The organism is Pseudomonas sp. SAR267, assembly GCF_052077595.1.
Taxonomy (GTDB): Bacteria; Pseudomonadota; Gammaproteobacteria; order Pseudomonadales; family Pseudomonadaceae; genus Aquipseudomonas; species Aquipseudomonas vlassakiae.
In genome coordinates this window covers 440,308-548,641 of the sequence record NZ_JBQIHU010000001.1, presented here as the reverse complement: position 1 = coordinate 548,641, position 108,334 = coordinate 440,308, and the positions used below count along the sequence as shown (strand labels likewise).

112 protein-coding genes and 2 pseudogenes (2 of these 114 running past the window's edge) are annotated in these 108,334 nt (G+C 63.4%); 62 read left to right on the top strand and 52 right to left on the bottom strand.

What is annotated here, in order from left to right; genetic code table 11:
* The 10 genes from ACTORR_RS02935 to ACTORR_RS02890 all read left to right on the top strand — a co-directional run.
* Positions 1-386 carry the 3' portion of a substrate-binding periplasmic protein gene (locus ACTORR_RS02935; protein WP_054887807.1) on the top strand. 379 nt of this gene lie to the left of the window's left edge, so only the last 386 of its 765 coding nucleotides appear in the window; its start codon lies beyond the left edge, outside the window; the stop codon is at positions 384-386.
* Positions 383-2,638: an ATP-binding protein gene (locus ACTORR_RS02930; protein WP_313364297.1), complete on the top strand. Its 2,256-nt coding sequence runs from the start codon at positions 383-385 to the stop codon at positions 2,636-2,638. The genes ACTORR_RS02935 and ACTORR_RS02930 overlap by 4 nt, the downstream gene beginning before the upstream one ends.
* 126 nt (positions 2,639-2,764) lie before the next feature.
* Complete coding sequence (locus ACTORR_RS02925) at positions 2,765-4,171, top strand: amino acid permease (protein ID WP_313364298.1); 1,407 nt, start codon at positions 2,765-2,767, stop codon at positions 4,169-4,171.
* 373 nt (positions 4,172-4,544) lie between these two features.
* Positions 4,545-5,336, top strand: coding sequence for an enoyl-CoA hydratase/isomerase family protein (locus tag ACTORR_RS02920; RefSeq protein WP_054887793.1), 792 nt, complete (start codon positions 4,545-4,547; stop codon positions 5,334-5,336).
* Between the two features lie 35 nt (positions 5,337-5,371).
* Positions 5,372-6,532, top strand: coding sequence for an acyl-CoA dehydrogenase family protein (locus ACTORR_RS02915; protein ID WP_313364299.1), 1,161 nt, complete (start codon positions 5,372-5,374; stop codon positions 6,530-6,532).
* A gap of 13 nt (positions 6,533-6,545) precedes the next feature.
* Positions 6,546-8,645, top strand: coding sequence for an acetate--CoA ligase family protein (locus ACTORR_RS02910; protein ID WP_313364300.1), 2,100 nt, complete (start codon positions 6,546-6,548; stop codon positions 8,643-8,645).
* A gap of 10 nt (positions 8,646-8,655) precedes the next feature.
* A complete protein-coding gene (locus ACTORR_RS02905) occupies positions 8,656-10,263 on the top strand; it encodes a 5-guanidino-2-oxopentanoate decarboxylase (RefSeq protein ID WP_313364301.1) in 1,608 nt (535 codons plus the stop codon).
* Between the two features lie 29 nt (positions 10,264-10,292).
* Complete coding sequence (locus ACTORR_RS02900) at positions 10,293-11,483, top strand: pyridoxal phosphate-dependent aminotransferase (RefSeq protein WP_054887789.1); 1,191 nt, start codon at positions 10,293-10,295, stop codon at positions 11,481-11,483.
* Positions 11,476-12,891: an aldehyde dehydrogenase family protein gene (locus ACTORR_RS02895; RefSeq protein WP_054887788.1), complete on the top strand. Its 1,416-nt coding sequence runs from the start codon at positions 11,476-11,478 to the stop codon at positions 12,889-12,891. The genes ACTORR_RS02900 and ACTORR_RS02895 overlap by 8 nt, the downstream gene beginning before the upstream one ends.
* Positions 12,892-12,924: 33 nt before the next feature.
* Positions 12,925-13,629: an NAD(P)H-dependent oxidoreductase gene (locus ACTORR_RS02890; RefSeq protein WP_054887787.1), complete on the top strand. Its 705-nt coding sequence runs from the start codon at positions 12,925-12,927 to the stop codon at positions 13,627-13,629.
* A gap of 168 nt (positions 13,630-13,797) precedes the next feature.
* On the opposite strand, the gene ACTORR_RS02885 is transcribed toward ACTORR_RS02890, so the two are convergent.
* Positions 13,798-15,189: an FAD-dependent oxidoreductase gene (locus tag ACTORR_RS02885; RefSeq protein ID WP_262108315.1), complete on the bottom strand. Its 1,392-nt coding sequence runs from the start codon at positions 15,187-15,189 to the stop codon at positions 13,798-13,800.
* A gap of 229 nt (positions 15,190-15,418) precedes the next feature.
* On the opposite strand from ACTORR_RS02885, the gene ACTORR_RS02880 reads away from it, so the two are divergent.
* From ACTORR_RS02880 to ACTORR_RS02870, 3 genes are read left to right on the top strand one after another with little or no spacing between them, the layout of a single operon-like run.
* Positions 15,419-16,522, top strand: coding sequence for a polyamine ABC transporter substrate-binding protein (locus ACTORR_RS02880; RefSeq protein ID WP_054887785.1), 1,104 nt, complete (start codon positions 15,419-15,421; stop codon positions 16,520-16,522).
* Positions 16,523-16,558: 36 nt separating this feature from the next.
* A complete protein-coding gene (locus ACTORR_RS02875; RefSeq protein ID WP_054887784.1) occupies positions 16,559-17,977 on the top strand; it encodes an aminotransferase in 1,419 nt (472 codons plus the stop codon).
* A 53-nt stretch (positions 17,978-18,030) separates the two neighbouring features.
* Positions 18,031-18,846 carry a helix-turn-helix transcriptional regulator gene (locus ACTORR_RS02870; RefSeq protein ID WP_099813703.1) on the top strand — a complete coding sequence of 272 codons (816 nt, stop codon included), beginning with the start codon at positions 18,031-18,033 and terminating at the stop codon, positions 18,844-18,846.
* Positions 18,847-18,862: 16 nt separating this feature from the next.
* On the opposite strand, the gene ACTORR_RS02865 is transcribed toward ACTORR_RS02870, so the two are convergent.
* Together ACTORR_RS02865 and ACTORR_RS02860 are read right to left on the bottom strand one after the other, a co-directional pair.
* Positions 18,863-20,014, bottom strand: coding sequence for an aminotransferase class V-fold PLP-dependent enzyme (locus tag ACTORR_RS02865; RefSeq protein WP_054887782.1), 1,152 nt, complete (start codon positions 20,012-20,014; stop codon positions 18,863-18,865).
* 233 nt (positions 20,015-20,247) lie between these two features.
* A complete protein-coding gene (locus ACTORR_RS02860; RefSeq protein ID WP_313364302.1) occupies positions 20,248-21,312 on the bottom strand; it encodes an SDR family oxidoreductase in 1,065 nt (354 codons plus the stop codon).
* Positions 21,313-21,385: 73 nt separating this feature from the next.
* On the opposite strand from ACTORR_RS02860, the gene ACTORR_RS02855 reads away from it, so the two are divergent.
* Positions 21,386-21,790, top strand: coding sequence for a MerR family transcriptional regulator (locus ACTORR_RS02855; RefSeq protein WP_054887780.1), 405 nt, complete (start codon positions 21,386-21,388; stop codon positions 21,788-21,790).
* A gap of 284 nt (positions 21,791-22,074) precedes the next feature.
* Here the strand turns inward: ACTORR_RS02855 and ACTORR_RS02850 are convergent, their stop codons facing one another.
* Positions 22,075-22,512, bottom strand: coding sequence for a hypothetical protein (locus ACTORR_RS02850; RefSeq protein WP_082433706.1), 438 nt, complete (start codon positions 22,510-22,512; stop codon positions 22,075-22,077).
* A gap of 158 nt (positions 22,513-22,670) precedes the next feature.
* Here ACTORR_RS02850 and ACTORR_RS02845 point away from each other — a divergent pair, with 158 nt between their 5' ends.
* Complete coding sequence (locus ACTORR_RS02845; protein WP_054887779.1) at positions 22,671-23,105, top strand: anti-virulence regulator CigR family protein; 435 nt, start codon at positions 22,671-22,673, stop codon at positions 23,103-23,105.
* Between the two features lie 344 nt (positions 23,106-23,449).
* Here ACTORR_RS02845 and ACTORR_RS02840 read toward each other — a convergent pair whose 3' ends face one another.
* Positions 23,450-24,046 (bottom strand): AraC family transcriptional regulator, encoded by a 597-nt coding sequence (locus ACTORR_RS02840; protein WP_313364303.1) that lies wholly within the window; start codon positions 24,044-24,046, stop codon positions 23,450-23,452.
* 307 nt (positions 24,047-24,353) lie between these two features.
* Between ACTORR_RS02840 and ACTORR_RS02835 the strand changes: the two genes are divergently transcribed.
* Positions 24,354-25,205, top strand: a complete 852-nt coding sequence (locus ACTORR_RS02835) for a LysR family transcriptional regulator (RefSeq protein WP_054887778.1) — start codon at positions 24,354-24,356, stop codon at positions 25,203-25,205.
* A 13-nt stretch (positions 25,206-25,218) separates the two neighbouring features.
* Here ACTORR_RS02835 and ACTORR_RS02830 read toward each other — a convergent pair whose 3' ends face one another.
* The 4 genes and pseudogenes from ACTORR_RS02830 to ACTORR_RS02815 form a co-directional block, all read right to left on the bottom strand.
* Positions 25,219-26,673, bottom strand: a complete 1,455-nt coding sequence (locus ACTORR_RS02830; RefSeq protein ID WP_441343534.1) for an MFS transporter — start codon at positions 26,671-26,673, stop codon at positions 25,219-25,221.
* Positions 26,674-26,850: 177 nt separating this feature from the next.
* Positions 26,851-27,537, bottom strand: a pseudogene (locus ACTORR_RS02825) (DMT family transporter); the annotation flags it as partial.
* Between the two features lie 176 nt (positions 27,538-27,713).
* Positions 27,714-27,968 (bottom strand): glutaredoxin 3, encoded by a 255-nt coding sequence (grxC, locus tag ACTORR_RS02820; protein WP_054887776.1) that lies wholly within the window; start codon positions 27,966-27,968, stop codon positions 27,714-27,716.
* Positions 27,969-27,980: 12 nt separating this feature from the next.
* Positions 27,981-28,499, bottom strand: a complete 519-nt coding sequence (locus ACTORR_RS02815; protein WP_313364168.1) for a carboxymuconolactone decarboxylase family protein — start codon at positions 28,497-28,499, stop codon at positions 27,981-27,983.
* A gap of 128 nt (positions 28,500-28,627) precedes the next feature.
* Between ACTORR_RS02815 and ACTORR_RS02810 the strand changes: the two genes are divergently transcribed.
* Entirely contained in the window at positions 28,628-29,452 is an 825-nt protein-coding gene (locus ACTORR_RS02810; RefSeq protein WP_099813557.1) for an AraC family transcriptional regulator, read from the top strand.
* Positions 29,453-29,578: 126 nt separating this feature from the next.
* Here the strand turns inward: ACTORR_RS02810 and ACTORR_RS02805 are convergent, their stop codons facing one another.
* From ACTORR_RS02805 to ACTORR_RS02775, 7 genes are all read right to left on the bottom strand, one after another.
* Entirely contained in the window at positions 29,579-29,836 is a 258-nt protein-coding gene (locus ACTORR_RS02805) for a DUF2790 domain-containing protein (RefSeq protein WP_313364169.1), read from the bottom strand.
* Between the two features lie 109 nt (positions 29,837-29,945).
* On the bottom strand, positions 29,946-30,416 hold the full coding sequence (gene cynS, locus ACTORR_RS02800) for a cyanase (protein ID WP_054887772.1): 471 nt from the start codon (positions 30,414-30,416) through the stop codon (positions 29,946-29,948).
* Positions 30,417-30,451: 35 nt separating this feature from the next.
* Positions 30,452-31,111: a carbonic anhydrase gene (locus ACTORR_RS02795; RefSeq protein ID WP_099813558.1), complete on the bottom strand. Its 660-nt coding sequence runs from the start codon at positions 31,109-31,111 to the stop codon at positions 30,452-30,454.
* A 340-nt stretch (positions 31,112-31,451) separates the two neighbouring features.
* Positions 31,452-31,928, bottom strand: a complete 477-nt coding sequence (locus tag ACTORR_RS02790) for a nuclear transport factor 2 family protein (protein WP_054887770.1) — start codon at positions 31,926-31,928, stop codon at positions 31,452-31,454.
* Positions 31,929-31,981: 53 nt separating this feature from the next.
* Entirely contained in the window at positions 31,982-32,560 is a 579-nt protein-coding gene (locus tag ACTORR_RS02785) for a TetR/AcrR family transcriptional regulator (RefSeq protein WP_054887769.1), read from the bottom strand.
* Positions 32,561-32,726: 166 nt separating this feature from the next.
* Positions 32,727-33,767, bottom strand: coding sequence for an ABC transporter substrate-binding protein (locus tag ACTORR_RS02780; protein WP_262108303.1), 1,041 nt, complete (start codon positions 33,765-33,767; stop codon positions 32,727-32,729).
* Positions 33,768-34,067: 300 nt separating this feature from the next.
* Positions 34,068-35,291 carry an amidohydrolase family protein gene (locus ACTORR_RS02775; protein ID WP_099813561.1) on the bottom strand — a complete coding sequence of 408 codons (1,224 nt, stop codon included), beginning with the start codon at positions 35,289-35,291 and terminating at the stop codon, positions 34,068-34,070.
* A gap of 138 nt (positions 35,292-35,429) precedes the next feature.
* Between ACTORR_RS02775 and cynR the strand changes: the two genes are divergently transcribed.
* Positions 35,430-36,317 (top strand): transcriptional regulator CynR, encoded by an 888-nt coding sequence (gene cynR, locus ACTORR_RS02770; RefSeq protein WP_054887804.1) that lies wholly within the window; start codon positions 35,430-35,432, stop codon positions 36,315-36,317.
* A 31-nt stretch (positions 36,318-36,348) separates the two neighbouring features.
* Here the strand turns inward: cynR and ACTORR_RS02765 are convergent, their stop codons facing one another.
* The 8 genes from ACTORR_RS02765 to ACTORR_RS02730 all read right to left on the bottom strand — a co-directional run bounded on the left by ACTORR_RS02765 (position 36,349) and on the right by ACTORR_RS02730 (position 43,479).
* Positions 36,349-36,834, bottom strand: coding sequence for a DUF2878 domain-containing protein (locus ACTORR_RS02765; protein WP_099813562.1), 486 nt, complete (start codon positions 36,832-36,834; stop codon positions 36,349-36,351).
* Positions 36,835-36,836: 2 nt separating this feature from the next.
* Positions 36,837-38,096 (bottom strand): SAM-dependent methyltransferase, encoded by a 1,260-nt coding sequence (locus ACTORR_RS02760; protein ID WP_054887765.1) that lies wholly within the window; start codon positions 38,094-38,096, stop codon positions 36,837-36,839.
* A complete protein-coding gene (locus tag ACTORR_RS02755) occupies positions 38,071-38,883 on the bottom strand; it encodes a DUF1365 domain-containing protein (protein ID WP_099813563.1) in 813 nt (270 codons plus the stop codon). The genes ACTORR_RS02760 and ACTORR_RS02755 overlap by 26 nt, the downstream gene beginning before the upstream one ends.
* A complete protein-coding gene (locus ACTORR_RS02750; RefSeq protein ID WP_313364170.1) occupies positions 38,880-40,127 on the bottom strand; it encodes an NAD(P)/FAD-dependent oxidoreductase in 1,248 nt (415 codons plus the stop codon). Before ACTORR_RS02750 ends, ACTORR_RS02755 begins: the two co-directional genes overlap by 4 nt.
* Positions 40,128-40,130: 3 nt before the next feature.
* Positions 40,131-40,883: an SDR family NAD(P)-dependent oxidoreductase gene (locus ACTORR_RS02745; RefSeq protein ID WP_054887763.1), complete on the bottom strand. Its 753-nt coding sequence runs from the start codon at positions 40,881-40,883 to the stop codon at positions 40,131-40,133.
* Entirely contained in the window at positions 40,880-41,302 is a 423-nt protein-coding gene (locus tag ACTORR_RS02740; protein WP_099813565.1) for a nuclear transport factor 2 family protein, read from the bottom strand. The genes ACTORR_RS02745 and ACTORR_RS02740 overlap by 4 nt, the downstream gene beginning before the upstream one ends.
* Positions 41,303-41,519: 217 nt before the next feature.
* Complete coding sequence (locus ACTORR_RS02735) at positions 41,520-42,527, bottom strand: zinc-binding alcohol dehydrogenase family protein (protein WP_054887761.1); 1,008 nt, start codon at positions 42,525-42,527, stop codon at positions 41,520-41,522.
* A 154-nt stretch (positions 42,528-42,681) separates the two neighbouring features.
* Positions 42,682-43,479, bottom strand: coding sequence for an SDR family NAD(P)-dependent oxidoreductase (locus ACTORR_RS02730; RefSeq protein WP_054887760.1), 798 nt, complete (start codon positions 43,477-43,479; stop codon positions 42,682-42,684).
* 104 nt (positions 43,480-43,583) lie between these two features.
* On the opposite strand from ACTORR_RS02730, the gene ACTORR_RS02725 reads away from it, so the two are divergent.
* Positions 43,584-44,537 (top strand): GlxA family transcriptional regulator, encoded by a 954-nt coding sequence (locus ACTORR_RS02725; RefSeq protein ID WP_313364171.1) that lies wholly within the window; start codon positions 43,584-43,586, stop codon positions 44,535-44,537.
* 65 nt (positions 44,538-44,602) lie between these two features.
* Here ACTORR_RS02725 and ACTORR_RS02720 read toward each other — a convergent pair whose 3' ends face one another.
* Positions 44,603-44,962 carry a hypothetical protein gene (locus ACTORR_RS02720; RefSeq protein ID WP_054887758.1) on the bottom strand — a complete coding sequence of 120 codons (360 nt, stop codon included), beginning with the start codon at positions 44,960-44,962 and terminating at the stop codon, positions 44,603-44,605.
* Between the two features lie 88 nt (positions 44,963-45,050).
* Positions 45,051-46,175 carry a mechanosensitive ion channel family protein gene (locus tag ACTORR_RS02715; protein ID WP_313364172.1) on the bottom strand — a complete coding sequence of 375 codons (1,125 nt, stop codon included), beginning with the start codon at positions 46,173-46,175 and terminating at the stop codon, positions 45,051-45,053.
* Positions 46,176-46,395: 220 nt separating this feature from the next.
* On the opposite strand from ACTORR_RS02715, the gene ACTORR_RS02710 reads away from it, so the two are divergent.
* Positions 46,396-46,689: a hypothetical protein gene (locus tag ACTORR_RS02710; RefSeq protein WP_313364173.1), complete on the top strand. Its 294-nt coding sequence runs from the start codon at positions 46,396-46,398 to the stop codon at positions 46,687-46,689.
* 36 nt (positions 46,690-46,725) lie between these two features.
* Here ACTORR_RS02710 and ACTORR_RS02705 read toward each other — a convergent pair whose 3' ends face one another.
* Positions 46,726-46,971, bottom strand: a complete 246-nt coding sequence (locus ACTORR_RS02705) for a hypothetical protein (RefSeq protein ID WP_054887755.1) — start codon at positions 46,969-46,971, stop codon at positions 46,726-46,728.
* 104 nt (positions 46,972-47,075) lie between these two features.
* A complete protein-coding gene (locus ACTORR_RS02700) occupies positions 47,076-47,540 on the bottom strand; it encodes a hemerythrin domain-containing protein (protein ID WP_054887754.1) in 465 nt (154 codons plus the stop codon).
* A 249-nt stretch (positions 47,541-47,789) separates the two neighbouring features.
* On the opposite strand from ACTORR_RS02700, the gene ACTORR_RS02695 reads away from it, so the two are divergent.
* Positions 47,790-48,074, top strand: coding sequence for a DUF6555 family protein (locus tag ACTORR_RS02695; protein ID WP_313364174.1), 285 nt, complete (start codon positions 47,790-47,792; stop codon positions 48,072-48,074).
* Between the two features lie 397 nt (positions 48,075-48,471).
* On the opposite strand, the gene ACTORR_RS02690 is transcribed toward ACTORR_RS02695, so the two are convergent.
* From ACTORR_RS02690 to ACTORR_RS02680, 3 genes are all read right to left on the bottom strand, one after another.
* Positions 48,472-48,915: a DUF421 domain-containing protein gene (locus tag ACTORR_RS02690; RefSeq protein ID WP_441343532.1), complete on the bottom strand. Its 444-nt coding sequence runs from the start codon at positions 48,913-48,915 to the stop codon at positions 48,472-48,474.
* 9 nt (positions 48,916-48,924) lie between these two features.
* The gene (locus ACTORR_RS02685; RefSeq protein WP_313364176.1) at positions 48,925-49,377 is read right to left on the bottom strand and encodes a hypothetical protein; all 453 of its coding nucleotides are present in this window, start codon (positions 49,375-49,377) and stop codon (positions 48,925-48,927) included.
* Between the two features lie 65 nt (positions 49,378-49,442).
* Positions 49,443-49,946, bottom strand: coding sequence for a CinA family protein (locus ACTORR_RS02680; protein WP_054887802.1), 504 nt, complete (start codon positions 49,944-49,946; stop codon positions 49,443-49,445).
* 207 nt (positions 49,947-50,153) lie between these two features.
* On the opposite strand from ACTORR_RS02680, the gene ACTORR_RS02675 reads away from it, so the two are divergent.
* Positions 50,154-50,387: a PLD nuclease N-terminal domain-containing protein gene (locus ACTORR_RS02675; protein ID WP_054887750.1), complete on the top strand. Its 234-nt coding sequence runs from the start codon at positions 50,154-50,156 to the stop codon at positions 50,385-50,387.
* A 36-nt stretch (positions 50,388-50,423) separates the two neighbouring features.
* On the opposite strand, the gene ACTORR_RS02670 is transcribed toward ACTORR_RS02675, so the two are convergent.
* On the bottom strand, positions 50,424-51,281 hold the full coding sequence (locus tag ACTORR_RS02670; RefSeq protein WP_054887749.1) for a glucose 1-dehydrogenase: 858 nt from the start codon (positions 51,279-51,281) through the stop codon (positions 50,424-50,426).
* A gap of 193 nt (positions 51,282-51,474) precedes the next feature.
* On the opposite strand from ACTORR_RS02670, the gene ACTORR_RS02665 reads away from it, so the two are divergent.
* A complete protein-coding gene (locus tag ACTORR_RS02665; RefSeq protein WP_054887748.1) occupies positions 51,475-51,999 on the top strand; it encodes a hypothetical protein in 525 nt (174 codons plus the stop codon).
* A gap of 63 nt (positions 52,000-52,062) precedes the next feature.
* Here the strand turns inward: ACTORR_RS02665 and ACTORR_RS02660 are convergent, their stop codons facing one another.
* The 3 genes from ACTORR_RS02660 to ACTORR_RS02650 are packed head-to-tail and all read right to left on the bottom strand — an operon-like array spanning position 52,063 to position 55,206.
* Entirely contained in the window at positions 52,063-52,602 is a 540-nt protein-coding gene (locus ACTORR_RS02660) for a type 1 glutamine amidotransferase domain-containing protein (RefSeq protein WP_099813570.1), read from the bottom strand.
* 56 nt (positions 52,603-52,658) lie between these two features.
* Positions 52,659-53,984 (bottom strand): SDR family oxidoreductase, encoded by a 1,326-nt coding sequence (locus tag ACTORR_RS02655; RefSeq protein WP_313364177.1) that lies wholly within the window; start codon positions 53,982-53,984, stop codon positions 52,659-52,661.
* Between the two features lie 19 nt (positions 53,985-54,003).
* Entirely contained in the window at positions 54,004-55,206 is a 1,203-nt protein-coding gene (locus tag ACTORR_RS02650) for a zinc-dependent alcohol dehydrogenase (protein WP_313364178.1), read from the bottom strand.
* A 258-nt stretch (positions 55,207-55,464) separates the two neighbouring features.
* Between ACTORR_RS02650 and ACTORR_RS02645 the strand changes: the two genes are divergently transcribed.
* Positions 55,465-55,746, top strand: a complete 282-nt coding sequence (locus ACTORR_RS02645; protein ID WP_054887744.1) for a hypothetical protein — start codon at positions 55,465-55,467, stop codon at positions 55,744-55,746.
* A 77-nt stretch (positions 55,747-55,823) separates the two neighbouring features.
* Here ACTORR_RS02645 and ACTORR_RS02640 read toward each other — a convergent pair whose 3' ends face one another.
* Positions 55,824-56,645, bottom strand: coding sequence for a helix-turn-helix domain-containing protein (locus ACTORR_RS02640; protein WP_054887801.1), 822 nt, complete (start codon positions 56,643-56,645; stop codon positions 55,824-55,826).
* A gap of 2 nt (positions 56,646-56,647) precedes the next feature.
* Entirely contained in the window at positions 56,648-56,857 is a 210-nt protein-coding gene (locus ACTORR_RS02635; RefSeq protein ID WP_054887743.1) for a hypothetical protein, read from the bottom strand.
* A 276-nt stretch (positions 56,858-57,133) separates the two neighbouring features.
* Here ACTORR_RS02635 and ACTORR_RS02630 point away from each other — a divergent pair, with 276 nt between their 5' ends.
* Positions 57,134-58,060 (top strand): universal stress protein, encoded by a 927-nt coding sequence (locus tag ACTORR_RS02630; RefSeq protein ID WP_313364179.1) that lies wholly within the window; start codon positions 57,134-57,136, stop codon positions 58,058-58,060.
* Between the two features lie 28 nt (positions 58,061-58,088).
* Here ACTORR_RS02630 and ACTORR_RS02625 read toward each other — a convergent pair whose 3' ends face one another.
* On the bottom strand, positions 58,089-58,637 hold the full coding sequence (locus tag ACTORR_RS02625) for a GNAT family N-acetyltransferase (RefSeq protein WP_054887741.1): 549 nt from the start codon (positions 58,635-58,637) through the stop codon (positions 58,089-58,091).
* Positions 58,638-58,821: 184 nt separating this feature from the next.
* On the opposite strand from ACTORR_RS02625, the gene ACTORR_RS02620 reads away from it, so the two are divergent.
* The 4 genes from ACTORR_RS02620 to ACTORR_RS02605 all read left to right on the top strand — a co-directional run bounded on the left by ACTORR_RS02620 (position 58,822) and on the right by ACTORR_RS02605 (position 62,532).
* A complete protein-coding gene (locus tag ACTORR_RS02620) occupies positions 58,822-59,736 on the top strand; it encodes a universal stress protein (protein ID WP_054887740.1) in 915 nt (304 codons plus the stop codon).
* Positions 59,737-59,739: 3 nt separating this feature from the next.
* A complete protein-coding gene (locus tag ACTORR_RS02615) occupies positions 59,740-61,107 on the top strand; it encodes an MBL fold metallo-hydrolase (RefSeq protein WP_313364180.1) in 1,368 nt (455 codons plus the stop codon).
* A 20-nt stretch (positions 61,108-61,127) separates the two neighbouring features.
* On the top strand, positions 61,128-61,772 hold the full coding sequence (locus ACTORR_RS02610; RefSeq protein WP_313364181.1) for a hypothetical protein: 645 nt from the start codon (positions 61,128-61,130) through the stop codon (positions 61,770-61,772).
* A gap of 64 nt (positions 61,773-61,836) precedes the next feature.
* Positions 61,837-62,532: a phosphoribosyltransferase gene (locus ACTORR_RS02605; RefSeq protein WP_313364182.1), complete on the top strand. Its 696-nt coding sequence runs from the start codon at positions 61,837-61,839 to the stop codon at positions 62,530-62,532.
* Here ACTORR_RS02605 and ACTORR_RS02600 read toward each other — a convergent pair.
* From ACTORR_RS02600 to ACTORR_RS02590, 3 genes are all read right to left on the bottom strand, one after another.
* Entirely contained in the window at positions 62,514-63,881 is a 1,368-nt protein-coding gene (locus ACTORR_RS02600) for an erythromycin esterase family protein (protein WP_099813578.1), read from the bottom strand. The genes ACTORR_RS02605 and ACTORR_RS02600 overlap by 19 nt on opposite strands.
* Positions 63,882-63,941: 60 nt before the next feature.
* Positions 63,942-64,511 carry a GNAT family N-acetyltransferase gene (locus ACTORR_RS02595; protein ID WP_099813579.1) on the bottom strand — a complete coding sequence of 190 codons (570 nt, stop codon included), beginning with the start codon at positions 64,509-64,511 and terminating at the stop codon, positions 63,942-63,944.
* Between the two features lie 96 nt (positions 64,512-64,607).
* A complete protein-coding gene (locus ACTORR_RS02590; protein ID WP_441343531.1) occupies positions 64,608-65,483 on the bottom strand; it encodes a universal stress protein in 876 nt (291 codons plus the stop codon).
* Positions 65,484-65,697: 214 nt separating this feature from the next.
* Between ACTORR_RS02590 and fnrB the strand changes: the two genes are divergently transcribed.
* The gene (gene fnrB / locus ACTORR_RS02585) at positions 65,698-66,429 is read left to right on the top strand and encodes a Crp/Fnr family transcriptional regulator FnrB (protein WP_262108280.1); all 732 of its coding nucleotides are present in this window, start codon (positions 65,698-65,700) and stop codon (positions 66,427-66,429) included.
* Here fnrB and ACTORR_RS02580 read toward each other — a convergent pair.
* Complete coding sequence (locus tag ACTORR_RS02580) at positions 66,398-67,135, bottom strand: hypothetical protein (protein WP_313364184.1); 738 nt, start codon at positions 67,133-67,135, stop codon at positions 66,398-66,400. The two genes, fnrB and ACTORR_RS02580, sit on opposite strands and share 32 nt — an antisense overlap.
* 190 nt (positions 67,136-67,325) lie before the next feature.
* Here ACTORR_RS02580 and ACTORR_RS02575 point away from each other — a divergent pair, with 190 nt between their 5' ends.
* Both ACTORR_RS02575 and ACTORR_RS02570 read left to right on the top strand, forming a co-directional pair.
* A complete protein-coding gene (locus ACTORR_RS02575; protein WP_186602718.1) occupies positions 67,326-67,886 on the top strand; it encodes an Hsp20/alpha crystallin family protein in 561 nt (186 codons plus the stop codon).
* A 58-nt stretch (positions 67,887-67,944) separates the two neighbouring features.
* Entirely contained in the window at positions 67,945-68,409 is a 465-nt protein-coding gene (locus ACTORR_RS02570) for a CBS domain-containing protein (RefSeq protein ID WP_054887799.1), read from the top strand.
* Between the two features lie 33 nt (positions 68,410-68,442).
* Here ACTORR_RS02570 and ACTORR_RS02565 read toward each other — a convergent pair whose 3' ends face one another.
* Genes ACTORR_RS02565 through ACTORR_RS02555 form a run of 3 tightly spaced genes read right to left on the bottom strand, consistent with a single transcriptional unit; the run spans position 68,443 to position 71,412 of the window.
* Positions 68,443-68,868 carry a potassium channel family protein gene (locus tag ACTORR_RS02565; RefSeq protein WP_099813585.1) on the bottom strand — a complete coding sequence of 142 codons (426 nt, stop codon included), beginning with the start codon at positions 68,866-68,868 and terminating at the stop codon, positions 68,443-68,445.
* Positions 68,869-68,896: 28 nt separating this feature from the next.
* Positions 68,897-70,738, bottom strand: coding sequence for an ATP-dependent zinc metalloprotease FtsH (ftsH, locus tag ACTORR_RS02560; protein ID WP_313364185.1), 1,842 nt, complete (start codon positions 70,736-70,738; stop codon positions 68,897-68,899).
* Between the two features lie 26 nt (positions 70,739-70,764).
* A complete protein-coding gene (locus ACTORR_RS02555; protein WP_313364186.1) occupies positions 70,765-71,412 on the bottom strand; it encodes a BON domain-containing protein in 648 nt (215 codons plus the stop codon).
* 191 nt (positions 71,413-71,603) lie between these two features.
* On the opposite strand from ACTORR_RS02555, the gene ACTORR_RS02550 reads away from it, so the two are divergent.
* From ACTORR_RS02550 to ACTORR_RS02540, 3 genes are all read left to right on the top strand, one after another.
* Entirely contained in the window at positions 71,604-71,858 is a 255-nt protein-coding gene (locus ACTORR_RS02550) for a hypothetical protein (protein WP_054887798.1), read from the top strand.
* A 6-nt stretch (positions 71,859-71,864) separates the two neighbouring features.
* Positions 71,865-74,147, top strand: a complete 2,283-nt coding sequence (locus ACTORR_RS02545) for a heavy metal translocating P-type ATPase (RefSeq protein WP_313364187.1) — start codon at positions 71,865-71,867, stop codon at positions 74,145-74,147.
* Between the two features lie 163 nt (positions 74,148-74,310).
* Complete coding sequence (locus tag ACTORR_RS02540) at positions 74,311-75,201, top strand: universal stress protein (protein WP_313364188.1); 891 nt, start codon at positions 74,311-74,313, stop codon at positions 75,199-75,201.
* Between the two features lie 14 nt (positions 75,202-75,215).
* Here ACTORR_RS02540 and ACTORR_RS02535 read toward each other — a convergent pair whose 3' ends face one another.
* Entirely contained in the window at positions 75,216-75,605 is a 390-nt protein-coding gene (locus ACTORR_RS02535) for a phosphoribosyltransferase family protein (protein WP_082433700.1), read from the bottom strand.
* A gap of 155 nt (positions 75,606-75,760) precedes the next feature.
* Here ACTORR_RS02535 and ACTORR_RS02530 point away from each other — a divergent pair, with 155 nt between their 5' ends.
* Entirely contained in the window at positions 75,761-76,252 is a 492-nt protein-coding gene (locus tag ACTORR_RS02530; protein WP_054887728.1) for a BCAM0308 family protein, read from the top strand.
* 48 nt (positions 76,253-76,300) lie between these two features.
* On the opposite strand, the gene ACTORR_RS02525 is transcribed toward ACTORR_RS02530, so the two are convergent.
* Positions 76,301-77,197, bottom strand: a complete 897-nt coding sequence (locus tag ACTORR_RS02525; protein ID WP_313364189.1) for a universal stress protein — start codon at positions 77,195-77,197, stop codon at positions 76,301-76,303.
* 162 nt (positions 77,198-77,359) lie between these two features.
* Between ACTORR_RS02525 and ACTORR_RS02520 the strand changes: the two genes are divergently transcribed.
* The 14 genes and pseudogenes from ACTORR_RS02520 to ACTORR_RS02455 all read left to right on the top strand — a co-directional run bounded on the left by ACTORR_RS02520 (position 77,360) and on the right by ACTORR_RS02455 (position 88,576).
* On the top strand, positions 77,360-78,238 hold the full coding sequence (locus ACTORR_RS02520; RefSeq protein WP_313364190.1) for a universal stress protein: 879 nt from the start codon (positions 77,360-77,362) through the stop codon (positions 78,236-78,238).
* Between the two features lie 304 nt (positions 78,239-78,542).
* Complete coding sequence (locus tag ACTORR_RS02515; RefSeq protein ID WP_313364191.1) at positions 78,543-79,736, top strand: cation:proton antiporter; 1,194 nt, start codon at positions 78,543-78,545, stop codon at positions 79,734-79,736.
* 51 nt (positions 79,737-79,787) lie between these two features.
* Positions 79,788-79,951: pseudogene (locus tag ACTORR_RS02510) on the top strand (putrescine-ornithine antiporter); the annotation flags it as partial.
* A 169-nt stretch (positions 79,952-80,120) separates the two neighbouring features.
* Entirely contained in the window at positions 80,121-80,558 is a 438-nt protein-coding gene (locus ACTORR_RS02505) for a YeeE/YedE family protein (RefSeq protein ID WP_054887724.1), read from the top strand.
* Between the two features lies 1 nt (position 80,559).
* Positions 80,560-80,988 carry a DUF6691 family protein gene (locus ACTORR_RS02500; protein ID WP_099813590.1) on the top strand — a complete coding sequence of 143 codons (429 nt, stop codon included), beginning with the start codon at positions 80,560-80,562 and terminating at the stop codon, positions 80,986-80,988.
* Positions 80,989-81,063: 75 nt separating this feature from the next.
* Entirely contained in the window at positions 81,064-81,741 is a 678-nt protein-coding gene (locus ACTORR_RS02495; protein WP_054887722.1) for a thermostable hemolysin, read from the top strand.
* Complete coding sequence (locus ACTORR_RS02490; RefSeq protein ID WP_313364192.1) at positions 81,731-83,194, top strand: AMP-binding protein; 1,464 nt, start codon at positions 81,731-81,733, stop codon at positions 83,192-83,194. The genes ACTORR_RS02495 and ACTORR_RS02490 overlap by 11 nt, the downstream gene beginning before the upstream one ends.
* An 8-nt stretch (positions 83,195-83,202) precedes the next feature.
* Positions 83,203-83,883: a TenA family transcriptional regulator gene (locus tag ACTORR_RS02485; RefSeq protein WP_313364193.1), complete on the top strand. Its 681-nt coding sequence runs from the start codon at positions 83,203-83,205 to the stop codon at positions 83,881-83,883.
* Positions 83,870-84,676: an SDR family oxidoreductase gene (locus ACTORR_RS02480; protein WP_054887719.1), complete on the top strand. Its 807-nt coding sequence runs from the start codon at positions 83,870-83,872 to the stop codon at positions 84,674-84,676. The genes ACTORR_RS02485 and ACTORR_RS02480 overlap by 14 nt, the downstream gene beginning before the upstream one ends.
* Complete coding sequence (locus tag ACTORR_RS02475) at positions 84,673-85,314, top strand: hypothetical protein (protein ID WP_054887718.1); 642 nt, start codon at positions 84,673-84,675, stop codon at positions 85,312-85,314. The genes ACTORR_RS02480 and ACTORR_RS02475 overlap by 4 nt, the downstream gene beginning before the upstream one ends.
* Positions 85,315-85,316: 2 nt before the next feature.
* Complete coding sequence (locus tag ACTORR_RS02470) at positions 85,317-85,979, top strand: response regulator (RefSeq protein ID WP_054887717.1); 663 nt, start codon at positions 85,317-85,319, stop codon at positions 85,977-85,979.
* On the top strand, positions 85,976-87,340 hold the full coding sequence (locus ACTORR_RS02465; RefSeq protein ID WP_054887716.1) for a sensor histidine kinase: 1,365 nt from the start codon (positions 85,976-85,978) through the stop codon (positions 87,338-87,340). Before ACTORR_RS02470 ends, ACTORR_RS02465 begins: the two co-directional genes overlap by 4 nt.
* 286 nt (positions 87,341-87,626) lie before the next feature.
* Positions 87,627-88,220 (top strand): GNAT family N-acetyltransferase, encoded by a 594-nt coding sequence (locus ACTORR_RS02460; protein WP_313364194.1) that lies wholly within the window; start codon positions 87,627-87,629, stop codon positions 88,218-88,220.
* Entirely contained in the window at positions 88,217-88,576 is a 360-nt protein-coding gene (locus ACTORR_RS02455) for a cupin domain-containing protein (RefSeq protein WP_054887714.1), read from the top strand. The genes ACTORR_RS02460 and ACTORR_RS02455 overlap by 4 nt, the downstream gene beginning before the upstream one ends.
* Positions 88,577-88,582: 6 nt before the next feature.
* On the opposite strand, the gene ACTORR_RS02450 is transcribed toward ACTORR_RS02455, so the two are convergent.
* On the bottom strand, positions 88,583-88,876 hold the full coding sequence (locus ACTORR_RS02450) for a hypothetical protein (RefSeq protein WP_156352050.1): 294 nt from the start codon (positions 88,874-88,876) through the stop codon (positions 88,583-88,585).
* A gap of 96 nt (positions 88,877-88,972) precedes the next feature.
* Between ACTORR_RS02450 and ACTORR_RS02445 the strand changes: the two genes are divergently transcribed.
* From ACTORR_RS02445 to ACTORR_RS02430, 4 genes are read left to right on the top strand one after another with little or no spacing between them, the layout of a single operon-like run.
* Positions 88,973-89,500, top strand: a complete 528-nt coding sequence (locus tag ACTORR_RS02445; RefSeq protein ID WP_313364195.1) for a chalcone isomerase family protein — start codon at positions 88,973-88,975, stop codon at positions 89,498-89,500.
* Positions 89,501-89,511: 11 nt separating this feature from the next.
* Positions 89,512-90,048 carry a DUF3833 domain-containing protein gene (locus ACTORR_RS02440; protein ID WP_054887712.1) on the top strand — a complete coding sequence of 179 codons (537 nt, stop codon included), beginning with the start codon at positions 89,512-89,514 and terminating at the stop codon, positions 90,046-90,048.
* Positions 90,045-90,350, top strand: a complete 306-nt coding sequence (locus ACTORR_RS02435) for a DUF6482 family protein (protein ID WP_054887711.1) — start codon at positions 90,045-90,047, stop codon at positions 90,348-90,350. The genes ACTORR_RS02440 and ACTORR_RS02435 overlap by 4 nt, the downstream gene beginning before the upstream one ends.
* Positions 90,351-90,358: 8 nt before the next feature.
* Positions 90,359-91,885, top strand: a complete 1,527-nt coding sequence (locus tag ACTORR_RS02430) for a cryptochrome/photolyase family protein (RefSeq protein WP_313365914.1) — start codon at positions 90,359-90,361, stop codon at positions 91,883-91,885.
* Between the two features lie 36 nt (positions 91,886-91,921).
* Here ACTORR_RS02430 and ACTORR_RS02425 read toward each other — a convergent pair whose 3' ends face one another.
* Positions 91,922-92,368 (bottom strand): PAS domain S-box protein, encoded by a 447-nt coding sequence (locus ACTORR_RS02425; protein ID WP_099813599.1) that lies wholly within the window; start codon positions 92,366-92,368, stop codon positions 91,922-91,924.
* 154 nt (positions 92,369-92,522) lie between these two features.
* Between ACTORR_RS02425 and ACTORR_RS02420 the strand changes: the two genes are divergently transcribed.
* Positions 92,523-93,410, top strand: a complete 888-nt coding sequence (locus ACTORR_RS02420) for a MerR family transcriptional regulator (protein WP_099813600.1) — start codon at positions 92,523-92,525, stop codon at positions 93,408-93,410.
* 89 nt (positions 93,411-93,499) lie between these two features.
* Here ACTORR_RS02420 and ACTORR_RS02415 read toward each other — a convergent pair whose 3' ends face one another.
* The gene (locus tag ACTORR_RS02415; RefSeq protein ID WP_054887707.1) at positions 93,500-94,414 is read right to left on the bottom strand and encodes a LysR family transcriptional regulator; all 915 of its coding nucleotides are present in this window, start codon (positions 94,412-94,414) and stop codon (positions 93,500-93,502) included.
* 206 nt (positions 94,415-94,620) lie between these two features.
* On the opposite strand from ACTORR_RS02415, the gene ACTORR_RS02410 reads away from it, so the two are divergent.
* The 6 genes from ACTORR_RS02410 (at position 94,621) to pgm (ending at position 104,482) form a co-directional block, all read left to right on the top strand.
* The gene (locus ACTORR_RS02410; RefSeq protein ID WP_054887706.1) at positions 94,621-95,643 is read left to right on the top strand and encodes a zinc-dependent alcohol dehydrogenase family protein; all 1,023 of its coding nucleotides are present in this window, start codon (positions 94,621-94,623) and stop codon (positions 95,641-95,643) included.
* 459 nt (positions 95,644-96,102) lie between these two features.
* The gene (locus tag ACTORR_RS02405; protein WP_313365651.1) at positions 96,103-97,455 is read left to right on the top strand and encodes a hypothetical protein; all 1,353 of its coding nucleotides are present in this window, start codon (positions 96,103-96,105) and stop codon (positions 97,453-97,455) included.
* Entirely contained in the window at positions 97,455-98,765 is a 1,311-nt protein-coding gene (locus ACTORR_RS02400; RefSeq protein WP_313365650.1) for a PLP-dependent aminotransferase family protein, read from the top strand. The genes ACTORR_RS02405 and ACTORR_RS02400 overlap by 1 nt, the downstream gene beginning before the upstream one ends.
* An 85-nt stretch (positions 98,766-98,850) precedes the next feature.
* Positions 98,851-100,500 carry a VRR-NUC domain-containing protein gene (locus ACTORR_RS02395; protein WP_054887703.1) on the top strand — a complete coding sequence of 550 codons (1,650 nt, stop codon included), beginning with the start codon at positions 98,851-98,853 and terminating at the stop codon, positions 100,498-100,500.
* Entirely contained in the window at positions 100,497-102,758 is a 2,262-nt protein-coding gene (locus ACTORR_RS02390) for an ATP-dependent DNA helicase (RefSeq protein WP_054887702.1), read from the top strand. Before ACTORR_RS02395 ends, ACTORR_RS02390 begins: the two co-directional genes overlap by 4 nt.
* Positions 102,759-102,844: 86 nt before the next feature.
* Positions 102,845-104,482 carry a phosphoglucomutase (alpha-D-glucose-1,6-bisphosphate-dependent) gene (gene pgm / locus ACTORR_RS02385; protein WP_054887701.1) on the top strand — a complete coding sequence of 546 codons (1,638 nt, stop codon included), beginning with the start codon at positions 102,845-102,847 and terminating at the stop codon, positions 104,480-104,482.
* Between the two features lie 129 nt (positions 104,483-104,611).
* Here the strand turns inward: pgm and ACTORR_RS02380 are convergent, their stop codons facing one another.
* The gene (locus ACTORR_RS02380) at positions 104,612-105,310 is read right to left on the bottom strand and encodes a pirin family protein (RefSeq protein ID WP_054887700.1); all 699 of its coding nucleotides are present in this window, start codon (positions 105,308-105,310) and stop codon (positions 104,612-104,614) included.
* Positions 105,311-105,485: 175 nt separating this feature from the next.
* On the opposite strand from ACTORR_RS02380, the gene ACTORR_RS02375 reads away from it, so the two are divergent.
* Positions 105,486-108,002 (top strand): UvrD-helicase domain-containing protein, encoded by a 2,517-nt coding sequence (locus tag ACTORR_RS02375; protein ID WP_313364461.1) that lies wholly within the window; start codon positions 105,486-105,488, stop codon positions 108,000-108,002.
* Here ACTORR_RS02375 and ACTORR_RS02370 read toward each other — a convergent pair whose 3' ends face one another.
* Positions 108,003-108,334: the 3' portion of an NEL-type E3 ubiquitin ligase domain-containing protein gene (locus ACTORR_RS02370; RefSeq protein ID WP_441343530.1), read on the bottom strand. Its footprint extends 4,546 nt past the window's final position; the window shows 332 of its 4,878 coding nt (coding positions 4,547-4,878); its start codon lies off the right edge, out of view; it ends in the stop codon at positions 108,003-108,005. It abuts the gene before it with no gap.

The following is a 108,334-nucleotide window of genomic DNA, read 5'->3' as shown; positions in this document are numbered from 1 at the left end:
CCAGATACCGCGGCGGGCTATTGTTCGGCGAAAGCTATGGCCAGGCATTCGACCGCTTCGTGGCGCAGCACCAGAACATCGAATGGGTTTCGGACAGCGGGCAGAACTTCGGCAAGCTGATTCGCGGGCGTATCGACTTTGTGGTCCAGGAGCGGCGTACCGGCCAGCTGTTCGTCGAGCACCTGGCAGGGGCCCAGGACATCGTTGCGCTGCCACCGGCACTGAGCGTCGACTACCTGCGCGTGGCGGTATCGCGCCATTCGCCGCTGAGCGAGCGGATGGGCGACATCGACGCGCAACTGCAGAAGATGGTTGACGCCGGCGAACTGGAGCGCTGGCTGCATGAAAGCGAAGTCACCTACCGCGACATGGTCAACCAGCCATGAACCGCCTGCAACCGGGGGGCCTGCTGCGGCGGCTGTTGCTGTTCATCCTGCTGTTCAGCCTGTGCTTCACGGTGCTGGCCAGCAGCGTGCAGCTGTATTTCGAGTACCGCCGTGAGATGCGCGAGATCGATGCGCGCATGGCGTTGATCCGTGCCGGCTACCTGGCCAGCCTGGAGCGCAGCCTGTGGGACCTGAACCAGGAGCAGCTGAACGTGCAGTTGCGTGGGCTGGTGGATTTTTCCGATGTGGCGCGGGTGCGCCTGAGCAGCGCCGACTTCAGCTTGCAGCAGGGCGAGCCGAGCCCGCAGGGGCCGTTGCGGATCGAGCGTTTTGCCTTGGACTATCAGCCGCCTTCAGGGCCTGCGCGCCATCTGGGTGAGCTGGAAGTGAGCACTGACCTGGGCGCGGTGCACCGCCGGCTGTTCGCTACCGGCCTGACCAGCCTGTTGTGGATGAGCGTGTTCCTCTGCGGGCTGGCCCTGGCCCTGTCGGGTTTGTTCTATCGCCTGGTCACCCGTCACCTGCAGGTCATGGCCGACTTCGCCCGGCGCATCGGTGCCGGGCAATGGCACGAGCCCCTGCGCCTGAACAAGCGCCGTTCACCCCATACCGACGAAATCGACAGCGTGGCCCTGGCCCTGGACGACATGCGCCGGGCCATCCTCAGAGACAGCGAACGCCGCGAAACCGACCGGCTGGCCTTGCAGGACAAGCGTGACGAGTTGCAGAAGCAGGTCGAGCGGCGCACGGCGAGCCTGATGCGTGCCAAGGACGATGCCGAGGCAGCCAACCTGGCCAAGTCGCGCTTCCTCGCTACCATGAGCCATGAACTGCGTACGCCGCTCAATGGCATTCTCGGCATGGCCGAGCTGCTGCGTGGCGCCGGCCTCGCGGCGCCCGACCGGCAACGCCTGGAGGCACTGTACAAGGCCGGTGACGGGCTGCTGAGCATCCTCAACGAGGTGCTGTATTTTGCCCGCCTGGAAGAAGGCGAAAGCCGTCCCGAGGCGGTGGATTTCTCCCTGCGCCAGTTGTGCGCCGAGGTCGTGACCTTGCTCGAACCCCGTGCGCTGGCCAACGACAGCCTGGTGCTGTGCCGCATCGACCCGCAACTGGCGGCGTACCAGCACGGCGCCGAGCAGTACCTGCGCCAAGTCCTGAGCAACCTGCTGGCCAATGCCATCAAGTTCACCGAGGGCGGCGAGATCCTGGTCGAAGTCCAGGTGATGCAGGGGCAACCCGGGCGGCAGCGCCTGCGCCTGAGTGTCACCGACGACGGCATCGGTATCTGCGAGGCGATGCAGCCGAAGATCTTCGAGCGTTTCGTCCAGGCCAGCGAGGCGGTTGCCCGGCGCTATGGCGGCACCGGCCTGGGGTTGGCGATCAGCAAGCACCTGGTCGAGCAGATGGCCGGGCAGATCGGCGTGCGCAGCCGCGAGGGGGAGGGCAGCTGCTTCTGGCTGGAGGTGGAGCTCGAGACGGCGCAGGCGCCCCAAGCCATGGCGGCGGCGGCCGCTGCCGGCGCGGCGCCACTGGACATCCTGGTAGTGGAAGACGTGGCCTTGAACCGTGAGGTGGTCAGCGGGCTGCTGGCGCGTGACGGGCACAAGGTCTGGCTGGCGGAGGATGCCGAACAGGGTTTGCAACTGTGTGCACGGCAGCGCTTCGACGTGCTTCTGCTGGATGTGCACCTGCCAGGCATCAGCGGCGTGGAGCTGTGCCGGCAGCTGCGTGCCGGCGCCACGCCCAACCGCGACACGCGCATCCTGGCGCTGACCGCCAGCGTCCAGCCGGGGTTGGTGCGGGCCTACCTGGATGCCGGCATGCAGGGGGTGCTGGGCAAGCCGCTGAAGCTGGCCAGCCTGCGCCAAGCCCTGGCGGGGCAATGCCAGGAGGCGTCGCCGGCAACCTCCGTCTGGCTTGACCATGGGTTGCTGAGCACGCACCGCACGCTGCTTGGCGAGCAGAAGCTGCAAGGCTTGCTGGCCGGCTTGCACGACAGCCTGGCGCAACAGCGCATGCCCTTGCTCGAAGCGGCCGAGGCGGGGGACTGCACCGAGGTGACCCACCTGGCCCATCGGCTGGCCGGCAGCAGCGATTCCATGGGCCTGTGCGGCCTGGCGGTGACCTTGCGCGAACTGGAAGCGCGTGCCCTGGCCCGCGACAAGGCGGGGGTACGGGCCATGGGGGCGTTGCTGGGCGAACAATTGCAGCGTGCCGAAGACACCCTCGCCGCGTTGCTGGCCGCCTGAGCGACAAAATCCTTACGACTTTTTACATCTTTGATCTTTACGATCAACCGGGCCTTACATCGCCTTCCAATAATCGGACTCAACCGCTGCACACGCGGTCTTCGACGCTTATTGGAGATAATAATAATGAAAGGCCGTAAAGCTGAAGGTATCCACCTCACGCGGGCATTGAAGAGCCGGCACATCTTCATGCTCTCGCTGGGTGGCGTGATCGGTACCGGGCTGTTCATGGGCTCGGGGGTGACCATCAACCAGGGCGGGCCAGTGGGCGCGATCCTGGCCTACCTGGTCGCCGGTTTCCTGATGTACCTGGTGATGGTCTGCCTGGGTGAACTGTCGGTGCAGATGCCGGTGTCCGGTTCGTTCCAGGCCCATGCGACGAAATTCATCGGCCCGGCCACCGGTTTCATGATCGGCTGGGTGTACTGGATGAGCTGGGCGACCACCGTGGGCCTCGAGTTCACTGCCGCAGGCATGCTGATGACGCGCTGGTTCCCGGAAGTGCCGATCTGGTACTGGTCGGCGCTATTCGTTGCCGTGCTGTTCGGCATCAACGCCCTGGCCACCCGCGCCTTCGGCGAGGCGGAATACTGGTTCTCGGGGATCAAGGTGGCGGCGATCCTCGGCTTCATCATCGTCGGTGTGCTGGTGATCTTCGGTGGCATTTCGCTGAACAGCGGGGCGCCGGCGCCGATGATGAGCAACCTGATCGGCGATTCGCTGTTCCCCAACGGCCTGTCAGCGGTGTTCGCGGTGATGATGACCGTGGTCTACGCCTTCCAGGGCTGCGAGATCATGGGGGTGGCGGCGGGCGAGACCGACCAGCCGGACAAGAGCATCCCGCGGGCCGTGCGCAACGTGGTGTTCCGCGTGCTGATCTTCTACGTGCTGGCGATCGTGGTGCTGTCGGCGATCGTGCCGTGGCAGCAGGCCGGGCTGATGGAAAGCCCGTTCGTGCAGGTATTCGACATGGTCGGCATTCCTTACGCCGCAGACCTGATGAACTTCGTCATCCTCACCGCGATCCTGTCGGTGGGCAACTCCGGCCTGTATGCCTCCACCCGCATCCTCTGGGCGATGTCCAAGACCGGCATGGCACCGCGCAGCCTGTCGCCGCTGAGCAGCCGTGGCGTACCACTGCGCGCCTTGTTCATCACCCTGTGCTTTGCGCTGGTGTCGCTGATGACCAGCTTCATTGCCGCAGACACCCTGTTCATGGTGCTGATGGCGGTGAGCGGCATGTCTGGCACGGTGACCTGGATCGTCATTGCCCTGGCGCAGTACCGCTTCCGCAAGCAGTTCCTGAGCGAAGGTGGCCAGCTGAGCGATCTCAAGTATCGCGCGCCGCTGTACCCGCTGGTGCCGTTGCTGTGCATCACCCTGTGCAGTTCGCTGTTCGTGTTCCTGGCCATGGATGAGACGCAGCGGCCTTCGTTGTATTGGGGCTTTGGCTTTATTGCGCTGTGTTATGCGGCGTACTTCCTGGTGCAGCGCAAGCGCCGGGGGATAGCGCTGGAAATGCCGGCAGCCTGAGTAATCGCTAGTGGGCGCCTTGCGCGGAACCTGTAGGAGCGGCCTTGTGTCGCGAAAGGGCTGCTAAGCAGCCCCAGCGATTCCAGCATTTTCGCTGAGATCCCGGGGCCGCTTTGCGGCCCTTTCGCGACACAAGGCCGCTCCTACAAGTACGCGGTCCCTATGGCAGCCCCCGATTATGGGCAGTTGTACAAAGTTGTAACAGCGGCGACCTGCACTCCTCTGGATATCAATAAAAATACTTATAAATCATATATTTAAACGATATTGCACGACGTTACAGCGCAATCATCCAACCAATTGCCTCCTTACTGAACAGTCGTTTAGCATGAGCCTCACCTCCCACAGCAATCACAATAATCCGAGGCCCGTCATGACCGCTCCGTCGTCCCTAATCACCCAGGTTGAAGCCGGCGTTGCCTGGATCACCCTGAACCGCCCCGAGCAGCGCAATGCGCTGGACATCCCCACCCTGAAGAAGCTGCACGCCACCCTCGAGGCGTACAACCTCGACCCGGCCGTACGCGTGGTGGTGCTGACCGGCACTGGCCGCAGCTTCTGCGCCGGTGCCGACCTCGCCGAATGGGCCGAGGCCGAGGCCCGTGGTGCACTGGAAACCTACGGCTGGACCGAAACCGCCCACGCCCTGATGCACTGCCTGCACACCTTGGACAAGCCCACCATCGCTGCCATCAACGGCACCGCCGTCGGTGCCGGCATGGACCTGTCGCTGTGCTGCGACCTGCGCCTGGCGGCCCAGTCGGCCCGTTTCAAGGCTGGCTACACCAGCATGGCCTACTCGCCGGATGCCGGCGCCAGCTGGCACCTGCCACGGCTGATCGGCAGCGAACAGGCCAAGCGCCTGCTGTTCCTCGACGAACTGTGGGGCGCCGAACGCGCCCTGGCGGCCGGCCTGGTCGGCGAAGTCGTCGCCGACGACCAGCTGCCCGCCGTCGCCGCCGAACTGGCGGCGCGCCTGGCCCAGGGGCCGACCTTCGCCTACGCCCAGACCAAACGCCTGCTGCGCGACGGCGCCTCGCGCGGCCTGTCCGAGCAGCTCACTGCCGAACTGGCTGCCGGCCTGCTTTGCGGGCGCAGCGCCGACGGTGCCGAAGCCTTGCGCGCAGTCACGGAAAAACGCGCACCACGCTTCAGCGGCAAATAAGCACGCTCTCTTTCCCCGGTTACCAGGAACAGGCCATGAATTTCCAACTGACCCAAGAACAAGAAATGTTGGTGGATGCCGTACGCAGCTTCGTGACCAAGGAGCTGTTGCCCCATGAAGAAGCCGTGGACCGTGCCGACCAAGTGTCGCCGGAACTGGCTGCGCAGATCCGTGGCAAGGCCATCGCCGCCGGCTTCTACGCCTTCAACATGCCGCAGGAAGTCGGTGGCGGCGGCCTCGACTACCTGTCCCAGGCCCTGATCGAGCGTGAGCTGTCGAAGGTCTCCTGGGCACTGCACGTGTTCGTCGCCCGGCCGTCGAAGATCCTCATGGCCTGCACCGGCCAGCAGGTCGAGGACTACCTGCTGCCGTGTATCCGTGGCGAGAAGACCGACTGCTTCGCCCTGACCGAACCGGGCGCTGGCTCCGACGCCAACTCGATCAAGACCCGCGCCGTGCGCGAGGGCGACGACTTCGTGATCAACGGCAGCAAGCATTTCATCAGCCATGCCGGCCACGCTGATTTCGCCATCGTCTTCGCCGTCACTGACACCTACGAACACAACGGCCGCAAGCGCAACGCCGTCACCGCCTTCCTGGTCGACCGCGGTACCCCGGGCATGACCATCCGCCGTGGCCCGAAATGCGTGAGCAACCGTGGCTACCACACCTACGAACTGTTCTTCGACGACTGCAAGGTCCCGGCCGCCAAGGTGCTCGGCGAAGTCGGCAAGGGCTGGGAGGTGGCCAATGCCTGGCTGACCGCAGGCCGGGTCATGGTCGCCGCCAACTGCGTCGGCCAGGCCCAGCGTGCACTTGACGTGTCACTGCAATGGGCGGCCGACCGCAAGCAGTTCGGCCAGCCGATCGGCACTTACCAGGGCGTGTCGTTCAAGCTCGCCGACATGGCCACGCAGATCCGCGCCGCCGAACTGCTGACCCTGCACACCGCCTGGAAGATGGACCAGGGCAGCATGACCGATGGCGAGGCCGGCATGGCCAAGCTGTTCGCCAGCGAAGTGCTCGGCAAGGTCGCCGACGAAGCGGTACAGATCTACGGCGGCATGGGCCTGATGGACGAAGGGCCGGTCGAGCGGATCTGGCGCAATGCGCGCATCGAACGGATCTGGGAAGGCACCTCGGAGATCCAGCGGCACATCATCTCGCGCGAACTGCTGCGTCCACTGCTGCGCTGACCGGAGCATCCCCATGTCGCAAGCCATTCGTGACAACCTCAAACGCCTGCTGGCACCCCGGCACCTGGCTTTCGTCGGCGGGCGCAGCATGGCCCGTGCGCTCAAGCGCTGTGCCGAGGGCGGCTACCCGGGCCAGATGTGGCTGGTCAACCCGCAGCAGGACAGCATCGACGGCGTGCCCTGCGTGCGCAGTGTGGCCGAACTGCCCTGCGCGCCGGATGCGGTGTTCATCGCCACCAACCGCGAACTGACCCTGACCTGTGTCGCCGAACTCGCCGCCAAGGGCGCGGGTGGGGCGATCTGCTATGCCTCGGGCTTTGCCGAAAGCGGCGCCGAGGGCCAGGCGCTGCAACAGCAGCTGCTTGATTCCGCCGGCAACATGGCCCTGCTCGGGCCCAACTGCTACGGCCTGCTCGACTACCTGCACAGTGCCGCCCTGTGGCCGGTGGCCCATGGTGGCAAGGCGGTAGAGAAGGGCGTGGCGGTGCTGACCCAGAGCGGCAACTTCGCCTACAACCTGTCGATGAGCGACCGCTCGCTGCCGGTGGCCTACATGGCCTCGGTCGGCAACCAGGCACAACTGGGCATCGCCGAGCTGATGGACGTGTTGCTCGATGAACCCCGGGTCACCGCCATCGGCCTGCACCTGGAAGGCCTGAAGAACGTGCCGGGCTTTGCCCGTGCCGCGCACAAGGCGCTGGAGAAAGGCATCCCGATCGTCGCGCTGAAGACCGGCGTGTCGCAGATCGGCGCCGAGCTGGCGCTGAGCCACACCAGTTCGCTGTCCGGTTCCGATGCCCTGTACGACAGCCTGTTCGAGCGCCTGGGGGTGATTCGCGTCAGCGGCCCGGTGAGCTTCGTCGAGACCCTCAAGGCCGCCGCCTGCGGCGTCCTGCCCAAGGGCCCCAGCCTGATCGCACTGGCGTGCTCGGGCGGCGATGCGGGGCTGATCGCCGACTACAGCGAAAGCAACCAGCTGAAGCTGCCGGCCCTGGGTGCCAAACAGGTCGAGGAACTGGCCCAGGTGTTGCCGGCCTACGCCAACCTGGTCAACCCGCTGGACTTCACCACGGCGATCTGGGGCGATGGCCCGGCCAAGGCGCGCATGCTCGACAGCGCCCTGCGCAGCGACGCCGACGCGGCGATGCTGGTGCTCGATTACCCCGCCGAGTTCACCGGCGAGCGCAAAGAGTGCGACCTGCTGCTGGAGTTGTACTGCGCGGCGCTCAAGCGCCATGGCAAGACCGGCTTCGTCACCTCGGCCTTCCCCGAACTGCTGCCGGCCAGCGCCCGCGAGCGCCTGCACGCGGCCGGCGTGCCGGCGCTGCAGGGGGTGGAGGATGGCCTGGCAGCCTGGGGCCGGGTCGCCCGCTACGCACAGCAGCGTCCGGCGTTGCTGGCGCTGGGCGAATCGGCGCTGGTACCGCTGTGCCCGCCACCGCTGGCCGGCGCTAGTCGCCTGCTCAACGAATGGAACGCCAAGCAGGCTCTGCGCGGCTTTGGCCTGCCCATTCCGCAGGGGGTGCTGAGCAGCCCGGAGCGTGCGCTGGCCGATGCTGGCCAGGTGGGCTTCCCGCTGGTGCTCAAGGCGGTCAGCGCGCAGTTGCCGCACAAGACCGAGGCCGGCGCGGTGGCGCTGAACCTGGCCGACGCGGCAGCGCTCAGCCGGGCGCTTGAGCAGATGCGCACGCGCATCGCAGCTCATGCGCCAGGGGTCGCCTTTGACCAGGTGCTGCTCGAGCCGATGGCCAGCGCGCCGCTTGCCGAGCTGATCGTCGGCATCAAGCGCGAGGCGGATTTCGGCCTGGCGCTGGTGATCGGTGCTGGCGGCATCCTCGTCGAGCTGCTCAAGGACAGCAGCAGCCTGCTGCTGCCGACCACCGACGGTGCTATCCGCAAAGCCGTACTGGGACTGCGCAGCGCAGCCTTGCTGCAGGGCTTTCGGGGCAAGCCGGCGGCCGACCTGGATGCCCTGGTCGCTGCCATCCGCGCAGTGGCCGACTACGCCTGCGAAAACGCCAACCAGCTGCTGGAGCTGGATGTGAACCCCCTGATGGTCGGTGCCCATGGCACCCTTGCGGTCGATGCCTTGATCCGCCTCGGCCAAGTGTAAGGACATGAACATGACGAACCCCACACTCACGGGCGGCCAGGCGCTGGTGCGCCTGCTGGCCAACTACGGCGTCGACACCGTCTTCGGCATCCCCGGCGTGCATACCCTGGAGCTGTACCGCGGCTTGCCCGGCAGCGGCATCCGCCACGTGCTCACCCGGCACGAGCAGGGCGCCGGCTTCATGGCCGACGGCTATGCCCGGGTCAGCGGCAAGCCGGGCGTCTGCTTTGTCATCACCGGCCCCGGCGTGACCAACGCGGCCACCGCCATCGGCCAGGCCTACGCTGACTCCATTGCGCTGCTGGTGATCTCCAGCGTCAACCACACCACCAGCCTGGGCAAAGGCTGGGGCTGCCTGCACGAAACCCAGGACCAGCGCGCCATGACGGCGCCGATCACCGCCTTTTCCGCCGTGGCGCTGAAGCCCGAGGACCTGCCGGAACTGGTCGCCCGGGCCTATGCCGTGTTCGACAGCGAACGCCCGCGCCCGGTGCATATCTCGGTGCCGCTGGACGTGCTGGCCGCGCCAGTGGCGCGGGACTGGAGTGATGAAGTAGTGCGCCGCCCCGGTCGCGGCCCGGCCAGCCTCGACAGCCTGCAACAGGCAGCCGCCAGGCTGGCGGCGGCGAAGCGCCCGATGATCATCGCCGGCGGTGGCGCGCTGCAGGCGGGCGCCGAGCTGCAGCAGTTGAGCACACGGCTGGCGGCGCCACTGTTCACCAGCGTCGCCGGCAAGGGTCTGGCGCCTTTGGACTCGCCGCTCAACGCCGGCTCCACCTTGTGCGTCGAACCGGGCTGGGCGCTGATCGCCGAGGCTGACGTGGTGCTGGCGGTCGGTACCGAGATGGCCGACACCGACTTCTGGCGCGAGCGCCTGCCGCTGACCGGCGAGCTGTTGCGGGTGGATATCGACCCACGCAAGTTCAACGACTTCTACCCCTGCGCGCTGGCATTGCACGGCGATGCCCGGCAGACCTTGGCGGGGCTGCTCGAACAGTTGCCGGACGGCGTGCGCGATGCGAGCCAGGCATGTGCGGCAGTGGCGCGCCTGCGCGCCGCCGTGCAGGCGAACCACGCGCCCTTGCAGGCGATGCACCAGGCGATCTTGCAGCGGGTCGCAGCCGAGCTGCCGGACAACGCCTTCATCAGCACCGACATGACCCAGCTGGCCTATACCGGTAACTATGTGTTCAACAGCCGGGCACCGCGCAGCTGGCTGCACCCCACCGGCTACGGCACCCTTGGCTACGGCCTGCCGGCCGGCATCGGCGCCATGTTCGCCACAGCCGACCGCCCGGGCCTGGTACTGGTGGGCGACGGTGGTTTCCTCTATACCGCCCAAGAGCTGGCAACCGCAGTCGAGGAGCTGGACCGCCCGCTGGTGGTGCTGCTGTGGAACAACGATGCGCTGGGGCAGATCCGCGACGACATGCTCGACCTCGATATCGAGCCCATTGGCGTATTGCCGCGCAACCCGGACTTCGCCGGCCTGGCCCATGCCTTCGGCTGCACCGTGGCGCAGCCGCAGAACCTTGACGAACTGCAACGTGACCTGCGCGGCGGCTTTGCCCGCAACGGCGTGACCCTGATCGAACTCAAGCACGCCTGCGCGCGCTGAGCCCACCCCGCACAACAGGACAACCAGCCATGCGATTTTCCTCTTTGACCCAACGGATCGCCGGCGATGGCGCCGCCGCCTGGGAGATTCACTACCGCGCCCTGGCCTTGCTCGAACAGGGCCGCGACGTGCTGCTGCTTTCGGTCGGTGATCCCGACTTCGATACTCCGGCGCCGATCGTCCAGGCCGCCGTGGCCAGCCTCGAAGCCGGCAATACCCATTACGCCGACGTGCGCGGCAAGCGCAGCCTGCGCGAGGCCATTGCCCGCCGCCACCAGCAGCGCAGCGGCCAGGCGGTCACGGCCGATCAGGTGACGGTGCTGGCGGGGGCGCAGTGCGCGCTGTTCTGCGTGGCGCAATGCGTGCTGGAGCCGGGCGATGAAGTGATCGTCGCCGAGCCGATGTATGTCACCTACGAGGCGGTGTTCGGTGCCTGCGGCGCCAAGGTGGTGCCGGTGCCGGTGCGCCCCGAGCATGGCTTTCGCGTGCAGCCCTCGGACGTCGCTGCACGGATCACCCCGCGCACCCGTGCCCTGGCGCTGAACAGCCCGCACAACCCCTCCGGTGCCAGCCTGCCGCGCAGCAGCTGGGAGGCCCTGGCCGAACTGTGCATTGCCCACGACCTGTGGCTGATCAGCGACGAGGTCTACAGCGAGCTGCTGTTCGAAGGTGAGCACATCAGCCCCGCCAGCCTGCCCGGCATGGCCGAGCGCACGGCAACGCTGAACAGCCTGTCCAAGTCCCATGCCATGACCGGCTGGCGGGTCGGCTGGGTGGTCGGTTCGCCGGCGCTATCGGCACACCTGGAAAACCTGGCGCTGTGCATGCTGTATGGCTCGCCAGACTTCATCCAGGATGCGGCGGTGGCCGCGCTGGAGCAGCCGTTGCCGGAACTGGAGGGTATGCGCGAGGCTTACCGCCAGCGCCGTGACCTGGTATGTGCCAGGCTTGCCGGCTGCCCAGGCCTTCGGGCCCTCAAGCCCGATGGCGGGATGTTCGTGATGGTCGATATCCGCGAGACCGGGGTTAGCGCACAAGCGTTTGCCGACCGCCTGCTCGACTTGCACGGTGTGTCGGTGCTGGCCGGTGAAGCGTTCGGCCCCAGTGCCGCCGGGCACATCCGCCTGGGCCTGGTGCTGGGCGCCGAGCCGCTGGGTGAGGCCTGCCGGCGCATTGCCCGCTGCGCCAGCGAACTGCTGGAGGCGCAGCCCAATGCGTGAATACCGCCGTCTGTTCATCGATGGCCGCTGGCAGCAGCCGGTGGGGCAGGGCATGGCCGAGGTGATCGACCCGGCCAGCGAGGCGGTGGCCGGCAGGGTGCCGCTGGGTAACGAAGACGATGTGCAACACGCCGTCAATGCGGCGCGAGGGGCGTTCGCCGCCTGGGCGCGCACGCCCTCCAGCGTGCGCGCCGGGTACATCCTTGCCCTGGCCGAGCAGCTCAAGGCGCGGGCCGACGAGATGGCCGCGGTGATCACCACCGAGCTGGGCATGCCGGTGCAGTGGTGCCGGTCGGTGCAGGTCGACGGGCCCATCGTCGGGCTTGAACAGTACGTCCAACTGGCCGGCCAGATGGACGAGGTGCGCGAAGTCGGCAATTCGCGACTGTACCGCGAGGCGGTGGGTGTATGCGCCTTCATCAACCCGTGGAATTACCCGCTGCACCAACTGATCGGCAAGCTGGCACCCGCCTTGGCCGCAGGCTGCACGGTGGTGGTCAAGCCAAGCCAGGAGACCCCGCTGCACGCCTTCCTGCTGGCGGAAATGATCGAGGCCATCGGCCTGCCGGCCGGGGTGTTCAACCTGGTCAGCGGGCCGGGGGCGAAGGTCGGCGAGGCGCTGGCGCGGCACCCGCAGGTGGACATGGTCTCGTTTACCGGGTCGACCGGCGCGGGCGTGCGGGTTGCCCAGGCCGCGGCGCCGTCGGTGAAGCGGGTGTGCCTGGAGCTGGGCGGCAAGTCGCCGTTCCTGATCACCGCCGACGCCCCGCTGGAAACGGCGGTACGCCATGGCGTGCAGGACGTGATGATCAACTCGGGGCAGACCTGTACCGCACTGACGCGCATGCTGTTGCCGGCCTCGCGCTATGCCCAGGCCTTGGAGATCGCCGTGGACGAGGCCCGCAACCTGGTGATGGGCGACCCGCAGGACCCGCGCAGCTTCCTCGGGCCGATGTGCTCGGCCGGGCAGCGGCGCACGGTGCAGGAGTACATCCGGGTCGGCCAGCAAGAAGGTGCGCGGCTGGTGTGTGGCGGTGAGACCGCAGCGGGCTTCGAGCGTGGGTTCTATGTGCCGCCGACGATCTTCGCCGAGGTCGACAACCGCATGCGCATTGCCCAGGAGGAAATCTTCGGGCCGGTGCTGTGCCTGATTCCCTACACCGACGAGGCCGAAGGCATTGCCCTGGCCAATGACTCGCCGTTCGGGCTGTCCAGCGCGGTGTGGGCGGGTAGCCGCGACCAGGCGCTGCAACTGGCCCGCCAGCTGCGCGCGGGGCAGTGCTTCGTCAATGGCGGGGCGTTCAACTACCAGGCACCGTTCGGCGGCTACAAGCAGTCGGGCAATGGCCGCGAGTGGGGCGAGGAAGGCCTCGACGAGTTCGTCGAGGTCAAGGCCATCCAGCTCTGATCCGTTCACATTGAAGTGTTTGAGGGGTTACCCATGAAAGTACTGATCGTTCACGCTCACCCTGAGCCTCGCTCCTTCACCGCCGCCCTGCGTGACCAGGCGGCACAGACCTTCCGCGCCCAGGGCCATGAGGTGCAGGTCAGCGACCTGTACGCCATGGGCTGGAACCCGGTTGCCAGCGCCGACGACTTCAGCCAGCGGGAAAACCCGGAATATCTGGTGTACGCGCTGGAGCAGCGCCTGGGCGTCAAGAGCGGCACCATCGCCCCGGATATCCAGCAGGAGCTCGACAAGCTGCTATGGGCCGACCTGCTGGTGCTGAACTTCCCGATCTTCTGGTTCTCGGCCCCGGCCATGCTCAAGGGCTGGATCGACCGCGTGCTGGTGTCCGGGGTGTGTTATGGCGGCAAGCGCTTCTACGATCAGGGTGGCCTGGCCGGCAAGCGCGCGCTGGTGACCGTGACCTTGGGCGGGCGTGAGCACATGTTCGGCGATGGCGCGATCCACGGGCCGCTTGAAGACATGCTGCGGCCAATCCTGCGCGGGACCCTGGCCTATGTCGGCTTCGAAGTGCTGGAGCCGTTCGTGGCCTGGCATGTGCCGTACATCAGCGACGAGGCGCGCCAGGCGTTCCTGCGCAGTTACGAGCAGCGTCTGCAGCACCTGTCGGATGACCTGCCGCTGAGCTTTCCACGCCTCGACCAGTTCGATGAGGCACTGTATCCGCTGCCGCGCTGATCACAGGCGCGGTCTGAGCGACTGCTCAATCTCTGTGGGAGCGGGCGTGCCCGCGAAACAGGCGGCGCGGTGGATGGCACCGGCGTTGCCGGTGTTCGCGGGCACGCCCGCTCCCACAGAGATTGAGCAAGATTTCATAAAGGTCAGACCGATGTCAGGTTCATCCGCTCATGCCTTGTCCGTCTTGCCGGCTGCCGCGGCGAACTTGGCCAGCTGAACATCCAGCCGACGAGGGCGCCGGCCGAGGTCCTCGGCACGCTCCTTGCGGCGAATGGCGTTGCGTACCATCAGTGACCCCAGGTAACGGATGGGTTCCGGCGGGAAATGCCCGAGCGGGCCGTTGAGCAGTGGCGAGCGGGTCCAGGCGTTGTCCAGCCCCAGCACCAGCGACGACAGGATCTGGCCGCCCATGTGGCACGGGCCCACGCCACTGCCGGAATAGCCGAAGCCATAGAAGATATTGCCCTTGGCGCCCATGCGGCCGAAGAACGGCAAACCGGTGACCGAGCGATCCGAAGGGCCGTTCCAGGTGGCTGCGATATCGACGCCGGTGAATGCCGGGAAGAACTTTTCCAACGAATCGCGCAGCAGGTTCGCATAGGGTGATGGCTGGTCGAATACCGGCAGCATGCGCCCGCCGAAGGCGAAGGTATTGCCGCCTTTGCCCAGCATGATTCGCCCGTCGGGGGTGTTGTGGTAGTAGTGCACGAAGATCCGTGAGTCGAGCACGGTCACGCCGCTGGTCAGGCCGATACGCTCCAGCAGGTCCGGGCGAGGTTCGGTGATGATCATGTCGCTCGAGACAATGGCCACCGAACGCGCGAATTGTGGAAAGGCCCGGGCCATCCAGGCATTGATCGCCAGCACCACATTGGCGCAGGTGACTTTGCCGTGGGGTGTGATCACCGTGGCTGGCTGCCCTTGCTCCAGGCCGACCATCGGCGAGCCTTCATGAATGCGTACGCCAAGCTGCAGCGCCACACGGCGCAGGCCACGTACCAGCTTGGCTGGCTGTACGCTGGCCGCTGCGGGCGAGTACCAGCCTTCCAGGTGCTGGGCCGAGCCCGCCATCCGTTGCACGTCGGCCAGCGGGCGTTTGCAGAAGGTATTGATGCCATGGCGCTCCAGCGCGGCGACCACCGCGTCGGTGGAGCCGACCTGAGCCTGACTGGTCGAGGTGTACAGCGTGCCGTCGAGACGGTAGTCGGCATCCACGCCGTATTTTCTGCAGAAGTCGCCGATCGCGTAGATGCTCTGCTCCGACGCTTTGACCAGGCGCACGGCCTCTTCCAGCCCGAACAGCCGCTCCAGGGTAAAGAACTTCGCCGACCAGGACAGCGCACAACCGCCGTTGCGCCCACTCGCGCCGGCGCCGCAGATATCCGCCTCGACGATGACTACATCGAGTTCGGGGTTGTGTTCCTTGAGCATGATGGCGGTCCACAGGCCGGTATAGCCGCCACCGACGATGCAGACGTCGGCCTGGATATCCTGCCGCAGGGGCGGGCAGGGTTCGTCGGGCTGATTGTTCAGGGCTTGTTCCAGCCAGAAAGGGCGCATCGTGCTTCTCCAGAAAGGGACCGGGAAGGGCGCCGAGCCATTCGCACCCTGTGCCACGCATCCTTGCAGTGCACTGTGCATAAATAAAATCGATTTAACGTATGCATACATAAGTTCAGTCTATGTATGGCTGACCCCACCCATTCGGGTTATGGCCCTATGGCCCAATCCGCCCGATAGTGGCTCCATCGCTCGCCCGAGCCGATCCTGATCACACGATGGAGTTGCTATGCGCAAGGCATTGAAGGTGATTTCCAGTCTGCTGATGTGTTGTACCGCCACGGCCGCCCTGGCCACCGAGGCAGACACCAGCAACACGCTCAGGTTGTACAACTGGACCGACTATATCGGCGAAAATACCCTCGCCGATTTCGAGAAGCAGACAGGCATCAAGGTGATCTACGACACCTTCGACGGCTACGAGACGGTCCAGACCAAACTCCTCACCGGCCGCTCCGGCTACGACCTGGTGATGCTCAATGGTTCGCTGGTGCCACCGCTGATCAAGGCCGGGGTGTTCCAGCCGCTGGACAAAACCAAGCTGCCGAGCTGGGCCAACCTCGACCCGCAAGTGGTGCAGAGCCTGCAAGCCTTCGACCCCGGCATGAATTACTCGGCGCCTTACACCTGGGGCAGCTCCGGCATCACCTATAACGTCGACAAGATCAGGCAGCGCATGCCCGACGCGCCTATCGGCTCGCTGGCCATGCTGTTCGACCCAAAGATCGTCTCGCGTTTCGCCGACTGCGGCGTAACCGTGATGGACGCCCCCAGCGAAGTCATCCCGCTGGCTCTCAAGTACCTTGGCAAGGACCCACAGAGTGCCAGGCCCGACGACCTCAAGGCCGCCCAGGACGTGCTCATGGGCATCCGCCCCTACATCAAGAAGTTCGACTCGGTGAATTACCTCACCAGCCTGCCCAACGGTGACGTATGCATGGCCCTGACCTGGTCCGGCGACTACGCGACCGCCCAGGCCCGTGCGGTGGAGGCGAAGAAGGACATCAAGCTGGCGTTCTTCATTCCCAAGGAAGGCTCGCTGATCTGGTTCGACAGCCTTTACCTGCCCAGCGACGCCCCGCACGTGGCCAACGCCCACCGCTTTATCGAATACCTGCTGCAGCCCAGGACCATGGCCGAGGTGACCAACTTCATCCACTACGCCAACAGCAACGCGGCCGCCACGCCCCTGGTGCAGGCCGATATCCGCAACGACCCGGCGATCTACCCCGACCAGCAAACCCGCGAACGGCTGTTCACCCAGAAGTCCCAGGACCCGCAGGCCATGCGCGCCATCACCCGGGTCTGGAGCACGGTCAAGACCGGCATCTGACCCCTTTCACCGTACCGATCCGAAAAGGAATTGCTTATGGCTACCGCGACTCGCCCATTGGCCGCCACCCTGAACCATGACCCGCTGGTGCAAGCCGACAAAGCCCACTACATGCACGGCTACCACATGTTCGACGAGCACGCCGAGCAGGGCGCGCTGAACATCCAGGCCGGTGACGGCGCCTACATCCACGACACCCAGGGCAACCGCTTCCTCGATGCCGTTGGCGGCATGTGGTGCACCAACATCGGCCTGGGCCGCGAGGAAATGGCCCTGGCCATCGCCGACCAGGTGCGCCAGCTGGCCTATTCCAACCCGTTCTCGGACATGGCCAACCCAAAAGCCATCGAGCTGTGCCAGAAGCTTGCGAGCCTGGCGCCCGGCGACCTTGACCACGTGTTCCTCACCACCGGCGGGTCCACCGCCGTGGACACTGCCTACCGGCTGATCCAGTACTACCAGAACTGCCGCGGCAAGCCGCATAAGAAACACGTGATCGCCCGCTACAACGCCTACCACGGCTCGACCTGCCTGACCATGTCGATCGGCAACAAGGCTGCCGACCGGGTGCCCGAGTTCGATTATGCCCACGAACTGATCCACCACGTCTCCAACCCCAACTTCTACCGGGCGGGCGATGACCTGGACGAGGCCGAGTTCCTCGACTTCCTGGTGGCCGAGTTCGAGGACAAGATCCTCTCCCTGGGCGCGGACAACGTCGCCGCCTTCTTCGCCGAACCGATCATGGGCTCGGGCGGGGTGATCATCCCGCCCACAGGGTATTTCCAGCGCATGTGGCAGGTGTGCCAGACCTACGACATCCTGTTCGTCGCCGACGAAGTGGTCACTTCGTTCGGCCGCCTGGGCACCTTCTTCGCCTCCGAAGCACTGTTCGGTGTCACCCCGGACATCATCACCACCGCCAAGGGCCTGACCTCGGCCTACCTGCCACTGGGCGCGTGCATCTTCTCCGAGCGCATCTGGAAGGTGATCGCCGAGCCGGGCAAGGGCCGTTGTTTCACCCACGGCTTCACCTACAGCGGGCACCCGGTGTGCTGCGTGGCGGCGCTGAAGAACATCGAGATCATCGAGCGGGAAAACCTGCTGGCTCATGTCAACGACGTCGGCGGCTACCTGGAGCAGCGCCTGCAGACCCTTGCTGCACTGCCGCTGGTCGGCCAGGTGCGCTGCATGAAGCTGATGGCCTGCGTCGAGTTCGTCGCCAACAAACAGACCAAGGCGCTGTTCCCGGACGCGGTGAACATCGGCGAGCGCATCCACGTGCGGGCGCAGGCCAAAGGGCTGCTGGTGCGCCCGATCATGCACCTGAACGTGATGTCGCCGCCGCTGATCATCACCCACGCCCAGGTGGACGAGATCGTCGACACCCTGCGCAGCTGCATTCTCGAGGCGGCGCAGGAACTGACCGAGCAGGGCCTGTATCACGGCCAATGATCGACCTGCAGCCAAAGATGCGCACGCGTGCCCCGGCCGGTAGACTGCGGGGCATGAGCCGAGCACACGAAAACACCACAATAAACCTGCCGTTTCATGCCCTGCAGCAATGGCACAGCGCCCTGCAACAGGCCTTCGCCCACAGCGAGGGCCCGGACGCGCTGGCCTGGCTGGCGGCGGCCATCAGCCAGCTGGTGGCCGCCGAGTCGATGCTGATCAGCCTCGAACGCAAGGGCCAGCCGCCGCAGCTGCTGTACCAGCAGGGCATCCCGGCCCGCTACCACGAGGCGGTGCTGGAGCGCTATTTCGCCGCAGGCTACCTGCTCGACCCGTTCTGCCTGGCGGTGCAGAAGGGCCTGGCGCAGGGCTTCTACCACCTGGAAGACATCGCCCCGGACAACTTCTTCGACAGCGACTACTACAAGACCTATTACCTGGGCACCGGCTGCAGCGAGGACAGCTACTTCATCGTCGACCTGGGCAACGACAGCAAGATCTCCCTGAGCCTGTTCCAGGGCTGCAGCGGCGCGCGCCTGGGCGTGGCGCAGCTGCACCTGCTGCAGGCGGCGGAGCCGATGGTTCGCGAGCTGCTGATGCGCTTTGCCCGGCATGGCCTGGAGCCGCAACCGCAGGCCGAGGAGAGCGTGCAGGCGGCGTTCGACAGCTTTGGTTGCGGGGTACTCACTGAGCGCGAGCGGCAGGTGGCGCAGATGGTGTTGCAGGGGCACTCGGTGAAATCCACCGCCCATGAACTGGGGATTTCACCCGAGACCGTGCGGATGCACCGCAAGAACCTGTACCTGAAGCTGCAAATCAATTCGCAGTCGGAGCTGTTCGCCCAGTTCATCGGCTGGTTGCGGCGGGTCTGAGCGCAGATCCTCCGATTCAGCCTGGCAGCGGGTGGTCACTGCTCAGCACTTCGTCCAGTGCCTGCTCAAGGGTGCCGACGGTGCGCTCGATATTGTGCAGCTTTTCCAGCCCGAACAGGCCAATGCGGAAGGTCTGGAAGTCGTCTGGCTCGTCACATTGCAACGGCACGCCGGCGGCTATCTGCAGGCCGTGCTCGGCGAATTTCTTGCCGCTCTTGATATGCGCATCATCGGTGTAGCTGACCACGACCCCAGGGGCCTGAAAACCGGCTGCGGCCACGCTCTTGATGCCTTTGCCGGTCAACATGGCGCGCACTCGCTCGCCCAACGCTTGTTGTTCGCTGCGGAGCTTGTCGAAACCATAGGCGTGCATCTCGTTCATCACATCGTTGAAACGCGCCAGTGAATCGCTGGGCATGGTCGCATGGTAGGCATGCCCGCCCTGTTCGTAGGCTTGCATGATCTGCAGCCATTTTTTCAGGTCGCAGGCAAAGCTGCTGCTCTGCGTCTGCGTGATGCGTTCAAGGGCCAGGGCACTGAACATCACCAGGGCGCAGCAAGGCGAGGCGCTCCAGCCTTTCTGCGGGGCGCTGATCAGCAGGTCCACGGCGCACTGGTGCATATCGACCCACAGCGTGCCTGAGGCAATGCAGTCCAGCACGAACAGGCCCCCCACCGCGTGCACGGCGTCGCCGACGGCCCGCAGGTACGCGTCAGGCAGGATCATCCCGGATGAGGTTTCGACATGGGGGGCGAAGACCACCTGTGGCTTGTGCGCCGCAATGGCCGCCAGCACTTCGTCCAGAGGGGGAGGGGCGTAGGCCGCCTGGCGACCCGTTTCCACCGGTCGGGCCTTGAGCACCGTGGTGGCTGGCGCAATGTTGCCCATCTCAAGGATCTGGCTCCAGCGATAACTGAACCAGCCGTTGCGTATCACCAGGCATTGCTGGTGGGTGGCAAACTGCCGCGCCACTGCCTCCATGCCGAAGGTGCCGCTGCCCGGGACCACCGCAACGGCCTCGGCGTTGTAGACCTGTTTCAGTGTGCTCGAGATGTTGTTCATCACACCTTGGAAAGCCTGCGACATGTGATTGAGCGAGCGGTCGGTGTAGACCACCGAGTACTCGACCAGCCCATCGGGATCGATACCGGGATAGATCTTTGACATGGGTGACTCCTTTGGCAGAGATGTCAGTGGTATCGACCTTGGCCCAAGCCTTGGCAAATGACAAGCTTGGGCTTGCGCTGGCGGCAACCCCACGGCACTGCGGCATCAATGCCGGCTATCGTCAACCCTGCGCCTGCCGTCACGTTGGCGTTGATCGGGGCCTTGAGCACTATCCGCGATGACGCCATTGCCGAAGTGCGATTGCATGATGACCTTCCTTGTGACCGGTTGGATCAGTGGGGCAAGTGATTGGTGACGTAGCGCGCCGTTTTTTCCAGCGTTCGTGCCAGATCGGGATGGGTCAACCGATACTTGCGCTCCAGTTGCCTGCTGCGGTTCATGTCAAAGCGCTGCGTCTGGATAAAGTTCAACGACTCGGCGCTGATAGCGAATCGAGCCGCCAGGCCGGGGATCGTCAATAGCCACTTGATCAACCGGATTGCGACATGGCGCCGAGGAGCCTTCACGCCCAGTGTCTTTGCCAGTTGCTCGAGCATCCCCTGCAGGTTCGCTGAGCCCTCGTCGAGCGCCAGGACCTGCCGGTTGGCCATCGAGGGGTCGAACGCCACGCAGGTTATCATCGTCGCCAGGTAATCGACGCTGACGACCGGCAACCAGTGGCGGTCTGTACCAGGGACAGCCTTGAAGCGGCCCTGGGCAAGATTGCGAATGAGATCGGCCAGCGGTTGTCCTTCGAGGATGTGCCCCGTCTCGCTGTGGCCGCACACCGTAGCGGGATGGACGATCGTATAATCCGCGTCTGCTTCCTGCAGGTAGCGGATAACGGCAAAATGCGACTCGAGCTTGCTGCCTTCGTAGCCACCCACACGGCCGTAGACCGCAGGCCAATGGGTGTTTTCAGGGCACACGATATCCACCCCGACCTTGGCAAGGTAGGTAAGGTTCTGCAGCATGTAGCCGCCCACCATCACCAGCCGGATGTGCTGGCTGGCCGCAAGCCTTGCCACACGCAGTGCCCCTTGCACATTGACTTCGCGAGCGCGCTCCATCGTCAGCCCCCAGGTAAATTGCGCCGCCAGGTGGAAGGCCACCGCCGCCGAAGACACGCGTTGCCGGTCTGCTTCACTGAGCCCAAGCCCCTCCCTGCTGATATCGCCCTCGACTGCATGGATATACGCGGCGTCACCTCCCAGGCTGCTTACCTGTTGCCTGAGACGGTCGATGTTTTCGGGGCTGCGCATGAGCACCCAGGCCTTGTGCCCTGTGGCAGTGAGGCGAGCCAGCAAATGTTGACCGACAAACCCACTGCCGCCTGTGACGAAGCATTCCACGCCCATGTCTGACTCCTTGTTTGGATGATCGGCGCAGGCTAAGGTGTAGAGCGTGCTCTACAGTCAAGGAGTTTTTACGGTGAATATCGGGGAGCTGGAGCGCCGCAGTGGCATCGGTCGCCATGCATTACGCTATTACGAGCAGCTCGGGCTCATCGTGGCCCATCGACTGGCCAACAATTACCGCAGCTACAGCGAGCAGACCGTGGCTGATCTGGCCCTCATTCAAAGTGCCCAGGGCGGAGGTTTTTCACTCGCCGAGATCAGGGACATCCTTCAGGCCAAGCGGGGAAATACCATCGATTGCGCACAAGGCGCGGCGTTGGTCGCCAACAAGATGGCCGACATCCAAGCGAAGATCACAACCCTGCAAGCCGCTTATGCGTTTCTCGAGGCAGAGCGTGCGAAGCTTGAAGCCAGTGCCATTGCCAATGGACTGACTGTTGCGCACCTGCCTGTCCATGGGCGCACCTCGACCGCATAGCCGAACCACAAGGGCATTGAGCGAGGCCCGCGTTCGTCGTCAAAAATGGCCGGTCGCCAGTGACTGCTATCGGCCCATAGCGGACAGTTGACGACGGTTTGCCAAATTCAAACAAGCAGCGACGAGTTTCAGGCATGCTGTCGGCTTTGCTGGAAGGGCCCCTTTGGACTCAGAAACGGTTCCAACGGCTGCCCAGACTTTAACGCCTATCAGTACTAGCAAAAAGCCCAGCACAAGCCGGGCTTTTTGAAAACATTAGGTCTATACCGCATCGAGCTGCGAAATCATCGATCATTCTTTGAAGAAGATCTGACGGCGTTGGATAGACCTCTTGAATTGTGATCACCTGGAGTCGTTCGTGAGATGGCAGTGGATTTGGCCAAACCGCGAGTGTCTTTGGAGTGTGCGATACCCGAGGTAGTGGTACCGTGGCCATTATCAGCGTTGCGGGAGCTCCCGTAATGGTTGCCGCTTACACCGTGATCGCGTGTGGCCTTGCCAGCGTGATCGCTTCCAGCGCTCTGGCCATTTCCGCTGTTCCCTCCCATACCACCTGAATGCCCACCTCCATGTCCGCCACCATTACCGCCACCGTTGCCACCTCCATGACCACCACCGCCTTTGGCATAGGCGGAACCAATGGGTGAGACATCTGCGGGTACGAATGGAATCATCCCGAGTGCCAATGCACAAGCAAAGACAGCAAGCACGGGTTTTCTCATTTTTATTCGCCTCCAGAGGCGTGTGGTAGAGCTGAAGGTGCCAAACAGACCGACATTAGATGATTAAGTTCTTGAATCCCGACGGAATGCTCGCACCCGGCTGGCATTGTCTCTACCAATAGATTAGCTACTCTCTGGTTGGATAAGGTCCCAAGGAAATGCATACCATGAGAAGGAAATTGAGTATCGCCGCAGCTTTTTCCCTGGCTCTGGTTGTAAGCCCGATCTTGCTGGCAGATCCCGGGAAAGGGAAAAGCCACGACAAGGGAGGACAACACGCAAGCCAAGGTCATCAGGGCAACAGCAATGACTGGCACGAAGGGCCTTCCATCGATTTAGGAGGGGTGCGAGTCATCCTCAATGACAACCGCAATTACTGGAATCCAGGCTCTCCCTTACCGCCAGGTATCCAGAAGAATCTGGCGCGCGGCAAGCCTCTCCCGCCCGGGATTGCGAAGAAGCTGGATAGCCGGCTGATCGGGCGACTTCCTCATTACAATGGTTATGAGTGGCAGCAAGCTGGGACTGACCTGCTGCTTGTGGCTATCACTTCAGGTGTCATCTATGAGGTACTACACAATGTGCTTGACTAAGTCCCGTAGACCCATGAATTGGATCTCGTGACCAGCAAAAGCTTGAGCCACCTGGTGCCGAGAAAATGTTCAGGGTGTATCAGGTGACCTGATCAGAAGTGTGTGACCGACGTGACTGAATTCATGGTGGCGCAACAGACCGTATCAAACTGAAGCTCAATGGCCTGTGCCCTGTCGAGTACAGGGCTCAGGCTGCAGCGTCCGAATTTTAGGGGCAGTCCACTTTGTGGGAGCGGGTTTACCCGCGAACACCGGCACAGCCGGTGCCATCCACCACGGCGCCTGCTTCGGGGGTAAACCCGCTCCCACAGGGTGTAAGTAGCGCTCACGATATCGTTTGTTTTTCAACGGCAGCTTCGGGTCTGGGCTGCCAACTGCGCGCTGAATTGCGATTGCCCGCCCGGTCGTTTACAGAACATCACCATCTCTCGCGCCACTTTCAGCGCCAACTCCCTGCCGTGATCCTCTTCTACCAGTGCCAAAGCTAAATCCATACCCGCGGTGACACCAGCCGACGCGTAGAGGTTGCCGTCCTTGATAAAAATGCTATCAGCGTCGACTTCAGTCTGCGGGTGCTCTTTGGCGAGTTTCGCGCTGGAATTCCAGTGGGTCGTGACACGACGCCCGTCAAGCAGGCCGGCGGCGGCCAACAGGAAGGCGCCGCTGCAAACCGAGCCGATGCGGCGCACCTTCATAGCATGGGTGCGCAGCCACTGCTGCAAGGCAGGGTTGAGCACGATCTCGTCGATCTGCGGACCTCCGGCCACGAGCAAGGTATCGATCCTGCCTTTATAGGTTTCGAAGGTCTCGTCGATGGCGAGCTTCAAACCGCTTGAGCCTTTGATCATGCCTTTTTCGGTGCCGATCACTTCGACTAGGTAGGCCCGCGGGTTGCCCAATGGCTTAGCCGCCTCGGCGAAGACATCAGCCGGACCGACCACATCCAGCAGTTGAACGCGGGGAAGGCAAGGAAGGCGATGCGCATGGTGTCTGTCCTCGTCGAATCATTGGCTGAAAATGTCGTAATGCTACGGTTTCAGCCAGTATCTGTTTGGCTGAAAACACCAGCTCCTGGTTACTGCTGATCGTTGCCGGATTCCTGGAGATCGCCTTTGCGGTTGGACTCAAATCCGCCAATGGCATGGAGCGGCCTTGGTACTACCGGCCTCGCCGGGAAGCCCGCTTTGGGATTGCAGCCACGCCATCATTGTTGCAACCTCATCGCTCATTCTGGCACGAGAGGGCAGTATGGACTGGAGTGACATGCGGATCTTCCTGGCGATCGCGCGCAGTGGCTCGTTGGGAGGGGCCGCCAAGGCGTTAGGGGTCAGTCACCCGACCGTCGGGCGGCGCTTGCAGGTGCTCGAACAGGCCAGTGGACAAGCGTTCTTCCTGCGCACTGGCCAGGGGCTGGTACTCACCGATAATGGTGAGCGGATTCTCGACCTGGCGCTCGCCATGGAGCACAGTGCGCTGGCCATCGAACGTCGTCTGGCGGGGCATGGCGATCAGCCTGAAGGGCTGTTGCGCATTTCCTCGGCCGACTGGTTCGCCTGTCATGTGCTGTCGCCGGTGCTGGCCGAACTGGCACGACGGTATCCATTGATCGTGCCCGAAGTCATTGCCGGGCATCGGCTGTTCGACCTTGCCCGTCGCGATGCCGACATCGCTTTCCGGATCGTGCCCTTCACCGAGCCTGACATTGTCCAGCGCAAACTGACGACCTTGCCTTACGGGCTCTACACCGCATTGCATGCCCCGGCGCCACACCCGGGCGGCGAGGGGCTGGGGTTGATCCTGATGAACGTTGCCCAGGCCCATTACCCGGATGTGCACTGGCTGCAGCAGCGCTACCCGCAGTCTCGCACCGTGTTCACCAGCAGCAGCCGGACGGTCCAGGCACAGATGTGTGCGCAAGGGCTTGGGGTTGCTGTGTTGCCACGTGTGCTCGGCGACTCGGTGCCCGGCCTGCGGCTGCTGGACGAGCATCAGCCACCACCGGGGCGGGACATCTGGATGGGCTATCACCGCGACATGCGTCAGCTGGACCGGCTACGCGCCCTGGCCGACCTTGCCTCCGGCATGATCGGCGCAGGGTAGCAGGTTGCGGCGCTCAGCTCGGGCGCATCGCCGCTGCCTCCGCCAGCGGTGCCGGCTGCCGCGCCAATGTCAGGCTCAGCGCAACCCCTACGGCCAGGCAGGCGGCCATGTACAGAACGGCGACCACGAAGGCGTGGCTGATACGAGCTTCCGTTACCGGTTCCCCCAGCACGGTGTAGAACACGCCGCCGATGACGGCCACGCTCAGCGAGGTACTGATCTGCAAGGTCGCGCTGGTGATGCCTGCGATCATCCCGGCATACGCCGGCGCGACCCGGCCCGTGACCAGGCGCATCAACGTCGGCAACGCCAGGCCCTGTCCCAGCCCGATCAGCAACAGGCTGACCGCCAGGAACGTGAAGGGCGGGGCAAGGCCAGGCGGAGTCACTGACACCAGCCAACCCAGCCAGATCAAGCCGATGACCTCCAGCGCCATGCCTGACGGGTTCACATAACCGCCGAGCACGCGCCTGAGAAGGGGAACCGAGAGCGGGCCGATGAGGAAACCGGCACCGAACGGCAGGAAGACCAGGCCGGCATCCAGTGCGCTCATCTGCAATGCACCTTGCAGATAGATCGAAAACAGCAGGAAGAACACGCCAATCGCGTAGAAACACAGCGCTATGGATAACGCCCGGCCCAGCCCGGGGGCTTGCAGAGCGGCCGGCGCCAGCAAAGGGGTTCCGCCGGCGCGGTGCAGGCGCGCCTCATAGCGCCAGAACAACGCCCCCAGTACAGGCGCAGCGGCGAGTGACAGCCACGCCCACCACGGCCATCCCGCTTCACGCCCCTCGATCAGCGGCACGACCAGAGCGCCGAGGGCCAGTATCGACAACGCCGTACCCACCAGGTCCAGCTTGCTCGCCTGCAGCCCACGGGTGTCCTTGAGCACGGGAATACCGAGTGCAATCACCAGCAATGCGATCGGCAGGTTGACCAGGAATATCGCGCGCCAGCCCATGCCGAACAGGTCGAGCGCGATCAGCACGCCACCCAGCGCCTGGCCGATCACTGACGCCAGGCCAAACACGGCCCCGTACAGGCTCAGGGCCAATGACCTTTCCGCTGCCGGAAAAATTGTCTGCACCGAGGCGAGTGCCTGCGGCGCCATCACGGCGGCGCTCACGCCCTGCAAGGCGCGCCCGAGCACCAGTACCCAGGGCGCAGTCGCCACACCGCACAGCAGCGAAGCAGCGGCGAAGCCCAGCAGGCCGATGAAAAACATCCGCCCGCGCCCATACAGGTCGCCAAGGCGCCCGCCGGTGATCAGTGTCACGGCATAGAGCGTGGCATAGGACGCGATCACCAACTGCTCGGCAGAGGGGCCTGTGCCCAGGTCCGCCTGTATCGAGGGCAGCGCAACGTTGACGATGAAGAAATCCAGCGGCGGTAGAAACGCGCCGACCAGCAAGATGGCGAACATCAACCAGCGCCGGGGTTCGGTGGCTTCATTTTCGATTCGAGACATGACGGGTATCCTGTGTGGCAACTCCGGCTCCATACGCGGGCAGGCCAGGTTTTATGGAGCCTGGCTATTGCCCGCTCGTACCTTGGCCGATGGGCCACACTCTAGGGAATCTCATCCCGGCGCGCGCCTTACGAAACTGCACGGGCAAGGTTCACTGCTGTCAGTGGCGTCATCACCTCAGCGAGGGGTAGGGTGGTTGGGCTTGCGCTCATCGCGGCTGGATCGTCGGGCCTCGGCGCGTACCACCAGGCAGATCCCGACCGCCGATAGCGCCATCCCCGCTGCCATCTGCCAGGACAACGGCTCATCGAACATCGCCCAGGCCCAGAGCAGGGTGATCGGTGGGCTGAGATAAAGCACGCTGGCGACACGGGTGGCCGAGGACCTGCGCAGGCAGACCCAGTACAACCCATAGCCACCCAGCGTCGACAGAACTACGGTCCACGACACGCTCAGTGCAAAGCCTGCGCTGGCAACCGGTGCCAGGCTGCGTTGGCTGCCTTCGAGGGCTGCGAAGGCGAAACTGGAGACGAAACACTGCAGCCAAATGTTCGGCAACAGGCCTATGGCCTGCACCGTGCTGCGTTTTTGCCACAACGTGGCGATCGCCAGCGAACACATGCCGGCCACGGGCAGGCCATAGGCCCACATCGGTGCTGTGCCCAGCGTCAGCGCATCGTGGGTCACCCACAGCATCCCCAGCAGCCCGACGACCAGGCCGACCCACACCTGCAGCGGCAGGCGCTCGCCCAGCAGCAACGCCGCGAGCAGCGCCATGCCCAGCGGCAACAGGTCGGCGCATAACGCGGCAAGGCCGGCGGGTACACCCAGGGCAATGCCCTGCGTCACGCCGGCGAGGTAGGACCACGACATCCTTTTCGTGCGCAGCCCGGCATCGGACGGCGACGCCGCCGTGACTTTGCTGGCGCGGGCGATGCGGCAATCGTTTCGACTGTAGGCAAGGGGCGCACAGCAGGCGGGTAGATATCGAAGAATCCCGATAGCTTAGCCCCCCTCGCATGGCCAACCACCCCTGAACCTCAAGCACGTAGCAATCTGTCCAACTCAGCCTTTTGATCCAGGCGCGCCAAGTCATCAAAGCCGCCTACATGCACATCTTCCACGAAGATCTGCGGAACGGTCCTGCGACCGGAGCGCTGGAGCATCTGCGCCAATGCTTCAGCGGACTGCTCAACATCAATCTCGATCGGAGTAACGCCTTTGCTTGAGAGCAATCGCTTGGCACTTACACAGTAAGGGCAGTGCCGGGTGGTGTAGATAGTCACTGGGTTCATGGCGCTTGCCTCCTAGCGGGCCGATGGCGGAAAGTCGATATCGGTCGTGGCGACATTGTTCAGGTAGTTGGTCAGGGTCAACAGTGTGACCTGTGCTATCACTTCCACTATCTTGCTGTCGGTGAGACCCGCTTCGCGTGCCGCCGCGAGCTGTGCATCGCTCAACTGGCCGCGGCTTCCGGTGATCTGATGGGCCAGCGTGGCGACCGCGTTGAGTGTGCCTTCGCGGGCTTGGCTGATGGCTTCATCACTCAAGCCGGCCTTCGTAGCAAAGAAGCCATGGGCTGCAAGGCAGTAGTCGCAACCATTGATTTGCGAGGTGGCGAGGGCGACGACTTCGCGCTCGGCGGCGCTGAGTGAACCCTTGCCCAGGGCCTGCGCGAGCCCCAGGTAACCATTGAGTGCAGCCGGCGAGTGCGCCAGCGTCCTGAATGCATTGGGAATGAAGCCCAGGCCTTTCTGAATACCTTCCAGGGCGGTTCGCGAGCCGGCAGGGGCTTGGTCCAGCGAGAGCGCAGTAATACGGGTCATGGCAGTTCTCCTGTGGGATGCTCGATCGGTTTGTCGATCGGCTTGATAAGAATCGTAAGGGAATGAGCTTTCCTTTCGGCTTCAGATCGTCGAAGTTATGCAACAGATCGTCTAAACCTGAAGGCGCCATGGACCGACTATCGACATTGCTCAAACACTTCAACTTGCAGGCGTCCACGTTTCACCAAGGTGGATTCTGTGGCATCACGCCGGTTCACGGGGAGCACGGTTTCGGTCATGCGCATTTGCTGCGTTCAGGGCAGCTGACCTTGATCGACAAGCGCGGCCAGCGCACCGAACTGGCTGAGCCAAGCCTGATCCTGGCGGTGCGCCCGCAGGCTCATCAGCTGTTGGCGAGCGAAGCCGATGATGCGCAACTGATATGCGCCACCTTGCATTTTGATGGGGGGGCCGACAATCCGCTGACCTTGGCGCTGCCGGATTTTCTCATCATGCCATTGCGCGAATTGCAGGGCCTCAATGGCACCCTCGACTGGCTGTTTGCAGAGGCCTTTGGCGACGAATGTGGCCGCGAGGTAATCCTCAATCGGCTATTCGAACTGATGGTGATTCAGTTGCTTCGGCACCTCATGGCCAGGCGGACCATCGACTCAGGGATGATGGCAGGTTTGGCCCATGCTCAGCTGTCCCGGGCCCTGGTGTGCATTCACGACCAACCTCAGCGCAACTGGTCCGTGGCGGCGCTGGCCGATCGCTCCGGCATGTCGCGGGCCAGCTTTGCTGCGCACTTTCGCGAGACCGTGGGTATCACGCCGGCAGATTACCTGGCGAACTGGCGCATCAGCCTGACCCAGAAGCGCCTGCGCGAAGGCCGCCCGATTGCCCTCATTGCAGATGAAGTGGGCTATGAAAGCCCGTCTGCGTTGGCCCGCACTTTTCGCCGGAAGGTGGGTACAAGCCCGAAAGAATGGCTGCTGCAGAACAGGCCATGATGATCAAACGGTCCGCTGTTCTGGACAAGGGCTCGATGGATGATTTGCTGTAAGCGCCTGAAGGCCTCGGTCACAGCGCCCGTGATGTGCAGGCGTTGGCCTTCAGGCTTGCGTATTGACCGCGCATCAATTATTGGAACAACCATTTCCCATGATGCGGTACTCCATGACATGCCGCTCGCCATTGGAGTCATCGTAAGTCAGCTGCATCGGTACCACGTCGCAGACATCGGGCACCGGCGTGACAGCCACCACGTGCGCGATATCCAGGTGTTGAGCGTAGCGATAGGGTTCGATCGCAACCTGTGTGGCCTGGGTAACCTGTTCATCGGCAAGCGCAACAGAACCCAGGCAGCCCAGGAGCAATATGGATAACAGTTTCATGGTAATCACCTGAAGTGGGGCGCAAGAAGGCCAGAGCACCCAAGCGATGCTCAGTCGTCATGAAGGTTGGAGAGTGGCCCGGCGCCGTCAGACGCCGGGCTGAGCTGCATCAGAAAGGCTTGGTGGGCAGGTATTTACCGTCCAGGGTGATCACGGCACGGTGGCCACCCTCAGGATCTTCGACCTTCTTGATGTCCAGCTTGAAGTTGATGGCACTGATGATGCCGTCACCGAACTTCTCATGGACCAGCGCTTTGAGAGTTGTGCCATACACCGACATCATTTCGTAGAAGCGGTAGATGGTAGGGTCGCTCGGCACGCCGTCGAAGAAGCTGCCGCGGATCGGCATCGATTGCAGCAGTGCCACTTGATCAGCATCCAGGTCGAGTTTTTCGCCCACCACCTTCGCGGCGCTTTCCGGCAGTGGGTGCTGGCCAAGCAGGGCAGCGGTGACAAAGGCTTCGGACAGGCCCGTGCCGTCAACGATCTGTGCGAATGACAAGTCCTTGCGAGCCTTGGCCTGAATGATCACTTCGGTCAGTTCCTGGCGAGCGGTACGGGTGGCTTGAGTCTGGATCATGGTGAATCTCCTAAGTAAAGGTTCAGGTACAGCTTTCAGGCGACGTGCCTGGCGTGCTGGGAAACGGCGTGGACTTCTGGGTTTTCCGCGAGAGACACGAAGGTGCCGGTACGGCCATCAAAGGCGTCGATACGTCCGCTCTCGATGTCATAGATCCAGCCATGCAGGGTCACGCGGCCTTCTTCGAGCGCCAGGCGAACGGATGGGTGGGTCTGGATGTTGGCGAGTTGCGCGATGACGTTTTCGCGCACCATGGAGGCGACTTTCCTCGGCATGTCCGCGTGCTGGCGGGCCTCGTTGACCACCTTGGCCGAGTCGGCATAGCGCAACCATCCAGCCACTGCGGGCATGTGATCGAGGCACTTGCAGCTAGCAATGGCAGTCATCGCGCCGCAGTCGGAGTGGCCACAGATCACGATGTCTGCAACGTCTAGCCCGGCGACCGCGTATTCGACAGAGGCCGACACGCCACCTGGTTCTGGCCCATACGACGGCACGATGTTGCCGGCGTTGCGGATGACGAACAGATCACCTGGCTCGCGTTGGGTAACCAGTTCAGGCACCAGTCGGCTGTCCGAGCAGGAGATGAAGAGCGCCTTGGGTGCCTGTTGATTGGCCAGGTCCTTGAACAGTTTGACCCGCTCAGGGAAGGCGTTTTTTTGAAACTTCAGAAATCCGTCGATGATCGCTTTCATGGTTGCTGTCTCTGTGTCGCTGGGTGTGAGACAAAGATTAAGCAATGCATGAGATAAGGTAAAAGTCTAAATTATTATGAAATTGATCAGATTATCTTATGCGTGGAGCATGCTGGCTCGATGAACTGGGCCTGCGGATACGTCAGCGCAGGCGGATGCCCTCGGCAGGGTGGCCATGCCGAGCAGCGGGAGGAGGGGGACATGCAAAGAAAAGCCCCCATTGGCTGTTTGAGGGCCAATGGGGGCTTATGGATTCCGAAGGATCTGGAACGGGGATGATAAACGCCAGCTAAACAAACACCTGATCCTGCATCAAAAACAGGATCAGGTTTGGCATGAATTACAGGCCCAGTTCAGTCAGGCCTGGATGGTCATCCGGACGGCGCCCCAGTGGCCAGTGGAACTTACGCTCGCTTTCCTTGATGGGCATGTCGTTGATGCAGGCGAATCGGCGTTGCATCAGGCCGTCGGCTTCAAACTCCCAGTTTTCATTGCCGTAGGAACGGAACCAGTTACCCGAATCGTCGTGCCACTCATAGGCGTAGCGGACGGCGATGCGGTTGTCGGTGAAGGCCCAGAGCTCCTTGATCAGGCGGTAGTCCAGCTCCTTCTTCCACTTGCGAGTCAGGAACGCCTGAGCTTCTTCGCGATTGTTTGCAAATTCGGCTCGGTTACGCCATTGGGTGTTCAATGTATAAGCGAGCGCAATTTTTTCAGGGTTGCGAGTATTCCAACCGTCTTCAGCGAGTCGGACCTTTTCAATCGCCGACTCGCGAGTGAAAGGAGGAAGTGGCGGGCGAGCCTGTTCGTTGGACATGGTGGTGCCTCCAATCTATTGGATGAATCAGTCGAGTGGGTATTGCTGAGGTGTCAGGCGCTTACGCGCTGTTCTTGTTCAAGCAGTAACCTGGCGATTTCCCGTGCACTGTCGAGCGCCGTAAAATCACCCATCACGCGGGCGACGGTTATCGTGCCCTCTATCAGCACGAAGAGTTGCCTGGCCAACTTGACCGGATCCTTGACCTGCAACTGGCGGGTCAACTCCAGTGTGTAATCCAGAAGCTTTTGCTTATGCAGCCTTGCGATCTGCCGTATAGGGTCGTCTGCGTCGCCCACTTCGCCGGCGGTATTGATGAATGCGCAACCCCGAAAACCGTCAGACTCGAACCAACTTCCAAGCACATCAAAAATGCCGAGAATGCGCGCTTGCGGCGTTTGGGCTTTTTCGCACTCACTCCTGAACCACTGCATCCAGCGTACATCGCGTGCATTGAGTGCCGCTGCGGCGACATCGTCTTTGGTCGCAAAGTAGCGATAGATACTTTTACGGGCTACGCCTGAAGTCTTTACCAAAAGGTCCATGCCCGTGGCGTGGATCCCGTTTTCGTAAATCAGCTTCTCGGCGGTCGCGAGGATTTTTTCGCGTGTATCGGTCATTGGCTTGTTCATGTAGCCAGAGTAGAACGATCGTTCTCCCTGGTCAAGCAACTATTGATTTATTTCTTTTGAGGGTTGCCAAGGAGCAATACCCACCAGCGGCCTGGCTGGATGCACAGGCTGTTGATCAGCCCCCCTCGATGCCGAGGAGCCGGCGGGGGCGCCGGCTCCGGTCAGTTCAACGAGCGGCCCAGGCGTTGAAGCGCTCCTCGAGCTCTTCGCCATGGTCGACCCAGAACTCGGCGTTTACCAGCTGCGCCTCGGCCATATTGCCCGGTGCGGTAGGCAGCTGTTGCTGGACGCCCTCAGGCAGCTGCGCCAGCGCTTGCGTGCGTACCGGGCCGTAGGGGATTTGCGTGGAGAAGGTCTTCTGCGGCCCGACCTGGCTGGCGAACCTGATGAATTGCTCTGCCAGGTCCTTGTTGGCAGTGCCGCGCACGATCGCCCAGTGATCAGGGTCGTACAGGCTGCCCGGCCACACGATGCGCAGCGGCGAGCCTTCCTTCTGCGCGGCAGCGATGCGCCCGTTGTAGGCGGCAGACATCACCACATCGCCTGCCACCAGCCACTGGGGTGGCTGCGCACCGGCTTCCCACCACTGGATGCTCTGCTTGATTTGGTCCAGCTTGTGGAACGCACGGTTGACGCCCTCGGGTGTACTCAGTACCTGGTACAGGTCTGCGCGGGAAACGCCATCGGCGAGCAGCGCGACTTCGAGGGTATACTTGGCGCCCTTGCGCAGGCCGCGCTTGCCGGGGAAGCGCGTGGTATCCCAGAAGTCTGCCCAGGAGGCGGGCCCGACGCTGAGCTTCTGTGGGTTGTAGGCCAGCACCATCGACCAGACATAGCTGGCTACGCCGCACTCGCTGACAGTCCCGGACAGGTAGCCGGACTGCTCGCCGAGAATGCCGGGGTCCATACGTTCGAACAGGCCCGCTTCGCAGCCGCGGATCAGCTCGGGGCTCTCGACCTCGACCACGTCCCAGGAAACATGGCCAACGTCCACCATGGCTTTGATCTTGGAAAGTTCGCCGTTGTACTCACCCGCCACCACCCTGGCAGCACCGCTCTTCTCGAACGGCTGGAAGTACGCTGACTGCTGGGCCGCCTTGGTGGCCCCGCCGAAGGAGATGATGGTGAGGCTGGCTTCATCGGCTACGGCGCACAGGCTGAAACCGGAAAGAAGTGCAAAGCTGAGCGATGCGGCGATGATACGCATGGAAAACTCCCTCATTGCTTGTGGTTGTGTTGTTTTGTCGAGGCAGTTGGGCCAGTCGGCCCGAGCCCACTGCGCAGCGGTGTGCGCAGTGGTTTTCTTGTTGTAGTGAGTGCGTATCGCAAGGCGCTGGGTGGAAATGACTGGAGCGGCGGTTGTCACTCACCCGGGGGATGGTGCGCCACAGCTGCGGCGGGGGAAATTAGTAAAAATATGCTCCAGTCATATGAAAATGCTCTGCAGGCCACTGGCGACGGGGTTACGCAGAAGCTCAGCCGAGCGATGCTCGGCCAGGGCGAGCGGCTAGAAAACCACCGAGCGCCGATGCTCCGTGGTCGCCACCACTTTGCCCCGTTTGAGCACCATCAGCCGCGCTGGCAGGTCGAGAATCACATCGCTGACCGCCTGGGTATCCATCAGCACCAGGTCGGCGTCCTTGCCCACCGCCAGGCCATAGTGCTGCAAGCCCAGGGCCTTGGCCGGGCCGGTGGTGAGCATCGACAGCACCGTGGCCTGGTCGTCGGCACCGCCCAGGTGGCAGGCCGGCAGCGCCAGTTGTGCGATGTTCAGCAGGTCGCCGGTACCATACGGGGTGAACGCATTGCGAATGTTGTTGGTGGCCAGGCACACGTTCACGCCACCATCGCGCAACGCCCGCACCGGGGTCAGGCTACGCCGTACGTTGTAGCTGTCGCCTCGGGCTCCCAGGTGCAGGTCGGTGGCCGGCAGGCACATCACACTGATGTCGGCTTCGCGCAGCAGCCCGATGATACGCGCCTGCCGCTCGGGTTCGACCGCGGCCAGGCTGGTCAGGTGGCCAACGCAGACGCGGCCTTGGTAGCCCTCGGCGAGAGTGCGGCGGGCCACATGCTCGATGGTCATCTGCTCGGCGTCATCGGCGAAGTCCTGGTGCAAGTCGATGTCCTTGCCGTAGCGCTTGGCCAGGTCGAACACGAAGTCGATGTGATCGAAGGGCGACACGTCGTTGTAGGGAATGCCACCCACGACATCGGCGCCTTTCTCCATGGCCTCGACCATCATGGCCTGCATGCCTGGCAGTTTCAGGATGCCTTCCTGAGGGAAGGCAACCACCTGGATATCGATGAACTGGCGAAACTTCTCACGCAGTTCCAGTACCACGTCGAGGCCGGTAAAGCCTTGCACCGGGTCGAACTCGGCGTGGGCGCGGACATGGGTGCTGCCTGCCTGCACGAGGGCGCGCAGCACCTGGGTCGAGCGCTCGAGGATGTCCTCGCGGGTGAGCGTCGGCTTGAGCGCGGCGGTGACCGCGATCGCTTCCTTCAGGGTGCCGGAGCGATTGGCCTTGCGCTGCATGACGTTGGCCTTTTCCAGGTGCAGGTGGCCTTCGACGAACCCCGGAATCAGTACGTTGCCGTTGCCCTCGATTTCCTGCGCCGCGCGTGCGGCAATCGCCGGTGCGATTTCGACGATCTTGCCGTTATGTACGGCCACGTCCTGCAGCGGCTGTGCGTCATCGATGCGCACGTTTCGAAAGATGATATCCATGGGGTGTTGCTCCTCATACCGGGTGAGGCCCGCCGCTCTCACGCGGCGAGCCGGTCGGGCAGAGGTTAGGGGACGTGTGGCATAAGGTAAAAGTCTGATTTATGATCGAGTCGATCAGATTGGATTATGTGAATGACTATGCTTGCCCGACACATCCAGTACTTCCTCGCCGTGGCGGCGCATCACAGCTTCACCAAGGCCGCCGCGGCCCTGCATGTCTCCCAGCCGGCGCTGTCGCAACAGGTCCGTCAGCTGGAAGAAAGCCTTGGCGCCCAGCTGTTCGATCGCTCGGGGCGCACCACGCGGCTGACCGATGCCGGGGAAGTCTACCTGGCCTATGCACGCCGTGCCGCGCAGGAGCTGGAGGAGGCCAGGCGCGCCATTCACGACGTCAGCGACCTCAGCCGCGGTTCGCTGCGGGTCGCGGTGACGCCGACATTCACCACCTACCTGGTCGGCCCCTTGGTCGAAGCCTTCCACACGCGTTATGGGAACATCACCCTGAACGTGCGCGAGATGTCCCAGGAGCGCATGGAGGCACTGCTGCTCGCGGATGAGCTGGACGTGGGGATCGCCTTCGAGGGGGGGCAGGCCGAGGACATCGAGGCCAGCCCGCTGCTGGTCGAGACGCTGGCGCTGGTGGTCAACCGCCACCACCCCTTGGCCCGGGCAACGTCCATCGGGCTGGAGGCCTTGAGCGCAGAATCGCTGGTGCTGCTCAGCGGCGAGTTTGCCACCCGCGAACAGATCGACCGTTTTTGTCAGCAACATGGCATTCACCCGCAGGTGCGGATGGAGGCCAACACCATCAGCGCGGTGACCGAGATCGTGCGTCGCACGGCGCTGTCGACCCTGCTGCCTGCCACGGTCGCGCTGGCCCATGACGATCTGGCAGCCATTGCGCTCGACCCGGTCCGCCTGCAGCGCACGGCCGTGCTGATGCAGCGCAAGGGCGCCTACCAGAGCGCTGCGGCGCGGGTGTTCAGGGAGATGGCGACAGCTGTGGCTGCACGCCTGGCTAGCTGAAAGGATGCGGTCGAAGCGGGCGCAGTGCCGATCAGCCCCGTGCTGCGAACCGCAAGGCCAGCGGCAGCGCCAGTGCCCAGACCGGTGCCAGGAGCAGCGCGGTCTCCAGGCGCCCGAGTGGCAGCTCGATACCGGCCAGCCGGGCGCCGGCCAGATAGGCCAGCGGGCCACCGAACAGGCCCAGCAGCACCGCGCGCCACGCGGGCTGGCCGAGCCCTGCCAGGCTGTGGCGCATGCCACTGGCCAACACCAGCCACAGCAGTGCCAGCCACAGTGGCAGCGGCCACTGAGCGAAACTGAACACACCGAGCAGGCCCAGCGTGCTGTCCAGCAGGCAGCCGGCCAGCGCTACCCACAGCAGCACGCGCAGCTCTCCGCTTGGGCTCAGCCGCAGGTGCAGCAGCAGGCCGCTCACCACCATCAGTAACAGCCACGGCTTGTGCGCCCCCAACACACACAGCCACCAGCCGGCTTGCAGCCACAACGCGTTGCCCAGCAACCAGACACGGCGGCCCATGTTCAGACATCCGGTAGCGGTGCCCGCCGCGCCTGGGGGCCGGCCCACAACAACTGGGCGACGCCGATGGTCCGTTCCTCGAAGCCGCCCTGGCAATAGCACAGGTAGAACTCCCACAGGCGCTGGAAGGTGTCGTCATAACCGAGCCTGGCCAGTTCCGTGCGTGAATGGCGCAAGTTGTCGCGCCAATGGCGCAGGGTGCGCGCATAGTCCAGGCCGAAATCTTCCATGTGCACCAGGTTCAGCTCCGTCTGGCGGCTGGCGGTGTCGAGCAGGACGCTCAACGAAGGCAGGGCGCCGCCGGGGAAGATGTAGCGCTGGATGAAGTCCACCGAGCGGCGGGCCTGGGCGTAGCGTTGGTCGCGGATGGTGATGGCCTGCAGCAGCATCAGGCCGTCGTCCTTGAGCAGCGTGGCGCATTGTCGAAAATAGGTGGGCAGGTAGCGGTGGCCGACCGCCTCGATCATCTCGATGGACACCAGTTTGTCGAAGCGCCCGCGCAGGTCGCGGTAGTCTTCGTGCAGCACGGTGATTTGCCGATCCAGGCCCAGCGCCTTGACCCGCTGCAGGGTGTGGGCGTATTGCGCGGCGGAGAGGGTTGTGGTGGTCACCCGGCAACCGTGCTGCAAGGCCGCGTGGATGGCCAGGCTGCCCCAGCCGCTGCCGATCTCCAGCAGGTGCTCGCCGGGCTTGAGTTCGAGCTTCTGGCAGATCTGCCGGAGCTTGTTCGACTGCGCCTGTTCCAGGGTTTGTTCGGCGCTGTCGAACTGCGCAGCGGAATACATCATGGTCGGATCGAGCAGCCGTTCGAACAGCGCATTGCCGAGGTCGTAGTGGGCCAGGATGTTGCGCCGCGCGCCGCGCCGGTTGTTGCGGTTGAAGTGGTGCAGCAGGCGCAGGGCCGGGCGGGCCAGGCGCGCCAGGCCGCCTTCCATGGCGTCCAGCACTTCGAGGTTGGCGACGAACAGGCGAGTCACCGCGGCCAGGTCCGGGCTGCGCCAGTAGCCGTGGATGTAACCTTCGCCCGCGCCGATCGAGCCATTGCCGGCCACCAGGCCCCAGGCTGCGTCGTCGACAATCTCCACTTCCGCATAGAGCGGGCTGGCGACGTCGCCGAAGGTCCATTGCCGGCCCTGGCTGATCAGGCGCAGATGGCCACGGCTCAGGTGGTGCAGCTGTGCCAGTACCGCACGCCTTGCCAGCCCGCCGAACAGCGGCGCGATGCTGGCTGATTTGCTAACGCTCAGGGTCGGGTCGGGCATGATCGGGGTCCTCGTGTATGGCTTGGCCAAGCGACAGGTCGTGCTGGCTGGCGGTGTGGTCGTAGACAGGGGAGCGTTTGAGCAGCAGGCGCAGGGCTTGCCAGTAGATACCGGTGACGGTGCGCAGGCTCATCCAGGGAAAAGCCAGGAGGTGCCGCTGCAGGCTGGCGCGGTCGAGCGGCTGGCGCTGCACAGCGAGGTCCGCGGCGAACACCAGCCGCCCGGCTTGCCAGTTTTCCATGTGCACACGCACGCGTTGCCCATCGACGGCGAAGCGCAGCCGATAGTCCATGTCCATGGGCATGAACGGCGAGACATGGAAGGCCTTGGCCACGGTAAATGGCCGGGCCAGGTCGCCCTGTACTGGCAGCACGTAGTGGAAGCGCTCGCGCCAGGGTGTGTTGCGTACCTCCAGCAGCACGCTGGTGACCTGCCCTTGGCGGTCGTGGCAGAAGTAGATGCTCACCGGGTTGAACGACAGCCCCCAGCAGCGCGGTTGCGTCAGCAGGTGCACGGCGCCTTCGGGCACTTGCCCGGTGGCCTGGCCGACCAGCAGGCGCACGGCCTCGCCCAAGGGTTTGCCCTGGCGAGTCAGCGCCGGCAGGTAGTCGGTTTCGCGCCAGCACAACGGCGCCAGGCGGGAGCGCCCGAGCCAACGGGACAGGCTCAGCAGGCGTGGCAGTTCGTCGAGGTCCAGGTAGAACAGGCCGATGCGATAGCGGAACGCGTGTGGCCTGGGCGTCAGGCGCCGGTGGCTGAGCCAGCCGTGGCACAGGCTGCTGTTCACAGCTGCTCTCCGAAGTGCCTGGCGACGTTCAGTGCACTGAGCACGCCGTCTTCATGAAAGCCGTTGGCCCAATAGGCGCCGCAGTAATAGCTGTGCAGCGGACCCTGCAGTTCGCCCTGGCGGGCCTGGGCGGCTACGGCAGCGAGGCTGTACTGGGGATGTGCGTACTCGAAGCGGGCGAGTATCTGTGCCGGGTCTATCAGCGCTGTCTGGTTGAGGCTGACGCAGAACGTCACCGGTGCATCGATGCCCTGCAGGATGTTCATGTCGTAGGTCAGTGCAGCGGGGGCCTCTTCGCTGCCACCCAGGCGGTAGTTCCAGCTGGCCCAGGCCCTGCGCCGGCGGGGCAGCAGGCGGGTGTCGGTGTGCAGCACCACGTCATTGCTGGCGTAGTGGATGGCACCCAGGATCTCCTGCTCCTGTTCGCTGGGGGCGTCCAGCAGCGCCAGCGCCTGGTCGCTGTGACAGGCGAAAACCACTTTGTCGAAGCGCTCGCTGCCAGCAGCCCAGGTCACGTTCACACCCTCGTCGTCGCGGCTTACCCGTTGCACCGGGCAGTTGAGGCGAATGTGCTCGGCAAAGGGCTGGCACAGTGGCGCCAGGTAGCTGCGTGAACCGCCCTCGATCACCCGCCATTGCGGGCGCTGGTTGACTGACAGCAGGCCGTGGTTACGGCAGAAGCGCACGAAGAACTGCAACGGGAAATGCAGCATGTCGGCCCGCGACATCGACCAGATGGCCGAGCCCATGGGCACGATGTAATGCTCGATGAAGCGCTGGCCGTAGCGGTTATCCCGCAAATAGCTGCCCAAGGTGGTCGCGCCATCGATGCGCTGCTGGTCCAGGTCGGCCAGGGCCTGGCGGTTGAAACGCAGGACATCGCGCAGCATGCCCCAGAAGCCGGGCGACAGCAGGTTGCGCCGTTGGGCGAACAGGCTGAGCAGGTCGTGCCCGTTGTACTCGAAGCCGCTAAGCGGGTCGTGCACCGAAAAGCTCATTTCGGTCACCCGCGAGCCGACGCCCAAGTGTTGCAGCAGGCGGATGAACTGCGGGTAGGTCCAGTCGTTGAAGACAATGAAGCCGGTGTCCACCGCATACTGCTGGCCGCGCCAATGCACATCGACGGTATGGGTGTGCCCGCCAACCCGGTCGGCCGCTTCGAAAACGGTGACGGCATGCCGGCGTGACAACAGGTGGGCGCAGGTGAGGCCAGCGATACCGCTGCCGATGATGGCGATGCGCATGGGTCAGTCCTCAGGTTGTCGGGCCAGGCGCTGGCCCAGCTTCAGGCGCCAGCGTGCCGGCAATGCGCCGAGCAGGCGCAGCAACAGGGTGAAGGTGGCGGGGAAGGTGATCTCCAGCGGGCGACGGGGCAGGCGCGCGACAATGTGCCTGGCGGCGCGCTCTGCACTCCACAGCTGGGGCATGGGGAAGTCGTTGCGGCGGGTCAGCGGGGTATCGACGAAGCCGGGGTTGACCAGGGTGACATCGATGTTCTCGCGGGACAGGTCCAGGCGCAGGGACTCGACCAGGTAGCGCAGCGCTGCCTTGGACGCCCCATAGGCACCGGCCCGTGGCAGGGCAAGCCAGCTGACCGAGCTGCCGATCACCACCAGATGCGGGCGCTGGCTGCGGCGCAGCAGGGGCAGCGCGGCCGCCAGGCAATGGCTGGTGCCGATCAGGTTGGTGCGCATGACCCGCTCGACCAGCGCCGGGTCGAATTGCCCAGGCTCGAGGTATTCGCAGGTGCCGGCATTGAGGATCACCAGGTCCAGCGAACCCCAGGCCTGCTCGATCTGTGCGGCGATACGTGCCACCTGCTCAGGCTGGTCGACATCGCCGACGGCCAACAGCACCTGGCCGGCAAACTGTGCGGCCAGGCCTGCCAACCTGTCAGCATGCCGCGCGCCAAGCGCTACCTGATGGCCTTGCTCCAGCAGGCGCTGCGCCAGTTCCGCGCCGATGCCGCTGCTGGCGCCGGTCAACCAGCAGCGGCTCATGCCAGCCTGCCCTTGAGCCAGCGAACCGCGCCGCCCAGGACCGGAACATGTTCATAGAGCAAGGCGCCAGCGTCGAAGTAGTCCTGATGAAAGTACACCCGCCCACGCCAGCGCAGGTGACTACAGCCTTGCAGGCTGATCGGCTGGCCGCCGGCCAGGCGCGGATGGCGGTAGTGCAAGACCCAGCGGATGTAGCCGTGCCCCGGCGCTGGCTCATCGAGCCCTTCGAAGCGGTAGCCGACCTCGGAGACATTGGCATAGAGCTGTGCGAAATAGCCACGCAAGGCCGAGAGCCCACTGATGTGATGCAGTGGATCACGGAAATCCACATCCTCGCTGTACAACTCGCCGAGCAGGTCGAGATTGTCTGGACCCAGCATGGCAAAGCGTTCGGTGAAATGTTGCAGGTAGTCGGACATGCGCAATACCTGTACAAAATAAAATTACTGTACAAGGTATAGTGCAAGCGCCTGGAAAAATCTATACATCCGAATATTTTTGTACAATTTTATCGCGCGCCTTCCATCGAGGCGCGGAGGCTCGCTGCTGCGCGACGCTTTCAGCTAACCGATCTCGCCTGTTGGAGGGCTGACCGCGCTCGCGACAGCCTCCACTTTTCGCTTTGTGCGTAGCGGGTCAGAAACCTTCCAGCACGATCTTCCCTTTGGCTTTACCGCTTTCGACCAGGCCATGGGCGCGCTTGAGGTTCTCGGCGCTGATCGTACCGAAATGTTCGCCAAGGGTGGTTTTGATCTCCCCCTGGTCAACCAGCTGCGCAACACGTTCGAGCAGCTGGTGCTGCTTGATCATGTCCTCGGTCTTGTACAGCGAACGCGTGAACATGAGCTCCCAGTGCAACGAAAGCGACTTGCGTTTGAGCGGCATCACATCCAGCTGTGCGGGGTCGTCAATCAGCGCGAGCTTGCCTTGGGGCCGCAGCACTTCGACCAACTGGGTAAGGTAGGTGTCGGTGTGCGTCAGGCTGACCACATAGTCGACCGGGTTGAGCTTGAGCGCTTCGAGCTGGAGCGGGATAGACTGGGTGTGGTCGATGACGTGATGGGCGCCCAGCTCGTTCACCCACGCTTGGGTTTCAGGCCGTGAGGCGGTGCCGATGACGGTCAGTTGCGTGAGCTTGCGGGCCAGCTGAACGAGGATCGAACCGACGCCACCAGCAGCTCCGATAACCAGCAGACGCTGGCCCTTGCCCGCGTTCTCTTCGATACCCAGGCGGTCGAACAGCAATTCCCATGCGGTGATGGAGGTCAGCGGCAAGGCAGCGGCGCTTGCGTTGTCCAGGCTGCGCGGTTTGTGCCCGACGATGCGCTCATCGACGACATGCAGCTCGCTGTAGCTGCCGGGGCGATCGATGGCGCCGGCATAGAACACCTCATCACCCGCTTGGAACAAGGTCACTTCAGCGCCGGTCGCGCGGACGACGCCAACCGCATCCCAGCCCAGAACTTGCGGCAGCTCACCGCCACGGCTTGCACGGATTTTCGTGTCGACAGGGTTTACGGCAATCGCCTTGACCTCCACCAGCAGATCCCGGGCGCCAGGCTTGGGTGCGGGGAGTTCCGCGTCGTAGAGCGATTGCGGGTCTTGGATAGGCAAACCGGGCTGGTTATAAACGACGGCTTTCATGGGCGCTACCTCCAGTGATGTGAAAAGTGCGTGCAGGCTATTGGTTTCGATTCATTCAAGACACAGCCTGAATGGAGTAAGACTTTATCGCTTGGGATGAAAATCGGGTGAAGCAGCCACGACCGCGCTGGCTCGCTTCACCCGGTGAACGGGATCACCTGGCGTTGTAGCGGGGAGCCAGCTGGTTATTGGACAGCTGACCGAGCAGGGCCTTGCGGCTGGCTTCATAGCGTTCGAACGGTTGTAGGTCATGCATCGACGGGATGGAAATCACCACATTGTCGTCGAAGTCCTGCAAGGCGCCGTCCACCAGGTCCTGGGCCGACATGACGATGGCGGGATCCAGGTTCTCGACCGGCAAACCGCCGATCTGCCAGAAGTCGGTCGCCGTGGCCCCGGGCAGGACTGCCTGGACCCTGATGCCCTGGTCCGCAAGCTCCTTGTGCAGCGACTGGGTAAAGGCGGTGACATAGGCCTTGCTGGCGCCGTACACGCCGTTGAGCAGCTCCGGCGCCAGGCTGACGATCGACGAGATGTTGATGACGGCGCCTTGCTTGCGCGCCACGAAGCCTGGGACGGCCGCATAGGTGAGGCGGGTGAGGGCGGTGACGTTGAGGCTGATCATTTCGGCCATGCGCTCGACATCACTTTCCAGCAGGCTGGTGTGAGTGCCGATGCCCGCGTTGTTCACCAACAGGCTGATGCTGGCGTCCTCACGCAGTTTGCGTTCCACCCTGGCCAGGTCATCGGCGTCGGCCAGGTCTGCCGGGAACACCTCCACGTTCTGCTGGGTTTGCGTGGTGAGCCGGCTGGCCAGCGTATTGAGGCGTTCGCGGTTCCGTGCGACCAGCACCAGGTCGTAACCTCGGCGTGCCAAACGTTCCGCGTAGATGGAACCAATGCCGGTGGAAGCGCCGGTGATGAGGGCGGTGCCTTTGAATGGCTGGGTCATGGTAGTGCTCCTGGTTGGGTGTAGCGCCATGATGGAGCAGGTCGCTTTTGTCTTGAACGACGTATATGGTACGGTTTCAGGACATTGAACAAGGAGCGCTAATCATGCACCGGGTCGGCTACCTCATCACCGAAGGTTTCCAGATCATGTCGCTGGCGACGCAGTCGGTATTCGAGTTCGCGAACATCGTCGCAGGCGAAGCGGTTTACAAGATCCAGAACTTTTCCATCGAGGGTGGCACGGTGCGCTCTTCGCTGGGGATGTACATGGACACGCTACCGCTGGGCGCGCCTGGTCTGGCCGACACCTGGATGATCACCGGGACCTTGACCCCGCTGACGCCGCCGAGTGAGCAAGTGCTGGCCAGCGTGCGAGGCTTCGTCGACGGCGCTCGTCGTACCGCAGGCCTGTGTACCGGTTGTTTCATCCTGGCCCAGGCGGGCGTGCTGGATAACCGGCGAGCCACGACGCACTGGGCCTATGCGAAAAAGTTGCGTGAGCTGCATCCGAAAATCGAGGTGGAAGATGATCGGATCTTTATCGTCGATGGGCAGATCTGGACCTCGGCTGGCATGACCGCCGCCCTGGATATGGCGCTTGGCATGGTGGAAAAGGACCTGGGAACCGACATGGCCAGGTCAGTGGCACGCAAGCTGGTGATGCATCAACGCCGCTCGGGTGGGCAATCGCAACATTCCGAGCTGCTGACCCTTTCGCCAAAGTCGGATCGGATCCAGAGCGCACTGGATTATGCGCGCAAGCACCTGAGTCGGCCGTTGAGTGTCGAGGAACTCGCCGAAGCTGTGCATTTGAGCCCCCGGCAGTTCACCCGGGTATTCACCGCCGAGACCGGACAGTCACCGGCCAAGGCCGTGGAGAGCTTGCGGCTTGAAGCGGCCAGGCTGCTGATCGAGCAGAGCAGGCACAGCCTGGACGTGGTGGCGAATGAGGCCGGCTTCAGGGATCGGCGGCACATGCGCGAGGCCTTCATGCGCGGCTATGGCGTCCCCCCGCAAGCTGTGCGCAGGGACGCCAGGCGGGTGGTGACTGCGTCATGAGCGGCATGGGTTCAGCGGGCTGACGGGCGCCTGCCGCTCGCTAGCCCGGCTTGTTGAGACTGCCATCAACCGCCGGAGCTACCGCCACCTGATGCACCACCTGAGCCGCCTGCGCCCGAGCCGCCACTGCCGTTGCCACCGCCGGTACCGTTGCCGGTACCGCTACCGGTACCTGAGCCGTTGGTAGTGCCGTCACCTCCGGTATTGTCCGTGCCATTGCTATCGGTACCCCCAGAGCCGGTACCCATGCCATCCCCAGGCGTTCCGGAGCCGGTAGCCCCGCCGTTGCCATTCATGTGGCCGCTGTCCTGGGTCTGCGTACCTGGGGCGCGTTGGTCGTTCAGGTCAGTCGCCGCCAGTACCAGCGGGGCGCTGGCGCCAAGACACAGCGCCAGTAACAACGAATGAGGCTTGATGATCTTCATGGTCTGCCTCCATTAAGGGGTTTACCTTTGGTTGGGCCTGCCCGTGGGGCAACCTGTGCGATGGCGCCGACGAGCGGAGGCCATGGAGTCAGGCCCCTCTGATACCGAGGCTGTCGCGCCCCTGGCCCTGCACGTCGGCCTCGTGTGGCAATGCGGTGACCTTGATTGCGCGCACCGGTACTGCGAACTTGGCGCCGATTTTCGAGAAGCGTTCGAGCAGCCTGAAGTTGATTGCCTGCTGGATGTCCATGTACAGGTTGTAGCCAGGGTCCTTGACGATGTACACGCATTCGAATTCCAGCGCCTCCTTGCCGAAACCGCGCAGGTGGGCGCGGTCGAAACGCACCTGTTCCTGGCCCTTGATGGCCTCTTCGACAATACCCGGCGCTTTCTTCACCGCCTCGGTGGGCGTGTCGTAGGACAGGCCGAACTCGAAGACGATGCGTCGCTCCTGCAGACGCTTGTAGTTCTGGATGGTGCTGCTGATCATGCTGGCGTTGGCCATGACGATCTGCTCGCCGCCGAGGCTGCGGATGCGTGTGGTCTTCAGGCCGACGTGTTCGACGCTCCCGGCCAGCGGCCCGATGACGATGAAGTCGCCGACCTCGAAGGGCTTGTCCACGGCGATCGACAACGAAGCGAACAGGTCGCCGAGGATGTTCTGCACGGCAAGCGCCACCGCGATGCCTCCCACGCCCAGGCTGGCGACGAACGCGGTGATGTTCACCCCCAGGTTGGACAGCATTGCCAGCACCACCACCGACCACAGCAGCACCCGCGCGCCCCAGGCTGACAGCGTGGCCAGTGCGCTGCCCTGGTTCAGGCCAGCGGCGCGGTGGCGGGCGAAGTAGTGGCCCAGGCCCAGGCCGATGGCGCGGTTGGCCCAAAGGCCGATCTGCAATGCAGCGACCACGAACCACAGGCTGCCGACCCGGGTCAGCCAGCGCTCGGGCAGGTCGAGCATGCCCAGGCCCACCAGCAGCGAGGCCAGGAACAGGAGGAGATTGCTGGTGCCTGACAGCACCTTGGCCAGCACCTGGCTCAACGCGCCGTCATGCTCGGACCAGCGCCTCACCCGGTGCAGCAAAAAACTGATCGCAGCGCGGGAGACCAGGAAGGTCAGGGCGGCCACGGTCAGTGCCAGCAGCAGGTTGAGGATGGAGATACCAAATACGGTGGTATCGGTGAAAAAGGCGATGATGCGTTCGTTCATGTGAGCCTCACCTCTGGTTTGCCCGATTGATTAGCCAAGGTTCTCTTGTTGGGACGCCCAACAGGCCCCACAGGTCGATTGGATTTCTCGGTTTCGGCAAATTCCAGGCGTCGTGGCTGCAAACAGTGCATCTGGCCGGCCGTCCGACACTGGCATTTGATTTGGAGTGTTGGCCCACAGCAGGCGATCTACCGCTGACAACCGTGCAGAGGACAAGCAGATGAAAAGACGAGGCGAAACCTATCGGCAGTGGTGCGACGCGATCTTGCACCACCAAACCCATGAAGCACTCGACAACGGGGTCTGCCTTGAGGTGCAGTCGCGTTTGTCACGGACAGGCGCTACCCAGCTGTTCATCGGCGTCTATCGGGCAGACGGCTCGATGCTGTGTGAACGGGTCTATCATCAGCGCCCCGGCGAAACCATGAGCCGGGCACTGGTCTGGGGCGTTGGCTATGCGCGGCGTTTAGCCAGCGAGGGCGAGGTGGCAAGTGTCGAAGCAGCAGGGCCGTAAGCGTGTGGCTGAATGCCCGGCGATGGGGCTGGGCGTTCAGCCCGTTTGCATCGCCGTGTTCTTTTTCCAACCCCGCAGGTTCATCACGCACAGGCAGACCTGAAGGATGATCAACGCCCAGGCCTGTGCCTGCCAGCCCCACACCCCCCACAGCACGTTGCTGGCAATGAAGCAGCAGAACCCGAGCTTGCGTCGGCCTGGGCGCCGTGAGCCGATGCACCAGGCAGCCAGTACGGTGAGGGCCATGGCGGGCCATTCGAGAAAGTCGATCCAGTCATTCATCCTGCGACATCCGAGCGATTGCGTTTCGATATAAATTGCCCAGCGCCGATTGCCCACCCGGTAAGCCTGGGCCAGCGCGCCCGGAGGGGCGCGCTGGGGGTTGGTCAGGCGGCGCGCTGTTCACCCTTGAGCAGTTTCTTTTGGGCCTCCATGGCCTGGCCCATGTCCTCCAGTTGCTGCTTGCCCAGCAGCTTGCGAGCGGTGGGGAACAACTCGCTCTCTTCTTCCTCGATATGGTGTTCCAGCAGCTCTTTCATCACTTTGACCCGGCCGGCGAATTCCACGCTTCCGGTCTCGGTCTCCAGCAGGTCGGGCAGGACCAGCGAGTCGACCGTGCGGTGTTCCTCCTTGGCCTCGTAGTACATCTTTGCCTCTTCCTTGCCGCCAGCCTGCTTGATCGCCGGGTACAGGATCTCTTCTTCCAGGGCTGTATGGATGGTGACTTCCTGCTTGATGCGTTCCAGCAGCTCGGCGCGTTTCTTCACTGCACGTTCGGTGGTCGAGGACAGTTCCTCGAGCAGTTTCTTCACCAGTTGATGGTCCTGGATCAGCAGTTCGATTGCATTCATGGGGCACCTCTTCAGGGGCTGGGAAAAATCACGGTTGCCTTCGATGGAGTGGGCCACAAGCGGCGGGGTTCAATGCAATTGATCAGCGCACTGGCGGGACGGAGAGTCCAGGCCACTTCGGTCCGGGGTGTGACGCGCTCGGCAAGTATCGGGCGCTGGGTAATATGCGACGTATCTGGTCGTGCAGTTTCACTGAATCTTTTCTTGCACGCGCTGCTCCTAGATCGTGAATCGTTAAAGGAGAGTCCGATGGCAGGTCAGCAACTTTTCGTGATCGAGTATGCGCTCAGGAGTGAATACCGCACATTCATCATCCGGCAGGACAAGATGGACAACGCCGAAGCGTGGCATTGGGCGAGCTGTGATGCCGGGGTCGGCATCATTCCTCGTTTTGGCCAGCACAAGATCAAGAAGGTCAGCCGGCCCATGGCAGAGCGCTATGGCATTTCCGATGTGAAATGGCGAGCTGCCGGGGAAGGCCCGGAGTTTGTTGCTCCGCCAGTGGACGTCAAGAAGTTCTCAACCCACTCTTGACTGATCGTTGCAGTGGCCAGGACCGATCCGTCGCCCTGGCCAATATTCGTCATTGACCCAGCGCCGCTCGTCTTCACGCCGTTATTGGCATGGAATTCTCATAGATTTTTACAGATCAAAATTATTTCCAACCACAATAAACACGGGGGCTTCATGAGCTGCCTTATCTGCGCAGGAAGTGCGGTGTCTGTCCAATGTACGGTCGGCTGGGAAGAGCGAAACTGCCCACGCTGTGGGTGTTACCGAATGTCCCAGGCGCTGATTGCCTCGATGATGGAGGAGGGCCAGATCTTCGATGCAGAAAAAATGAGGCTCTGGCTTGGCACGTGTCGTAATGTCGCAGCGGTGCCTACCATAGAACCCCATCAAGCGATATTGATGCGATAACCGGAGGCAGTCATTCGTTTGCGATTATCGATATTTTTCCGTTTCGCTCCACAATCGCAAACTTGATCTGTTGCACCGATTCCAGTCCTTGGCTGTCGCGAGCTGATTCCAGAATGTCGTCCTCGGTCAACCGGGCTCGGCGCATTCGCTGGTGCAGAAACTGCCCATGCTCGACCACCAGGGTTGCGTGGCCATCCAGCAAGCGTGCAAGGGGGCGGGCGTTCAGTTTGGCCAGCGACAGGCCGACATCCAGCACGATCAATGTGGCGATCACCAGCATGGCATTGGTGAACGAAAAGTCTTCGCCCAGCAGCGCCTGCTGGGCCGCCTCGCCAATGATCAGCAGCAGGACGAAATCGAAGGTGTTCAGGTCGGCCAGCGAGCGCCGCCCGGCTATGCGGAACAGCAGCATCAGGGCGAGGTACATTCCGGCTGCGCGGAGGATCGAATCCATGACGCACTCCTATGGGTAGAGGAATGTGGAAAAATGGACTTCAGTCTGCGAGCCTGCCCTCACGACGCCTTGCAAAGTACCGACGTGCTCGCTGCGTAGCGTCAGGTACAGGGTGGCCACGCCATCATTTGTCGTACCCAGTTGCAAGAGCACGGCGGGGCCATGGGACATCGAGACCTGCGGCTCGGGCTGCATCGTCTCGATACTGGCCTGGCGAAGCAGTGATCCCGCCAGTTCGACCATGACCGGTTTGCCCGGTACGCCTTGGACGGTGATGAACAGGCGGTCGGTCGTACCGCTGCGGCTGAGGCGCTGGTATTCGACCTTCAAGCGGCCATCCTGGCTTACCGCCTCGGCATCGCTCAACGGGCCGTTACCAAACAGCCCGGCCAAGGCAAGCAAGACGATGATCACCAGCACATACCAACCGACACGTTCGAAGCGCCAGACGCGCTGCTGCATTGGCATGTTCTCTTGGACGGGGTGACGCCTGGAGCACAGCTCATCGTCCGCCATTTCACTGGCCCTCAGGCACGTTCGCCGCGAAGCCAGCGTTGGTGATAGTGAGCCAGGCGCGTGAGGCCGAATTGCGCGCCCTGGCGCATCACATCCATCCTCTGGCCAAAGAAACGCTGGGTTCGGGTAAAGACCGCGACAGGCTCGCCGGCAAAGGCCCAGGCAAAGCACATCGTCCCGGGTGGCACCCCGGACTCAGGGCCGGGCCCGGCGACGCCGGTGGTGGCAATCACCACAGTGGCGTCGCTGTCTCGCAACGCACCCAGGGCCATTTCCCAGGCCACCGGCTCGCTGGTCAGCCCGTAGCGCTCGATCGTTTCGCCACTGACGCCCAACAGGCGCTTTTTTGCACTGGGCGAATACACGACATAGCCACTTTCCAGCACCTCGCCGGTGCCGGGGACTGCCGCCAACATGGCTACCATGCAACCTGCCGTGCACGATTCAGCAGTGGAAAGGATCAACTGATGGTCTTTCAGATAGCCAATCGCGGCCAGTACAGGATCGGACGTCATGAGGGTTTCGACTCGCTTGTTCTTTCGCTGTTGACGCAGCCGTTGCGCGATTGGTTCAGCCTTGTTAGGTCCGCCTGTCCCAAGCCTGACACCTCGCCTGAACTTTGTCCGGCTTGCTGCCTTCACTTGTTTAGGGGCAGCGGACCTTCGGCATAAACCGGTATCGAAACGCTGCGGCTACTCAAACGGAACAATGGAGACAAGCAAATGGGCGATCTCGCAACGTATTTCTGGATTGCCGTGGCGGCCATCATTCTGCTGGTCGATCTATGGGCGATTGTCAGTGTGTTTCGCAGCGACAAATCTGACGCAGTCAAGGTGATGTGGTCGTTGATACTTATCGTGCTGCCCGTCGTCGGGCTTGCCATATGGGGCGTCGCTGGCCCGCGCGGGATCAAGCGCGGCACGGGTCCGACCTCACCCGAACACAGCAAAGGGTAGCGGGCAGGGCTCGCCGCGAGGCGAGCCCTTTTTTGGCTAGAGGATCGGTTTACCGCCCGTGACGGCATAGCGTGACCCGCTGATGTAGCTGGCTTCGTCCGAGGCAAGCAGAACGTAAATCGGCGCGACTTCGACCGGTTGGCCAGGCCGCCCCATGGGGTAGCTGGAACCGAAATTCTTGACCGCCTCATCCGGCATGGTGGCGGGTATCAAAGGCGTCCAGATCGGGCCCGGCGCCACGCAGTTCACCCGTATGCCCTTCTTGCCCAGAAGCTGGGCCAGCCCAGCCGTGAAGTTTGCGATGGCACCTTTGGTCGTGGCGTACGCCAGCAGTTGCGGCGAAGGATCATCGGAATTCACCGAGCTGGTATTGATGATCGAGCTGCCTTTGGGCATCGAGGGCAACGCCCGTTGGCAGATGCGGAAGATGGCCGTGATGTTGACGTTGAAGGTCATCAGCCATTCATCGTCGTCGATTTCATCGAGGGTTTCGTGAGACATCTGGAACGCTGCGTTGTTGACCAGCACGTCGATGCGGCCGAACTGTTCAACGGTCTTGTCGACAATGTCATAGCAATGCTGCTTTTGCGCCAGGTCACCGGGGAGCAGCAGGCATTTGCGACCCGCTGCTTCCACCCAGCGGGCCGTCTCCTGAGCATCGTCATGCTCGTCGAGGTAGGCAATGGCGACATCAGCGCCTTCGCGAGCGTAGGCGATGGCCACAGCGCGGCCGATACCGCTGTCGGCACCGGTGATCAAGGCGACCTTGCCGGCAAGCCGGTCATGCCCTGCATAGGTCTGTTCGCCGCAGTCCGGATACGGATCCATCCGGCGCTGCGATCCGGGCACCGCTTGCGGTTGTGAAGGGAAGGGCGGGGTGGGGTAGTCACTCATGGTGGTAGCTCCTGCATTAACGAACGGATGTATCCGTTTGAAACAGCACCGAGCAAAGTGTTGGACGTAATTGGCTGTCGCCGCGACGGACGGAGTGTTCGGCCAATTGCACTGAATTTTCGACAAAGGGCTCAGCTCTACCTGAGAGATGCCAGTCTTCTCAGTACGCCGTTGCTGACCCAGGAGGAATCGAGTGCCCCGTATCATCACGCCCAGCACACCCGAGCACGAGCAGGAGGAGCGTAACGCCAGGATGTTCGGTTCGCCCAAGGAGCGCCTGGATTTTTACCGCAAGGAAATCCAGTACGAGACCAGCATCCTGGCCAACCGGACAGACGCCTACCTGGCGGCCCAGTCGTTCCTGGTCATCGCGTTCGTGTCTTCGATGGGCAACCTCAACCAAGGGTGGGGTGAGATGTTCACCCTGGTCGTGCCCGCCTTTCTTGCGTTGCTCGGCGTGCTGAGTTCGCTCAACGCTTGGCCAGGCATTCGTGCTGCTTATCGCATCATTGAACACTGGCAGCTGAAACAGAGTCATCTGCTGCGCAGTGAACCGTTGATGGGGCTGGCTTATGACGAGTCACCGCTGTTTTGCGAGGTCGAGACTTCGCAGGCAGGCCACCGCAAATCGCTGCTGTTTTCCTTGCGCACGCCGTGGATATTCCTTTGTTTCTGGGTCGTGCTGGGCAGCTACTCGGTCTACATTCAGCTGGCATGAATCGGCAGGGCCCCGTTGTCGATGCAGGCAATGCACGGCAAGGGGCCGGTTGCAGAAGGGGGCTCAGCTGGCCAGAGCCTTGATCAATTGCTCATTGAAGGCCGGGATATCGTCCGGCTGGCGGCTGCTGATCAGGTTGCCATCCACCACCACTTGCTCATCCACCCAGTTGCCGCCTGCGTTGCGGATGTCGTCCTGCAATGTCTTGTAACTGGTCATCCGCTTGCCCTGTGTCAGGCCCGTCGACACCAGCAGCCAGGCACCGTGGCAGATCACCGCCAGCGGCTTGCCGGCCGAGTGGTGACTTTTCACCAGCTTCTGTGCCCCCGGAATCAGCCGGATCGTGTCGGAATTCTGTACGCCGCCAGGTAACACGATCGCGTCGTAAAGATCGAGGTGGGCACTGTCAAAGGTGGCATCCACCGCAAACGCGTCCGCAGGCTTGTCGTGGTTCCAGCCGCGTACCGTTCCTTCCTTGTCAGCCAGGATGTCGACCACAGCTCCGCGTTCTGTCAAGGCGTCACGCGGCCCGGTCAGCTCGACCTGTTCAAAACCATCGGTGACCAGAAAGGCCACGCGCTTGCCGTTCAATTGTGTGCTCATCGTTGATTCTCCGTTCTCAATGGTCCCGCAATGTCGGGTTGGTTCGTCGGGTTCGGTCAGCCGCGCCGTCGTTGCGAATGGGTAATGACAAAGCCTGCAAGGAAACCGATAACCGCTGCGCTGAGCAGCAGCGGGGTTTTGTCTTTGGGCGTTCGCCATCCGCCTTCGACACTTCGATGGCCACTGGGTGGCTCGAACAGATTGCCTGAGGACTTTTCGGCACTGGGACTGCGCTGCAGGCCCCTGCGGGCAAGCCACCCGGACAGTACCGGCAGCCCGGGCACCAGGTAGCTGGCCAAATGGGCGATGCGGGCGCTTGCGCCGACGGTAGTGTTGGCGCGAGGCGAGATCGCGCAGGCCACCATGGCCTTTGCCACCCGCTCAGGGTCGTAGATTGGCCCTGGCGGTTTGAGGGCATGACCGGTGTAGTTGCCACCGTCGCGGAAGCCGGGGGTATCCATCACGGCGGGGTAGATGTCGCAGACGTGGATATCGGGGAACTCGGTAAGCTCGCCCCGCAGTGCCTCGGTGAGCCCGCGCAAGCCGAACTTGCTGGCCGAGTAGGCGGCGGCATAGGGTTGGGCGAGCCAGCTGCCCAATGACAGGGTGTTTATCAGTATGCCGCTGCCTTGTTGCTTGAAGTAGGGCAGTGCAACGTGAGCCCCTCGAAGGTAGCCCAGCAAATCGGTCTGAATCACCTGCTCATGCGCTTCAAGCGGTGTCTCCTCGAAACTCCCCACCGCTCCCACACCTGCATTGTTTACCCAGATGTCTATGCGGCCATGGCCAAATTCGGCAGCGCGGGCTGCCAAGGCTTGTACCTGGTCGCTTTGGGTCATGTCGGTGGTCACGGCCACCGCGTCGGTGCCGCAATCGGTGCATTCGTCCAGCGTTTCAAACAGCGCTTCCTCATCCCGTGCCGCCAGCACCAGACGAGCGCCTTTACAGGCAAAGGCATGGGCAGCGGCTCGCCCTATGCCGCTGGACGCGCCAGTGATCACCACCACCTTGCCACGCAGCGGGCCCTTGATCGGCGAGCCGGTCAGTGGCGGAGGCTGGTCGGGGGCGACGGAGGTGTTCATCGGCGCCGTGCAGGGCTCACTGTCCTCGATGGGTGACAGCTGGAGGGTGGTGCCGTCCACCAGCTTCAACGTCAGGTTGCTGATGGTGCCGGCCACCCGATCGGGGAATACGGGCTCTCCTTGAGCATCCAGACTGTCGTAGATGAACCGGTCACCCTCCAGCCATCCAACCGCCGTCAACAGCTCCGGGCCCAGGTAATATTTGCCATCCTGAAAGAAGCCGGGGAACTGATGGGCCCGCTCGATGTTTTCGACACAATAGCGCTCACCTGGCTTCATTCCTGTCGCTTGATCAATCATGGTGCAAGCTCCTGTGCGCTTAAACGTAGTCGGGGCCGAGCGTCCCGGATGCCGCCCCTGGAACAAGGATCACCTTGCGGCAGTCATCCTCTTTCTGATCGAACATCTTGTAGCCCAGGGCTGCCTCTTCCAGCGCGAGGCGATGGGTCACGATCAATTCCGGCTGCAGCCGTCCTGCTTCGATATGCTCGAGCAGCTCGGGAAGGTACTTTTGAACATGGGTCTGCCCCATCTTGAAGGTCAGGCCCTTGTCAAAGGCATCTCCGAACAGGAAGCCGTGGATGAACCCGGCATAGACACCTGGCACGCTGACCACGCCGCCACGTCGCACCGCCGCGATGCTCTGACGCAGCGCCTTGCCGCTGCTGCCCTCCAGCTTCAGGGCCGTCATGACGGTTTCCGTGGTGCTGCCCTTGGCTTCGAACCCGACGGCATCGATGACTGCGTCGACGCCGCGCATACCGGGTGTCTGGCGGATGATGCTGTCGGCAGGGTCGTCATCCTTTTCGAAATTGATCGGGATGACGCCGTAGGCATCCTGGGCATAGGCCAGCCGGTAGTCGTTGTCATCCACCATGAAAATGGTATGAGCGCCCAGCATCCGTGCGCAGGCGGCACTCAGCAGCCCCACCGGCCCCGCGCCATAGATCGCCACCGACGAGCCTTGGCCGATCTGGGCATTGACCACAGCTTGCCAGGCGGTGGGCAGGATGTCGGAGAGGAACAGCACTTTGTCATCAGCGAGGCTCGTCGGGACTTTGAACGGCCCGACGTTGCCCTTCGGCACCCTGACATAATCGGCTTGGCCTCCCGGCACGCCGCCGTACAAGTGGCTGTAGCCAAACAGCGCTGCGCCGGGTGGAATGCCCTTCTTGTTGAGGATCGCTCCCCGCCCGGTGTTGGTCGTTTCGCAGGCGGCAAACAGATCGTGCTGGCAGAAGAAGCAGCTGCCACACGCGATGACGAACGGGATCACGACGCGGTCGCCGACCTGCAGGTTCGTCACGTCTTTGCCGACCTCTTCGACGATGCCCATGAACTCGTGACCGAAGATGTCGCCGTGCTCCGTTGCCGGGATCTTGCCGTGATAGAGGTGAAGGTCGGATCCGCAGATGGCGGTGGCGGTCACCCTCAGGATGATGTCGTCGGCCTCGGTGATGATGGGGTCAGGGACGGTATCGACCCTGACATCGTTGGCGCCGTGGTATGTCAGTGCTCTCATGCGCTTCGCTCCTGCATCAGAAAAATCATGGGGGTATGCAGGGGAAGCCTGGTGGGCGGTCAAAGTTCAGACCAAGTTGTTCAGTGGTGATCATGGACACGGCAGAACACACATGCAGGTCGAGTCAAAGCGTAAAAACTGGATTGACCAGCGCCCCAGCATGCACTTAGGTGCCATGCGGTCACACCGCTGACCTGTCCCAGCTGAACCTATTCACAGCTGTGTGCTCGACAGTCAAAGCGTGCGAGGGCAGGCGAGATGAACGCGATCAACCAGCAGATCAGCCAGGAACAGCGCCGTCTGGTTGCAGTGAACCGTTGGTTCATGGTCTATGACGATGTCGAGCGCAGGCGTAATTGCCCAAGCAGCCACCACGAAGCGCTGCTTGGCCAGGCCGACGAGATGGACCGCTTGGGACTCATTGGCTGGCGCGAGTGGCGGGATCTACGGCGCCTCGCCGACCGTGCATTTCTAAGAGCCATAGCCGGCGCGGACTATCATCGCGTCCCCGGCGAACGATTCCAGCCTGAGCCCACTTGAATCACTGTGGCAGGGCAGCACGTCACCCAAGGGCTGAGCAGGTCAATGCCCCCCGGCCGCGTTGCCAAGGCCCACATTTACGGGGTCTGGCAGGGTGGCTTCGGCTTGTCCGCGCTTACGCTGTCAGCGCCGCCCTGCTGCAGCGCCATCAGCGCAGGCATGTCGAGTATCTCCACCAGTCTGCCTTGCAGGCTGACGATGTGCAGTGCGCGCAGGCGGGCGACAGAGCGGCACACGGTTTCCAGGCGCAAACCCAGGTACGAGGCCATGTCCTCGCGAGACATGCGCAACATGAAGCCATGGGCCGAGTAACCGCGGCTGACGAAGCATCTGGACAGCCCCACCAGGAAGTTGGCCAGCCGTTGTTCGGCGGTGAGGTTGCACAGCATCAGTACGCGCTGGTGCTCACGTACGATTTCCCTGCTCATCAAGCGATTCAGGCTTTGCTGCAGGTCGGGATAGGCCCGCGCCAGGGTTTGCAGGCGGCGGTAGGGCACCGGGCAGACTTCGCTGTCTTCCAGGGCTATGGCGTCGCAGACATGGCGTTCGGTGGCAATGGCATCGAGGCCGAGCACGTCACCCGGCATCCAGAAATTGATCACCACGCCCTGGCCTTCGATGGTGTTGAGGCTGGTCTTGAAACTGCCGCAGCGCAACGCATAGAGCGTGGTGAGAGGGACATCGGCATTGAACAGCGCGGCGCCCTTGCGAATACGCATACGGGGCCCAATCAGCGTGCCCAGGCAACTGTTGTCGTTGAGCGGCAAGCCGGTGGGCAGGCACAGGCCGCTGACGCGGCAGTCCTTGCACAGCGACGTCAGCGGCCTCAGGTGTATGGGGGTTGCCGCGTGCGATGCATCGGGTTGATCGAGCAGCGTGACCTTCAGTTGACCAGACATCGTCAGGCCCCCTTCGCGCATCGGCGTTCAGCCGAGCCGGTGCGGCTGAAGGAGGGGGCTAGCCTGTCAAACGAGTGGGGGGCGTTGATGCGGGCAAGCAATCGCTCGGCGAATTGTTCGGCTTCAGTGGCCGTATTGAAGCTCACCCGGCAGTCATCCAGGCGTACCCACCAGCGGTTGTGTTCGGTGTTTTTCTCGACGTAGACGTTCATCGGAGCCTCGATCCGCCAGACAACTGCGGGCACTGCAAAACGAAGGCCTCCCTGGCGATTACATGAGGGCCAGGGCAGGTGTACCGAGGCTCAGTAATTTTTTCTTGGTCCAGGGTCAGCGTGCGCCGGATTTGCCAGGAATGGTTGATCCGCATCAAGTTCCCGCTTGGGCTGAATCACCGTTCGTCGACACGAAGCGTGAGTTGATAAACGTCAAGTCGCGCTCAAGGCGATGGCAGATCATCGAGGCATGCTTCCCAACTGCAGAGGTGTGCCATGGACAACCCGCAACGACTCTTGCTGATCGCGTCGCCCCTGATGCGCCGAACCCCGGTCTATGATCGCGCTGCAGCATTGGCCAAGGCCAAGGGCATGGCGTTGCACATCGTCGCTTTCGACTACGTCGAGGGGCTGGCCACGGCGGGCCTGGTCAATGACCAGGCCCTGGCGGTGATGCGCGATGGTTATGTGCGCCAGCACCGCGAGTGGCTGGAAAGCCAGGCGCTACCAATGCGGCGCACTGGCATCACGGTCACCACCGAAGTGGTCTGGGTGCTGCATCCGCTGAACGAGATCCTGGTGCATTTGCGCGAGCAACCGTTTGCCATGCTGATCAAGGAGTTCGAGCACGAGCCCTGGTGGATACGCGCCATGTTCACCTCGCTGGATGTCCAGCTGTTGCGCGATACGCGCATACCGTTGCACCTGGTACACAAAGCCAGCCACGCCTTGCCGCGCAGGATACTGGCGGCCGTCGACCTGTCCAGGCCCGAAGACCAGTATGAAGGCTTCAATGACCAGATCATCAGCGAGGCACTGAAACTGGCCTTGCAGTGCAACGCCCAGATCGACTTGCTCTACGTCTACGACCTGGGGTCGATGTACCTGGACGCCGGCGGTAGCCGTGAGCATTCGTTCGTATTCGACTCCAACCTCGCCCAGACCCTTCACGAAGCCCAGAGTGAGGCCTTCCAGGCGCTGGCCGAGCGCAATGGCATCGCCAGCGAGCACCGCCACATGCACATGGGCGATCCAGCCAAGGTCCTGGCCTTGTTCATGGATAGCCATGACATCGACGTGCTGGTGATGGGCAGCTATCACCACCATGGTATCGGCTGGTTCATCGGCAGTACCGCGGAGCGTGTCATGCACCGGTTGTCCAGCAGTGTGCTGGTGATCTCGCCCGAGCATTCACAGGGATGACGCACAAGGCCCTTCAGGACCTTGTCGCTCAGGCGTTGAGGTCCAGCTCATGGATGATTTCGCTGACGTCGCCGCCCAGGTAACGCGAGGTGAAGCCTAGCGCCTTGGTCAGGCGGTGCATGGCGTAGTTGCTCGCCAGGTCCCGGGATACCATGCTCTGGTAGCCATTGCGCCGTGCCGCCTCGATCAGGTGCTGCAGCAGGCGCCGGCCCAGGCCTTTGCGCTGCCAGCCCTCGCTGACCGCAACCGCGCATTCGCAGCTCAGGCTGCCCGCCATGCCGGCATAGCGGCTGACGCCGACCTGCTGCAACTTGCCATCCACATGGGCGAGTGCGACATAGGCCATGCGCTGATGCTGATCGACCGGCATCCAGCGCGGGTCGAGGCTGGGCATTGCACCACTGAGCCCGGCGATGAAACGAAAGCGCCTGGCCTCGTAGGCGATGGTGCTCAGAAAGCGCTTGTCCCGTTCGTGGTCGTCCTCGCGCAGCGGGCGGATCAGCACGGCTGCACCGTCGTCAAGCGTTTCGACCCAATGTTCACCGGCTTGCGCCTGTTCGATCTGCTGCTCGTTCATGCTGCCTCCCGCTGGCCTGATCGGTAACTGGTGCAGCCGTTGTAACGTGGCCGACCGGTTCGGTTCTGACAATGGTCAAGTTCAGCGCCGATGGCGGTTTTCTGATCTGCATCAAGCGCCAGCGCGGCTGGGCGCGGAACATCGCCTGCATCACCCCCCAGTCGCGCAAGCCCGGAGGTTCATCATGGGTCAATACCGTCAACTGCTGGTGCTGCTCACCGAGGTCGATGCGCATTCAGCGGCGTTGCGCAGGGCCTTGGCCCTGGCACACGTCAGTGCTGCCAGCGTGCATGTGCTGGGGCTGTTCGAGCCGACCGAGGAGCACCTGCTGCGCGAGGAGCGGCTCAACGAAGCCGACATCAAGCGCCAGTACGAACGCTATCGGGCAAAGCTGGAGAGCTTGGTCGAGCATCATCGTGGCAGTGGCATCACGCTGACGGTCGATAGCCTGAACGCCGACGATATCCGAAGCACGGCCATTGACTACATCAGCGAACTGCAGCCTGACATGCTGCTCAAGGACAGCGAAAATGCCTCGGCCCTGGCGCGGCTGTTCGGCACGCCGCTGGACTGTGCCTTGATGCGCAGCTTGAAGGTCATCACCCACTTCGTGCCGCGGGACGCCGTGACGCTGCCGCGGCGGATCCTGGTTTGCGTGGATACCGCGTTCAGCGAGACGCCTGCGCTGCAGGAACACTTCAACCGTGGGCTCATTCGCGCCGCCCAGGCATTGGCGCTGCAGTGCGATGCGCCCTTGCACCTGTTGTCGGCCTACAACCTGGCGGGCGTGTTTGCCGCCGACATGCATGTGACCCAGGCCTGGATCGAGGAGATGCGCGCAGCGCTGCAGGAACCCTTCGAGGCCTTGGCCGACGCCGAGGGCGTCGCGCCGGAGCGCAGGCATTTCATGGAAGGCGGGCCGGTGCAGGTCATCCGTGAACAGGTGGCTGCGCTGGATATCGATGCGTTGGTGATGGGCGTCGTGCAGCCCAAAGGGCTGGACAAGCTGTTGGGCGATACCACCGAACGGATCGTCAGCCACCCGCCCTGCAGTGTCCTTGCGGTGCACCCCGACGTAGCCGAGCAGTGGGAGCCTTGAGCCATGCAATTGACCTTTCTTGGCGGCACCGGAACCGTGACCGGTAGCAAATTCCTGCTGACCCGCGACAGCACGCGGGTACTGGTCGACTGCGGGCTGTTCCAGGGCTTCAAGCAACTGCGCCTGCGCAACTGGGAGCCGCTGTCACCGGCCCTGCGTGCGCTCGATGCGGTGGTGCTGACCCACGCCCACCTTGACCACAGCGGCTATCTGCCGGTGCTGGCGCGGGAGGGCTACCGCGGGCCGATCTACGCCACCCCGGCCACCTGTGCCCTGACGCAGATCCTGTTGCTGGACAGTGCGCGCTTGCAGGAGGAGCAGGCCGAGCATGCCAATCGCCATGGCTACTCCAAGCACACGCCAGCGCGCCCGCTCTATACCGAGCAGGATGCCAGGCAGGCCCTGGCCCTGTTGCAGCCAGTGGAGCTGCATCAGCCGTTGCCGATCGCCGATGGCATGCAGCTGCTGATGCGCACCGCCGGGCATATCCTCGGTGCGGCGACGGTGCAGATCAGCGCCGAAGGCCAGACCGTGCTGTTCTCGGGGGACCTGGGGCGCCCTAAGGACCCGATCATGCGTGCGCCTGAGCTGGTCAGGACGGCCGACGTACTGCTGATCGAGTCGACCTACGGTGATCGCCAGCACCCTGACGAGTCGACCGCACAGTACCTGGCCAAGGTCATCAATGAAACGCTGTTGCGCCATGGCATCACCCTGGTGCCATCGTTTGCCGTCGGCCGCGCCCAGTTGCTGATGTATTACCTGTACACGCTCAAGCGCGACCGGCTGATCCCGGATATCCCGGTCTACCTGAACAGCCCGATGGCCACCGACGCCACCGCCCTGTACCAGCAGTACCGCAGCGAACATCGGCTGACTGCAGCCGAATGCGCCGCCATGTGCAAAGGCACACATATCGTGCGTACGGTCGATGAGTCCAGGCACCTGGACCAGCTGCGCGAGCCTGCGGTGATCATTGCCGCCAGCGGCATGGCTACCGGTGGCCGGGTGCTGCACCACCTCAAGGCACTGGCCCCCAACCCACGCAACAGCATCCTGTTCTCGGGCTTCCAGGCCGGCGGCACGCGGGGGGCCGATATCGTCGCCGGTGCGCGCAGCGTGCGCCTGCACGGCGAAGACGTGCCGATAAGGGCACAGGTGCATGCCATGGAGAACCTCTCCGCGCATGCCGACGCCGACGAAATCATGGAGTGGTTGCGTGGTTTTGCCCGGCCGCCGCGGCAGACCTATGTCATTCATGGCGAGCCGCACGCTGGCGACACCTTGCGCCGGCGCATCAGCCTCGAACTCGGCTGGCAGGTCTGCGTGCCGGAATATCAGGAAACCGTCGCCATCGACCCGGTGCGCTAGCCAGGCGCGGGAGGTGAATCATGAGTACGCAAGCAAGGGCGAAACTGCGGGCCTGGATGCACAGGCCCAGGGGCAGCCTGGGCTGGATCGTGGCCATCGTGGCATTGCTCGTCGCCGCGTCGGTGTACCGCGCATCGAGCCCCAGCTGGCGCATGCCCATGCGCGATCCGGCGGTGCTCCTGAGCCTGCTGGCGTTGAGTGTCGCGCTGGGGTGGGCGGTGCAGCGGGGCTTCAGACGCACGGTCGGCAAGGCCATTTTCAATGGCCAGGAGACGGGGTGGCAGGCCAGGTTGGCGTTGCTCCGTTCGATTACCCAGGAATCGAACCGGTTGATGAGTGTGTTGCTGCTGCTGGTCCTGCTCGGTACTGGCACCGTGTGGCTGGCCGGGCGCTCCGTGGCGCAGATCGTGGAAAACTGCACGGCCAACCTGCAGGCCCAGGTCGACGTACCCGAGGATGAGAAGCTCGCGGCGCTGGTCGGCAAACCCGTGTGCACGTGCATGGCTCAGACCTTTCTGGAGCGCAACGGGGTGCTGCGCCTGGCCCTGTTCGAAACGCCCCTGCAGGAGGTGAGCGGCCTGAAGGCGGTGACCCCCGCGGATGAGCAGCGTTGCCTCGCGCAGTTCGACCTGTTGCCCGAGGAGGGACGTGCAGTCACGCCTTGAAACCCTCACTGCCCCCAAGCGGATGCTGCAATGACAGGCGCCCATCGCGGCGCGGGAGGTGTTGATGTCCCATGATCTTGCCCTGCCCACCGTGTTTGCCGACCGGACCCAGGCGGGACGATGCCTGGTCGAGCCCCTGGCCCGTTACGCGGGCAGGCACGATGTGATCGTGCTCGCATTGCCGCGTGGTGGCGTTCCGGTGGCCTTCGAAGTGGCGACCGCCCTCGACGTGCCCCTGGACCTGCTGGTGGTGCGCAAGCTCGGCATGCCGTTTCACCCCGAGTTCGCCATGGGGGCGATAGCCAGCGGCGCAGTCACGGTGCTCAATAACGACATGCTGCGGGCTTATCCGGTAGAGCCTGCGCTGTTCGACGCCGTGGTCGCCAGGGAAACCGAGGAGCTGGCGCGGCGCGAGCGGGCCTACCGGGGAGGGCGGCCAGCCCTGCAGCTCAAGGATCAGGTGGTGATTCTCATCGATGATGGCCTGGCGACCGGCGCCACCATGCGGGCGGCTATTCAGGCTGTACGCGCCCAGTCACCGGCACGGATCGTGGTCGCCGTCCCGGTCGCACCGCCAGAAGCGCTTGAAGCGCTGTACGGTGAAGTGGATGAGCTGGTGTGCCCGCTGGTGCCTGAGCGGATGGTTTCGGTTGGCTATTGGTATCAGGATTTCCCGCAGACGTCGGATGAACAAGTGCTGGCATTGCTGCACGCTGCTGAGCTAGGTCAGCCAGGCCTCCTTCAAACACCAAACGGATAGGTTTCATCCTCAGGTTCCAGATGTTGACGTGCCGGCAAGGGCAGGGCAGTCACCGGCTGGGTCTGCTCGAACCAAAGCAGCGCATCGAACTGCTCGGCCAGCACCGCCTCGAAATAGTGGCTCTGCCGTTCGCTCTCGGGGCGATAGATGACGCCGATGGCGCGTTCGAGGAGCGCCGTGGACAACACATGGCGCAGCTCCTTGCGCTGGGGGTCACGCCAGTCGCTGAGGCAGGCTGGCACGCCTGCGAGGTGGAACTGGTGTTCCCAGCTATCGCTGCGCGAAGGGCGGATTTGCTTGATCTGCATGGGGCCGTCCCAGTCGTCGGCGGCGGCCACCTGGCCGCGGTCGGTGGCCATGCCGATCAGCACCGCGTCGCGCCCGAACGCGCTGCGGCATAGCTGGCCGATGTTGAACTGGCCTTTCCAGCCCATTTCCGTGGCGCCGGCATTGCCGATATGGGAGTTGTGTGCCCAGACCACTGCCTTGGCGCGGGGGCCACGGTGTTCCAGCAGGGCGCGCAAGGTATCGAACATGTGCCGGTCGCGCAGGTTCCATGAAGCCGTCGAGCCTCGGTAGATGGCCCGGTAGTACTGTTCCGCAGCGATGATCACGCGGGCGTTCTGGGTGGCGTTGAAGAAGGCTTCATCATTGCGCACAAGCCCTGACAGTTGCTCGGCGAGCATGACATTCAACTGCTGGATCACCGCCTGCTCGCAAGGCATGACGCCACCGCGCTCGACAAAATGACCATACAGCGCGGGGTCGTCCTGCCAAGGTGTCAGGCATCCGTATCGGCGGCGGGCTTCATGGGCCAGGTGCGGATCGACCCGGTCCAGGTAGGCCAGGACTTCATGGATGGAATTGCGCAGGCTGTAGACATCCAGGCCGCGAAATTCCACGCGGTGGTCGGTGGGCAGCAGACGGTTGTGCCCGTGCAGCCAATGGGCAAAGGCTTTGACTTCACCATTGCGCCACATCCAGGTCGGAAAACGGCTGAAGATATGGCGTTTCCACGCCGAGTGCGCCAAGCCTCGGACGTACTGATCGACATGCCCGGCATCCGGCCAGTCGGCTTCGACGGCGACGATGTTGAAGCCGTGCTGTTCGATCAGGCGCCGGGTGATCGCCGCTCGGGCGCGATAGAACTCGCTGCTGCCATGGCTTGCCTCGCCGAGCAGGATGACCCGCGCGTCAGCGTAGCGGTCGAACAGCGCTGCGAATGCCGGAGTATCCAGGTCCGGCAAAGGTTCGGCGTACTGATGAAGCACCGGGGCAATATCGGCAGTGTCGACCTGATACTGCTTGCCGTAGAGTTTTTCCATCAATTTCTTCGAAGGGCCGTTCATGGGGTGACTCCCATAGTCGGGCCGCCGCACCTTGACCCGTCAAGGTGCGGCGGCCCAGGGTCAGATCAGCGAGAGCCGGTGGATGACCTGGCTGGGGTCATCCGGGTCGGCGGCGGTGGTGAACCCCGCCGCCTTGGCCAGGTCGCGCATCGCATGGTTGGCTGCCGCGTCGACCGAATACATCTGCCGCAAGCCCTTGGCCCGGGCATGATCGATCAGGTGCTTGAGCAGCAGGCGACCCAGGCCATGGTGCTGCCAGCTGTCCATGACGGTAACGGCACATTCGCACTCGTCCTTGCCGCTGGCGGTGGCGTAGCGGGAAATGCCCACTTCCTGCAATTCGCCATCCACGTGGGCGAGGGCGACGTAGGCCGCCTGGCGATCCTGGTCAACCTTCATCAGCTGGTCGAGCATGGCTTCACCGGGCTCCCTGAGCTGGCACAGGAAGCGGAAATGCCGTGATTCGGGCGATAGCCGTTCGATGAAGGCTTTTTCGCGTTCACGGTCCTGGGCCTGCAAGGGCCTGATAAGCACGTGAACGCCGTTTTCAAGGGCTTCGATCCAGTGTTCACCCGAAGGCTTGGGGAACGAAGGCGTTGTGTGCACACGGGAAGTCTCGGCGGGCGCCATGGCAATGTCCTCTATGTCGAATGAACCAGGAAGTTCAGTGTCGGCAGCGGGCCATTCGCTGACTTGACACTTGTCAATTGCGTCACTCATCACCTGTCAAAGCGACAGAACAAGCGGGTCGTGCAACGCATGCGATCCCGCTATGGCCAACTGCTGCTGGCGCGCCTTGGCGTGGACCACCAGCAAGCTGCAGGTGAGGCTGGCCAGCAGGTATTCGAGGGTCGCGAACTGCCAGGCGCGGTGAGGGCTGGTGATCACCACGGTGTCGTAGCCGCAGCGGTTGGCATAGGCACAGAGGGTGTGTGCGCATGAGCCGACGATAAGGTGGTGATGAACGTCAGGTACCCCCAGCTGCGCAGCGAAACGTTTGCATGCGCTTGCCAGGGTTTCGTACGAGGGGATTTCCGCCAGGCTGTAGTGCTCGCTGTGGCGCAGCAAGGCGGCCTGGTCATAGACGGAGAACAGATGCATCTTCGCCTTGCGCGCATGGCTTATGAGCCTCGCGGTTTCGACGACCTCGGCGTTCGCGACGCCATCGTCCAGGTCTTCGCAACTGGCTGGCGCCGCGACGAACAGCTTGGCTTGGCCAGGCGCTGCCCGTTCCCGTGCGAACAACACGGGGCAGGGCGCAAGCCGCATGAGTTCGAGGCCGAAAGCGAGGTCCCCGTTCACTTGAGCTTGCAGGATCACCAGGTCGGCGTCGCATGCCCTGGCCAGCTTGACCAGCGCTTTGGCCGAGGGCTTGATTCGCCTGACCTCGGGCTCCACCTGGATGCCGCGGTCGAGGAAACCTTTGACCAGGCTTTTCTGCCGGCTCAGGTTGTCAATGTGCCTGGCCTGCGCAGCAGGCGCTGGCTGGATGGCCAGGGTCACCGAGGCGCCGATGACCTGCGCCAGCTCCACCGCCTGTTCGATCGCCGGATCATAACGATCCTCGTCACCCACAATCACCAGCAACTTACTGATTTGCATGCTCTTTCACCTTATTGGCAGATAGCGCCCCGGCAAACAGTCGGGCTGCAACTAAGCGTTCGATGCTTGAGCATGCGGGCATAAGCAAGTGGCGGCTTGATCTTCATCAAGTCGCATCAGGTAGCGTCCGACCCTTGGTCGGACGGACCGCCAGCGTTCAGTGCAGCCGCTAACTTGATTAGATGCCCGCCTGCAAAAAAGCGGAGGCATCGTCATGTCAGGCTCTGCGGAAATGGGGGCAAGGCCCCATGTGAAGTGCCTTGCGTGCTCGTTGAGCCGGCTTTGCCTGCCCGCCAGCCTCAGTGCCGACGAAGTGGACAAGCTGGAGCGAATTGTCCGCCGTAACCGGCCGTTGAAGCGGGGTGAGTACCTGTTCAAGGCCAACGAACCCATGGAGCACGTATTTGCCTTGCGCTCCGGGGCGATCAAGAATTTTCTGCTCGATACCGAGGGCAGCGAGCGGGTCACCGGCTTCCTCCTGCCGGGCGAGATGCTCGGGCTGGACGCTATCGGTGCCAGTCATTACCGAAGCTTTGCCATTGCCCTGGAACTCTCGCTGGTGTGCTCGATCAGGCTGGACCAGCTGGTGGATCTGTCCGGCCAGATCCCGGGGCTGCGCTACCAGTTGCTGCACATGCTCAGCCTGGGGATCCAGGGCAAGGACGAGCACCTGCGCTGCTGTCACGGGCGTGCCGATCAGCGGCTGGCGATCTTTCTGCTGGGCATGTCCACGCGCTACCAGGCACGCGGGCTGCGGGCAGATATGTTCACCCTGCCCATGTCCCGCGGTGATATCGCCAACTACCTGGACCTCACGCTGGAAACGGTCAGCCGATTGTTCAGCCGGTTCATTCATGCAGGGTTCATGCAGTGCGCCGGGCGTGAGGTCAGGCTCACCGACATGCAAGGCCTGGTCAACCTGACTCGTCTGGAGGAGCCCACTTGAGCGCGGCAAGCAGCCGGTCATAGCGTTGCACCGGCCAGCCTTCAGCGAGGTGCTCCGCCCCGATCGGGCGTGGCAGATGATCCGTGCGTATCCAGATGCGCTGCGGCGCCACACCTGTTTGCCAGCACAGCCGGGCCACCTGGCGCGCCACCTGTGACGGTGCGCAACAGTACACCGTGTCCGGGGCAAAGCGGGTCAGCAAGCGCCGGGTTTGCCATCCGCCACCGCTGTTGTCGCGCGGCACTGGCGAAAGCGCCGCCAGCCAGGTTTGGCACTCCTCTGGCAGCAGATCGGCGGCAATGCCGTTATGTGACAGCTGCACCTGGACCCGGGGCAGCCAGCAGCGGATCTCATCCAGCGCGCCCAGCAAGGGCAGCAGGCCGTCGGCGCGACTGATGGCCAGCAACCGTTCGCTTTGCAGGGGCAGCGGCCAGGCGCTGCCAAGCGGCCCGGAATAGTCGAACTGTTCGCCCAGCTTACCCAATGGCTGCGCGTGATGGATGCTGACGATGAATTGCCCGGCGACACCAGGCAGGGTCACGTAACTGCACGGCCAGCATTCGGTACCGCGGCCGAGCAGGCAGTACTGGCCTGCCATTGCCTCGCTGCACGGCTGGCGGCACAGGGCCAGGCGCACGAACTGCTGGATGCCTGGGCCTGGCAACGTTTGCAGCAAGCGGACACTGGCACCGCCATCCTGATTCATGGCTGCCTCGCACTGTAAGCATATCTTGCTGATATCAGCCTAGGTCGTGGCCGCTGCGGCATCTTGACCAGGATCAAACCGGCTGGCGCAGGGGGCGCCTCGTGGTTGATAAAGATCAAACGGTGCTTTGCCCGACGGCGCACATTCGAGGGGTCTCCCTGGGAGGCATTATTCATTCTAGGAGGTCGCCATGTCAGAAGTTGCCAAAAAAGTGCCTGTTACCCCGGTCGCCACCCAGCCCGCCAACGCTTCGCCGCCCAGCGTCGAACCCTCGGAGCTGTGGCGACCCTTCCAGCAATTGCGCCGTCAGATCGACAGCCTGTTCGAGGATTTCGGACGGCGGCCGATGCGCATGCCGTTCAGCCACACACCGTTCGATCTAGAGCCTTTCTGGCGGCGTGACCTGTTCAGCCACGGCATGCCGGCCATGGATATCAGCGAGCTGGCCGAGGAGTACCGCATCAGTGCCGAGTTGCCCGGCGTGGATGACAAGGACATCGAGATCAAGCTCGCCAATGGCAACCTGGTGATCCGCGGTGAGAAACACGAAGAAGTGGACGAAAAACGCAAGGAATATCACCTGTCCGAGCGCCATTACGGCAGCTTCGAACGGGTCTTCCAGCTGCCCCGTGAAGTCGACGCCGAGAAGATCAACGCCCAGTTCAACAAGGGCGTGCTGCTGGTGCACCTGCCCAAACGCGCCGAAGCCATCCATCCGGAAAAGGTGATTCCGATCAAGAGTGGTAAATGATCACCCCTTTTTACTGTATCGAGGAGCAAGGAAGCTCCGCCTGTGGAGGTAGAACATGATGTCCATTGGCAAATACTGCAACCGGGACGTGGTCACCGCACCGCCCGGTATCTCCATCTATGCCGCGGCGCGCATGATGAATCAGTACCATGTCGGCGATCTGGTGCTGGCCGAACATGTCGACCGCGAGCGTTGTCGGCCTATCGGCCTGATCACCGATCGCGACCTGGCGTTGCGCATCATTGCGCGCAACCCACCGGATCAGGAAGACCTGCAGGCAATCGATGTGCTGCCCCGGCCTCTGATCACCGCCAACCAGAACGAGGACCTGTTCGATGTGATCCTCAATATGCGCCGCGCCAATATCCGACGCATTCCGGTAGTCGATGATTTCGGCCTGCTGGTCGGAATCGCCACGGCGGACGACCTGGTGGGCCTGCTGTCGGACCACCTGCACGAACTGTCACTGCTGATCCGCCAACAGAGCCGGCGGGAGGAAGATCTTCGCGGCGAAGACCTTTGAGCGCGCTTGGGCGCGACAACCTGGACCGTTACCTTACTTGGCCTTCCAGTACTTCTGCATTTCCAGGAACAGGAAAGACGCGGTCCAGGTGATCAGCACCAGACCCGTCAGGGCCTGCAGGCCGGTGAGGTACTTCAAATGGCCGGTGGGCGCGATGTCACCGAAACCTATCGTGGTATAGGTGGTGAAGGAAAAATACACGCAGTCGAGGAAACTCCCGTCGAAATTGCCGCTGAGCGTGCCCCAGCCTCGGGCATGGGCCATCAGGTAATAGGCCAGGGCAAAGCACCACACCTCCACAGCGTGGGCCAGCAGTGCACCGAATACGCCTGCCACGATGCGAAAGCGGCTCCAGAGCTTGAGCCGAGGCAGCCAGTCATTCAGGCGCAGCAGGCATTCGTAATGAATGATCACCACCAGGATCACCACCAGCATGTTGATCAGTGTCACAGAGAGCATGGCAGGTACCCTGGCCAGGATTGACGGTTCACTTCGTGGCATTGACCAGCACATAGGTGGCGGGCTCATCGGCCTGTGGTCGCAACGCCGGGAATTCTTCGGGGGTGATGGACTCCTTGGCCAGCAACAGGCGCGCGCCTGCATCCAGGTCGCTGCGGCGCTGCTCCAGCAAAGAGCGGGCACGGCCATAGGCTTCTTCCAGCAAACCGCGGATGGCCAGGTCGATCTCGCGCGCAGTCTGCTCGGAGTAGTCCTTGTGCCCCTGGTGCAGTATCGAGTCGCCCAGAAAACCGGCCTGTTGCCGCTCCAGTACCGCCTGGCCCAACACCGGATTCATGCCGAAGCGGGTGACCAGCTGGCGGGCAATGTCGGTGGCGCGCCCCAGGTCGTCGGCGGCGCCCGTGGAGACCTGGCCGAACGCAAGGTGCTCGGCGGCGCGCCCGGCCATCAGCACGACCAGGCGGTCGCGCAGCATCTGCGCGCTGATCAGGAAGCGGTCATCGGTCGGCCGCTGCAGGGTGTAACCCAGTGAACCCGCAGCGCGGGGAATGATCGACACCTTGTGTACCGGGTCCATGGCCGGCAGGCTGCTGGCGGCCAGGGCATGGCCCATTTCGTGGTAGGCCACCACCTGGCGTTCGTCACTGCGCAAGACGCTGCCTTTGCGCTCGACACCCGCCACCAGGCGCTCGACCGCAGCGGTAAAGTCCTCCAGCTCGACCCACTGGCTGGAGCGCCGGGTAGCGACGATGGCAGCCTCGTTGACCAGGTTGGCCAGGTCGGCGCCCGTCAGGCCCGGGGTGATTTCGGCAATCCGCTCGCAGTCCAGGTCGTTCTTGTAGATGATCTTGTGCAGGTGGACTTTCAGGATCGCCAGGCGGCCCTTGCGGTCGGGCCGGTCGATGAGGATCTGCCGGTCGAAGCGCCCGGCACGCAGCAGCGCCGGGTCCAGCACTTCCGGGCGATTGGTCGCTGCCAACAGCACCACGCCTTCCCGTGGGTCGAAGCCGTCGAGCTCGGCGAGCAACTGATTGAGGGTCTGTTCTTTCTCGTCATTGCCGCCAAAGCTGCCGACGCCGCGCATCTTGCCCAGGGCATCGAGCTCGTCGATGAAAATGATGCATGGTGCGGCCTGGCGGGCCTGCTCGAAGAGATCACGCACCCGCGCGGCGCCCACGCCCACGAACATTTCCACGAACTCCGAGCCGGAAATCGAGAAGAACGGCACTGCCGCTTCCCCGGCGATAGCCTTGGCGACCAGGGTCTTGCCGGTGCCCGGTGGGCCTACCAGCAAGGTGCCCTTGGGCACATGGGCGCCCAGGCGCGCATACCACGCCTTGTTTTTAAGGAAGGACACGATCTCGGTCAGCTCGCCCTTGACGTCGTCGATACCGGCCACGTCGGCGAAGGTCACCTGGGTGTCATGTTCGACATAGACCCGCGCGCGCGACTTGCCCACCCCCATCAACCCGCCCAGCCCCTGCTTCTGCCCCAGGCCATGGAACAGGAAGTACCACAGCACCAGCATCATCAACAGTGGCATCATCGCGCCCACCACGGTCGCTAGCGTGCTGTCCTCGACCACGCCAGAGAAAGCCACCCCAGAGCGCCCCAGCTGCTCGCTCAGTGCCGGGTCGACGCGCACGGTGGAGAACACCGAGTGGCCATCGATCGGCTCCTGCAGCCTGCCGAGAATACGCTCGTGCTCGACATGCAGGTCGCTGACCTTTTGCTGATCGAGCAATTGCAGGAACTGGCTGTAGGGAATGGCTTGCACGGCCGGCTGGCTGAACAGGCCGAACTGCACGGCAGCGAGCACCGCCAGGCCGACTGCCAGGAAGTAGAGCTTCCAGGGCTGATCCTTGTTCATGGCCATTTCTCCTCGGCGCGGCGGCGCTAGGCGATCAACAGGTAATCTTCGACCTTGCTCACGCCCGGCACCGACCAGGCCGCACGCTCGACCACTTCCCGCTCGCGCAGCAAGTGCACCTTGCCTTCCAGCTTGACCACGCCACCGTTGACCGTGACGCGGATGCCCTCGGCCTGGATTTCGGCGCTGCGCTTGAGTGCGTCCTCGATGTGGCGCTTGATATCGACCGCGTCGGCGCGGGCCTTGAGGGTGATGCGGTTGTGCACGCCAACCACGCCCGACAGGCGCCAGACCGCCTGTTCGATCACTTCCTTCTGGTATTGCCAATCGAGCTGGCCCTCCAGGGTTACCGTCCCTTTTTGCACGGTGACCTTGATGCCCTCCACGTTGGCGTCCGAGCTCCAGGCGATGATGTTCAGGGCGCGGCTGGCAATCGTGTCGTCAGCGGTCCCTTCGAGCTTGTTCAGGCGTACCTCTATCTCCTCGGCCAGCCCGCGCACGCCTTTCATGGCCTTGACCGTGCGCTCGGCACTGACTTTCTGGGCATAGCTGTTGACGTGCCCGGAGAGGGTGACCACACCGTTCTGCACCGTCACTCCGATGCTGGCGGCATTGATATCAGGTTTGAATTCCAGCTCTTCGAGCACAAGGTCTCGCAGGTCAAGGTCGTTCATGATCGGCTCCGGTAGCGGACAGGGGGAGGGGCTCAAGTGCCCTGAGTCCTTGTTTTTACCCTTGTGCCCCGCAGCGCGATTGATAAAGGTCAAACCCGGTGAACAGGCCGCTCGCGGTTGACAAATGTCAGGCTCGGGCGCACGCCGCCCCGGATACTCAGCGTGTCCTGGGCATGCACGAGGGTACCGACATGCGACGTTATGTGCTTTGCGGGTTGGCCGGCCTGCTGCTGGTTAGCGCGTCCGGTTGCACGGCGTGGCGCGCCGAGGAATACGATGCGCGCCTGGAGTCGGCGGAGGACAATGCCGCCACTGCACGGTTGCGCGCCGATCAAGTGTGCTACCGCATCGATCTGGTCGAGCAGACCGCCAACGAGGCACTGCGACGGGCGATCCAGGCTCAGGACGAGGTGCAGCAACTGCGCCAGCAAGCCAGACGCAAGTAGCCCGCCATGCTGCGTCGATGGCTCGACCCCACACTTTTGATGGTCTGCCTGCTGGGCTTGCTGACCGGCGGCGTGGCCTACGCGGCGCAGCGGCCTGCCTGGGCCGCGCTGGCCTGGGCCACTGGCGGCCTGGTCATGGCCGGGGTCCTGGCGGTGGAAATGTTCAGGCGCCTGGCCCGGGGCGAGGCGGGTATCGACCTGATTGCCTTGTTGTCGATCGGCGCCGCGCTGACCCTGGAGAACATGCTGGTGGCTGCGGTGGTGGCGCTGATGCTGGCCACTGGTCGCGCACTTGAAGCGTTCAGCGTGCGTCATGCCGAGCGCGAACTGCGCGCGCTGATCGACCGGGCGCCGCAACGCGCCTGGATCCAGGAACAGGACGGGCTGCGCGAGGTTGCGGTGGACCAGGTCAGGCCAGGTCAGGCCGTGCTGGTGCGCCTGGGTGAAATCGTGCCAGTGGACGGCCGCCTGCAGAGTCCACAGGCCACGCTGGACGAGGCGGCACTGACCGGCGAGTCGTTACCCGTCACGCGCCACTGCGGCGAGTCGGTGGCCAGTGGGGTGTGCAACGCTGGCGCGCCGTTGCAGCTGGTGGCCACGCGGACCGCGGCGCAAAGCACCTATGCCGGCATCGTGCACCTGGCCGAGACGGCACGCCAGTCCCGGGCGCCCTTCGTGCGCCTGGCGGACCGCTACGCGCTGGCCTTCATCCCGCTGACGTTGCTGATCGCCGCGCTTGCCTGGTGGGCCAGTGGCGACCCGCAGCGCGTGCTGGCGGTGCTGGTGGTCGCCACGCCTTGCCCGCTGATACTGGCGGTACCGATTGCCGTGCTGTCGGGCATCTCGCGAGCGGCGCGGCGTAGCATACTGGTGCGCGATGGCGCGGTGCTGGAGGCGCTTGCCGGGGTCCGCCAGGTCTTTCTCGACAAGACCGGAACCTTGACCAGTGGTCATGCGCGCTTGCAATCGATCGAACTCAACGGGGATGGCGCGCCGCTGCAGGTGTTGCAGTGGGCCGCGTCACTGGCCCAGGCATCCACCCATCCGATCGCCCGGGCTATTGTCGACGCGGCCCTCGTGCGGGGCCTTGGCCTGGCGCCGCCACAACAGGTACAGGAGGCTCCAGGCCAGGGTTTGGCCGGCCAGGTGCAAGGCAAGGCCGTGCGCTTGGGGCTGCTGGCTTACGTGCAGCAGGGCAGGGAGGCGGGCCCCTGGGCACAGGCGTGCTTGCAGCAGCTCGACTATCTGGCCAGCAGTGGCAGTTTCGTGGCCGTGGACGGTGAACTGAAAGCGATGCTGCGGCTGGCCGACGAGGTGCGACGGGAAACACCCCAGACCCTGCGTCGGCTTCGAGCCCGCGGGATCGACCAGATCGTCATGCTGACTGGTGACCGCCTCCAGACGGCGCAAATGATCGCATTGACGGCGGGTATCGATGCGCTTCGCTCTGGCCTTTCACCGCAGGACAAGGTCCGCCTGGTTCAGGAAGGTCGCCAAAAAGGCCCCACGCTGATGGTCGGGGATGGCATCAATGATGCGCCGGCACTGGCTGCCGCCGATGTCGGGGTGGCCATGGGAGCGTCCGGGGTGACGGCCTCGGCGCAGTCAGCCGGCGTGGTCTTGCTGGTCGACAGGCTGGATCGTCTGATCGAAGCGCTCGACATCGCCCGACATGCCGTGCGCATTGCCCGCCAAGGCGTGTGGGTGGGCATGAGCCTCTCGCTGCTGGCCATGCTGTGCGCTGCGGCCGGCTACCTGCCTGCGGTGATGGGGGCGATACTGCAGGAAGGCATCGACCTGTTGATCATCCTCAATGCCCTGCGCGCCCTCGGCCCGGTTGCCGGTGATGGCCGCAACGGGCTGCCGGCCGCCAGCCTGCAGCGCATGCAGGACGAGCATCGGCAACTGGACGCTCTGTTGACCGAACTGAGCCAGATGGCGCGGGATTTTGCCAGCCGCCCTGTACACCAGGCGCGGGCCGACCTCGGGCGCCTGGTCGCCGCCCTGCATGGCTTGCTGGAGCGCCATGAACGGGACGACGAGCAGCGGCTATACCCGTTGTTGAGCCGCTACATGGGGGGCGAGGATCCGCTCTCGCCGCTCAGCCATACCCACCGGGAAATGTTCAGGCTGATCCATTTGCTGACGCGCATGAGCGAAGATTTCACCCAGGCCGCCGCCCACCCCAGCGCTGACGAAATCCAGCACCAGCTCATACGCCTGGATACCTTGGCGAAACTGCATTTCGACCAGGAAGAAGCCTTGTATCGCTACCTTGACCGACAGTGACCACCGTAACAGGGATCGCACGCTTGATTCAGATCAAGCGCCAAGGGCGGCGTTGGCCGGATGCTGGCAACAGCGGTCAATCGCGTCCAGCGAAAAGCGCCGACCTTCTAGATGCAACCCGAGCGACCTGAATGATCAGGCCGGCCCACTGTCGGAGGCAATCATGAGTCACTATCAACGCCTGTTACTGATCATGCGCCCAATGCTGCACCAGGCGGTTGCCCTGGAGCAGGCCGTGGCACTGGCCAGATCTGCATCGGCCAGCCTGCACATCGTCGCCTTGCTCGAATCACTGGACAAACTCTGGCTACTGGAGTCGGGCAAGCACCAGGCGGAGCGGGAGGCTTACCGGCTTGCTCAGCAGCAACAGCTGGAAGCCCAGGCGAATGCGCTGCGCGCCTCTGGCGTGCAGGTGACCACCGAGGTCGCCTGGAGCAATGACCTGCAGGATGACATCCTGCAGCACGTCTTGGACATGCAACCGGACCTGCTGCTCAAGCAGGTCGAGCGTGAGCCAGCGCTCAAGCGCGCGTTCTTCACGCCGCTTGACTGGCAACTGCTGCGCCACTGCCCGGTCCCGGTCTACTTGCTCGGTGCCAGCCGGCCAGCGTTGCCGCGCCAGGTCGTGGCGACGGTGGACGTGGCCGACACCTCACCAGAAGGGCAAGCCCGTAACGACAGCATCGTCCAGCAGGCCAGCGCCTTGGCCTTGCAGACCGGGGCGCAACTGGACCTGTTGCACGCCTGCGACCTGTCGATGGCCTACATGGGCGACATGGGCTATGCCGCCTGGGCCATCGGTGACATTGCCGAGCCCATGCGTCAGGCGCTGGAGGACGATTTCAAGAAACTCGCCGATCGCTTCGGGGCGCCAGCGCAACGCCGTCACTTCGTCCTGGGCGGTCCGGTCGCGGTGCTCAGCGAATACGTCGAATCACAGCCGGTTGACGTACTGGTCATGGGGCGGCCCATTGCCCGGGGACTGGACCGTCTGTTCGGCAGCACCACCGAGCATGTGTTGTACCAGGTGCCTTGCAATATCCTCGTGGTATAGGGTTGTGCGGCTGACTACGCCAGGGGCGTAAGGTGCTCGGCGACCAAGGCGCTGGTGTCGACGATGTCCAGCCGGGCCTGGCAAGGGGCTGGCAGGCGGGAGGGCTTGATGCTGTCGGCGACCAGGATGCGTTCGCGCATCCCGCTTTCGAACAGTGCCCCCGGGTGGGTGAACAGGCCGTGGGTGGCGGCAGCCAGAATGCGAGAAGCGCCGGCTTGATGGCAGGCTTGAGCGGCCCGCAGGAGTGTCTGGCCGGTGCTGATCATGTCGTCGAACAGCACGACCGTGCTGCCCGCCACATTGCCCACCAGGCACTCACCGCTGAGCTGCGTGTGTTGCCGGTGCTTTTCCACCATGGCCATGGCCACCGGGCGCGCCAACAGCCGGACCACTGCGGTGTTCATGGGCGGTGCTCCCTGTGTCGTTACCGGCGACCCCAGCGGTGTAGCACCGCTGGGTTTGACAATTATCAAGTACAGCCTGGGCCATCGGCGGACACTGTGCGGGTCAGCGCATGCCAAGGGCTGCGATCCTCACAATTGGTACAGCGAGCACGCCGATGGACAAGTATCAGAAAAGCCACAAGGACAAATTGTTCAAGTCACGTCCCTTCGATCCTTATGCCACACCCCTGCGTCCGGGCGGTAGCGCGCGTTGCCCGCAATGTGGCGCGGTCTATCACGACGGTGAATGGCACCTGCACGGAGCCAATGGCCTCGCGCCAGTGGAGTCCACCGTATGCCCGGCCTGTCGACGCATGGAAGACCGTGCCGCAGCGGGCCAGGTGCGCGTGTCGGGCCGTTTCCTCACGGTCCATGAACAGGAGATTCGCCAGCTCATGCAGCGTGTCGAACAGCAAGAGCGCCAGACCCACGTACTCGAGCGGCTGATCGCTATCGACAGCAAGGACGATGCACTGCTGGTGACCACCACCGGCACGCACCTGGCCAACCGTATCGGACACGAACTGCAAGCCGCTTATGACGGAGCCTGCAGCTATCGCTACAGCGACAGTGAGCGGTATCTGAGCGTCGATTGGCATCGCGATTGAGACGGGCCGCCGGTTTGCCTGCAGGGAGCAGTGCAACCCGGCGGCCAATCAGCCGTGGATCGCCAGGATACTCGAATGCACTTTGTACAGGGTTTGCTCGGTGGTACTGCCGATGACCTTGGCCAAGCCTTCGTGGTAAAGGGTGCCCATGACGACCACATCGAAGCCATGCTGGTTGGCGTATTCGCTGACGACACTCCGGGCAGCCCCGCGTATCAGGTGCAAATGGTCCGGCTTGATGCCGTAGTGGTCCGCGAAGCGGGTCAGGCGTTCCCGTGCCCTGCCTGTCACTTCTTCGATCACCTCATTGGTCCAGGCCACCGGTGCAGCGGCATAGGCCATGAAGCTGGGGCTCGGTTCATAGGCCTGGAGCACATGCAGTTGTGTCTTGCAGCGCTGCGCAAGTACCTGTGCAGCCTGCAGGACATGGTCGTTGCACCTGTGCACCGCAGCGTCGTGCTCGACCAGGTCCACCGCAGCCAGCACCCGTGCAGGCAGCGCCGCCTCAGCCTGAGCCACCAGGTGCAACGGTATCGGGCAGCGGCGCAGCAACTGCCAGTCCAGTGGCGTGAGCAGGGCACGGCTGACGACGGTCTCGTGGCGGATATCCTTGATCAGCATTTCCACGCGGTGCAGCTGCGCCAGACGGATCAGATCCTTGAGCGGGTCATCGTCGTCCAGCGTTTCGGGGTAGGCGGTAATGCCCTGTTCGCCAAGCGCTTGCGCCTGCTCGTGCAGCCAAGCCTTTCGGTGCTCGGCGTCTTGCTTGCGGGCACTGCTGCGCAGCATTTGGTCAAGGGTGATCAGGCGTGATGGTAGTTGGCTCAGCACCACCAGGTGCAACGTGGCGCCTGTGGCCTTGGCCAGGGCTTGGGCGCGCGCCATGGCAGGCGACGGGTGCAGGTCCGGGTGGCAGATCAGTAGCAGTCGCGTCAAAGCGTTCATGATGGCCTCCGCAGCGATGGCCGTCGCCGGGAAGGCATACGGGCTCAGGCGTAGGGTGCCGCGATGGCGCCTGGGGGCCTTGATTTTTATCAAGAACGGACCAGCCGCGGCTCCGATAATGGCATGCATACGCAGACCTGCAGCCGCGCCGGGAGGTGCCCGATGAACCCGTATCGCCGGATCCTGCTGATCATGACCGAGGCCCAGGCCAACGCCGCGCTGTTCCGGGCCATGGCCCTGGCGGCGGCGTCTGGTGCCGCCCTGCAGGTGCTGGGTATTCATGAACCCGGCGAACTGCGTCTGCGCCACGAGTTGCAGGCAACTCCATTGCCTAGCGTTTCATTCGTGCACTTCAGTACTGAGCTCAAGGCACTGCTCGACGAACAGCCGGAAAGGGGGGCACGCCCGGGTTTCGAGGCAGTGGAAACCGCCAATCCCCGCGACCTGGTGCCAGCCTGCATCGCCCGCTACGCGCCTGATCTGGTGATCAAAGGCTGCCCGGGCTGTTCCCTGATCGATCAGCTGGCCCGGACCTCGCTTGACCAGGTGCTGTTGCATGCGAGCGAGGTGCCGTTGATGTTCGTGCCGGCGAATGCCCCGGCCATGCCAGCTAACGTGCTGGTTGCGGTGGATGTCTCGCAACCCTCGCCGCTCAATGACGCGCTGGTCGTTGCCGGTCAACAGCTGGCGATGCAATGCCAGGGCCAGTTGCACTTGCTTTCGGCGTACGACCTGCCAATCGCCATGCTGGCCAACCCTGACCTCGCCGGCCCGTGGGCGAACGAAGTGCGTGAATCACTGCAGTTGCCGTTCGATGCGTTGGCCGATGCCCATGGCATCGCCGACAGCCATCGGTTCTTCAGCGAAGGTGCGCCGTTGCGTGTAATCAAGTCCCATATCGCTGCGCTGGGAACCGATGTAGTGGTGGTCGGCGCCGTTCAGGCCAGGCAGTGGGCCAAGCTGATCGGCGATACCACCGAGCGGCTTGTCAGCCATGCGCCGTGCAGCATCCTGACCATCAGGCCCGCACCTGGCAGTTGAATCAGGTGCCATCGGCGGTTCGGCCATGGCGCACCACCTCCAGGCAGAATTGAAACCTGGGACTGACGTTTGGCCTGGTTTCATTGATTGCCGGTACCTCCAGTTACCTGGGTATCCGCAAGGTGCTGCGCGTGAGACCCTTCGAGATCTTCCGTTCCTGAAACAGGGGCCACGGCCGTTTCCGACGCAAGATCATTATTAGCTGCAGAGTTGACCTAGGATAACTTCTGCCACTTTTCAGATCGTCGCGCTGCACGGGCAGTGATAGCGTTGCTACATACGCTTTTGATGCTGGGGCGTGGCCATGTATCAGAACCTGGCTGTTCTGGCCGCCTTGCTGGTGCTGTACGCCAGCCTGGCCGGCGCGCTTGAGTCCAAACCTGTCAATGGTCCGCTGTTGTTCCTGCTGGCGGGCCTGGTGGCAGGTCCCTCCGGGCTTGGGTTGTTGAACCTTTCGCTGGACCGCAACGATCTTCGCCTGCTGGCCGAGCTGACCCTGTCGATCGTCCTGTTCAATGATGCCGCCAAGGCCAACCTGGCCCAATTGCGTCAATCCCGTAGCCTGCCTCTGCGCCTGTTGACCCTGGGGCTGCCGCTGACCCTGCTTGCGGGCTGGTTTGCCGCCTGGCTGCTGTTCCCGCGCATGCCCTGGCTGGAGATGGCGCTGTTGGCGACGATCCTGGCCCCGACCGACGCCGCGCTGGGCAAGGCCGTGGTGAGCAACCCCGAGGTTGCGGCGAATGTGCGCGAGAGCCTCAATGTCGAAAGCGGTTTGAACGACGGCATTTGCGTGCCGGTACTACTCTTGCTGTTGGCGTTGCTGACCGAGGCTCACTCGACGATGCCTTTTGCCCTGGCAGGCTACTTCTTCCTGGAGGAGTTGGGGATCGGTGTTCTCACGGGGACGGCGCTTGCGCTGTTGGTGGGCGGGTTGCTGCGTCTGTCGCAACGTCATTGCCTGCAGATCGAGGCCTGGCAGCAACTGGTGATGCCCGCGCTGGCGTTGCTGAGCTTCGCCTACGCCCAGGCACTGGGGGGCAGCGGCTTCATCGCCGCATTCTGCGCAGGGCTGTTGACAGGTTACCTGTTCAAGCGGGAAACCCAGCCGCTGCTGGTCACCGGCGAGTCCTGCGGTGAAGCGCTGTCGCTGCTGACCTGGGTGGTGTTCGGCGCCTACGTGGCGCCCAAGGCTTCGCAGATCATGGCGCCGTCGGTCTGGTTCTATGCATTGTCGAGCCTGTCGTTGGTGCGAATGCTGCCTGTCTGGCTCAGCCTGGCGGGGAGTTCACTCAACGCCGAGAGCCGCCTGTTCATCGGCTGGTTCGGCCCCCGTGGCCTTGCATCCATCGTTTTCGCGATCTTGATACTGGATACGCCGTTGCAAGAGGGTGGCACGATCATCGCGTGCACCATCGCCTGCGTCCTGCTCAGCGTGGTGTTACACGGGGTGAGTGCAGTGCCGGGGGCGCGGCGGCTGGGGCGCAGCGCACGACAATGAGGGTATGGCAAGGGCCGGTTTCATCGAGACTTGTACGCGCAGGAGAGCAGCATGAGTGATCCAGCAAAGAAGATGGGCCTGGTCGGCTCACGACCCTGGTAACGGTGAACATGATGGGTTCGGGCATCATCATGCTGCCGGCGAGCATGGCACAGATCGGCGCGGTGTCGCTGCTGTCCTGGCTTGTCACGGCAGTGGGCTCGATGGCGCTGAGCTGCACCGGCAATCCAGCGTCATGGATTCCTGAACAGGTCTTCAAAGTCTAGCAGCAATCATTGGCTGTCCATGGGCACATGCGGCGGCGCGATGGGTTGGTTCCGGTGCTGCAGGCACAGCGCTAAGATGGAGCAGGTGCAATTGCGCAGGTAGATAGGGAGCATTGAGATGCTGGTTGATATGGCGGCCTTCACACCGTGGTCGGCACTGGCAGGTGGAGCAATGATCGGCCTCGCCGCCGGGCTGTTCGTGGTGGCGAACGGGCGCATTGCCGGTATCAGCGGCTTGCTCGGCTCGCTGTTGCAGCGCACGGCCGAGGGACGAGGCGAGAAACTGTCATTCCTGCTGGGTATCCTCGCCGCGCCCCTTTTGTGGCGCGCGTTCTCGGCTATGCCCCCGGTACATTTCAGCACGGCCCCCTGGTTGCTCATGGTCGCGGGGCTTCTGGTGGGCCTGGGTACCCGCTATGGCAGCGGCTGCACCAGTGGCCATGGGGTGTGCGGCCTATCTCGCCTGTCCCCGCGCTCGGCGGTAGCGACGTTGTGCTTCATGGCGGCCGGCTTTGCCACCGTCTTCGTGGTTCGCCACCTTTTCCAAGGAGCATGACATGAGCCGCATCAGCGCATTCATCGCGGGGTTGCTGTTCGGCATGGGGTTGCTGCTGTCGGGCATGGCGAACCCTGCCAAGGTACTGGGGTTTCTCGACCTCGCCGGGCAGTGGGACCCGTCGCTGGCACTGGTCATGGTGGGCGCCATCGGAGCTGCTTTGCTGCCCATGGCGTGGGCGCGTCGGCATGCTGTGGCCTTACTCGGCGGCGCGATGCAGTTGCCTGCCCGGCGTGACATTGACCGACGGCTGGTGGGTGGCAGCCTGATCTTCGGCATCGGCTGGGGGCTGGCCGGGGTGTGCCCAGGGCCAGCCCTGGTGCTGCTGGCCGGCGGGTTCTGGCAAGGCGGGCTGTTCGTGGCTGCGATGCTGGCTGGGATGGCGTTGTTCAATGGCTTGGAGGCACGGGGTAAAAAAACTCAGGTGTAGAAGGCCTGCCGCTTCAGATTCCCTTCAGATTCGCCACGGATACTCCCCCTGACCAACCCATTCGGGGGGAGATTCATGACTCAAGCCCTTTGGAGCAGCCTGCTCCCATTACCCATCGGCACACATGCTGAGCACCATGCCCATTTGTCCTTGCACCTGCAAGGCGAGCAGGGGCGTGGTGAGCTGGAGCATTTCATTCATCAGTGTTTCGCAAACGTTCACCAGGCCGATGTCCACCATTACCTGCCAGAGCTACTGGCCCTGCGCGACAGCCACGGGCGGCTGATGGCTGCGGCCGGGATGCGCCCGGCCAGCAGTGGGCCGCTGTTTCTCGAAGGCTACCTGGATGAGCCCCTGGAAAACGCGATCTCCAGGGTGGCGGGCGTGACGCTGGGGCGCGAGTGCATGGTCGAGGTTGGCAACCTGGCCTCGCTCAGCGCCGGCAGCGCCCGGATCATGATCACCACCGTGACCTGGCTGCTCGCCACCCGTGGGCTGCAGTGGGTAGCATTCACTGGCGCATCGACCCTGATCAACAGTTTCCAGCGCCTGGGGCTGGTGCCAACGGTGGTGGCGCAGGCCGACCCCGCGCGCCTGGACGAGGCGGCGCAGCAATGGGGGCACTATTACGACCAGCATCCGCAGGTGTTCGTCGGCAATATCCGCCATGGCTTCGAGCGCCTGGAGTCGGCCGGTGTGTTCCGGCGCCTGGGGCTGCCCGTGCTCAACGAGGAGACCGGCCATGCCGCATGAACTGGAACGCTTCAGGCAATTGCTGCTTGACCTCGGCCGTGAGCGCGGCGATGCCCTGGCGGTGGAGGGAGATACCGAGCGGTTCACCTACAAGCAGGTGCTCGCCGAGGTCTGGCTGCGCGCCAAGGCCTTGAGCGCCCACCCCCCAGGCGTTTTGGCGCTGGCGCTGGATAACGGCCCTGAGTTGCTGTTCTGGGACCTGGCGGCACTGGTCTCGGAGCGAGCCTGCGTGATCGTGCCAACGTTTTTCAGTAAGGCGCAGGTGCACCACTGCATCGAACAGTGCGGCGCAAGCCTGGTGCTTTGCCAGCCGGTCTGGGAGGGCGTGTTCAGCCAGCTGGGCTTCGTCCAGCAGGAGTCATTCTGGACACGCGATCTGGCAGCGCCGGTGGTGCTGCCAGCGGGCACCGCCAAGGTCACCTATACCTCCGGCAGCACGGGCACGCCCAAAGGCGTTTGCCTTGGCGCCGATGCCATGCTGCGTGTCGCGCATGAACTGGAGCTGGCCAGCCGGCCCACCGAGCCCCAGCGCTACCTGGCGGTGTTGCCACTGGGTGTACTGCTGGAAAACCTGGGCGTCTATGCCGCACTCATGGCCGGGGCCAGGGTGCTGCTCTACCCCCAGGCGCAACTGGGCATGGGCGGCGCCAGCCAGGTCGACTTCAAGCGCTTGCTCGGGGCCATCGCCTTGAGCGGCGCGCAGAGCCTGATCCTGGTGCCGCAGCTGTTGATGGGCCTGGTCACGGCGATCGAGCGCGGCCTGATGAAGGTGGGCCCTCTGCGCTTCGTCGCGGTCGGCGGGGCGCGGGTATCGCCTGGCCTGCTGGCGCGGGCCGAGGCCATTGGCTTGCCGGTCTTCGAAGGCTATGGCTTGTCGGAGTGTGCCTCGGTGGTGGCGCTCAACCGTCCGGGGGCGATGCGCCGGGGCAGCGTCGGCCGGCCATTGCCCCACGTTCAGGTGCGAATCGCCGAGGATGGCGAAGTACTGGTCAGCGGTTCGGTGCTGCTTGGCTACCTGGGGGAAGCACCCGCTTCGTCGGCCTGGTGGGCCACGGGTGACCTGGGTTACTTCGATGACGATGGGTATCTGTATCTCGATGGGCGCAAGAAACACCAGTTCATCACCAGCTTCGGGCGCAACGTCAACCCTGAATGGGTGGAAGCCGAGCTGACCCAGAGCGGTGTGATCGCCCAGGCCTTCGTGCATGGCGAAGGGCTGCCGCGCAACCTGGCGCTGCTCTGGCCGCTTGACCCCGGTGCCAGCGACGAGGTCATCGACAAGGCCGTGCAGCGCAGCAATGCAACCTTGCCCGACTACGCCAGGGTGTATGCCTGGCGGCGTCTGCCAGGGCCGTTCACGGCCGCCGAAAACACCCTGACCGCCAATGGCCGCCCGCGACGCGAGGCGATCCTGCAGCGTTATCACACCCTGTTGTCCGACATCCAGTTGTGAGGTCCCTCATGTCATTTTTCGACACCCTTCAGTTGCAAACCAGCCACGAGCGCCAGGCCCTGTTCGCGGTGCCGGTGATTCGTGAAGCCCTGGCCGGCCACGTCAGTCGCGACAGCTATATCGCGTTCCTGACCCAGGCCTACTACCACGTGCGCCACACCGTGCCGCTGATGATGGCCTGCGGCGCGCGCTTACCCTCGCGCCTGGAGTGGTTGCGCGGCGCCGTCTGCGAATACATCGAGGAGGAATACGGCCACGAGCAGTGGATCCTCAACGATATCAAGGCCTGCGGTGGTGACTGGGAGGCGGTACGCGACGGCCGGCCGGCAATGCCGATAGAGCTGATGGTCGCCTACCTGTACGACCTGATTGCGCGGGGCAACCCGGTGGGGCTGTTCGGCATGGTCAACGTCCTCGAGGGCACCAGCATCGCCCTGGCCACCCATGCCGCAGGTGCCATTCAGAGCAGCCTGGGGTTGCCGGACAATGCGTTCAGCTACCTCAGCTCCCACGGCGCGCTGGACCAGGACCACATGGTCACCTACAAGCAGCTGATGGACCGCCTGGACGAGGTCGATGACCACCAGGCGGTGATCCACGCCGCCAAGGTGGTGTACCGGTTGTACACCGAGATGTTCGAAGGCTTGCCGCGTGCGAGCCAGGCCGAGGTGCAGCATGCGCTTGCCTGAGTCGGTGGTGGTATTGACCGGTGCCAGCGGCGGCATTGGCCTGGAGCTGGCCGAGCAGCTGTGCGCGGCCGGGGCCAGGGTGCTCGCGGTGAGCCGGCACCTGGGCAAGTTGGCGGGCCTGATGAATCGCTACCCCGATCGCCTGCGCTGGCAGACCGCCGACCTGCGTACCGCGCAAGGGCGCGAGCAGGTCGTCAGCCGGGCCCGCGAGATGGGCGGGGTCAATGTGCTGATCAACGCCGCGGGGGTGAACCGCTTCGCCTTGCTCGACCAGCTGGACGAACACGCGCTGGACGAGTTGCTGGACATCAACCTCAAGGCGCCACTGCAGCTGACCCGAGCCTGCCTGCCGCTGCTGCGCGAGCAACCCAAGGCGCTGGTGGTCAATGTCGGGTCCACCTATGGCTCGATCGGCTACCCCGGCTACGCGAGCTACTGCGCCAGCAAATTTGCCTTGCGAGGGTTCTCCGAAGCGCTGCGGCGGGAGTTGGCCGACACCCCGGTGAACGTGTTGTATGCAGCGCCTCGGGCGACCCGCACAGCCATGAACAGCAGTGCCGCGACAGCGCTCAACCAGGCGCTGAAAGTCGGCATGGACGACCCCGCCGATGTCGCCCGTGCCGTGCTCGAGGCGGTGCAGTCCGAGCGCAGCGAACTGTACCTGGGTTGGCCAGAGAAGCTGTTCGTGCGCCTCAACGGTATGCTGCCGGGGATGGTCGACCGTGCGCTGCGCAAGCAATTGCCTGTCATTCGCCGCTATGTCGGTAGCCATACCAAGGAGTCGAGCAAATGAAGCGTCTGCTCATCGCCAGCTTGCTGGCATTCGCCCCCTTCAGCTGGGCACTGGACACTGCAGGCACGCAACACCTGAGTGATTTGCAGCAACGCTGGGCACAGATCCAGTACCAGTTACCTAAAGAAAAACGCGCCGATGCATTCGAAAAGCTGGCCGCTGATGCCACGGCGTTCGTGCATCAATACCCCGGCACGCCTGAGCCTCTGATCTGGGAAGGCATCATCAACAGCAGTTGGGCGGGCGCCGTCGGTGGCCTGGGCGCGCTAGGCAAGGTCAAGGCGGCCAAGGCCAGCCTGGAACAGGCCATGAAGCTCGACCCCAACGCCCTGCAGGGCTCGGCCTATACCAGTCTGGGCACGCTCTACGACCAGGTTCCGGGCTGGCCGATCGGTTTTGGCGACAGTGAAATGGCCGACAAGCTGCTGCGCAAGGCCCTGCAGATCAACCCCAATGGGATCGACAGCAACTACTTCTGGGGCGATCATCTGTATCGGCAAAAGCGCTACCCTGAAGCCACTGCCGCCTTGCAGAAGGCTTTACAGGCGCCGCCCCGGCCAGGGCGCGAGCTGGCCGACCAGGGCCGGCGTGGCGATATCGATGCTTTACTCAAGGCCATCAAGGACAAACAGGACTGAACATGCGGCTGCTGCTGCTTGAGGACGATACCGCGCTGGGTGAGGGCATTTGCGACGGCTTGCGCCAGGCGGGCTACACGCTCGACTGGCTGCGTGATGGCGTGAGTGGCTTGCATGCGTTGCAGCACGAAGGGTTCGACCTGGTGATCCTGGATCTCGGCTTGCCCCGCCTCGATGGTATCGAACTGCTGCGTCGCGTGAGGGCAGGGGGTAACAGCCTGCCGGTGCTGATCCTCACCGCACGGGACAGCCTCGATGATCGTATCACCGGGCTGGATGCAGGCGCCGATGATTACCTGGTGAAGCCTTTCGACCTCAACGAGCTGAAGGCCCGGTTGCGTGCCTTGCTGCGGCGAAGCGCCGGGCGTGCGACGGTGCTGATCGAACATGCCGGTGTGAGCCTCGACCCTGCCACCCGGCAAGTGCACTACAACGGTGTGGAAGTCATCCTGACCCCCAAGGAGTATCGACTGCTGCATGAGTTGCTGGCCCAACCCGGCAAGGTCTTCACCCGCGAACGCCTGACCCAGCTGCTGTACGGTTGGGATGAGGAGCCCGAGAGCAATACGCTGGAGGTGAACATCTACCACCTGCGCAAGAAACTCTTTAATGGCCTGATCCGCACGGTCCGCGGTATTGGCTATCTGGTCGAGGGCAAGGCATGAGTTCGCTGCGTCAACGCACACTCTGGCGGGTCATGTTCCTGCTGTTGGCCGGCACTGGCCTGCTGGTGCTCTACAACTACCACGACAGCCGCCATGAAATTAACGAAGTGTATGACGCGCATCTCGCCCAGAATGCGCGCCTGCTTCAGGGGGTCATGAGCATGCCTGTGCAGGGCAGCTCGCGTGACGACATGTACCGCGCTTTCAACGAAGCGTTGGGGCAAGCCGGTCGCAGAGGGGGCGGCCACCCTTACGAAAGCAAGCTGGCATTTCAGGTCTGGGGGGAGGGTGGTGTGCTGCTGGTGCATACGCCGAGCGCCCCCCGGCTTGATCCGATGCCGAGCGCCCCGGGTTTCTACGACTTTGTCAGTGGCGACAAGCAATGGCGCGGTTTCGTCTTGCAGGTACCGGAAAAGAACTGGTTGATCTGGGTCGGCGAGCGTGACGATGTGCGTTACGACCTGATCGACCGGATCGTCCGCCACACCGTGTTCCCGTTCCTGCTTGGTAGCCTGGCCCTGGCGCTGTTGGTCTGGGCCGCCATTGGCTGGGGGCTGCGGCCGTTGCAGAACATGGCCAATGTCATCCGTGGGCGGCACGCCAATTCGCTGGAACCGCTGCAACTGGTACCTCTGCCATCGGAGCTTGAACCCATGCAGGCGGCCATCAACCGCCTGCTGGCGCAGATCGAGGACTTGCTGCGGCGTGAGCATCGCTTCATTGCCGATGCCGCCCATGAGATGCGTACGCCGCTGGCAGTGCTGCGCCTGCACGCGCAGAACGCGCTCGAGGCCAGTCAAGAGGCGGAGCGCCACAAGGCCTTGGGTTTTGTCATCGGCGGGGTCGACCGCTTGACCCGGGTGGTCAATCAACTGCTGACCCTGGCCCGTGTCGAGCCTCGCCTGGGGCAACGCGCTACCGCTCAGGTCGACCTTGCCGAGGTGGTGACCGATACCATGGCCGAGCTGACCCCCTGGATACTGAACCGTGGCCTGGAGCCTTCGCTGGATATCGGCGAAGGGGATCATCATCTGGCCATCGATGCCGGTGCGCTGACGATCGCCCTGCAGAACCTGGTTTCCAACGCGGTGGAACATTCGCCACCCGGTGGGCGCATCACGGTGCTGCTCAGGCGTCTGGACAGTCGTTTCGAACTGATCGTCGAGGATGAGGGGCCGGGTATCGACGAGGCGGAGTTGTCGCGCGTTTTCGAGCGCTTCTACAGCCGTAACAGCCCCAATGGGGCTGGCCTTGGATTGTCCATCGTGACCACCATCATCGACCGGCTTGGCGGCCACGTGCGTCTCGAAAACCGTGTCAGTGGCGGATTGGCTGCCACCATGTCACTGCCGCTGGCCTGAGGCAGCCGCAGCGCTCACCTCAGACTCCCTGCACTGACTTGATCGGCATTCGATCAGGCGCCCGTCGACGGGTTTCGGTATCAATACCTCGCGCTGCCAGACGGTTACCCCTGAGGCCAAAGCCACTCAAGCAGTCGCTGCCCTTAGAACTGAGCCCCGGCGTCGCATGCTGTGCTGACAGTGTTCGCCCTGAGCATGATGAGAACCGTTGCACCTGGCTACCCTGCCTGCCTGTCAAAGGCGTAATCCTTGAAACCAGCCACCCGATTCCATGGAAGCACTGCACATGCCTATCGACTTCAGGCCTGCCCAAGCCACGGACGCGCACGATATTGCGCGCTTCTTTCAACTGACATCGGAGGGCATGGCCGATTACATATGGAGCAAGCTTGCCGCACCTGGAGAAGCATTGCTTAGCGTCGGTGCGTCCCGCTATGCCAGGGAGCAGGGCGACTTCTCCTATAAGAACTGCCTGATGGCCACGTCCGAAGGGCGCGTAATCGGCATGATGCACAGCTATGCCTTGCACGAGACGCCTGACCGGCCTGTCGAGACAGACCCGGTCCTGGCGCCTTATTCCGAAATGGAAATACCCGACACCTTGTACATCTCCAGCCTGGCCCTGGATGAGGGATGGCGCAGCCAGGGCCTGGGCGCCCAATTTCTTCGCCATGCCCAGCAGCGCGCCGAGGGCGCTGGCCTGGATGGGCTGTGCCTGATCGATTATGCAGAAAACCACGGTGCACGCCGCTTCTACGAGCGTCACGGTTTTCAGATTGTGAAAACCTGCCAGATCGTTGCGCACCCGATGCTGAGGGTCACCGGTGACGCCTATTTGATGTATCGCCCCAACCACCACGTGCTCGAGAAAAGATCATGAACCAGAAACTCACCGTGTTCCGCGAACTGGATATCCAACCGGTGCGCGACCTTCCTTTTTTTGCCGAGGTCGTGGAGGGCAGCCCCCATACGCTGACGTCCAGTTACTATCACGATGAACAGCAAGGTCGCATTTCCGGCGAATGGGAGGCCACTACCGGAGCGTGGCGCATCGACTACAAAGTCTGGGAGTTTTGCCATGTCCTCAGTGGCCGCTGCGTCATCGAGCTTGAGGGTTGCGCCCCCGTCACACTGGCCGCTGGCGATACGTTCATCATCGAACCGGGCGCCAAGGGTAGATGGACCGTACTGGAAGACATGAAAAAGAACTTCGTGATCCTGGTGCCCACGAACTAGGACCATTCACCCCGGTTGACAGCTGGCTGCATCACGCCAGCCAGTATGGCCGGCGCCTGAAACCTGTATCAGGCCTGCCCGCGCACGGCTGTTCAGCATCGTCGAAGTCTTCCTGTCGACGAGAAACACAACGTGAACCTCGCAACGATCATCACTCGTAGTGCCCACTACTGGCCGCACCACATTGCCGCGGCCGACAGTCACAACCGTGTGACCTACACCCAGCTGGAACGGTGCGGCAGCAGGGTGATCCATGCCTGCAAAAAAATACCCTGTCCGCTTCGCTGCCACGTTCAGCATGAATAGGTCCTTCGATGTTAAAATCTATACAAGCCAGCTAAAATATCTGTACATTGTGCTAGTGTTGTACAGTATTTAGGCGTGCTCGAGGTCAGTATGGCGCACCCTGGTCGTTGGACCGCGCTTTGCCTGCTAGTGGTTGCCCTGTCAGCGGCAGCGGACTGGCGGGCGGAACTGCCAGCTGCGCAACGGCTGGGTGCCGGTGAGTTCACCTGGTTTGGCCTGCGTCTATACACAGCTCAATTGTGGACAGTAGGTCCTGTTCATGACTGGAACCAGCCTTTCGCCCTTGAGCTGCTGTATCACCGCTCGCTGTCCAGGGACACGTTGGTGCAGGCCAGTCTCGAAGAAATGCGCCGCCTCGATACGGGCGGAATGACGCCGCAGCAACGTACCGCGTGGACCGATGCAATTGAGCAGGCATTCGTCGACGTGCATGCCGGTACGCGCATTACTGGCCTGTACCTGCCGGGGCAAGGCTGTCGCTTCTACGTAGATGGCAAGCTCAGCCGCGAAATTGCCGACCCGGTCTTTGCTCGCCAGTTCTTCGCCATCTGGCTCGACCCCCGCGCCAGGGATACCCAACTGCGTCAGCGCCTGCTTGGGCTGGCTGGCAACGACTAAGGACCATGAACATGTACAAGGCGCTGTTGCTGGCTTTCTGTGTGCTTCTGGGCAGCTGTGGCAATGTCGGTGTCGAGCAGTATGCCCAGCAGCAACCCAAACTGGACCTGGCTGCGTTCTTCTCGCGACCGGTGCAGGCCTGGGGGATGTTCCAGAAGCGTTCCGGGGAGGTGGTCAAGCGCTTCCACGTGCGCATTCACAGTCACCGCGAAGGTGAGCGTCTGATTCTCGACGAGCAGTTTCTCTATAGCGATGGCACACGCCAGCAACGTACCTGGACGCTGGTGCCCGACGGCCCCGGCCGCTGGCGCGGAACGGCGGGGGACGTGATCGGTGAAGCGCGAGGCGAAGTGGCGGGCAACGCGCTGCGATGGCGTTACCAGCTGGACCTTCCAGTTGACGGAAACCACTGGCAAGTGGACCTGGACGACTGGATGTACCTCATGGATGACGACACCCTGATCAACCGCTCGAGCATGAGCAAACTGGGCGTGGAGATAGGGCAGATCACCCTGTTCTTCCGCCGTCTGCCGGAGGGCACACCATGAACTTGATCGCGCTCACTGAACTGGTTTCGACCGGCGAGGCAAAGGAACTTGAACTGCTGTCGCTGGAAGGAGGCTTCTACCTGCTGCGCGCCTTGACTGACGTAGGCCCCGTGACCTTGAGCGATGCCCTAGGGCAGCCCGTTCGGGTGCGCTCCACTACTGAACTGAGGCATTTGCTCGGCGGCCTGCCCCCCGTGCCGTGCATGCTGGTACAGCAGGTGGTGCATGATGAGATGTGCGGGCAACGTGACGGCCCGGTTGCGCCGCTGCGGCTGCCGATATCGCTCGCCAGCCAGTGGTAGCCTGAACGATGCGCCTGGGCCTGGTGCTGGGTGACCAGCTGTCGTTCGACCTGGCAAGCCTGGCCACGCTTGACCCTGCCCGCGATGCGATTCTGATGGCGGAAGTTGAGGGTGAGGCCCGGTACGTGCCGCACCACCCGATGAAGATCGTGCTTATCTTCAGTGCCATGCGGCACTTTGCCCAGGCCCTGCGGGAGCGGGGTTGGCAGGTGCATTATGTCGAGCTCGATGCTGACGGCAACAGCGGTAGCATCGTTGGCGAGTTGCGGCGCTGGCAACACGCCTTGGGCGCCACCCACATTCACCTGACCGAATGCGGGGAGTGGCGCCTGGAGCAGGCTTTGCGCGATGCCGGCTTGCCCCTTGTGTGGCATCGGGATACGCGTTTTCTATGCTCCCGCGAAGCCTTCGCGCGCTGGGCCGACGCGCGTCGCCAACTGCGTATGGAGCACTTTTACCGTGGCATGCGCAAGCGAACCGGCCTGCTGATGGAGGCCGATGGCACCCCGGCAGGTGGGGCCTGGAATTTTGATGGCGACAACCGCAAGCCGTTACCGCGCCAGCTACGCGGGCCGTTCGCTGCGCATTTCGCGCAGGACGAGATCACGGCAGCGGTGGTCGCCCTGGTACGTCAGCGCTTCAGCGACCACTATGGAGCCATCGACGGCTTCGACTACCCGGTGACCCATGCCGAGGCACGTCAGCTCTGGCAACATTTTCTGGACTTCGGGATGGCGGCCTTCGGTGACTACCAGGACGCTATGGCCGAAGGCGAGCCCTTCCTGTTCCATGCGCGCATCAGTGCGGCGCTCAACATCGGGCTGCTCGATCTGCGTTGCCTGTGCCAAGAGGTCGACAAAGCCTGGCGCGAGGGGCGGGTGCCGCTCAATGCAGCCGAAGGTTTCATCCGCCAGTTGATCGGCTGGCGCGAATATGTGCGGGGCATCTACTGGCTGCGCATGCCGGAATATGCCGGGCTCAATCATCTGGGCAACGAGCGTGCGCTGCCGGCATTCTACTGGACCGGGCGCACCCGCATGCGCTGCATGGAGCAAGCTATCGGGCAGACCCTGCGACTGGGGTACGCTCACCATATCCAGCGGCTGATGGTGACCGGCAACTTCGCATTGCTGGCCGGCATTGTGCCTGGCGCGATCTGTGAATGGTACCTGGCGGTTTACATGGATGCCTTCGACTGGGTGGAGTTGCCCAACACGCTCGGCATGGTAATGCATGCCGATGGCGGCTACTTGGGGTCCAAGCCCTACTGCGCCAGTGGTCGTTACATCAAGCGCATGTCCGATCACTGCAAGGCGTGCAGCTACAGGGTCGACCAGGTGATCGAGGAAGATGCCTGCCCGTTCAATGCCCTTTACTGGCATTTTCTCATCCGTCATCGGCCTCAGCTCTCGGCCAATCCGAGGCTGGCGCTGGTCTATCGTAGCCTCGATCAAATGTCGGCCGACCGTCGCGATGCGGTTTGGCAGCGTGGCCAGGTACTGTTGGCCCGGCTCGATGCCGCGCAACCAATATGAAAAAGCGGGTTGCCCTGACCGGGTATGGATGTTCAGTCAGCGCTCGGCCTGCCCCAGTTGCCGGCGCAACTCAGCCACTTCAGCCTCCAGCTCGCGTACCTTTTCCTCAGCGAAAATCTGTGCTGTGACGTCGCGCTGAATGCCGATGTAGTACGTCAGCTGGTCCGCCTCGTTGCGCACGGGAGTGATCGATAATTCGTTCCAGAACAGGCTTCCGTCCTTGCGGTAGTTGCGCAGCACCTGGCGGCAGGGCCTGCCTTCGCGGATCGCCTTGCGGATGACTGCAAGGCTCTCCTGGTCATGATCCTCGCCCTGAAGAAAGCGGCAGTCCTGATAGAGGATGTCGTCCGCGTAGTAACCGGTGAGGTGCTGGAAAGCGGGGTTGACGTAAATAAGGATGCTGTCATCGCCTTCCTGCTCGGCGACGACGATGCCATCGTTTGACTGCTCAACCATCAGTTGCAGGAGTTTCGCGTTTATCATGGAGGCCACCCTACAGGCGTTTCGTATGCGATATGCGCAGCGTATCTTCTATGCAGAAGGTTTCGGCGATGTATGTTGCATCATGAACCAAGACGGCTCAGCGCAGAAGGCGCATATGGGTTTAGAATGTTTCACCCTCTGGATGCCCCTCGTTATGACTGACGCCACTTCACCCGACCTGCTACCGATGCGCGATGTAGTCAGCTTGACCGGCGTCAACCCGGTGACCTTGCGTGCCTGGGAGCGGCGCCATGGCTTGATCAGCCCGCAGCGCACCGAGGGCGGCCATCGCCTGTACACGGCGCGGGATGTCCAGCGCATACGCGACATCTTGCGTTGGACTGGCAACGGCGTGCCGATCAGCAAGGTCGGCGAAAGGCTCGCGGGCCAGCCTGAGGTCTCTGCACAGCAGCTCTCGGCCTTTGACCAATGGCGCGCCAGCGTGGCGCGCGCCTCCAAGGCTTTCGATGCAACGGCGCTTGAAGGCATCCATGGGCAGTTGTGCACACTTTTCCCCACGGCCACCGTCCTGCGGCAAGTGCTGATGCCGGTTTGGCACGACCTGGCTGCAGGGGCTGCGCCAGGCGAGCGCAGCCAATGGCTGTTTCTCGACACGTTCTTGCGTGCACGCTTGCTGCTGCGCCTGCAAATGAACCAGGCCGATGCGCCGCGAGTGTTGCTGGCCGCTACCGAGGGGCAAGCCGAACTCAAGGTGCTGTGCGCCGGGATGCTGTTGAGCAGTGCGCAGCAGCGTATCGAAGTGCTCGGTTGCGGGCAGCCGCTGGAAGAGCTCCCTGTCGTGTGTGCGGCGATGCGGCCTGCGGCACTGGTGATAAAAGTCCAGGCCCCGCTGAGCCCCGCCTTGATCAGGCGCTTGCGCGCGTTGCAGATGGAAATCGAATGCCCGCTGGCCTTGGTTGGCGAGGGGCTTGCCGATACTCAACCCGCCTTGAGTGAAGTGCCCCTCGCTCTGCTGGACGAGGGTAGCGCTGACGCTGCGCGCATGCTGAACGCCTTGCACCGTGGTGCCCTCGACCTTTGATCGATGGGCTTGCTTCTGGACACCACCTCGTCTTCCACAACAGCTCACGATTCAACGGCGCACAAAAGCGCGTACTCAATAGAGCTTGATCACAGACTATCGGGATCGCCAAAGAACATTTGTATCCTCGACCTCAACCAGCGTTCCGCCGGGTCGTTGTCCTGCGCCCCGCGCCAGGCCATATGCAGCTCGAACGAGCGCACGTCCATCGGCAGGTCCTCAGCCCGCAAGCCTCCCGCCGAGGTCAAGGCATCGGCCGTATAGTCCGGCACCGTGGCGACGATATCGGTGCCCGCCAGCAAACTCCCCAGGCCATTGAACTGCGGTACCGCCAGCACCACATGGCGCTTGCGGCCTATCTCCTCCAGCGCCTCGTCGATGAAGCCCGACAAGTCCCCGGCAAACGAAACCAGCGCATGCGGCCGCGCGCAGAAGTCATCGAGGGTGATGCTGCCCGGCACGCTGTCGGCGCGCAGCAGCTTGGGCTTGCTGCGCCGCAGCACCTTGCGCTTGGCGTTGGCTGGCAGTTCGCTGGTATAGCTGACGCCCACGGAGATTTCGCCCGAGGCCAGCAGGGTTGGCATCAACAGGTAATTGACCCGACGTACCACCAGGACGATGCCGGGGGCTTCGGCGCGGATGCGCTTGAGCAATTGCGGCAGCAAGGCGAATTCGGCGTCGTCCGACAGGCCGATGCGGAACACTGCGTTGCTGGTGGCCGGGTCGAACTCGGCGGCGCGGCTGACCGCGGTGGAGATCGAATCCAGCGCCGGTGACAGCAGGGCGAAGATTTCATGAGCGCGTGCCGACGGCTCCATGCTGCGGCCGGTACGCACGAACAGCGGGTCGTCGAACAGGTTGCGCAGGCGCGACAGGGCCGCGCTGATTGCCGGCTGGCCGAGGAACAGCTTCTCGGCAGCGCGGGTCACGCTACGCTCATGCATGAGGGTTTCGAACACGATCAGCAGGTTGAGGTCTACGCGACGCAGGTCGTTTCGATTCATCGGTGCGCTTCGCCTAAAGTGGGGCAGGGGTGAATCTTAAGGCCAAAGGCTGTTACCCTGCACCGATTTCCGGGGGCCAATGCACAGGAAAGTCAGGTGCCCAATCGATGACAGGCATGTCGACTATTAATAGCCACTGATGGTCTAACCGCAAAAGCCCGGATAAAGTCCGTGGTAATACGAGATTCACACAGGCGAGGTATGCGATGTCCCGCATGATCCGTTTCCACAAGTTCGGCGCTGCCGATGTGCTCCGTTGCGAGGAGCAGGCCGAACCGTCACCTGCCGTCGGCGAGGTGCAGATCCGCGTCGAGGCGATCGGCGTGAGCTGGTATGACGTGCTCTGGCGGCAGAACCTGGCGCCCTCCCAAGCCCGTCTGCCGGCAGGGATCGGCCACGAGATGGCCGGTGTGGTGACTGCGGTCGGCGAAGGCGTCGATGACATCGCAGTGGGCGACCGGGTCGCCAGCTTCCCGGCCACCAGTGCCAACGATCACCCGGTGTATGGTGATGTCATCGTGCTGCCGCGCACCGCCATCACCCGCTATCCGGACCTGCTCTCGCCGATCGAGGCCAGCGTGCACTACACGCCGCTTTTGATCGCCTATTTCGCCTACGTCGACCTGGCACGCGCCAAGGCCGGGCAGACCGCGCTGGTCACCGATGCCAGCCATTGTGCCGGGCCGGCCTTCGTGCAACTGGGCAAGGCGCTCGGCCTCAAGGTGTTCGCCGCCACCCGCGAGCCCGAGCAACGTGACTACCTGCTGGGCCTGGGGGCCGACAAGGTGATCGTCACCGAGGAGCAGGACTTGCTGATGCAGGTTGGCAAGTACACCGACGGACGCGGCGTGGACATGGTCCTCGATGGCATGGGCGGGCCGCAGATGTCGCTGCTGGGCGATGTGCTGGCGCCGCGCGGCAGCCTGGTACTGTATGGCCTGCAGGGGGGCAACCAGACACCGTTTCCTGCCTGTGCGGCATTCCAGAAGAACATCCAGTTTTACGTGCACTGTATCGGCAACTTCACCGGCAAGCCGGAACTGGGCATCAGCCAGGATCAGGTGGCGCTGCAACGGGCCTTGCGCGATATCAACCAGTTCACCGCCGATCAGTTGCTGACTCCGCAGATCATCAAGGTGTATCCGTTCGCCAAGGTGGTCGAGGCCCATAGGTACATGGACGAGTGCCCATGTGGTGGGCGGGTGGTGCTGGACATGGCTACGGCCTGAAGCACGTGGGTAATGAAAAACCGGGCTGATGCCCGGTTTTTTGCATTATGGCTGGTTATATTTACATGGACTGCGGTCATTAACTTTGTAAATAGATGTTTCCATTAGCAACATGGAAGTGTTTTCAAGTGAGGTTTCCGCGCTGTGCGGGGTTGTGTTTGCCGATTTCTGAATGGTGTTTTCAGCAAGATCTGTATCTTTTAATCCTTGGTCAACGCTCGATAATGGCGTATCGATAGTTGGCGCAAGGAGCGTGCAGTGGAGAACAACAGGCACAGCAGTGCGCGATTGAAGATGAGGGTAAGTCCATGGATGGGTTCATGTTTTGCGTTCGTGGAACGACAGCGTATTACAACTTCGAAGTTTCCCGGATTTTTGTAGGAAGTTTCTTCAAATTAAATCCGCTGTACTAAATCCTGTGCAGCGAATTTTGTTGTGAAATGAAGTTGAGGTAACGCCGTGAGCATTGTGCACGACCAGGCTATGCACTTTATCTACCAACAGGTGCTGGAACGCCTGTTGAGCCATATGTCGAAGGAGCAACGCGCCTCCCTGCAGTTATTGATACAGCGTCTGCTGGTGGCCGCTGGCGGGCCGGAATATATCGGTACGTTCAGGTTGCTGGTGGTACACGGGGCAGATTGTCGTAGTGCCCGGCTATTGGCGATCTTGCGGGCCGCCCAGTTGAGCATTGCCTTGCGAGCACCGGTCACCTTCAAGTTACGGGTGTTGGTGGCCTGTTTGCCCACAGCCAGCAGCGCCGTGCTGGAGCAGCACGAGCGCACCTTCAGCGCCTTGTTCATGCATGATGACCCGCGGGTGCTGTTGCAGATGGTCGAGGGCGCCGACGTGGTGCCCTTCTGTCGCCGCGCCGATGCCGCAGCCCGGCAGTGGCCGTTGACACGCGAAGCGTTGCTCTTGTTCGGTCACCTGGTCGATGCGCGCCCGCAAGCGTTGCTGGGCAGCCGCACCCACCTGGAACTGGCCGATGCCGTTCGCCGGGCACTGGCCGAGTACCCGGGTGCCGATGCACTGGTTACCGCCGTGCCCGCCCATCAGCGACGGCGCTTTGCGGCCTGGGCCCGGCGCAGCCTGCGCTTGGCAGGTGCCACCCGCCTTGGCTCGCTGCATCAATGCGTCGATAGCCTGGCCAGCGGGTTGGGCCAGTTGCGTGCCGCCGTCGATTCACCGGGTGTGGCCATCGCTGTGTCCGATAGCACCCGTTCAAGGGCATTGCCGATGCGGGTCATCGTGATCGACGATCTGTTGGCCCAGTTGCTCAGCGACGGCCAACTGGACGTGATCTTGGGTTGCGGCCTCGAGGTGATACAGGAAGGCCCGCCGCTGGCGGCGTTTGTCGACCCTCTGGCGCTGGCGCAGCTGCCAGAAACAGGCGCTTGCGGACAGGCGCCTGACGCATCCCGGTTCAGCCAGAGCGAACCGGCCGGGCCGCAGGCGCTGCCGCCGAGGCGCTTGGCCAAGGGCTACGGGCTTGAGCAGACCCAGGTCGCCTGCATGTTGTACCGGCCGTTTTGCGACCAGGGGGCGGGTCTGGAGCGGTTTCTGCAGTGTTGTCACGCTGACATGCTGGTCGCGTTGCCTTACCTGCATCGGGCCTTGCAGGGCAAGTCCTGCCCTGATGCCGTCAAGGACTGGATCGTCAACACCAGCGGCTTGCAGTTGGCACAGTTGCGCATGGTCTACAAGGGGCGGTTGGGCACGGGAGTACGGCCTTTGCTCGCCAACCTGGCAAGGCGCGATGTGCAGTTGCGGTTGCTGAGCAGCCCTGCGCCGTTCAAGGCCTCATCCTGATGGGCCGTGAATTCGCCTATCAGGTGGTGTACCGCTATCTGGTCGCCTTGATCGACGAAGCCGAGCGGGGAGGGCAGCCACGCTTGCCTTCGCTGAGGGCCTTGTCCAGACGCCTGGGGGTTTCATTGGCCACGGTGCAAGCGGCCTACAGCCTGCTCGAGCATGAAGGGCGGGTACATTCGGTGCCAAAATCCGGCTATTTCGCCCAGGTTGGCCTGCAAGCTGGCCGGGCCGACGTGGCCCAGGCGCTGCCCGCGCAGCCGCTGCTGCGCGCACTGTTCGCCCATGAGCGGCGCCTGGGGCGGCTGCGTACGCAACCCGCGCGGGTGCTGGGCGGGCCACGCCTGCGTGATGCCCTGGCCGAACGCTATACGCGCGCTTCGCGTCAGTACTGGCAGCCTGAGGATGTGCACCTGGGCCCGGATGTCCAGGCGTTGCTGGAAACGCTGCTGCTGGCGTTGGGGCTGCGTGGCTGTGCCGTGGTGGTCGCTTCGCCCTGCTGTTGGCGGATCCTGCGGGTATTGCAACGCTGTGACATGCGGGTCCTCGAACTGCCGCTCGATAGCGGCGGCAGTCCGGATATCGGCAGCCTGTCGACGCTGCTGGGCTGTGAGCCAGTGCGCATGATGATCATGCCTTCGTGCCTGGGTTTTCCTGCGGGGCGCCTGATGCCCCAGCACGCCCAGCAGCAGCTCGCCGAGCTGCTGGCGTTGCACCCGGTCTGGTTGCTGGAGAACGATCTCGACAGCGAGTTGTGTTTTTCCTTGCCTGTGGGGTCTCGGCTGCGCGACTGGGTTGACCCGCGCCGGCTGCTGGTACTGGGTTCGCTGGAGGCGAGCATGGGGGCCGAGGTACCCTATGCCTACCTGTTGGGGTGCCACCCGGCGTTGGCAGAGGCGTTCTCCCAGCGAGCCTTCCAGCTTGCCCCGCTGCGCCAGCAGGCGCTGGCGCAGATGATCAGTTCGGGCGAAATCGACCAGCACCTGGGGCGGATGCGGGGGGTACTGCAGGGGCGTATGGCACAACTTTGCCAGCATTTGAGGGCGGTGTTGGGAGCGCAGGTGGCGTTCGACATGCCTGATGGCGGGTGCGCCTTGTGGGTGCGCCTGTCACCGGAAAGTGTCGGCGCTCGAGCCGTGGCGGCGACAGCGGGCTCGGCATTACAGGTGCTGGCCGGTGAGCAATTCAGCGTCCACGGGCGTTATCGGCAATTTCTACTGCTGACCTGGTTGGGCGAGCAGCCCGGTACACTGATCGAGGCGCTGCAACGCCTGGGGTTGGCCTTGGCGGTTGACACCGTTCGTCGGTAGAGCGCCGCAATCAACCACGGTGCTTGCCTGTGCAGCTGGTCTGTATGTATAAACAGTGTTCACTCTGGCTGCCTGACCCCGTCTTGTGATCGCTCACCCTGTCGATGACCCGCTGTATTACCTGCACAACTTCCGCCAGGTACTGCAGTGGGTCGACTCACGTTACGCCGACCTGCTCGACGAGCAGGAGCGGGCCTTTCTCCATGCCTTTGCCAAACTGGCGCAGCCGGCCCAGGCGCTGATGGTGCGCATGGTGATGCGCAAAGGCGAGCTGTTTCGCTGTGACCGCCTGGACTATGCCGAAATCGGCGACAGCATGGCTGCCTTGCAACCGCTGTTGGCATTGGGTTGGGTGCGCGAGCCGGAGGTCCTGAGCCTTGAACAGCTGTTCGCGCTGTTGCGCAAGGATGAACTCGCCGCAGGTTTCGCTGGGCTGTTAAGCCGCCCGCGGGCGGCCAAAGGCGACCTGCTTGAACAACTGCGGCCCCTGTCGCTGGTCCCCAGGCCGTTGCGCGAATGGTTTGCCCAGGCCCCGGTGGGGATCGTGCAATGGTGCCTGCAGCCACTGTGCGATCGCATGCGGCTGCTGTTTTTCGGCAACCTGTATCAAGACTGGTCGGAGTTTGTGCTGGCCGACCTGGGCGTGCTGCGTTTCGAGCAGGTCGCGTTCAGCCCTGACTCACGCGCTCTGCAGCAGCGCAGCGAGGTCGATCAGGCAATGGCGCTGCACCAGTGTGGCGAGCGTCTGGAGCGGGGGGAAGACCCCGCGTCGATCCTCGCGTCACTGGCCGACCTGAGCTTCGACAACCCGTGGCTGGCGCGGCGCCATGGCCGGCTGCTGTTTGCCCTGGGCCAACAGTGCGAGCGCCTGGGTGACTGGGACCAGGCCCTGGCGGTGTATGCCCGCAGCAGCCATGCGCAAGCGCGTATCCGCCAGGTTCGCGTGTTCGAGCGCAGCGAGCGTTGGCAGCAGGCTTATGCCTATGCACGGGAGCTGGCGGCTGCACCGGCCAATGCCCTGGAAGTGCAAGCGCTGCAGCGCATGTTGCCGCGGCTGGCACGCAAGCTCGGCGGGCCGGCGCAGCGCCGCCGGCGTGCAGCACCCCTGGAGCTGATCGAACTGGAGCTGCCACGCGAGCAGGCCGGGCTGGGTGTGGAGGAGGCCGTGCGGCAACACCTGGCGCAAGCGGGAGGGCAGGCGTATTACGTGGAAAACACATTGTTCAACAGCCTGTTCGGCTTGTTGTGCTGGGAGGCGATCTTCGCTCCGATTCCGGGGGCCTTTTTCAACCCGTTCCAGGCGGCGCCCCAGGACTTGCATGACAGCGACTTCCAGCACCGGCGTGCGGAACAGTTCCTGGCCTGCCTGGGGCGCCTGGACGATGGCTCCCATCGCCAGGCCATCCTCGACTGCTACGCGGCCAAGCAAGGCCTGCAATCGCCGTTCGTGTTCTGGCCCATGCTCAACGAAGTGCTGCTTGATGAAGCATTGGCGTGTCTGCCCGCCGCGCACTTGAAACAGTGTTTCCTGCGCCTGTTGCAGGATATTCGCAACAACCGCGCCGGCATGCCTGACCTGATCCAGTTCTGGCCGGAGCAGCAGCGCTATCGGATGGTCGAGGTCAAGGGCCCGGGTGATCGCTTGCAAGACAATCAGCTGCGCTGGCTGGAGTTCTGCGCCGAACAGGGTTTGCCGGTTGCGGTCTGCCATGTGCGTTGGAGCGAGGCACCATGAGCTACCGCGTGGCAGTGCGGGCGTTGTGCGAGTTCAGCGCCAAGGTCGGTGACCTGGACCTGCGCTTTACCCCGTCCCCCACGGCCCAGGAAGGTATCGAAGGGCATCGCCGGGTGGTCGCCCGGCGCGCAACAGGCTATGAGGCGGAAATTGCCCTTGAGGGCCAATACCAGAGCCTGCTGGTGCGCGGGCGTGCCGATGGCTACGACCCGGCCGCCAATCGCCTGGAAGAAATCAAGACCTACCGTGGCGACCTGGCCCGCCAGCCGGCCAATCACCGGCAACTGCACTGGGCCCAGGCCAAGGTCTATGCCTGGCTGCTGTGCCAGGCCCGGCAGTTGCCGGCCATCGAGGTGGCGCTGGTCTACCTGGATGTCGACAACGACAGCCAGACGCTGATCAGCGAGTCCTGTCGCGCCGATGAATTGCAGGGCTTCTTCGACACCCAGTGCCAACGGTTTCTCGGCTGGGCCCAGGCCCAGCAACAGCGACTTGCCGAGCGCGACCAGGGTTTGCTGGGGTTGGGCTTTCCTTACCCGCAGTTTCGCCAGGGCCAGCGGCAACTGGCCGAAACCGTGTACAAGGCGGTCAGCACTGGCCGCTGCCTGATGGCGCAGGCCAGTACCGGGATCGGCAAGACCCTCGGCACCGTGTTCCCGCTACTCAAGGCGATGGTCCCGCAGAAGCTCGACAAGGTGTTCTTCCTCACTGCAAAGACCCCCGGGCGGGCGCTGGCGCTTGACGCCCTGCGCCAGATCAGCGCGGGTTCGCCACAGCCGGCCTTGCGCACCCTGGAGCTGATCGCCCGGGACAAGGCCTGCGAATACCCGGGCAAAGCCTGCCATGGCGAGTCCTGCCCGTTGGCCCAAGGCTTCTACGACCGCCTCCCGGCCGCACGCGCGGCGGCGGCTTTGCGGCCCATGCTCGACCGCGCCGGCTTGCGCGAAGTGGCATTGGCGCATCAGGTGTGCCCGTACTACCTCGGCCAGGAAATGGCCCGTTGGGTGGACGTACTGGTGGCCGACTACAACTACTATTTCGATGCCCACGCGTTGCTGTTCAGCCTGACCCAGCTCAACCAGTGGCGGGTTGCGGTGCTGGTAGACGAGGCGCACAACCTGGTGGAGCGCGGCCGCAACATGTACAGCGCCAGCCTTGACCAGGGCCAGCTGCTCGCCTTGCGCCAAAGCAAGCCGCAAGGGCTCGGCAGTGCCCTGGACCGGCTGAACCGGCAGTGGAACGCGCTGTACAAGGAGCAGCGCGCGCCTTACCAGGCCAGCGACCAGTTGCCGGAGTCCTTCCTGCGTGCCCTGCAGCAATGCATCGGGTTGATCCAGGAGCGGATGAATGAAAAGCCGGCCGAAGTCGATGCCCAGGTGCTGCAGTTTTTCTACCAGGCGCTGCAGTTCAGCCGGGTGGCGGAACTGTTCGGCGAGGATTTCCTGTTCGACGTCAGCCTGCGCGAGGGCTCGCGCAAACGGCGCCTGGCCAGCCTGTGCCTGCGTAACGTCACCCCGGCCCGGTTGCTTGCGCCGCGCATGCAGGCCGCGCGGAGTGTGGCGCTGTTTTCCGCCACCTTGAGCCCGAGGCCATTCTACGCCGACCTGCTCGGCATGCCTGCGGACTCCGCCTGGCTGGATGTGGCGGCGCCGTTCCGTGCCGAGCAGCTCGAGGTGCGCATCGCCAGCCAGGTCTCGACTCGCTATCGGGAACGCCAGGCCTCACTGGCGCCGATCACCGAGCTGATTGCCGACCAGTATCAGCGCCAGCCAGGCAACTACCTGGCGTTCTTCAGCAGTTTCGACTACCTGCAGCAGGTAGCCGGGCTGGTCGCCGAGCGCTATCCGGGCATCCCGCTCTGGGCGCAGGCGCCGGGCATGGATGAAGGCGCACGCCAGGGCTTTCTCGATCGCTTCGTCGCGAACGGGCAGGGCGTGGGCTTTGCCGTGCTCGGTGGCGCGTTCGGCGAGGGTGTCGACTTGCCTGGCACGCGCCTGATCGGCGCCTTCGTCGCCACCCTTGGCCTGCCCCAGGTCAACCCGGTCAACGAACAGTTCCGGCAACGTCTGCAGCGGCAGTTTGGCGCCGGTTTCGACTACGCCTACCTGTACCCCGGTGTGCGCAAGGTCATCCAGGCCGCCGGCCGGGTCATACGAGGCGACCAGGACCGCGGTGTGCTGGTGCTGATCGACGAACGTTTCGCCGAGTCCAGGGTGCAGCAGATGTTTCCCGCATGGTGGCAGGTGGCAGTTAAATAATCCCGGGTGGCCCCATCGCACGGCATTGCAACTCCCAGTACACTGCGTGTTCCAACACCAACATCCGTTGAACTCGAGGTTTTTGCATGACGCTCAGTCCTTTGGCAGGCAAGCCGGCTCCGGCCAGCGTGCTGGTCGATATTCCCCGCCTGCTCACCGCCTATTACACCGGCCGCCCCGACGCCGCCGTGGCGGCTCAGCGCGTGGCCTTCGGCACTTCGGGGCACCGGGGCAGCTCGTTCGACCTGAGTTTCAACGAGCACCACGTGCTGGCGATCACCCAGGCCATCTGCCTGTACCGCCAGGAAAAAGGCATCGACGGCCCGCTGTTCATCGGCGCCGACACTCACGCGTTGTCCGCGCCGGCCGCAGCCAGTGCACTGGAAGTGCTGGCCGCCAATGGCGTGCAGGTGATGCTGTCCAAGGATGACGAATACACCCCGACTCCGGCGGTGTCCCATGCCATCCTCTGCTACAACCGTGGCCGCAGCCAGGGCCTGGCCGATGGCATCGTCATCACCCCGTCGCACAACCCCCCGCAGAGTGGCGGCTTCAAGTACAACCCGCCCAACGGCGGCCCGGCCGACAGCGACGTGACCAAGTGGATCGAGGCCAAGGCCAACGAACTGCTGGCTGCGAACCTTGCCGGGGTCAAGCGCATGGCCTATGCCCAGGCGCTGCAGGCTGCCACCACCAAGCGCCACGACTACGTGGCCAGTTACGTGGCCGACCTGGAAAACGTCATCGATTTCGACGTCATTCGTGGCGCCAACCTGCGCCTGGGCGTCGATCCGCTGGGTGGGGCAGGGGTGCGCTACTGGTCGGCGATCGCCGAGCGCTACCAGCTGAACCTGGAAGTGGTGAACACCGAAGTCGACCCGACCTTCCGCTTCATGTGCGTGGACTGGGACGGGCAGATCCGCATGGACCCATCCTCGCCTTACGCCATGCAGGGCCTGATTGGTCTGCGTGATCGCTTCGACGTGGCCTTCGCCTGTGACCCGGACCATGACCGCCACGGCATCGTCACCGCCGATGGCCTGCTGCAGCCGAACAACTACCTGGCCGTGGCCATCGACTACCTGTACCGCAACCGCCCGCAATGGCGCAGCGACGCTGCGGTGGGCAAGACCGTGGTGTCCAGCGGCCTGATCGACCGCGTCACCGAGCGCCTGGGCCGTGAACTGTATGAAGTGCCGGTGGGCTTCAAGTACTTCGCCCAGGGCCTGTTCGACGGCTCGCTCGGCTTTGGTGGTGAGGAGAGTGCCGGTGCCTCGTTCCTGCGCAAGGACGGCACGGTCTGGGCAACGGACAAGGACGGCCTGATTCCAGCGTTGCTGGCAGCGGAGATGACTGCCCGCACCGGTCGGAACCCGAGCCAGGCCTACAACGACTTGACCGCAGCGCTGGGCAAGCCATACGCCACCCGCGTCGAGGCCAAGGCCGATGCCCGGCAGAAGGCCGCCCTGAGCAAGCTGGCGCCGGAGCAGGTGAAGTCGACCGAACTGGCCGGTGAGCCGATCGTGCAGATCCTCAGCCAGGCGCCGGGCAATGGCCAGGCGATTGGTGGCCTGAAGGTGATGACCGCCAATGGCTGGTTTGCTGCGCGGCCTTCGGGGACGGAAGACATCTACAAGATCTACGCCGAGAGCTTTGTCGATGAGGCGCACCTCAAGCGCCTGGTGGAAGAGGCGCAGGTGCTGGTGGATGCAGCGATTGCCTGATTGACCTGAGCGGGGCCGCGCTGCGGCCCATTCGCGACACAAGGCCGCTCCTACAGGAGAATGCATATCCCCTGTAGGTGCGGCCTTGTGTCGCGAAAGGGCTGCACAGCAGCCCCCTTGGTCCGAAAGTCAGGCGACATCGACCAGGACGATTTCGCTGTCCTCGATCGCGGTCACCCGCAGCACTTCTTCTTCCTCGATCGCCACACCATCCCGGCCCTTGACACGCAGTCCATTGACCTCCACCAGCCCCTTGGCGGGCACCAGGTAACCCCGGCGCCCGGCATCGAAGCGGTATTCGGCGGTTTCGCCAGCCCGCAGTGTCGCAGCCACCAGCCGCGCGTCGGTACGGATCTGCAGGCTGTCTTCATCACCGGCCCGGCCGCTGGCCAGGGTCACGAAGCCTTCGCCGCGCTTGCCTTTAGGGAATGGGCGGGTCCCCCACGACGGTGCATCGCCTACCTTCTCCGGCACGATCCAGATCTGGAAGATGCGGGTGTCGACCTCTTCGAGGTTGTACTCGCTGTGCACGATGCCGCTTCCCGCACTCATCACCTGCACGTCGCCAGCTTCGGTACGACCTTTGTTGCCGAGGCTGTCCTGGTGGGTAATGGCGCCTTCACGCACATAGGTGATGATTTCCATGTCGCGGTGCGGGTGTGGTGGGAACCCGCTGCCGGCGGCGATCAGGTCATCGTTCCACACCCGCAGGTTGCCCCAGTGCATGCGCGCCGGGTCGTAGTATTCGGCGAACGAGAAGTGGTGGTGAGCGTCGAGCCAGCCGTGGTTGGCGTGGCCGAGGCCTTCGAACGGTCGCAGTTGCAGCATGGTCGTGCTCCTTGAGTCAGTGGAATGAAGCCATGATGCGCCAAATAAACATCGAAAATAAGCGTAAATATCGGCTGATAATCATCATATTAATAGATTGATGATGGCGAAGTGGATTATGCGATTCATCGCCTAATACACTGATCTGCAAGCATTCGCTGGCGATTTTCAGCAGATGCGGCGAACATGGCCTGCTGATTTGATTTTCAACGGAGTGACCGTGGCCCACGAGCAACCCCAGGCCCCCGCCGAACTGACCCCGCCCGCTCAATTACCCTGGTTGCGCCGCCTGGCGGCCCGCCTGCTGGGCCGCGGCTTGACCCGCCTGCAGGCACAACATCGCGACTCCTGGTTCCTGGGCCACGTCACGGGCCAGCGCAGCGGCCATGCCGATGGCCTGCGCGAAGGGTTCGAGCGCGGGCGAGCGGAAGGCTTTGAGGCCGGGCGCCAGGTGCTGGTGATCCGCGACGCCCGCCCTGATGCCGCCGCCGTGCCTGGGCAGGACGACAATCTGTTCGACGATTGGCGTCTGCCTTTGAATGCCGAGCTGAAGAAGCGCTTCAAGGCCGACGTTGCCCAGCGCCTGCCCGCCGAGGCCCAACCCAGTGCTGCGCAGTGGAAGCTGATCTTCAGCGACACACCGTCCACCTGTGTGGTGGCCGGCGCCGGGGCAGGCAAGTCGACCTCGCTGGTGCTGCGCATCCTGCTGTTGCGTCAGTACCTGGGCTACGAGCTGGACGCGATGACCGTGGTCACCTTCACCCGCGAGTCGCGCAAGGACTTCATCAAGCGCCTGGTGCAAGTGTTCGCCCTCTGGCAGCTCGACCTGCAACCGGCCAAGGCGCGCGAGCTGGTGCGCACCTTCCATTCACGGATCCTGCCACTGGTGCGCAGCTTGCCGGGCTTCGGCCAGGTGCGCGCGTTCGAAACCCTGGGCAATGAGATGCCGGCCGGCCGCGAAGCAGAGGCCGACAGCAACCCGTTCGACCTGCGCCTGAACGATGCCCAGCGGCAACAGCTCAACCAGTGCTACAGCCAGTTGCTCGGCGCCAGCCCGCGCTTCGCCGAAATCATCGCCACCTTGCGCCGCGAGGCCCTCCAACTCAAGCCGTTGGACCCGGACCACCCGGACGTGCAGAAGCGCGTGCAGGTTACCCAGCTGGCCGCCCAGCGTGACGAAGAACTGTGCGATGTGATCGAAGACCTGTGGTTCGCTGCTGGCGCCTGGCCGATCAAGGGGATCGAGCCGTGCCGCGAAACGGTCGAGATCCGCGGCAGCCGCTTCCATGTGCACGGCCGACTGGAAGGCCTCGATGCCTGGGTGGTGCTGGGCTTCGACCCCGCCGAAAGCGCCCAGTACCAACGCCCCGGCGCCAAGCTGGCGGTGCGTGCCGAGTGGGCGGTCAAGCGCACCTTGCTGCAGGCGTTCTGCGACAAGCCGCTGATCTGGCTGGACAACTACGCCATGGCCCGGCGCCTGGCCGCATCGCTGGCCGGTGATGCCGTGGCCGGGCCGGGATTCGAGTACAAGGTCAAAGGCGAGCTGGCCCCGGCGCCGTTGCTCGACGCCTTTGTCGGTGCCGCCAACTTCATCGAGAACCTTGGCCTCGAGGTGAACCCGGCCGTGGCGGCCATGAGCTTCCCGCCCGGCGACACCGACGCGCTGTTCTTCGAGGCGTTGGCGCTGTACTGGAAAGCCCTGGAAGCGCACTTGCTCGACCAGTCGCCACCGGTGATGAGCTACAACCGCATGTTCGCCCTGTTCGGCGAGAACAACCCGGAGAACCTGCAGCTGCTGCCCGACCCGCTGCTGCGGCCACTGGCGCACCTGATGATCGACGAGTTCCAGGACGTCTCGCCGCAGATCGTCAGCTGGCTGCGGGCCAGCCTCGCGGAAATCCGCCGCCGCGGCCCGGCCATGCACACCGGGCGCAATGCCCAGCATGCCTCGTTGATGTGCGTGGGGGATGACTGGCAGTCGATCTACGGTTGGCGCGGCAGTTCACCGAAGTACTTCATGGAGTTCACCAAGGCTTTTCCGTCGCCGGCCAATACGCGGGTGATGCTGGTCGACAACTACCGCTGCCAGCAGCAGGTGATCGATGCCGCCGAACACTTGGTCAAAGGCACCCCGGCGATTGCCGGCAAGAAGGCCCGCGCCAGTGGGCCGGCCGCTGAGCTGCCGGTGGCCCCGGTGCGGGTCTTCGACCGTGATGAGGCGGCGCTGGGTGAGACGCTGATCGAGCATTACCAGCGCGGCGAGTCGGTGATGATGCTGTACCGCAAGGGCAGCGACAAAGCCCTGATGAACGAGCACCTGCAAAGTGTCCTGCACGCCGAAGCCCAGTTGCCTGCCGAGCAGCGGCGCCTGCGCCAGTTGACCTACCATAGCGCCAAAGGCTTGCAGGCCGATGCCGTGTTCATGCTCGGCGATTGCCAGTACCTGAGCAGCTCGCCCTACAAGAACCAGGTGTACCGCCAGGCGGGCCTGGGCAAGGCCGGCGATGCCCAGCCGTTCGATACGGCGCAGAAGGAGGAGGTGCAGCGCCTGGCCTATGTGGCGGTGACGCGTGCGGTCAGGCACTGCTATTGGCATGTCGAAGCGGCCAACGCAGAGGCAGCGGGTGTGCCGCGCGCGTCGAGCCAGGTGGATGGGCGGCAGGCCTTCTTCGAAGACCTGCGCGGTCAATGATCAGTCGTTGAGGGTTTCCGCTTGCCGGGTAAGGCTCAGTAGCAGCCCGGCCTCGACTTGTTGCTGCTCGTGCGTCAAGGCGCCCATGGCCTTGTAGAAAGCGGCCTGTTCGAGTGGCACTCGGCGTAACAGGCCGCTTTCGTCCAAGGGCGAAGCCGGCAGGTACGCGCTCAGCGTGCGCGTGATGGCGCTGTCCAGCCAGGTGATCGGCTCATAAGCCGCGTCCCAGCAATAGAACAGGTAGTCGATGCCGGGTCGCCAGAAGTCGGTAATGGCTTCAAACTGGCTCGCATATCGGTTTTTCAGGTAGTCAACCCAGACGGTTTGCCCGG

What these genes read in the sequence shown, in the direction of transcription:
- ACTORR_RS02460 (WP_313364194.1), top strand. Translation starts at nt 87,627, where the DNA reads ATGCCTATCGACTTCAGGCCTGCCCAAGCCACGGACGCGCACGATATT.
- ACTORR_RS02490 (WP_313364192.1), top strand. Translation starts at nt 81,731, where the DNA reads ATGCCGCATGAACTGGAACGCTTCAGGCAATTGCTGCTTGACCTCGGC.
- ACTORR_RS02580 (WP_313364184.1), bottom strand. Translation starts at nt 67,135, where the DNA reads ATGAATCAGGATGGCGGTGCCAGTGTCCGCTTGCTGCAAACGTTGCCA.
- ACTORR_RS02630 (WP_313364179.1), top strand. Translation starts at nt 57,134, where the DNA reads ATGGACAACCCGCAACGACTCTTGCTGATCGCGTCGCCCCTGATGCGC.
- ACTORR_RS02875 (WP_054887784.1), top strand. Translation starts at nt 16,559, where the DNA reads ATGGCTACCGCGACTCGCCCATTGGCCGCCACCCTGAACCATGACCCG.
- ACTORR_RS02905 (WP_313364301.1), top strand. Translation starts at nt 8,656, where the DNA reads ATGACGAACCCCACACTCACGGGCGGCCAGGCGCTGGTGCGCCTGCTG.
- ACTORR_RS02660 (WP_099813570.1), bottom strand. Translation starts at nt 52,602, where the DNA reads ATGAGCACACAATTGAACGGCAAGCGCGTGGCCTTTCTGGTCACCGAT.
- ACTORR_RS02835 (WP_054887778.1), top strand. Translation starts at nt 24,354, where the DNA reads ATGGACTGGAGTGACATGCGGATCTTCCTGGCGATCGCGCGCAGTGGC.
- ACTORR_RS02555 (WP_313364186.1), bottom strand. Translation starts at nt 71,412, where the DNA reads ATGAACGACCTTGACCTGCGAGACCTTGTGCTCGAAGAGCTGGAATTC.
- ACTORR_RS02845 (WP_054887779.1), top strand. Translation starts at nt 22,671, where the DNA reads ATGCATACCATGAGAAGGAAATTGAGTATCGCCGCAGCTTTTTCCCTG.
- ACTORR_RS02445 (WP_313364195.1), top strand. Translation starts at nt 88,973, where the DNA reads ATGGCGCACCCTGGTCGTTGGACCGCGCTTTGCCTGCTAGTGGTTGCC.
- ACTORR_RS02730 (WP_054887760.1), bottom strand. Translation starts at nt 43,479, where the DNA reads ATGACCCAGCCATTCAAAGGCACCGCCCTCATCACCGGCGCTTCCACC.
- ACTORR_RS02860 (WP_313364302.1), bottom strand. Translation starts at nt 21,312, where the DNA reads ATGGGCGTGGAATGCTTCGTCACAGGCGGCAGTGGGTTTGTCGGTCAA.
- ACTORR_RS02615 (WP_313364180.1), top strand. Translation starts at nt 59,740, where the DNA reads ATGCAATTGACCTTTCTTGGCGGCACCGGAACCGTGACCGGTAGCAAA.
- ACTORR_RS02670 (WP_054887749.1), bottom strand. Translation starts at nt 51,281, where the DNA reads ATGAGTGACTACCCCACCCCGCCCTTCCCTTCACAACCGCAAGCGGTG.
- ACTORR_RS02885 (WP_262108315.1), bottom strand. Translation starts at nt 15,189, where the DNA reads ATGCGCCCTTTCTGGCTGGAACAAGCCCTGAACAATCAGCCCGACGAA.
- ACTORR_RS02785 (WP_054887769.1), bottom strand. Translation starts at nt 32,560, where the DNA reads ATGAACAAGCCAATGACCGATACACGCGAAAAAATCCTCGCGACCGCC.
- ACTORR_RS02695 (WP_313364174.1), top strand. Translation starts at nt 47,790, where the DNA reads ATGGCAGGTCAGCAACTTTTCGTGATCGAGTATGCGCTCAGGAGTGAA.
- ACTORR_RS02890 (WP_054887787.1), top strand. Translation starts at nt 12,925, where the DNA reads ATGAAAGTACTGATCGTTCACGCTCACCCTGAGCCTCGCTCCTTCACC.
- ACTORR_RS02645 (WP_054887744.1), top strand. Translation starts at nt 55,465, where the DNA reads ATGAACGCGATCAACCAGCAGATCAGCCAGGAACAGCGCCGTCTGGTT.
- ACTORR_RS02590 (WP_441343531.1), bottom strand. Translation starts at nt 65,483, where the DNA reads ATGCAAATCAGTAAGTTGCTGGTGATTGTGGGTGACGAGGATCGTTAT.
- ACTORR_RS02780 (WP_262108303.1), bottom strand. Translation starts at nt 33,767, where the DNA reads ATGCGTATCATCGCCGCATCGCTCAGCTTTGCACTTCTTTCCGGTTTC.
- ACTORR_RS02435 (WP_054887711.1), top strand. Translation starts at nt 90,045, where the DNA reads ATGAACTTGATCGCGCTCACTGAACTGGTTTCGACCGGCGAGGCAAAG.
- ACTORR_RS02715 (WP_313364172.1), bottom strand. Translation starts at nt 46,175, where the DNA reads ATGAACGAACGCATCATCGCCTTTTTCACCGATACCACCGTATTTGGT.
- ACTORR_RS02505 (WP_054887724.1), top strand. Translation starts at nt 80,121, where the DNA reads ATGCTGGTTGATATGGCGGCCTTCACACCGTGGTCGGCACTGGCAGGT.
- ACTORR_RS02570 (WP_054887799.1), top strand. Translation starts at nt 67,945, where the DNA reads ATGTCCATTGGCAAATACTGCAACCGGGACGTGGTCACCGCACCGCCC.
- cynR (WP_054887804.1), top strand. Translation starts at nt 35,430, where the DNA reads ATGCTTGCCCGACACATCCAGTACTTCCTCGCCGTGGCGGCGCATCAC.
- ACTORR_RS02690 (WP_441343532.1), bottom strand. Translation starts at nt 48,915, where the DNA reads ATGGATTCGATCCTCCGCGCAGCCGGAATGTACCTCGCCCTGATGCTG.
- ACTORR_RS02680 (WP_054887802.1), bottom strand. Translation starts at nt 49,946, where the DNA reads ATGACGTCCGATCCTGTACTGGCCGCGATTGGCTATCTGAAAGACCAT.
- ACTORR_RS02910 (WP_313364300.1), top strand. Translation starts at nt 6,546, where the DNA reads ATGTCGCAAGCCATTCGTGACAACCTCAAACGCCTGCTGGCACCCCGG.
- ACTORR_RS02425 (WP_099813599.1), bottom strand. Translation starts at nt 92,368, where the DNA reads ATGATAAACGCGAAACTCCTGCAACTGATGGTTGAGCAGTCAAACGAT.
- ACTORR_RS02775 (WP_099813561.1), bottom strand. Translation starts at nt 35,291, where the DNA reads ATGGATATCATCTTTCGAAACGTGCGCATCGATGACGCACAGCCGCTG.
- ACTORR_RS02545 (WP_313364187.1), top strand. Translation starts at nt 71,865, where the DNA reads ATGCTGCGTCGATGGCTCGACCCCACACTTTTGATGGTCTGCCTGCTG.
- ACTORR_RS02410 (WP_054887706.1), top strand. Translation starts at nt 94,621, where the DNA reads ATGTCCCGCATGATCCGTTTCCACAAGTTCGGCGCTGCCGATGTGCTC.
- ACTORR_RS02540 (WP_313364188.1), top strand. Translation starts at nt 74,311, where the DNA reads ATGAGTCACTATCAACGCCTGTTACTGATCATGCGCCCAATGCTGCAC.
- ACTORR_RS02805 (WP_313364169.1), bottom strand. Translation starts at nt 29,836, where the DNA reads ATGAAACTGTTATCCATATTGCTCCTGGGCTGCCTGGGTTCTGTTGCG.
- ACTORR_RS02465 (WP_054887716.1), top strand. Translation starts at nt 85,976, where the DNA reads ATGAGTTCGCTGCGTCAACGCACACTCTGGCGGGTCATGTTCCTGCTG.
- ACTORR_RS02920 (WP_054887793.1), top strand. Translation starts at nt 4,545, where the DNA reads ATGACCGCTCCGTCGTCCCTAATCACCCAGGTTGAAGCCGGCGTTGCC.
- ACTORR_RS02750 (WP_313364170.1), bottom strand. Translation starts at nt 40,127, where the DNA reads ATGCGCATCGCCATCATCGGCAGCGGTATCGCTGGCCTCACCTGCGCC.
- ACTORR_RS02480 (WP_054887719.1), top strand. Translation starts at nt 83,870, where the DNA reads ATGCGCTTGCCTGAGTCGGTGGTGGTATTGACCGGTGCCAGCGGCGGC.
- ACTORR_RS02495 (WP_054887722.1), top strand. Translation starts at nt 81,064, where the DNA reads ATGACTCAAGCCCTTTGGAGCAGCCTGCTCCCATTACCCATCGGCACA.
- ACTORR_RS02375 (WP_313364461.1), top strand. Translation starts at nt 105,486, where the DNA reads ATGCGGCGAACATGGCCTGCTGATTTGATTTTCAACGGAGTGACCGTG.
- ACTORR_RS02925 (WP_313364298.1), top strand. Translation starts at nt 2,765, where the DNA reads ATGAAAGGCCGTAAAGCTGAAGGTATCCACCTCACGCGGGCATTGAAG.
- ACTORR_RS02815 (WP_313364168.1), bottom strand. Translation starts at nt 28,499, where the DNA reads ATGACCCGTATTACTGCGCTCTCGCTGGACCAAGCCCCTGCCGGCTCG.
- ACTORR_RS02635 (WP_054887743.1), bottom strand. Translation starts at nt 56,857, where the DNA reads ATGAACGTCTACGTCGAGAAAAACACCGAACACAACCGCTGGTGGGTA.
- ACTORR_RS02650 (WP_313364178.1), bottom strand. Translation starts at nt 55,206, where the DNA reads ATGAGAGCACTGACATACCACGGCGCCAACGATGTCAGGGTCGATACC.
- ACTORR_RS02700 (WP_054887754.1), bottom strand. Translation starts at nt 47,540, where the DNA reads ATGAATGCAATCGAACTGCTGATCCAGGACCATCAACTGGTGAAGAAA.
- ACTORR_RS02720 (WP_054887758.1), bottom strand. Translation starts at nt 44,962, where the DNA reads ATGAAGATCATCAAGCCTCATTCGTTGTTACTGGCGCTGTGTCTTGGC.
- ACTORR_RS02420 (WP_099813600.1), top strand. Translation starts at nt 92,523, where the DNA reads ATGACTGACGCCACTTCACCCGACCTGCTACCGATGCGCGATGTAGTC.
- ACTORR_RS02760 (WP_054887765.1), bottom strand. Translation starts at nt 38,096, where the DNA reads ATGCCCGACCCGACCCTGAGCGTTAGCAAATCAGCCAGCATCGCGCCG.
- ACTORR_RS02725 (WP_313364171.1), top strand. Translation starts at nt 43,584, where the DNA reads ATGCACCGGGTCGGCTACCTCATCACCGAAGGTTTCCAGATCATGTCG.
- ACTORR_RS02795 (WP_099813558.1), bottom strand. Translation starts at nt 31,111, where the DNA reads ATGAAAGCGATCATCGACGGATTTCTGAAGTTTCAAAAAAACGCCTTC.
- ACTORR_RS02915 (WP_313364299.1), top strand. Translation starts at nt 5,372, where the DNA reads ATGAATTTCCAACTGACCCAAGAACAAGAAATGTTGGTGGATGCCGTA.
- ACTORR_RS02415 (WP_054887707.1), bottom strand. Translation starts at nt 94,414, where the DNA reads ATGAATCGAAACGACCTGCGTCGCGTAGACCTCAACCTGCTGATCGTG.
- ACTORR_RS02515 (WP_313364191.1), top strand. Translation starts at nt 78,543, where the DNA reads ATGTATCAGAACCTGGCTGTTCTGGCCGCCTTGCTGGTGCTGTACGCC.
- ACTORR_RS02705 (WP_054887755.1), bottom strand. Translation starts at nt 46,971, where the DNA reads ATGAATGACTGGATCGACTTTCTCGAATGGCCCGCCATGGCCCTCACC.
- ACTORR_RS02880 (WP_054887785.1), top strand. Translation starts at nt 15,419, where the DNA reads ATGCGCAAGGCATTGAAGGTGATTTCCAGTCTGCTGATGTGTTGTACC.
- ACTORR_RS02830 (WP_441343534.1), bottom strand. Translation starts at nt 26,673, where the DNA reads ATGTCTCGAATCGAAAATGAAGCCACCGAACCCCGGCGCTGGTTGATG.
- ACTORR_RS02740 (WP_099813565.1), bottom strand. Translation starts at nt 41,302, where the DNA reads ATGTCCGACTACCTGCAACATTTCACCGAACGCTTTGCCATGCTGGGT.
- ACTORR_RS02620 (WP_054887740.1), top strand. Translation starts at nt 58,822, where the DNA reads ATGGGTCAATACCGTCAACTGCTGGTGCTGCTCACCGAGGTCGATGCG.
- ACTORR_RS02390 (WP_054887702.1), top strand. Translation starts at nt 100,497, where the DNA reads ATGAGCTACCGCGTGGCAGTGCGGGCGTTGTGCGAGTTCAGCGCCAAG.
- grxC (WP_054887776.1), bottom strand. Translation starts at nt 27,968, where the DNA reads ATGAACCCAGTGACTATCTACACCACCCGGCACTGCCCTTACTGTGTA.
- ACTORR_RS02455 (WP_054887714.1), top strand. Translation starts at nt 88,217, where the DNA reads ATGAACCAGAAACTCACCGTGTTCCGCGAACTGGATATCCAACCGGTG.
- ACTORR_RS02520 (WP_313364190.1), top strand. Translation starts at nt 77,360, where the DNA reads ATGAACCCGTATCGCCGGATCCTGCTGATCATGACCGAGGCCCAGGCC.
- ACTORR_RS02440 (WP_054887712.1), top strand. Translation starts at nt 89,512, where the DNA reads ATGTACAAGGCGCTGTTGCTGGCTTTCTGTGTGCTTCTGGGCAGCTGT.
- ACTORR_RS02870 (WP_099813703.1), top strand. Translation starts at nt 18,031, where the DNA reads ATGAGCCGAGCACACGAAAACACCACAATAAACCTGCCGTTTCATGCC.
- ACTORR_RS02605 (WP_313364182.1), top strand. Translation starts at nt 61,837, where the DNA reads ATGTCCCATGATCTTGCCCTGCCCACCGTGTTTGCCGACCGGACCCAG.
- ACTORR_RS02675 (WP_054887750.1), top strand. Translation starts at nt 50,154, where the DNA reads ATGGGCGATCTCGCAACGTATTTCTGGATTGCCGTGGCGGCCATCATT.
- ACTORR_RS02895 (WP_054887788.1), top strand. Translation starts at nt 11,476, where the DNA reads ATGCGTGAATACCGCCGTCTGTTCATCGATGGCCGCTGGCAGCAGCCG.
- ACTORR_RS02850 (WP_082433706.1), bottom strand. Translation starts at nt 22,512, where the DNA reads ATGAGAAAACCCGTGCTTGCTGTCTTTGCTTGTGCATTGGCACTCGGG.
- ACTORR_RS02530 (WP_054887728.1), top strand. Translation starts at nt 75,761, where the DNA reads ATGGACAAGTATCAGAAAAGCCACAAGGACAAATTGTTCAAGTCACGT.
- pgm (WP_054887701.1), top strand. Translation starts at nt 102,845, where the DNA reads ATGACGCTCAGTCCTTTGGCAGGCAAGCCGGCTCCGGCCAGCGTGCTG.
- ACTORR_RS02525 (WP_313364189.1), bottom strand. Translation starts at nt 77,197, where the DNA reads ATGAACGCTTTGACGCGACTGCTACTGATCTGCCACCCGGACCTGCAC.
- ACTORR_RS02575 (WP_186602718.1), top strand. Translation starts at nt 67,326, where the DNA reads ATGTCAGAAGTTGCCAAAAAAGTGCCTGTTACCCCGGTCGCCACCCAG.
- ACTORR_RS02550 (WP_054887798.1), top strand. Translation starts at nt 71,604, where the DNA reads ATGCGACGTTATGTGCTTTGCGGGTTGGCCGGCCTGCTGCTGGTTAGC.
- ACTORR_RS02900 (WP_054887789.1), top strand. Translation starts at nt 10,293, where the DNA reads ATGCGATTTTCCTCTTTGACCCAACGGATCGCCGGCGATGGCGCCGCC.
- ACTORR_RS02380 (WP_054887700.1), bottom strand. Translation starts at nt 105,310, where the DNA reads ATGCTGCAACTGCGACCGTTCGAAGGCCTCGGCCACGCCAACCACGGC.
- ACTORR_RS02745 (WP_054887763.1), bottom strand. Translation starts at nt 40,883, where the DNA reads ATGAGCCGCTGCTGGTTGACCGGCGCCAGCAGCGGCATCGGCGCGGAA.
- ACTORR_RS02765 (WP_099813562.1), bottom strand. Translation starts at nt 36,834, where the DNA reads ATGGGCCGCCGTGTCTGGTTGCTGGGCAACGCGTTGTGGCTGCAAGCC.
- ACTORR_RS02655 (WP_313364177.1), bottom strand. Translation starts at nt 53,984, where the DNA reads ATGATTGATCAAGCGACAGGAATGAAGCCAGGTGAGCGCTATTGTGTC.
- fnrB (WP_262108280.1), top strand. Translation starts at nt 65,698, where the DNA reads ATGTCAGGCTCTGCGGAAATGGGGGCAAGGCCCCATGTGAAGTGCCTT.
- ACTORR_RS02565 (WP_099813585.1), bottom strand. Translation starts at nt 68,868, where the DNA reads ATGCTCTCTGTGACACTGATCAACATGCTGGTGGTGATCCTGGTGGTG.
- cynS (WP_054887772.1), bottom strand. Translation starts at nt 30,416, where the DNA reads ATGATCCAGACTCAAGCCACCCGTACCGCTCGCCAGGAACTGACCGAA.
- ACTORR_RS02790 (WP_054887770.1), bottom strand. Translation starts at nt 31,928, where the DNA reads ATGTCCAACGAACAGGCTCGCCCGCCACTTCCTCCTTTCACTCGCGAG.
- ACTORR_RS02485 (WP_313364193.1), top strand. Translation starts at nt 83,203, where the DNA reads ATGTCATTTTTCGACACCCTTCAGTTGCAAACCAGCCACGAGCGCCAG.
- ACTORR_RS02810 (WP_099813557.1), top strand. Translation starts at nt 28,628, where the DNA reads ATGGACCGACTATCGACATTGCTCAAACACTTCAACTTGCAGGCGTCC.
- ACTORR_RS02595 (WP_099813579.1), bottom strand. Translation starts at nt 64,511, where the DNA reads ATGGCGCCCGCCGAGACTTCCCGTGTGCACACAACGCCTTCGTTCCCC.
- ACTORR_RS02640 (WP_054887801.1), bottom strand. Translation starts at nt 56,645, where the DNA reads ATGTCTGGTCAACTGAAGGTCACGCTGCTCGATCAACCCGATGCATCG.
- ACTORR_RS02865 (WP_054887782.1), bottom strand. Translation starts at nt 20,014, where the DNA reads ATGTCAAAGATCTATCCCGGTATCGATCCCGATGGGCTGGTCGAGTAC.
- ftsH (WP_313364185.1), bottom strand. Translation starts at nt 70,738, where the DNA reads ATGAACAAGGATCAGCCCTGGAAGCTCTACTTCCTGGCAGTCGGCCTG.
- ACTORR_RS02430 (WP_313365914.1), top strand. Translation starts at nt 90,359, where the DNA reads ATGCGCCTGGGCCTGGTGCTGGGTGACCAGCTGTCGTTCGACCTGGCA.
- ACTORR_RS02500 (WP_099813590.1), top strand. Translation starts at nt 80,560, where the DNA reads ATGAGCCGCATCAGCGCATTCATCGCGGGGTTGCTGTTCGGCATGGGG.
- ACTORR_RS02710 (WP_313364173.1), top strand. Translation starts at nt 46,396, where the DNA reads ATGAAAAGACGAGGCGAAACCTATCGGCAGTGGTGCGACGCGATCTTG.
- ACTORR_RS02930 (WP_313364297.1), top strand. Translation starts at nt 383, where the DNA reads ATGAACCGCCTGCAACCGGGGGGCCTGCTGCGGCGGCTGTTGCTGTTC.
- ACTORR_RS02600 (WP_099813578.1), bottom strand. Translation starts at nt 63,881, where the DNA reads ATGAACGGCCCTTCGAAGAAATTGATGGAAAAACTCTACGGCAAGCAG.
- ACTORR_RS02685 (WP_313364176.1), bottom strand. Translation starts at nt 49,377, where the DNA reads ATGCAGCAGCGCGTCTGGCGCTTCGAACGTGTCGGTTGGTATGTGCTG.
- ACTORR_RS02400 (WP_313365650.1), top strand. Translation starts at nt 97,455, where the DNA reads ATGGGCCGTGAATTCGCCTATCAGGTGGTGTACCGCTATCTGGTCGCC.
- ACTORR_RS02475 (WP_054887718.1), top strand. Translation starts at nt 84,673, where the DNA reads ATGAAGCGTCTGCTCATCGCCAGCTTGCTGGCATTCGCCCCCTTCAGC.
- ACTORR_RS02470 (WP_054887717.1), top strand. Translation starts at nt 85,317, where the DNA reads ATGCGGCTGCTGCTGCTTGAGGACGATACCGCGCTGGGTGAGGGCATT.
- ACTORR_RS02450 (WP_156352050.1), bottom strand. Translation starts at nt 88,876, where the DNA reads ATGCTGAACGTGGCAGCGAAGCGGACAGGGTATTTTTTTGCAGGCATG.
- ACTORR_RS02735 (WP_054887761.1), bottom strand. Translation starts at nt 42,527, where the DNA reads ATGAAAGCCGTCGTTTATAACCAGCCCGGTTTGCCTATCCAAGACCCG.
- ACTORR_RS02610 (WP_313364181.1), top strand. Translation starts at nt 61,128, where the DNA reads ATGAGTACGCAAGCAAGGGCGAAACTGCGGGCCTGGATGCACAGGCCC.
- ACTORR_RS02625 (WP_054887741.1), bottom strand. Translation starts at nt 58,637, where the DNA reads ATGAACGAGCAGCAGATCGAACAGGCGCAAGCCGGTGAACATTGGGTC.
- ACTORR_RS02535 (WP_082433700.1), bottom strand. Translation starts at nt 75,605, where the DNA reads ATGAACACCGCAGTGGTCCGGCTGTTGGCGCGCCCGGTGGCCATGGCC.